Below are 115,343 nucleotides of genomic sequence, written 5' to 3' on the forward strand. Positions count from 1 at the left end.
AACTTGGCCTGGGACATTTCGAAGGCCGGAACTGGCGCGGGTTTCATCATCATGCAACTCTATCGATCGCTGCCTATAGCTTCCTGGTTCTGGAGCGGTGCCTTTTTCCCCCCTCAAGCAACTCGTGGCCAATCAAAGCAGCCCACATCCAGATTCACATACCCCGCGTGCGATCCGACTACACGCCCAGAGGCGCTGCCCGTCCGCACAGAACGGCATAATCCTCAATCCATTACCACCCTGCGCCGACAGATCGCAACCCACCTTGCACGCTCTCTGCCCAGATGTCCCTGTTGTCTGCATCTACGTTTATAACACAGTAGTACTAGAGAGCGTCCAATAAAATCCAAACTAAAACCCCAGCAAAAACTGGGTTTTGGTGTTTTTACGTCCAAAGAGATTTCGAGGAAGCCACTTATTGCGCGGGGGTACAGTAGGGGTACTTTAGTCAGAGCAGAAGGGGGTATTTTCTCCAGATTGGGAGAGCTCGAGGAAGATAGCGTAACGGACATTCAGGTAAAGAAAGCCAAGACCGAGGAAAAGCCGTATCGGCTCAGCGATGCGGCTGGCATTTCTCTTCTATGGTTAACACCCGCCGGCGGCAAACTTTGGTGCTCAAACGAGCGAAGACAAAGAACAATCCGTACAAGATCTGTAATGGCAGAAATCTGTTACCTATGGTCACGCCCCAAGGCGAAAAGCTATGGCGCTGGGCATTTTAGGTATGGGGAAAGCCCATCTCATGACATTCGGTAAGTATCCTAATGCTTAGCTGATCCGTACGCTGCAATAACGACGTTCCAGGCATCTGGAGCCATATGACTTTTCTGCTCGATACCGGTATCTACAGTGCGGCCCTCGCGTAAGTTAAAGCGGATGAGTCATCTCAAGTGGGCGTACCCAGGCATCAAACTGCTCTGCAGTGAGGAAGCCGAGCTTCAAAGCAGCCTCACGCAAGCTAAGGTCTTCGTGGTATGCCGTCAATGAGATCTTCGCCGCCTTCTCGTATCCAATGTGCGGGTTGAGCGCCGTCACCAACATCAGACAATTGTCGAGATGTTCTTTGATTCGTTTCTCATTTGGCTCGATTCCAATGGCGCAACGATCACAGAAAGAGCGCGAGGCGTCGGCGAGGAGTTCGATCGACATTAGAACGTTGTGCAGTATGACCGGCTTATATACATTCAGTTGGAAATTACCTTGCGAACCTGCAAACGCCACGGCGTGGTCGTTACCAAACACCTGGACTGCAACCATCGTGAGTGCCTCGCACTGAGTGGGATTGATCTTCCCCGGCATGATGGAGGAGCCAGGTTCGTTTTCAGGAAGTTTGAGTTCACCGATCCCGACGCGCGGACCACAAGCATACCAACGCACATCGTTGGCGATCTTCATCAGTGCCCCCGCAAGCGTGCGAAGCGCTCCGCTCACGCTGACCATGCCGTCGTGTGCTGAGAGTGCTGCAAATTTGTTGGGAGCTGAGACAAATGGCCGACCAGTCTCTTCAGCGATCCTCCGAGCAGATACTTCACCGAAGCGGGGATGAGCATTGAGGCCCGTGCCAACTGCCGTGCCCCCGATGGCCAGTTCGTAAACTCGCGGGAGAGATCGGCGAATGTCTTCGAGTGCCTGGTCGATCTGCGCTACCCAGCCGGAGATCAATTGGCCCAGAGTAAGCGGCGTAGCATCCTGCAGGTGGGTTCGCCCCACCATGACGAGACCGTTGTACTCTTGCGATTTCTGTTCGAATACATCGCGCAGCGCGTTGAGAGCAGGAAACAACCTATTCTCGATCGCTTCGACAGTGGCAATGTGCATCGCGGTGGGGAAGGTGTCATTCGAAGACTGACTATGATTCACATCGTCATTGGGATGAATTGGTTGTTTTGAGCCAACCACACCGCCCGCAAGCTGGATCGCACGATTGGCGATTACCTCGTTGGCGTTCATGTTGGTCTGCGTCCCAGAGCCGGTCTGAAACACGACCAACGGAAACTCATCATCCCATCTGCCGTCGATCACTTCTTGGGAGGCACGTACGATCAGATCGACTTTTTCCTTAGAAAGCTGACCCAATTCGCCGTTGGCCAGGGCAGCACATTTCTTTAAAATACCGAGTGCTCGAATGACCGGGCGACCCCAGCGAAAGCGTTCGACTCCAATCGGAAAATTGAGATGCGAGCGCTGCGTCTGCGCACCCCACAAGTGATCGGCTGGAACGTGGACGTCGCCGAGGGCGTCCTCCTCAACACGGTATGCATCAGGCATCATTTCTCTCACCGCCACATTTCAAGATTTCACCGCCGCGTCGCAACGGGCTTCAGGGCCATGTGTGAACATGCGCCTGAGCCTGTTGATTTAGATGCTAGTGAGCATCCTTTCGAAGTTGTGCCTCGTCGCCTTCCTGAAACTACTCGTTAGAGTCGTCAGCAGATGGCAGCTGCGCAACGCTGGGAATAACGAGTGGCTCCCGGTGTCGGCGCCAGACCGATCGAATCAGATCGCGGTTCATCTTCCCGATGAACTCCATGGGTATCCGCTTGGGACATACTGCTTCACATTCCCCATGATTTGTGCAGCTGCCAAACAGCTCGTTTCTCATCGCGACCACCATGCTGAGCGTCCTCTGGTCGCGCTGCGGTTGGCCCTGCGGGAGCGAGTTCAGGTGAGTTATTTTGGCGGAAGTGAAAAGCATGGCGGATGCATTCGGGCAGGCCGCGACGCAGGCTCCACAGCCAATGCACGCGGCCGCATCCATCGCAGTGTCTGAATCCTCTTTCCGAATCAAAATTGAATTGGCGTCAGGAGCGCTTCCGGTGGGTGCGCTGATGAAGCCTCCTGCCTGGATGATTCGGTCAAAGGCTGACCGATTCACGACCAGATCGCGAATCACCGGAAAGGCCCGGGCGCGCCACGGCTCGAGTGTCAGCGTGTCCCCATCTTTGAAGAAGCGCATTGCGAGTTGGCAAACGGTGGTGCCGCGCTGCCCGCCGTGGGCTACACCGTTGATCAGGAAACCGCATGAGCCGCAGATGCCCTCACGGCAATCGTGGTCGAAGGCGATGGGAGGCTCCTTTTGGCTGATCAGGTCCTCGTTGAGGGAATCGAGCATTTCGAGGAACGACATGTCGGGTGTCACGTCCTTCGCCTGATAGCTGACGAAGCTGCCCGCTGCGTCGGCGCTTTGCTGCCGCCAAACTTTGAGCGTGAGATTCATGGCTACTTGTAACTCCTTTGGGAGAGAGGAACGTATTCGAAGGCCAGCGGTTCTTTGTAAAGTGCCGGCGACTGGCCGGCACCCTTCCATTCCCAGGCGGCTGTATAAGCGAAATTGGCGTCGTCACGCTTGGCCTCACCCTCCGATGTCTGGCTTTCCACACGGAAATGGCCTCCGCACGACTCTGTTCGGTCTAATGCGTCGGTGCACATGAGTTCGGCGAGTTCGAGGAAGTCGGAGATTCGGTTCGCCTTCTCGAGACTCTGGTTCAGCTCCTCGCCCGTGCCGACGACACGAAGGTTTTGCCAGAACTCCTCACGTATTTCAGGAATTCGAGCGAGCGCATTGCGCAATCCTGCATCAGACCGGGCCATGCCACAGTCATCCCAAACAATCTTTCCAAGTTCTTTATGGAACGAATCGGGACTGCGTTTGCCGTTGATCGCAAGCAGCTTGTCGAGACGATCTTTCACCTCGGCCTTCGTCGCCTTGAACGCGCTATCCGAGGTGCTGACAGGATCCAATTTCGTGGAAGCAATGTAATCGGGCACAGTCGCCGGCAGGATGAAGTAGCCGTCAGCGAGACCCTGCATGAGCGCGCTGGCACCGAGCCGGTTTGCGCCGTGGTCGGAGAAGTTCGCTTCGCCACCAACAAACAGCCCGGAAATGGTTGACATCAGGTGATAATCAACCCAAAGTCCGCCCATGGTGTAGTGCGGAGCAGGATAGATGCGCATCGGCACCTTATACGCATCGTCTCCAGTAATTCTCTGATAGATTTCGAACAGGTTGCCGTACTTCTCGCGGATAGTGTGCAAACCGAGGCGGTGAATAGCATCGGCGAAATCTAGGAAGACACCCTGCCCGTTCGGCCCTACTCCGCGCCCCTCATCGCATACTTCCTTCGCGTTGCGCGACGCGACGTCGCGAGGAACAAGATTGCCAAAGCTTGGGTAACGGTTCTCGAGATAGTAGTCGCGCTCGCTTTCTGGAATATCATTTGGCGCGCGGGTGTCATGCTGTTTCTTGGTAACCCATATCCGTCCATCATTTCGCAGCGATTCGGACATCAGCGTCAGCTTGGACTGATAGTCATTGCTCGACGGGATGCACGTCGGATGAATCTGGGTGAAACAGGGATTGCCAAAGAGGGCGCCACGGCGGTGAGCTCGCCAGATGGCGGTGCAGTTAGATGCCTTGGCGTTCGTCGAGAGGTAGAAAACATTGGAATACCCTCCCGTTGCGAGCACAACCACGTCGGCAGCGTGGCAGTCTATCTGCCCGGTAACCAGTTCGCGCGTGACGACGCCGCGCGCTCTGCCATGGACGATAACCACGTCCATCAGTTCATGCCGGAAATGCATCGTGACTGTTCCGGCGGCTATCTGCTCTTCGAGGGCCTGGTAAGCACCGAGCAATAACTGCTGCCCGGTCTGGCCTCGCGCGTAGAACGTTCGTTCGACCTGCACGCCGCCAAAGGACCGATTGTCCAGGAGTCCGCCATACTCTCTTGCAAACGGCACGCCTTGAGCCACGCACTGGTCGATGATGTTACCGCTAACTTCCGCCAGTCGATAGACGTTGGCTTCACGGGCACGAAAATCGCCGCCTTTGACCGTGTCCTTGAACAGGCGCAAGATGCTGTCGCCGTCGTTGCGGTAATTCTTGGAGGCGTTAATGCCTCCCTGAGCTGCGATGGAGTGCGCTCGGCGTGGAGTGTCGTGATAGGAAAAGCAGTGGACGTGGTAGCCTTGGCGCCCGAGAGTAGCGGCCGCTGCCGCCCCCGCCAACCCTGAGCCCACCACGATGATCGAGTGCTTGCGGCGATTCGCGGGATTCACCAGCTTCATGTCGTAGCGGCACTTGCCCCACTTCTGCTCGATTGGACCTGAGGGTATCCTTGCTTCCAACATTTGTGTTCATCCTTTAATGAAGGTGATCGGCTAATGAAGGTGATCAGCGATTAGTGCAGCCAGTCTGCAAGTACCGATACCGGAACTGAGCTGAATCCGAGGAAAACCACGATCGCAATCGCTCGTGAAACGAACTTCAGCGTCCGTTCGTTTCGCGCGGTGTTCCAGCCAAGAGTTTGCAGCATGCTCCAGATTCCGTGATCCAGGTGCAGGCAAAGCGTGCCCATCGCTACAATGTAGAAGATCGCAACGGGCCAGACTGTGAAGGCTGCCATCACGTTCTGGTAAACCTCGAGATGTTTGAACTGTCCGGCATAGAACCCAACTGCACCTGCGGTCAGGTGAAAGAGATGAAAGATGATGAAGGCGACCAGGATGACCCCGCCCCAGCGCATTAAGCGTGCTGAGAAGGTCGTCTCAATGTTGCGTTTGACGCCATATCCAACTGGCCGCGCAGCCCAGCTCATCCTGCTGAGCTGGACTGCGGCGGTGATGTGAAGGGCCACACATAAGAGCAGGACGATTCGCACCACCCAGAGCAATTGTCCATAGGCAAGCTCAGGTGTACCTACTTCCCGCAGGAACCGTGAGTAGGCGTTGATCTCATCAGGACCTGAAAATATTTTGAGATTGCCTAACATGTGGGCGATCACGAAGCCCACAAGCACCACTCCGGTGACCGCCATTACTATCTTCTTGCCGATCATGGTGTGCCAGAAGGCCAGTGCACGATGGCTGGCGACAATGTTTTGCGTGGTCACATTGTCACCCGGGCGAACTACCGGATTCGAGCTTGCATTGGTTGACATTCGAACCTCACTTTCGTTGCCTGTTATTCCAATGGCGCGTAAGCAGGCGTCCACTGTGTTTTCAGCACGCGCCTACGCAGTTCGTCCTCACTGAGCGCGGGAGCGACGCCATCGTTTTGTGCCTCGACTCCAACTGCGAATGCGATTTCTGCAGCAACTCTCCTCAGGTCGGTTAACGACGGAAGTAATGATGCGGCGGGATCTTTGAGCGCCGGTGAATTTCCGCCGAGCACCCGTGCCGCTGCGAGCATCATCGGCTCGGTGACCCGCCGCGCGCCGGATGCAATGATCCCAAGTCCTATAGCGGGAAAGATATAAACGTTATTACACTGCGCGATGGGGATCCTGCGACCGCCATAATTGACGGGGGCAAAAGGAGAACCTGATGCGACTAGGGCACGTCCCTCGGTCCAGTGAATAAGATCGTCTGCCTTGGCCTCCGACTTTGAGGTCGGATTAGAGAGTGGGAAGATGATCGGCCGCTCCACCTTACGTGCCATTTCACGAACAATCGATTCCGAGAAGGCACCCCCAACGGTTGAGAGACCGATAAGAATCGTCGCATTGATCTTTCCGATCACGTCGGCAAGACTGATGTGTCCGTTGGAAGTATGAGGCCAGCCAGCCACCTCGCTCTCGGGTCTGGCATAAACGGTCTGCTCCGAAGTGAGATCTTTTCGACCTGAATGGAGCAGGCCATCTTTATCGATAACCCAGAAGCGGCTGCGCGCCTCATCTTCAGTTAGTCCCTCGCCTTTCATTGCCGCACGTAATCCATCAGCAACACCTATGCCAGCCGACCCGGCGCCGAGCATAACGATCTTTTGGTCCTTCAAACTCTTTCCAGTCACATTGACCGCGCCAAGAACTGCTCCCAATGCAACTGCTGCGGTGCTTTGGATGTCGTCGTTGAAAGTCAGCAGTTCATCACGGTAACGCTGGAGAATGGGCAGGGCGTGTGGAGTCGCGAAATCTTCCCATTGCAAGCATGTTCCGGGAAACTCCTGCTTTACCGCCTGGACAAACTGATCAACGAAGTCGAAATAAGCCTGCCCGGTAATCCGTTCATGACGCCATCCGAGGTACTCAGGATCGTTGAGTCGTTCCGTGTTGTTGGTTCCCACATCCAACACGATCGGCAACGTTCGTTCGGGACGAATACCTCCGATGAGTGTGTACAGCGAAAGCTTGCCGATGGGGATGCCGAGCCCACCTGCGCCCTGATCGCCGATGCCAAGAATGCGTTCGCCGTCGGTCACGACGATCACATCGACGTCCTTATTCGGACGACTCCGCAATAGCTCGGGAATTGAGTCTCGGAGAGGATATGAAATGAATAGTCCACGAGGTCGTCTGTAAATGTGGCTGAATTGTTCGCATGCCAGCGCGACCGTTGGTGTATAAACAAGCGGCGTCATTTCTTCGATGTGGTCGAGGAGAAGTTTGTAGAACAGGACTTCGTTTGTATCCTGCAGAGCGCGCAAATAGATATGCCGTTCCAGGTCGCTGTCTTTTTCCTGGAATGCCTCGTAAGCGCGGACCACCTGCTCGTCAAGGGTTTCCACGTGCGGCGGAAGCAGAGCGTGAAGGCCAAATTTTGTGCGCTCCTCCTCGGTAAAAGCTGTACCTTTGTTGAGGCCTTGCCGGTTAAGGAGATCCATACCGTAAGGTATCTCCGACGGACCGGAATGCGAGACCGATAGTGCTGTTGTCATTTGCGTGTTCCCTTCTCCTTGCAGTTGATCAAATTGGAAGCCCATCAGCGACTGAGATTGACTCGCGCCAAGTCAATGATTTCGCCACCGCCCGGTTGAATGCCCGCCCATCATGGTCGAGAGCCTGCCGAATCTGGATGCCACCTGGTCTGGATTTCTAGCTCTGAGCCGCTGAACTCCTGCTTCCAAGAACATCTGCAAGTCGGTCAGCTATTCTCCTTGCCATGTCCCTGCTTTCTCATCCTCAATAGAGTTCTGCAAATAGATCACCAAATCCACTGCTCGCCTAACCGCCTCATCTGCAGCATTCAAACGGCTTATTCGCTACCCGCAGCGGGCATCGTGGGGAAATCCTGACACCTGTTGAAGCCTTGACGCAAACTGACAGAATATTCGAAGGCAAGCCCACTGAACCAGGTGTGAGATGGCCGGTGGCTCGCCTTTCCGAATCTTGGATGTGGTCGTTGCCGAACCATGAAGTGAGATTCCTAAGTCATACGCACAAAAGGAGACCCGCGCCAAAACATTCAGCGCGGGCCTCAGTCAAAGTCGTGGAATCGTACTTCAATGCTATCCAGATCTCCTCATCGAGATGCCTTACGGGGATGACCTGTTTTGTTCTGACACAAACCTCTGCATAGGCGAGACAGTAGGTTGCAGTGGCCCGGAATCGCAAAAGACGATCCCGGGCCACAGGGAATTCCACTCAGAAGTCCAGCCGCAACGCCAGTTGCCCCGTCCGATTCCCCGCATTATCCGCGGTCTGCACCGCCGTGATCTGCCCGAACGAATCCAGAGCCGACACATTCACCGGCGGAGGCGCGAAGTTCGGATGGTTCGGAAGGTTCGTGAATGTGGCCTCGAACCGCATCTTCAGCGACTCATGCAGCTGGAAGGTCTTCGACAGTCCACCCGCAATCGCCGTCGTGCCCGGCCCGACAAGGCTGCCTACAGCGCAGTTGCCGATGCGCCCCGCTCCGGGAATAGGATTGAACGCGTTGATGTTGTAGTAGCTGTTCAGCGTGCGATGCGCCGGAACCGGGTTTCCGATGCAATCAGGTCGCAGAGCCGCGCCGCGGAAGACCAGGTTCAGGTTCGCTGTGTCGTTCCCCGGGCTCGTCGTCGGAGTAAGGTACGGACCCGTCTGTCACAGAGAAACCGTGCTGATCTCCCAGCCACCAAAGATCGCGTCCTCAAACCGGTTCATGTTGCTTAGATACTGACGATTGCTGCCGAACGGAAGCTGATAGATCGCCGACACCAGAAACCTCTGCCGCCGCGTACCCACCACGTTGCCGCGATTCGCCCTCAGGTTGAAGTGGTCCGCCACCGGAGTTCCATAGTTAACCTCCGGAGCAAACACCGAAGGAGCATCGCCCGCTGCATTGCTCAGGTTCTTCGCCCAGGTCTGATTCACCTGGAAGAGAAGCCCATGATGCGTCCTCTGGTTGAGCTCCGTCTGCAGCGCCTGGTAGTTCGCATTGCCCGCGTTCTCGCTCGACAGAATCCTTCCCCAGTTCGGATACGGCCTCTTGCTGTAGTCGTTCGGAGTCACACTCGCATGCTGCTGGTTCAGATCGACCGTCTGCCCCATGCGATACGAGTTCATCCCAACATAGCTGACGCGCAGGCTCAGATCATTCGTAACCTGCCGCTCCGCCGTAAGGTTCCACTGCGCCGCCTGCGGATCGCGGAAGTGCAGATTCACGTTCTGGTAGAAGTCCCCCGTCCCGGCCGACTCCTCCGACGTAAGCGGGGCTGCCACGTTCGGGAACTGAAACGCTGCCTTCCCGTCCGGAAGCAGGTTCGCCGTCGTCTGCACCACGCCCACATTGATGTTCGTCGTGTTGAACGAGAGTTGCCCCAGGCTCGTCATGGTGAAGACGCCGAAGCCCGCGCGCAAGACCGTCTTGTTGTCGCCGAACGGACGATACGCCACACCGAGCCGCGGCTGAAAGTTCTTCTTATAGAACTGGCGCAGCCCGTCGCCCACGCCCACCTTGCTGGCCTTCTCGATCGGCGCGCACGGCAGGTTCCCATTCACGCCAGGACACGCATTGATCGTGTTCAGCATCGCCTGTCGCGCGGTCCCGTTGTTCGTAAGTATGAACCCGCCGTTCGAAGGATCGAACGCGCCCAGGTTGTTGTTATCGCTGATAAATGGCGGCAGCGCCTGCCAGCGCAGACCAGCGCTAAGCGTGATGTACCGCGTCATGTGCCACTCATCCTGCCCATACAAGCCGGCCTGATAGGCATGCAGCTTCGTATCGGGCCCCGATTGCGCAACGTAGCTCTTCGATGGCAGGCCGAGCAAAAGGTCTGCAAACGCGTTTCCGCTGAACGTCGCTGCATTGAAGGTGAACGCACCAAAGTCGTTCGATCCGCCAAAGCTCTCCAGATCGGTATAGCGAACCCTGCGGAAGTCCACGCCAAACTTCACCGTATGGTTGCCCTTCACCCAAGAAAGATTGTCGGTGAACTGGAGCGTCTGCGACCGCGTCGTTCCCGTCTTGTCGCAGCCAATTGTATTAAAGTTCGTTCCGTCGCTGTAATCAAACGTCGGAAACGCATTCACGTTGGGAACATCGCTCAGGTTCAACCCTTGCAACCCAAGCTGCTGCACCGCGCTCGCGCCGCTGATGGGGAAGTCGACAACGGCGGTGTAGTAGGTGAGTCCAAACCGCGCCTCGTTCAACAGTGTCGGGCGAATTGTGTAGTTGTGCGACAGAATCAGGTTGCGGTTCGACTCTTTGTGCACCTCCGTCGGCAGCAGGTTGTTCGTAAACGTCGAGTCCACGTTCTTCCAGCTCCAGCGTCCATAGATCTGCTGTTTGTCGCTGATGGTGCGGTCGATACGAACGTCGTATCCGTTGATGTTCGCCGGCGTGGATGCCTGCACGCGGTAGTTGCCCGTCGTGTCGGTGCCATTGTCGAAGTTCGGAAGCGGCACATAGTTCTTGAACAGCGATTGTGAGACAGCGCTCAGCCTGTTGGACGGAATCTGATTGTTCGCGAACGGCTTTCCCGTGGCAGGGTCAACCACCGCCGGCCCCCGGAAGGTTCGTCAGGTCGCCCGAACGCATCGCTGCCGTCGGTACGCTGAGCACCAGCGGAGTCGTAAACCGCCGCCGATTCCCCTCATAGTCCGCAAAGAAGAAGGTCTTGTCCTCGCCAGCCTTTACGTGCGGCAGGCGCAGCGGCCCGCTGAAGCTTCCGCCGAAGGTGTTGTAAGCCTTGTGCGCCTTGTTGTCGAAACCCCAGGTCGTTGCGTCGAGGGCGCTGTTCTGCAGATACTCGAATGCGCTGCCGTGAAAGTCCTTCTTACCGCTCTTGGTGATGATGGTCACGTCGGCCATCTGCGAGAACTCGGCGTTGTTATTGAACTGCGTCACCTTCAACTCGCTGATCAACTCCGATGACGGATTCATATTGTTCAGCGCGCCGTTCTGCCGGATGTTCACCGTCGATGTGCCATCGACCGAGTACTGGATCTGCGCCGACGTACCTCCGCCGATCGAGGATTGCCGCTCGAGTCCTGCTGGACTCCGGGCACCGCAACCAGCGCCGCCAGCGGACTGTCGTTGCCTCCGCGATAGTTCATGGGAAGCTGCACTACCTGGTTGAACTTCTTCGTGTCTCCAATGGTTCCGTTTTCCGTGTTCACTTCAGCGGTCTCTGCTGCTTCAACGTCCACGGTCGTCACCGAACCCGCCAACTGTAGCTTTACATCGGCACGCAGTTGCTGTCTCGCGTCGAGTGTCACCTTCGACAGAGTCTTATCGACAAAATTGTCCGCTGAAGCGGTAATCGAGTACGTGCCTGGGTTGAGGTTCAACACCAGATACTCTCCCGCCTCATTGGTGCGGGTCTCTCTTGTCGTATTGTCATCCATGTTTTTGACGTGTATCACAGCGTCGGGCACCACCGCGCCGGATGGATCCTGCACGGTGCCGATGATGCTTCCGAACGTCGACTGCGCATGCACAGCTGTGGTTTGGCAGACGAAGGCGAGACATAGAGCAGCGAGCAGATATAGCCACTTCCACATACCTGCTTGTGCTGCTAAAACACTCCTGGAATCCCTCTCAGTGCTATGAAATCTTGCATCACCCTGCTCGCTGCAGGTCACTTCTTTCGTCATGACTGGCGAATCAGACTTGGAAAGCCTCCAAATGTAGGTCATTCGTATCACCTCGTAGGGCCGGACGTCGCCGGCCATCCTCAGTGAATCGCGAGATCCGTAAGAAGCGCATAAACGCTGTCCTTATGAGTTTTTTATGGGTTTAAAGCTAAACTTTGCGTTCACCGGGATCAAGCGAGAATGACCAAGAGATCAATTCGTGTGGTCGCTACCAGGATCGTCCTTGGAAGCACTGCGTCCCTGCTTTTTACCTGGGTGTGGCCTACCAATTTCATTTCAATCTCTCGTCGGCTACCTCGATTCATCTCTTTCTCGTGACGGCGATTGCATTGCGCTGGGGCTTTCTGGAAGCGAGCGCCATATCGCTGCTATCGGTGGTTTGTCTCGATTACTTTTTCACCCAGCCGCTGTTCCAGCTTTATATGACGGATACCCATGACTGGGTAGCCCTGGCCACTTTTGAAAGCGTTGCCCTGCTGGTGAGCCGTCTCTCCAATCAGGTTAGCCGTCATGCTCGCGAAGCCGAGATGCATCGATCGCAACTCCAGAAGCTGTATGAATTGAGTCAGAATGTTCTTCTGCTGGACCATCAGAAACCGGTCGATCAGCAGCTAACGAACCTGATTCAAGCCACACTCCACGTGAAGGGAGTTGCGCTATGGAACGCCTACGACCTGCATCTGTGCACAAGCGGCACCTGTGAGATCACAGACGATGAGGTTCGTTCCACCTACTTTGCAGAGTGCAACGAGGATAACTCCCTGACCGCCACGTCCCGACGCGTCCTTCGCTCAGGCACGCGAGCCATTGGGTCGCTGGTCATCTGCGGTCATTCGCTCGATGAGGCTTCGATCAATGCAACCGCTTCGTTAACGGCCGTTGTGATCGAGCGGGCGCGCTCGTTCTCTGCGGAGAGCACCGCCGAAGCAGCCCGGCAAAGTGAGCAACTTCGTTCCGCCGTGCTGGACGGTCTTGCGCATGCGTTCAAAACTCCGTTGACAACGATTCGAAGCTCCAGTTCCGGCTTGCTTGAAATGGGGACGTTGTCGGGTGCGGAGAAGAGGCTCGTGGCCCTGATCGATGAACATGCTGGTCATCTCAACGATCTGACGACGCGTCTTCTCCGCACCGCAAGGATCGATAGTGCCGACCTTAGATTGAAGCGGGAACAGATCGACCTCATTCAACTGATAGAGAATAGCGTTGAAGCGTCCCAGCAGGAGCTCGGCGCACGCCCAGTCCAGCTTCTGGCGAGAACGCGGAGCCTGGTATGGGCCGATAGGCAACTTCTGGAGATGGCGTTTTTTCAACTGCTGGATAATGCGGCTAAATACGGAAGCCCTGACTCTTCCATCACGATTGACGTTCAGGAAGAACCTGCGGAGACGCTTATCAGCGTAAGGAATGAAGGTTCTTTTATCCCTCCTCACGAGAGGGAGAGGATATTCCATCGTTTCTATCGCAGTCCCGGCTCGGATCGCAGGGCGTCCGGGACGGGTATTGGTTTATCCGTAGTGAAGCGGATAACGGAGGCACACCAGGGACGCGCCTGGGTGAACAGCGGCGAGCGCACGGGGACCACATTCTTTCTCACGTTGCCCCGAACAGCAAAGGAGATGGATACGTGGCACAGCGAATGAATGTGCTCATCGTAGAGGACGATGCAGGAATCCGGCAGAGCCTGTTTGAGACTCTGACTGCATTGGGATTCACGATCGGGGAGGCCAGCAATGGAGAGCAAGCCCTATTGCGCCTGCGAATGGTCGACTACGACGCAGTGTTGCTCGACATCAATATGCCTGGGATGGGAGGAATCGAAACATGTCGGAGAATTCACCGCAGCCACCCCCATGTTCCTATCATTATGCTCACGGTGCGAGAAGAAGAAGACGACAAGGTGGAGGCGCTCGATGCGGGCGCGGATGACTATGTGACCAAGCCCTTTCAGATTCGAGAACTGACCGCGAGATTGCGTTCGGCAATCCGTCGCTCGAAGGCGTCGGCAGTCCAGTCCGATTCCTCTGTCGTGATCGGTGGCTTACAGCTTGATCCTGATCGGCATCGAGTTGAAAAGATGGGACAGGAGGTTCGCCTCTCCGAAAGAGTTCGCGGTGTTGCGTTATTTGATGGAGCATGCCGGCCGGCCCATACCACACCAACGGCTACTGACTTCCATATGGGGTTCAGGGTATGGCAACGAACGTGAATATTTGCGTGTGATTATCAACCAGCTTCGAAAAAAAAATCGAAGACGACCCGGCGCGGCCCTCTTATATCTTGACGGAAAGCTACATCGGCTATCGCTTTCGAGAGGCGTAAGGCGACTTGCTTCTCGTCTCGAGGTAACAACTCAGTCTGACTTATAGATACCAAGGAATATTGAGCATGACGCGCTGATTGCCGCGTACCAGCAGCAACAGCTTTAGTAGCTGGGCTCGCTGGTTGTGGAGCGGAGTATGCCACCAGTGTTTTACGACGAGTTCGGAGACCACCACATGTGTCTACCTTGGATCTCACGCAGGCACACGTTGTATTTGTACTCATTAGCGAATTACTGTGTTAGTGCTTTTGATTTAGTAACTGATCAATGAAAATCATGAGATCGCAATTCGAGCACAGTGTTGCATAACTCCATGAGCCGAGTCGCTTTCACATGAACCACGTTGTCCTGATTCTGCAGCCTCCCCTCCACCAGGAGAAATTTACTGCGTGTGACTATCAGACGGTCCCGCTCATAAAGGTCGGGTGTAACGATGACATTGGCAATGCCGGTCTCATCTTCCATCGAAAGGAAGATAAATCCCTTAGCCGTGCCTGGCCGCTGGCGGGCGATTACGCATCCTGCTACTCGGACGAACTCGCCGTCTTTGCATTGCCGCAATTCCTCGGCTGACCGGACGCCCCGGCGGCGCAATTCTGAACGGCGATGATGCATCGGATGCCTCTCGGTCGTTAGTCCAGTACCCGCGTAGTCCGCGATCAAGCGTTCTTCAACGTTCATTTGCTGAAGAGGAAGTGCCTCTGAATCTTCCTGCAACCATTCGCTTCGTTGCCTGAGCAGAGGTCCTTCCATCTTGCCGGCGCGCTCCACCTGCCAGAGTGCGTTGCGCCGATGCGCGATTCCATCCACCTTGTTCAAAGCGCCGATACGGGCCAGCAGCGCGAGTTCCTTCCTGTCCAGCGACGCGACCCGTAATGCAAGATCTTCTGTCGAGCGGAACGGTCCATCCTGTACGCGGGACGCCACAAGCGCCTCAGCAGATTGTCTTCGCAGACGCTTGGCATAACCCAAACCCATGCGCAATGACAACGAACCATCAGGCTCATGCTCCACGGTGCAGGGCCACTCTGAGACCTGAACGTCGATAGGCTTCACGCGCAGCCCATGCCGTTGCGCATCCTTGACCAATACTGCGGGCGAATAGAAACCCATCGGTTGATTATTGAGGATCGCGCAAGTAAACGCAGCCAGATACTTGACCTTGAAATAAGCAGATGCATATGCGATCAGCGCGAACGATGCTGCATGAGACTCCGGAAAACCGTAGAGGGCGAAGGAACTAATGTTCTGCACGATGTTGTCCTGGGTAGTCGTGTCAATGCCATTGGCATTCATGCCAGCGCGAAGCTTGCCTTCCAGGTTCTTCATGCGCTCCCAGGAACGACGCATGCCAATGGCGCGGCGGAGTTCATCGGCCTCTGCGCCGGTGAAGTTGGCAACGGTCATGGCCATGCGCAGCAACTGCTCCTGGAAGAGCGGCACGCCCAGAGTGCGCTTCAATACAGGTTCAAGCGACGGATGTGGGTAGGTGACCTCTTCCCTCTTCTGCCGCCTCCTCATATATGGGTGCATCATCTGACCCACGATCGGGCCGGGCCTGATGATGGCGACCTGCACAACGAGGTCGTAGAATTTCTCAGGATTGTTCCGCGGCAGTGAGGCCATCTGCGCCCGGCTCTCCACCTGGAACATGCCGACTGTATCGGCTTTCTGCAGTGTCCGATAGACCTCTTCGTCCTCCGGCAGATGCGCCAGGTCGACCTGTTCGCCGTAGTGCACAGGAATGAGTTCCAGGCAGTCCTTGATCACTGCCATCATGCCGAGGCCCAGCAGATCCACCTTGATAATGCCGAGATCGGCGCATTCTTCCTTGTCCCACTGGACAACGGTCCGGCCCGGCATCGAAGCGCGTTCCAGAGGAACGACCTGGTTCAGTCGCCCCTTGCTGATCACCATGCCGCCGGAGTGTTGGCTGAGATTGCGCGGCAGGTCCTGAATCCTCATGGACAACTCAAGATACTTGGCGATGCGCGGGTTTCGAATGTCGAACCCGGCATGCAAAAAAGAGTGCGCCATCGTGTCGGTCTTTCCACGCCACTCCCACTGGCCGGCAAGGCTCGACAGTCGGCCCAGTGAGTCTTCATCGAAGCCCAACGCTTTGCCAACCTCCCGCGCAGCCGACTTCTGCCGGTACGTGGTGACGTTGGCGGTCATCGCAGCCCCAAGCTCGCCATATCGCTTGTAAACGTATTGAATGGCTTGCTCGCGCTTTTCTTCGGAGGGAAGATCGAGATCGATGTCCGGCCATTCGCCGCGGCTCTCGCTCAGGAAACGCTCGAAGAGCAACTTCATTCCGACCGGATCGATGGCCGTGATCTCGAGCGCATAGCAAACAGCGGAATTGGCGGCACTACCCCGGCCTTGGATCAAAATGTCATTGCGCTTGCAGTATTCGACGATGTCCCAGACGATCAGAAAGTATCCAGCGAAACCTAGCTTTGCGATAAGCGATAGCTCATGCTCCACCTGCTTCTTCGCGCGCTCCACCAGGTTCCGGTCGTTCTGGGGGCCATAGCGCCGTTGCACGCCCTCGGCTACGCGCTTCCGTAAAAAACTATCCATCGTCTCGTCATCCGGCACGGGATAGTGCGGGAACTCATAGCCAAGATCACTCAACTCGAACTTCAGCCGCGAAGACAAATCGATGGTGTTTTCGACCGCTCCTGGAATGTCACGGAAGAGCGCCGTCATCTCCCGAGCCGAACGCAGATGACGTTGGCAGTTCATCGCCAATAACCGGCCAGCCTGATCAAGCTGGACATGCTGGCGGATCGCAGTAAAAAGGTCCAGAATCTCGCGGTCGTATGCAGTCGCATAGCGCACTCCATTCGTAGCGACCACCGGCAGGCACAAAGATCGCGCGATGCGAATAGCTGCCTGATTGCGCCATTCCTCTTCGCGTTCCCGATGTCGTTGCAGCTCGACGTAGACATTCTCGCGGCCAAAGATGCGTATAAGCCGTTCGACAACTTCGCGGCCAGCTTCTTCTCCGCCACGCATGAGTGCGGCGGCCAGAGGTCCCTCATCCCCTCCAGTCAGGCAGACCAGGCCGGCAGCATATTGCTCCAGATCAGCGAAGTTTGCGGCGCCTTCGGCCTTCGTCGTCTCTCGCATCTTGAACTGCGTTATGAGTTGGCAGAGGTTTTGGTAACCTCTCCTCGATTCGCACAGCAGGGATAGGCGCGGCGGTTCGGTCTTGTGCTGGTACGGCAACCACGCAGGAGGTGCGAGACGAGAGCCGAAACTCGAGACGGCGACTTCCGCTCCAACATGTGCGCGAATCCCGTTTCTCTTTGCGCTGGTATGGAATCGTGCAGAGCCATAGACACCGTTGCGGTCGAGCAGTGCCATCGAAGGCATCTCCAATTCGACAGCACGTTCTATGAGCTGCTCCGGCAGGGATGCTCCCTCAAGAAAGCTGAACGCGCTCGCACCGTGCAACTCCACAAACCCGCTAGTCATAGAGCGCCGCCATCTGCCAGGAGTCCTCGATCCGTTCGCGTACCAGGCAGCAACACAGCAGAGCACTGTCGTGTGCTCGCGCCACAATATCCCATTGCTCAAACCCCCAAAGCGTGGGCTTCCACCAATCTCCGCTTGTCAGCCAGGGGCCATAGCTCTGCTCGATGACATAATGCTTTTCCCGAAAAATGAACGCCTTTGGCCGCTGGCCTTGCACCGTAACGGAGATGGCCTCTTCCGGACGAAGTCTTCGCATAGCGGATCGAGATTGGCTCGCAGGAATGACGGAAGAAGAGCCCACCGAAACAACGAATGGCTCCATCCTGAATTCGCCTGGTTGATGCGTATCTTGCAGCACCGCGCAGCCTGCATTTCCGTCGCCCACAATAGCGCGAATGCGTGCCAGTGTAACGTCGAGCCGCGCCGGTTCTGGCAGTTGCGGTGAGAACAGTCCCAATTGCACCTTGCTGGCGCTTCCCGGTTCGGCTGTCAACGACAGTGCGAGGATGGCTGCCTGCGGCGGATGGGCTTCGAGGTCAAGCTGAAGAAGCTTGAGCCAGATCTGCTTTTCGTTAGTCGGCTGCGCAGGCCGTACTGTGCTCGTGTGCTCTCTCTCATCTTCCAGCTTCAATACGATGCTGACGGAGGCCAACGCAAGCACACGAGCCTTGGCCCGAAGGATCAACTGTTCGAGCATGGCGTTTACTACAAAGAGCAGCGCATCAAGCAGTTCCACTGGCGAATCCAGTTCCATGCACTCTTCCAGCGTGAAGGCTGGCTCTACCGGTTGAAATAAGTGCGGCATCTCCCCTCGCGCCAACTGTAGAAGCTGCTTGCCGGATTGCCCGATTCTGGCAACCAGCTCCTTCTCGGGCAACGCCGCCAACATCCCCAGAGTGCGGATGCCCCAGGAAGCAAATATCTCAGCATGTTCTTCAGGAAGATCGAGGACCGCAAGAGGAAGCGAGGCGAGCGCTGTCATCTCCTCCCCCGGCAGGATGACCTTCACCGTCTTTCGCAGAGGCATTCCTTTGACCAGGGCGATTGCAGCATGAAAATTGTGGCTGACGGCAACGTAGCCTGTCACGCCGAGCGATTGCACGCGCGTGAGAAGATTCTTCGACAGGGCTTCCGGCTGGCCAAACAACCTCCCTGTTCCTGCTATGTCGATCACGCATAGAAATGCGCCGTCTTCGCTCCTGTCTTCGACGCGTGGTGAGAACCCGCCCGCGCATTCGAGGAGAACCGTCTTCGTTCCTGTCTCTTCTCGCTGGCAACGCGGAAGCACGGTGACCGATGGAAATGTCTCCACTTCTACCCGCTTCATGCTCCGTGACAGGCCGAGAAGGCGCGCCTTCCGCGTGAGCGAGCAGACCTGCTCGAACGGAGCTTCCCCCTCCATAACCACGCATGGCTTATCGAGAAGACCTGGCCTCAACCGCAACAATGCCTGCGCAGGAAACTCCTTTGCATAGAGGCATGCGAACAGTTCTGCTGGCTTCGTCATCGCGGGCCTGCCCAGGTGGTTCGGCTACGCCAGTTCGCAATGGTCGCTCGTTGCGGCGGCTTGCGCAGGGGAACGACATTCGTCGGAGCCTGTGTGAAACGACGCCGAGCAACCTCCAGATGGTGCTCCATTCCAGTAAAGACCGTGGCCTCATCGCGGCATGCGTTGCCTGGTTGAAGCCACAACAATAGCTCTGCACTGCTCTTTGCGCAGGGATGTTGCGTAAGAAGAACAACGCTGGCTTGCGTCCGTTCTGCGGCAGCACGATAGCGAAACCACGTTGCCAGCGGCACGCGCGAAGCAAACTCCGGCGCGATGCTGCCCATATCGAAAACGATCGCGCTGAATCCACCGCCTTGTAGAAGCAGGTCAGCTGCGCGGATCGCCTGTTCGATTCGTGACAACGGTTTATGGGACGGAACCAGCGTTCCGCGACGCTTTGTCTCTGTCTGTTGCAAAATCGGCTTGAACCCTTCCTTCTCTGGCCGTTCTTTGCACTGCATCTCCGCGCAACGTGGAGCAAATGCCTCCGCTCGCAGCAGGCCGCCGACTGCATCGGAAAGCCCTTTGACTTCGTCGCGCGGGTGCGGTCCGAAACCTCCGCCATGCAGCCCCTTCTTGATCGGCGGAGGAACAAGATAGTTCTCAGGTAGAGAGAATGTCCGTTGCGCTAAGGAGGACTTGCGTGATGTGACCTGCGCTCCGCAACGTACCCAGAGAAGCCTCGATAAATTCACCCCTGCTGCCGCTGCCGACTCTGGATCAAGCGCGTCCGATACATCGATCCAGGCACACACCCTCTCTGCTTGCGTCATCCGGGCGAGAAAGGACAGTGCAAGCGAAGTACGCCCGGAGCACTCAGGCCCAAGAAGCTCCGTGATTGCACCGAGAGGGAACCCACCGTCCAATAGCTCATCAACCGCTTGAACTCCTGAAGGCGCCACCGGTCGTATCGTTCGCGGTGCAGGTGTGAGCGCCGAAGGAATCCGGTTCGCAAGGGTCGATTCGATCTGACGGCGGAGTGTTGTGGCAGAAGGCATAGTCAGCTATCTTCGCCTTATATTCGCCACCGCAGACCCACGCTGTCAATCCGCTCCTGCCTCAACATCTGTGCAATCTGGTCTATTTTCATGAAATGACGGGGTTATTTTTTCAGAAACTCGGTGGCCTGTCGCAGGTCTTCAAGAAAGATTTTGATATCGCGCTCGCGGTCTTCGTCCGTACGGGCACGCAGGATCGCCGAAGGATGCAGAGTCGCGATGATGGGCGGAACCCCCTCCGCCCGCTGAACTTTCCCATGCGACTGCGTGATCTTGAATTTAGATCCCAGTAAGGATTGGGCTGCAACTGCCCCAAGGCAGACAATCAACTTCGGGCGAACGGTCTCCAACTCCGCATCCAGCCACGGCCTGCAAGCATGAATCTCCTTCATGCTGGGCTTCTTGTGAATGCGAAGTTTGCCACGTGGCTCCCATCGGAAGTGTTTCACCGTATTCGTCACATAGACTTTGCTGCGGTCGATATTTGCTTCCTGCAAACACCTGTCCAACAGTTTCCCGGCTGGCCCGACGAAGGGTCTCCCCTGCTTGTCTTCCTGGTCGCCAGGCTGTTCGCCAATCATCATGATTGCAACGCTCGGCTTCGTCGATTCTGCTCCTGTCTCCAATTCACCAAAGACAGCTTGCGTTGCGTTTCGATAAAGATCACAGCCTCGGCAATGCTGAACCGCATCCCGCAGCACAGGCAGGATTCGATCCTTAGGCACAAACGACGAAGCATCCTCTCTCATCAGATACGAAGGCCTCGTCTGATTTGATGCTTGGTGTCTTCTGGCGCGCTGCATTAAAGCACGTCATCGATGCTTCTTCCCGTCGATTCGTTCACAAATCTTTGGACGCGGAAGCAGCTCCATCCGATATCAATGGCCATCTCGAAAGCGACTGATTTCTGTTCTATGCCACTTGTTAATTTAATGAGATAGCACATTCCTGCCACTGCGGGAAATCCCGCAGGCGCTGCTAACCTCTATCTATGGCCAAGGGTCAAAGAGACATCTTTGCAGGACTGATCCGACTACACGTCTTGCATCATGCAAGCCGGGAACCGATTTACGGCCTGGAGATGCTCCACGAACTCTCTCGGCACGGCTACCGGCTGGGGCCGGGAACTCTTTATCCACTACTGCACGGAATGGAGGCGCAAGGGCTTCTGCGCTCGAAGACGATATGCGAATCTGGGAGAACTCGCCGTGTCTATAAAGCTACTGCGGCGGGCCGAAGAGCTCTCTCGGAAGGACACGAAAAAGTGCGAGAACTCCTTCGCGAAATGGATGAACATGAATAAACACTCCCGATTTAGAACGGGAAATCTGAATCGAAAAATTAACCTCAGCTTAAGTTTCATCTGACGCATCCGGCACACAGGCAATGAGAGATTGCTTTATTATCGAATTTCGATATAACGTCTTCTCTAAGAGCCAGACAGTATTTGAGAGAAGGACTTCAACCCCGATGATTTCGTTTCGTGTGCCACCCAAAATACCTCTGGGGATAATCTTTCTGGTTTTGGCGCCGCAGTCTCTGGCATATGCACAACTGGCAGAGAACGCTCTGACGTTGAGTTCGGTCGTCGAAGATGCTGGAAAGAACTATCCGGCGATACACATCTCGCAGGAGGAGTTGAAGGCATCAGCCGCACGTATCGAGTTAGCACGCACTGCCTATCTGCCTCGGATCGATGCCGTTGCGCAATTCAATCGAGGTACCCGGAATAACGTATTCGGAAGCCTGCTGCCACAAGCGATCATTCCACCGATGTCGGGTCCGGTCATCGGTACCAATAACGGCGGGTCAGTATGGGGTAGCGCAACCGGGGTGCTCATCAGCTGGCAGCCCTTTGACTTCGGTGTCCGTTCGGCTAACATTCGCGCAGCACAAGCGCAGAGAGATCAGGCATCCGCTGCAAACTTTCGGACACAACTTGAAGTTGAGACCGCCGCAGCGGATGCATACCTTTCCGTTCTCGCTTCAATGCAAGCCAGGAAAGCGGCTGAGACAGCTGTCGATAACTGGGAGATTTTAAAGCGGACCATTCACGCTCTTACCGCGGTGGAACTTCGTCCTGGCGCGGACGAGTCACGAGTCGACGCGGAAAAGGCTGCAGCATCGAACCAGGTTGCCCTCGCTCAGCAAGCGGTGGATAGCAGCCTCGCCACCCTCAAAAAGTTTCAAAGCGCAACAGTTGCTACTCTCAGTCCTCAGGAGAGATTACTGACAACGATTCCGGTTACGAGTGGAGATGTTCCGTTCAACCCAACAACAAACCCTGTGATGGCCGAGCGAGAGGCTGCGACCGCAGAAAATGAAGCGCAGCTTCGCTCCATTCGAAGAAGCTGGGCGCCACAATTCAATCTGGAAGGTGCCGCTTACGGCCGTGGCACGGGAGCCGAGATAGATGGAGGGCGTCTCCCAGGCGCAAATGGATTGGCACCAAACGTCGGTAACTATGTTGCCGGAATCAACATCACCTTTTCCATTATGGATTTCGCCAGCATCCATGACAAGGCTGCTACACAAAGCTCGATGCTCAAGGCTGTCAAGGCCAACGAGGATCTTACCGCCAGAAGCCTTCAGGAACAGTTCGAGCAGGCGCTTGCGGAGTTCCGCGCGACCACCACGATTGCGCAAAACACACCAATACAGGTCCAGGCCGCTCGAACAGCGTTAGATCAAGCAACGGCCCGGTATAAGGCCGGATTAGCGCCTGTCGATGACGTAGCCCAATCTGAGCGGTTGTTTGTTCAGGCTGATATCGACAATGCACTGGCGCGGCTCAACGTCTGGCGAGCTTTCCTGAAGCTGCAGTACATCCGCGGCGATCTGCAGCCCTTCTTGCAGGAAGTCAACCGTTAGAGGAATCGACTCTTATGCGCCTCGTTCTCGCTGCTCTCGGACGTCCACTCACTGTGATCGTTGCCCTTCTCGCGATCATCGCGGGCTTCATCATGGCATTGGAACGAATGAGGATGGACGTCTTTCCCCAGGTTGGCAATCCAGTCATCTATGTCGCCCAACCGTACGGAGGCATGAATCCCGCGCAGATGGAAGGTTATCTCACCTATTACTACGAGTATCACTTCCTCTACATCACCGGAATTCAATCCGTCGACAGCAAGAGCGTTCAGGGCGCCGCCTTGATGAAGCTGACCTTCCGTGAAGGCACGGACATGCAGCAGGCGATGGCGGAAACAGTTGGTTATGTCAATCGCGCGCGCGCTTTTATGCCGCCCGGCACGGTGCCTCCATTCATCACTCGCTTTGATCCTGGCAGTATAGCGGTTGGCCTGTTGTTGTTTTCAAGTAATGGTCACACCCAGGGCGAACTCCAGAACTTTGCTCTCAACCAGGTTCGGCCACTCTTTGCCACGCTCCCCGGAGTCTCTGCTCCGCCGCCCTTTGGCGGCAACCAGAGAACAATTGTAGTCGCGCTCGACCCTGACAAGCTGAAGCAGTATGGCGTTTCACCCGAACAGGCCATCGCAGCGGTGAGTAGCGGCACGATCGTCACGCCTTCCGGAAATCTCTACGATGGAACGCTGAACCGCATCGTTCGAACGAACTCCGCCTTGGGACCGGACCTATCCGAGCTGATGAACGCACCGATTCATCCGCGTTCCGGAGCAAATATCTATCTGCGGGATATTGGAACGATCGAGAACGGGACCGACATCGTCACCGCTTATGCGCATGTCGATGGCAAGCGAACAGTATATATACCCGTTACCAAGCGGTCCGATGCATCGACGCTTGCCGTCATCGAAGCCGTCAAGGCGGCCATCCCGGCTTTCAAGAGAGCCATACCCGACGATGTCGATGTACAACTCGCCTTCGATCAGTCGAATTATGTCTCGAATGCCATCAGCGGGCTTGTCAAAGAGGCACTGATCGGAGCGCTGCTGACCGGTGTCGTCGTGTTCCTCTTTCTACGCGACTGGCGCGGCGCCCTGATCGTCGTAGCGAATATCCCGTTCGCGCTATTCACCGCCGTCGTTGCGCTTTGGGCCGTCGGCCAGACAATCAACATCATGACCTTAGGCGGCCTCGCCCTTGCAGTAGGAGTGCTCGTCGACGAAGCAACCGTCGAGATCGAGAACATCCACACGCAGATGCTGCCAGGTGTCTCGCGGGCAAGGGCGGTTCTCGAGGCGTGTAAACGCACCATCATCGCGCGACTGCTCTCGATGCTTTGTGTGCTCGCAGTATTTGTCCCCGCCTTCTTCATGAAGGGAGTGGGTCGGCAGCTGTTTGCCCCGCTCTCACTCGCTGTCGGCTTTGCCATGATTGCGTCCTACCTGCTATCGAGCACGCTGGTTCCCGTGTTTGCCGTCTGGATCATGTCGAGGTCCCATCGCGGTGAAGAGAAAGAAGGACGCTTTGGAAAACTTAGAAAGTGGTATGAGGGATACCTGAGCCAGATTTTGAAGAGACGCCGTCCGGTCCTTCTTGGATACTTTGCCCTTTCCATCGTGCTCCTGCTCGTCCTGTCGCCGCTCCTTGGCACTGAGATATTCCCCGACGCCAACGGTCCCGTGTTGAGAATGCGCATCAAAGCTCCGGTTGGAACTCGCATTGAAGAGACCGAACCGCAGATACTGCAGGCGCTGGACCTCATTCGGAAGACTGCCGGAGAGAAGAACGTCGCAATCACCTCCGATTACATCGGCGTTCAGCCGTCGAGCTATCCGGTAAACCTGATTCATCTGTTCACGGCTGGCCCAGAAGAGGCGATCGTTCAAGTACAGCTCGCAAAGGATCATCCAGACAACGAACGGTTGCGCGAAGATCTACGGGCAGCGTTTCAAAAGCAGATGCCTAACCTAAAAGTCTCTTTTGAAGGTGGCGATATCGTATCGCAGGTAATGAGCTTCGGTTCTCCGACTCCCGTGCAAATCGACGTGCAGGGTGTCGACCTGGATCAGGACTACGCCTATCTTTCGAAGATCGAGACGGAGCTTAGAAAGCTTTCCTTCCTGCGTGATATATCCATTGCCCAAACACAGCAATATCCTACCGCGGAGATCAAGATCGATCGTAACTATGCCGGCCAGTTTGGACTGACCATGGCCGACATCACGAACTCTCTCGTACCTGCCACAGGTTCCTCGCGCTTCATCGCCCCCAACTACTGGCGCGATCCCAGGACCGGCAATGCTTTCCAGATTCAAGTGCAGCTTCCACCGAATCGCGTACAAGGCCTGGCCGCGCTATCGACGCTGCCTGTGATGCGCGACGGGAACGCACAACCCCAGCTCGATCAGGTTGCCACTCTGCAGTACGGGACCATGCCGGAGATGATCGAACGATTTAGCGGCCAGCGCATCGTAAGCGTCACGGCCAATCTTCATGGCATTGCCCTCGGGGATGCGCAGGGGAAGATCAACAGCGCTCTGAAAAACCTCGGCGCCCCACCCAGGGGTGTCGCGGTAGTGGTGCGCGGTCAAATTCCTGCGCTGCAAGACACCATCACAGGACTTCGCATCGGTCTGCTTCTCGCCATCGCCGCGATCTTCCTTCTCCTCATGGCAAACTTTCAATCGCTTCGTTTGCCGCTGGCGATTCTGTCGACCATGCCCGGTGTTCTTGTCGGCGTTGTAAGTATGCTTCTGTTGACCGGGACGACGCTCAACATTCAGTCATTCATGGGGGCCATTATGGCGGTCGGCATCTCTGTCGCAAATTCGATTCTTCTCGTCAGCTTTGCCGAGCAAGCTCGGCGTGAGAGAAAAGATAGCGAGACAGCAGCTTTCGAAGGTGCGACCAGCCGTCTCCGCGCAATCCTGATGACGGCCTCGGCGATGATCTGCGGCATGCTCCCTCTGGCAATGGGATTGGGCGAGGGCGGCGCGCAATCTGCACCTCTTGGCCGTGCCGTCGTCGGCGGTCTCTTGTTCTCGACCATCACAACACTCACGGTGCTTCCGGCCATCTATGCGGCCTTGCAAAGCAAAGCCTCCATGGAATCAAACTCACTCAATCCCGAGGACCCAACGAGCCGCTACTATGAACATTCATAAATTTGCTGGCGCACTCCTGCCCCTCCTTTCTCTGCACCCAGCCGTTGCGCAGGATACCGCGAAGATTGCGATGGCCAGGGTTGAGAGTCGAAGCATCTCTCGTACTGTTCCATTGACGGCAGAACTGATGCCTTTTCTTCAGACGGATATCGAAGCCCGAGTGCCCGGCTATGTAGAGAACGTCCTCGTCGATCGAGGAAGTCGCGTTCGCCGAGGTCAGCTTTTGATTGTTCTATCGGCACCGGAAATGAGCTCGCAGACCAGCGCTTCCGAAGCGGCTCTTCACCAGGCAGAGGCCGATGCGGCACAAGCAAAGGCGACCGATGCTGCAGCCGCCAGCACGTACGAACGTATGCTGGAGGCTTCGAAGACTCCAGGTGCGGTCGCCGGCAACGAGTTGATTCAGGCGCAGAAGCAGAAAGAAGCAGCGGACGCAGCAGCGACTAGTCGGGAGGCTGCGGTCAAGGCAGCCGCTAGCCAACTCAACTCTACAAAAGAAATGCAGGCCTACCTCCGCGTAGCCGCCCCTTTTGATGGCGTCATCACCGAACGACTTGTGCATCCCGGCATGATGGTGAGTTCTGGAAATCAGCAGCCACTCCTGCGGCTTCAACAGACATCGCACCTCCGTCTGGTCGTACCGGTGCCGGAGACCTATGCGGGAAATGTGCCGCGAGGTAAGAAGGTCTCCTTCCACGTGCCTGCAAGTCCTGGAAAAAACTACTCTGGAACGATTGCACGAAGCCCCAACTCTCTCGACCCTCAAAGCCGTTCGATGATGGTGGAGCTTGACGTCCAGAACTCTGACGGATCGCTGTCGCCGGGGATGTACCCCACCGTGGACTGGCCTGTCTCCTCTGGAGACAATCAGCTCTTCGTGCCTGCAACCAGCGTCGTCACGACGACGGAACGCACCTTCGTCATCACCTCCGTCAATGGGCGAGCGCATTGGGTTAACGTTCGCAAGGGCACGGCATCGGGCGAGCTTGTCGCCGTGCGCGGCGATTTGAAAGCAGACGATGCCGTCGTCAAGCAGGCGACGGATGAGATTCGAGAAGGTAGTTCATTGAGATAAGAAGCTGCACATCTCTTCCAACGTATCAGGGATCTCTCCTCATCACGACTCACGTTCAGACGCAGAGGATACTGATCTGCGGATCAAGAAGTAGCCCGCTGCAAGCGACAAGAGAAGCATCCCTGTTCCCATCAGAACGAGAGCAAGGGCGTTTGACCAACGCAACACTACCTGAAGTGACTGGTTAAAGAGTTGCCGTCGCAACTAGGGGTTTCCCTAGTTGTATCGAAGGTGATCGTCCCTCGACACTCCAGTCTGACGCATCAGGCTTCATCACAGGGTTATTGGTACGCGGCTGGGCAGACTTGTTCCCCGCGAATCGGATTCATTGCACTCACACCACTTCTTCTGTGCCTCTCGCTCACTGCCCAGGACACCTCTCCTGACCGCACGGTGCTGCCGATCCCCGAGCCCAACTATCCGCACATCACCGAGCTCGATGCCCGCAAGGTCAAAGCTCCGCCGCGTTTCGAGGTCAAGGCTCCAGCTGGCGCTCCAAACGTTTTGATCATCCTGATCGACGACATGGGATTCGGACAGTCCAGCGCATTCGGCGGACCCATTCACATGCCGACCGCCGAACGCCTCGCCGGCAATGGCCTGCGCTACAACAACTTTCACACCACCGCGCTCTGCTCTCCCACGCGTTCCGCGCTGCTCACCGGACGCAATCACCACACCAATAACTTCGGCTCCATCTCCGAAACCGCCACCGCCTTCCCCGGACAGACCGGCTCTCGCCCCAACAGCGTCGCACCCCTTGCCGAGATGCTGCGGCTGAACGGCTACAGCACCGCCGCCTTCGGCAAATACCACGAGGCCGCCGCCTGGGAGGTCAGCCCCTCAGGCCCAACCGATCGCTGGCCACGCGCTCCGGCTTCGACAAGTTCTACGGCTTCATCGGAGGCGAGACCAACCAGTGGGCGCCGCTTGTCTACGACGGCATGATCCAGGTCGAAGTGCCGCACGACCCCAAATACCACTTCACCACCGACATGACCAACCAGGCCATCAACTGGATGCGCTTTCAGAAAACCCTTACACCGAATAAGCCATTCTTCATCTACTTCGCTACTGGCGCCACCCACGCTCCGCACCAGGTACCAAAGGAGTGGATCGAGAAATACAAAGGCAAGTTCGGCGGATGGGACAAACTGCGCGAAGAGACCCTCGCCCGGCAAAAGGCCCTCGGCCTTGTCCCCGCTGACACACAGCTCGCGCCCAAGCCATCAGCCATCAAAGACTGGGTTAAGTTATCCCCGGACGAGCAGAAGCTCTTCGCCCACGAGATGGAAGTCTTTGCCGGCTTCGGCGAGCAGACCGACTACGAGATAGGCCGCTTGATCGATGCCATCGCCGAAACCGGTCAGCTCGACAACACCCTGATTTTCTACGAAATCGGCGACAACGGCGCCAGCGCCGAAGGCACCATGAACGGCCTTTTCAACGAGATGACCTACTTCAACGCCCCTCTCGAGACCGTACCCGAAATCATGAAGCACTACGACGATCTCGGCGGTCCATTCTCATACAATCGCTACGCGGCCGGATGGGCGGTTGCCGGCGATACTCCCTTCAAGTGGACCAAGCAGGTCGCCAGCAGCTACGGCGGCACACAAAACCCGCTCATCGTTCAATGGCCGAAGCACATCACCGACAAAGGCGGTGTACGTCCGCAATTCCACCATGTGATTGACATCGCACCCACAGTGCTCGAGGCCGCCAACCTGCCGGAGCCGAAGTCCGTCAACGGCACCCCTCAGACTCCCATCCAGGGTGTCAGCATGTGTTACACCTTCAACGACGCCAAGGCAAAGAGCACCCACACCACACAGTACTTCGAGATCTTCGGCAACCGCGGTATCTATCACGATGGCTGACCCGCCGGCACAGTACACAAAGCCCCATGGGAGGCGAAACCGCACGAACCACTTACAGCCGATGCGGGGGAGCTCTACGACACCACCAACGACTTCAGCCTGAGGAACAACCTCGCAACCAGCAATCCAGCCAAGCTCAAGGAGATGCAGGACCTCTTCACCAAGGAAGCGATCGCAAACAACGTGCTGCCAATCGACGATCGCAGCATCGAACGAGTCAATGCCAAACTTGCCGGACGTCCCGATCTAATGGCCGGCCGCACTTCACTGACCCTCTATGAAGGCATGAAAGGCATCTCGGAGAATGTCTTCCTCAACATCAAGAACTCTTCGCTGTCCATCACCGCCGATGTTGAGGTCCCCCAAACCCCAGCCCACGGAGTCATCATCGCCGAGGCCGGTCGCTTCGGCGGATGGAGCCTCTACCTCAAGGACGGCAAGCCAACCTACACCTACAACTACCTCGGCCTCCAGCGTTTCACGATCGCCTCACCGCAACCACTCCCCGCCGGTAAAGCGACCATCCGTTTTGATTTCGCCTACGACGGTGGCATGGGCAAAGGCGGCACAGGAACAATCTCCGTCAATGGTCAAAAGGTCGCCGAAGGACGAATCGAACATACCCAATGCTGTATCTTCTCCGCCGATGAAGGCGCTGACGTGGGCATAGACGACGGCACTCCCGTTACCGAAGACTACGAAGCAGGCGAGCCCAGCAAGTTCATCGGCAAGATCGACAAAGTAACGGTCGAACTCAAGCCAGGAAAGCCGCTCGACAAAAAACAGGCAGATGAGCTCGACGAAAGTCAGAAGTTAAAACAGCAGGCGGTGGAATAGCGAACAATCTTCTGCGAACTAGCCGCGCTTAACCGGAAGATTCAAATCCCGCTCCCGCACTCCGATCAGATACAGCAGACTGTCCAGCCCCAGAAACGAAACCGCATGCCCAGCCGTCTGCCGCACGATAGGCTTCGCCCGGAACGCGATGCCCATGCCCGCGATCCCAAGCATTGGCAGATCGTTCGCCCCATCGCCCACCGCAACCACCTGCTCCAGCGAGATGTTCTCCTTGCGCGCAATCTCCCGCAGCAGCGCAGCCTTTCGCGCGCCATCCACAATCTCTGTCCTGACCTCTCCGCTCACCACGCCGTCCACAACGTCTAGGTCGTTCGCAAAGACGTAATCAATCCCCAGACGCTCCTGCAGATGCCGCGCGAAGAACGTAAATCCCCCCGACAGGATCGCCGTCTTATAACCCAGCATCTTCAGCGTGCCAATCAGCTGTTCCGCTCCCTCCACTAGCGGAATCGTCCCCAGCAGCTCGCGCACCCTCTCCTCCCGAAGCCCGCGCAGCAGCCCCACGCGCCGCCGGAAGCTCTCCTGAAACTCGATCTCACCCCGCATCGCCGACTCCGTAATCGCAACCACCTTGTCGGCTACGCCCGCCATCTTCGCCAGCTCGTCGATCACCTCGCCCTGGATCAGCGTCGAGTCCATATCAAACGCAAACAGCCGGCGATTACGCCGAAAGATGCTCTCCCTCTGAAACGCAATGTCGATCCGCAGATCATGCGCCGTCGCAAGAAACGCCGCGCGCATCGAGGCCTCCGAAGTCGCCGTCCCACTCGCCCGCAGCTCCACGCACGCATTCGAGGTCGACGTATGCACCGCAAGCGACAGCCGCCCCGAGAGCCGCTCGATGCTGTCCACATCCAGTCCATGTTCCGCAATAATCGCGCTAACCCGCGCAAGGTGATGTGCCGAGATCGCCCGCCCCAGCACCGTAATGATGAACCGGTCCTTCCCCTGTGAACGAATCCAGTGCTCCAGCTCCGCCTTGCTGACCGGCGTGAAGCTGACCTGCAACCGCAGCTCGCCTGACTTCGCAGCCAGAGCATCCTGCAAACCAACCAGGTTGTCAGGCCGAACCTCGATCAGCAGCCCAAGCACAAGCGTCTCATGCACCACAGCCTGACCGATATCGAGCACGCACGCGGAGTACTCAGCCAATACCTCACTCAAAGCCGCAATAAGTCCCGGCTGGTTCCGGCCAGAGAAATGAATCAGCACTGTCTCGTTCATCGATAAGGACGCTTCCCCCATAGCCTATCAGGCAAGCTCCAGTGCCTCGCCCCGCAACCGCACATACACACTCAGCAGCTATCGCTTCGCCGACACCGCTGCTCCGCCTTTCGCTTTCCACCCCCTTTCGTGCACACTCAAAGCATGGTGCGTGTTGGTGTCGATGAAAACCTTGCCCCCGAGTTGCTCGTAGACTTCCCTCCTCAAGCCGAGATCGTCCGCATTCCCCGCAACAACAACTCCGGCCCGCTCGACGTCGACTTCTGGATCCTTCCCTTCCTGCGCCGCGACGCCGCCGAGCTCTTCGCCCGCCTCCGTGGCGTCAAGGTCGTCCAGTCCATGATGGCCGGCGTCGACTGGATCACCCCTTGGCTCCCTCCCGGCATCATCCTCTGCGATGGCCGCGGCCTCCACGACATCTCCGCCTCCGAGTGGACCCTCACCGCCATCCTCTCCGCCCTAAAGCGATTCCCCCTCTTCCGCGACCTCCAGAACCGTCGCGAGTGGGGTGGCCAGGCCGCCGCCCAAGACGACTTCCTCAGCGAGACCGGTGCCAATGTCGGCCAGTACCGCATCCTCGGCGATGACCTCGCCGATAAATCCGTCCTCATCATCGGCTACGGCTCCATCGGAGCCGCCATCGAAGCCCGCCTCGCCCCCTTCGGCGTCACCATCACCCGCGTCGCCCGCTCCCCGAAGCAGAACCCGCCCGTCTCTGCCGTCGAAGATCTGCCTCAGCTCCTCCCCTCCGCCGACATCATCGTCGCCATCGTCCCCCTCACCCCCGAGACCCGCGGACTCATCGGCGCCCCCGAGATCGCCCTCATGAAGCACGGTGCCCTCCTCGTCAACGCCGCTCGCGGCCCCGTCGTCGACACCGACGCCCTCGTCGAAGCTCTCAACGCCCACCGCATCCGCGCCGCCCTCGACGTCACCGACCCCGAGCCGCTCCCACCTGACCACCCACTCTGGTTCGCCCCCAACTGCCTCATCACACCCCACGTCGCCGGCTCCACCCCCGAGTTCATCCACCGCGCCTTCCGCTTCGGTGCCGCCCAGGTCCGCCGCTTTCTCGCCGGCAAACCCCTCGAAAACGTCGTCACCGACGCCGGCTACTGAACAGCAAAGCCGCGCCCGAAAAAATCAGGCGCGGCAGCCGTTTTCTTACGGAACGCGCGCGCAGCACGTCCGCTCTTGTCCTTGAACCAGCTGCCTGAAGGGATAGAACTCACTGACTTGAGGGGGCGCAACTTCAGTCGCGCCATAACTCCTCACTCGCGAGTTTTAGGCTCTGACGAAGCCCTACATCCTGCGAATGCGCGGCATCCGCGGCAGGTCATCGTCGTACTCCGTCTCATCGTCCTCGTCGTCCTTATCGTCGTCGTCGTAGTAGCCTTCGTCCTCGTCGTCTTCCTCGTCTTCGTCGTCCTCATCTTCCTCGTCGTCTAAATCATCCTCGTCTTCGCCGTACTCCTCGTCGTCTTCGTCTTCGTCGTCCTCATCGTCCTCGTCCTCATCTTCATCGTCGTCGAGATCATCTTCGTCGTCGTCAACGCTGGGCGGAGCGGCGAAGGCCTCTTCGCGGGGAAACGGATCAAATGCGGCAAGCGCGCTCAGATCAATTGCAACAATGGGGGCAAGTTTGATGACTTCCTGCGTGGTGGGCTCCATGGCCATGAACATATCTCCTGTTCGCATTGTATTGGGGTAGGATGCACCGCGTAGAAAAAGGTAATCATGAAAATCTATGAATCCTCCACATCCCCCACCCCGAAGAAGCTCCGAAGAATCCGCATCGCTCCCCTCCTCCATCCGCTAAATCCCTGTCCACCAAAGCCGTTCCGATTCCGTCCCTCAGGTGTCTCAAAACGATGCAAATGACTCGATCCGGGTCACCCTGACGAAAAAGTAAACGTGACCCCGCCGCCCGCCAGCGCCACCACCACCCCGTCCGCCCTCTCACGCTGCGGACGCCTCCTCGCCTCCCTGGCCCTCATCCTCTCCGCATTCGCCCCAGCCCAGGACACCGCATCCATTCCCCAACCTACACCCCAAACCATCGAGGACGCCCTGCATCAGATGTCCGACTCCGCCGGCGTCATCTTCGTCGGCGAGGTCATCGCCATCCGCAACCTCCCAGGTGAGAACGGCGCCTCCGGCGTCGTCGAAGTCGACTTCCGTGTCGATCAGGCCGTCCGCGGCCCCGCCGCTGGCGCCACCTACACCCTCCGCGAGTGGGCAGGCCTCTGGGCCGGCGGCGAGCCCCGCTACCGCACCGGCCAACGCCTCCTGATACTCCTCGACGCCCCCGGCCCCTCCGGCATCACCTCTCCCGTAGGAGGCATGGCCGGCGCCATCCCCATCCGCGCAACCACGCCCGCGGCCCAGGCAGCCTCCGCCTCCACCGCGACCTCCCCGCTCATCGCCGATCTCCGCTGGGTCGGAACCCGCCTGCAGCGTTCCACCCTGCCTGACCCCACGCCTCTCGCCGCCGCCGCCAGTTCATCCCCCACACAACCCTCAACCTCCGCAGCCGACGCCTCCGTCGCCGCCCAGCAGGCCCCCGTCTCCGTCGTCGTCGGAATGCTCAGCTCCTGGCAGCCGCCCCAGGCCACGCAGCCATGAGACTCCGTCCGGCTCATCTCCTCCTCGCTCTCGCCCTATCCATCGCAGCACACGCCAGCGGCCCCCGCTGGGTCACCGGCAAGCCCTTCTTCACCACCGAGGGCAACTCCGTCATCTGGTACACGTCAACCATGCCGCCGACGCCATCGTCGACGCCGCCGCCAACGTCTGGTCCGTCCCCACCGCGCGCATCACCCTCGTCCATGGCGGCACACTCGCCGAGCACGTCAGCTCGGCCAACACCTACCCCACCTCCACCGGCATCGTCTTCCCCTCCGACGTTCAGAGCACCAACTACCTCAACATCCAGATCGCCGTCATCTACGACTCCGACGGCTCCGTCACCGACCTCATGCTCGGATCCGGTGCCAGCCAGCCCTCCGGCTGCCGTCAGAACGCCGTTCCCGAGAGCCTCGACTCCTTCTCCCCCGCCGGCTACATCCTCCACGCCATCCTCGTCCTCAACGGCCGCTGCACCGGCCCCGCACCCGAGCAGCAGCTCCAGCTCCAGTTCAAGCTCATGCGAGCCTTCGGCCGCGTCATCGGCCTCGCCTGGTCCCAGACCAACGACAACGTCTTCACCGGAAACCCTCGCCCCACCTACCAGCAGGCCCTCTACTGGCCCATCATGCACCCCATCGACGTCATCTGCGGCCCCTACACCTACAGTGCATGCCCCAGCCCTTCACCCTGCGCGACGACGACATCTCAGGCCTCGGCATGCTCTACCAGGTTGGCTGGGGACAAGCCACTCCACCCGGCAAGATCGAGACCTTCTCCCGCTCCAGCGGAGTCTACGGAAACATCACCTTTCCCAGCGGACAGGGCATGCAGGGCGTCAATATCGTCGTCCATCGCCTCGAACCCTTCTGGCCCACCCCCGAGGCCTGGGAGTCCACCTCCGCCGTCTCCGGAGCCCGCTTCCGCCGCCAGAGCGCCAACCCCGTCATCGGCTCCCCACCACCCGCGCCGCCAGCATGGGCTCCACCGACACCTTCCTCGAGGGCCACTACGAAATCGTCCGCATCCCCCTCTACGACTGGGAGGTCTGGCAGAACCTGGTCGTCTCCACCCAGCCCATCAACCCCCTCTACGTCGGCGCCTACGCCGTCGGCCCCTACGACTCCAACTCCGTCGCCCCCTCAGGAGCCGTCGCCACCCAGACTTCCTGGTCAGTCAGAGCTACGGTCACGAAACCGTCAACTTCCCCCTCACTGACGCCGCCTCCGGATGCCAGACCACCCAGGACGGCACCGAATCCTCCCCCGCCCCCGTCGCCACCTCCGGCTGGTGGACTGGCAACATCTGCACCTACGGCCACGCCGCCTGGTCCACCCTCCCCGTCAAAGCCAACCGCTCCCTCGCCGTCGAGGTCACCGCGCTCGACACCCTCGCCAGCCAGCCCCTCGCACCTCCGCCAAGACCATGCCCGTCATCGGCATCTGGAACGCCGCCGACCCCACCGGAACCCTCCCCACCGTCGCCGCCACCGGAGCCTTCAACTCCGCCGCCACCGGCACCACAACCCTCTCCACCCAGACCGCCCATCCCCAGCAGCTCCGCATCGCCATCGCCGACCAGCGCGGCGACGGCCGCCCCGACTTCGCCTACCAGGCCCGCATCCTCTACGCCGACTCCATCTCTCCCTCCACCGTCCCCTCCCTCGGCGGACCCGTCACCGTCAACGGCCTCCCCGCCACCGTCACCGCCTGGACCTCCAACTCCATCACCCCCACCGTGCCCCCGCTCCGCGCCGCCACCGCCGTCGCCGCCGACGTCACCGTCCGCGACCTCACGACCGGCAGCACCACCACCATGACCTCCGCCCTCAACTACGCCGCCCCCCAACCCACCCTCATCCTCGTCCCCGCCCCCTCTGGCCAGATCTTCACCGGCTCCCCCGCAGCCACCACCTTCGCCGTCCGAGCCGTCCTCGACAGCGGCGTCACCCCCATCCCCAACACGACCGTCACTCTCTCCGTCACCACCGGCCAGACCCGCCTCGAAGCCTGCGCGGCCTGCACCACCTTCACCGCCACCGCCGTCGACCCTCCCAATGGCAGCTCGAAATCCTCAGCGGCGCCGGCCAGTCCGTCAACCCCACCGACCCCCTCGCCCCCGTCGTCCTGCGCGTCCTCGACTCCTCCGCGCACCCCATCGCCGCAGCCCCCGTCATCATCCACCAGACCCTAGAACCATGGACCCCGTGGACCCCCTGGACTACGCCCTGCCCCAATCAGGGCCGTTGCCCCATCGCCCCCACCTACAACTCCTCCACCACCACCCTCACCTCAGCCCTCGACGGCACCGTCACCATCACCCCCCTCGCCCTCCCCACCGACCCCGAGATCACCCACATCGCCGCCGCCACCGGAACCCAGGGCTTCCTCTCCCTAACCCTCCAAAAACACCCCTGCCCACCGCCAATCAAACGTCATCTCGAGTGCTGCAAGGCCGACTGGTCCAGCGGATATTGCCGTCGCAGTCACCCCAAAACCTTGTCAAGCCAAAAATCACATAAATCTCTGAAACAAATAGAGATATAAAGTGCCGCTTAATTCCCCTCCACCCACTGCAATAGAAATAGAAACAAAAAAAGACCCCGGACCTCTCCGGGGTCTTCCTTTTTGCTCTATCTTCCATCAACAACACGAAAGTACCAAGCTAAGTAACCTGAATCGAATACTTTGCACCACAAAGTACGGGGGGGGGACGTACTCCTTGTACGCTGGAGCGTAGTCCGAAGGACGAAGCGACTGATCGATCAGCGCCCTGCCTGAAGCTGCCATTTCGAACGAAACAACCCCACCCCTCCCGCATCAAATTAATAGCTAACCTTGAACCCAAACCCAAAGGAGTTTCAAGCATGGCAGCTTCAGCAGCAGCCCCCACCCCGGTCCGCAAGCGCGTCGTCATCATCGGCGGAGGCTTCGCCGGCATCAACGCCGCCATGGGGCTCGCCAAGCTACCCGTCGACATCACCCTCGTCGACCGCCGCAACCACCACACCTTCCAGCCCCTCCTCTACCAGGTCGCCCTCGCCGTGCTCTCCCCCGCCGACATCGCCCAGCCCATCCGCGGCATCCTCCGCGACCACTCCAACATCGAGGTCCTCATGGACGAGGTCGTCGGCTTCGACGTCCCCAACCAGCGCGTCAACCTCCAGACCGGAGCCCAGATCGAGTACGACTACCTCATCGTCGCCAGCGGCTCCACCCACTCCTACTTCGGCCGCGACGACTGGGCCCCCCTGGCCCCCGGCCTCAAGTTCATCGAAGACGCCACCGAGATCCGCCGCCGCGTCCTCCTCGTCTTCGAACTCGCCGAGCGCCAGATGCAGGAGGCCGGAGCCCACCCTCCCCTCAACTTCGTCATCATCGGCGGCGGCCCCACCGGCGTCGAGCTCGCCGGTGCCATCAGCGATATCGCCCGCCTCTACATGGCCCGCGACTTCCGACACATCGACCCCGCCTCCGCAAACGTCATGATCCTCGAGGGCTCTCCGTACATCCTCGGAGCCTACCCGGCCGACCTCCAGCGGAAAGCCATCGAGCAGCTCGCCAAACTCGGCGTCTCCGTCCGCACCAACTCCCGCGTCACCGACGTCCAGCCCGGCTACGTCATGATCGGCAACGAGCGCCTCGACTCCGCCGTCACCCTCTGGGCCGCCGGCGTCCAGGCCTCGCCCCTCGGCAAGCTCCTCGGCTTCCCCACCGACCACCGCGGCTGCGTCTTCGTCGACGAGTTCCTCAACCCGCCCCACCACCCCGAGATCTTCGTCTGCGGCGACCTCGCCCACGTCGAAGAGAACGGCCGCCAGATCCCCGGCGTCGCCCAGCCCGCCATGCAGATGGGGACCTACGCCGCCAAACGCATCTCCCGCCTCATCGCCCGCGACTTCCACAGCGACGGAACCGGCCTCAACGAGCCCTTCCACTACTTCGACAAGGGCGACATGGCCACCATCGGACGCAAAGCCGCAGTCGCCAACATCAAGTGGCCCTTCAAAGGAAGATGGAGCGGCTTCCCCGCCTGGGCCGTCTGGCTCCTCGTCCATATCTTCTTTCTCATCGGCTTCCGCAACCGCCTCGCCGTCTTCCGCCAGTGGGCCTGGACCTACCTCACCTTCCAAGACGGGGCCCGCCTCATCACCGGCTCCCAGGACCTCCCCGGCTGGAACACCAACTACGCCACCCAGCACGACCCAGCCGCCGCCGACCCCGTCGACATGGCCCTCCCCAGAGCCTGATAATGCCAGGAACCTGATGATGTACCCACCGCCCAGTCTCTCCCGATGCCGTTTATCCTTGCTCTATGGAAATTGCAGCAATCCTCCGCGAAATTGATGCTGAGATCGAGAGACTTCAATACATTCGTACGATCGTCGAGGGGCTTGCCTGGCCCGCTCCGCGAAAGCAGAAACAACCCCGGAAACAGAAAGAGCCCAGACAGCCAAAGCCCGTTCCGCAGGAGCCCATCATCGCTACTCCAACACTGACCTTCCTTCCGCCGAAGCAAAGAACGGAGTACCGCCGTAGAAAGAAACCAGCGCCAGAACAACCCCGAGCTCTGTCGTCCGCCGTCCCCGACAAGCCCGTCTTCGTACCCAGAGCTGCTGTATCTGCTCTCACCGAAATCGTCACCAAGCCAGTGGAGTTCACCCCCGAGGCACTGGAAGCCGCCCTTCGACAGAATTTCCTTGGAACACACGCGTAAATGGCTGAGCGCGGTGGATGCCGCTCCGCTGATGTGCGCCGGGGTGACGACGTTCAATTGTCTGCGCAATACAGGTGCGCGGCCGGGCGACCTGGTCGCGGTGCTTGGGCTGGGCGGGCTTGGACATCTGGGCAGGCAGTATGCGGCGAAGATGGGTTTCAGGACGGTGGCGACTGCGCGGCGCGGACAAAGCAGAGTTCGCGAAGAAGATGGGCGCGGCGGCGTATATCGACAGCCAGGCGCAGGACACCTCGGCCGAATTGCAGAAGCTGGGCGGCGCGAAGGTTGTGCTGGCCACGGTTACAAATGCGAATGCGATGGCGACGGTGATGGGCGGGCTGGGGGTGGGTGTGTTCATGATGTGGACGCGGTTCCGAAGTTGGAGGGGCCTTCGCTGCAAATCCTGTTGGCGTCTCAGGAGGTGCAGCGGTGGTACTCGGGGACGGCCGCTGATTCGGAGGATGGGTTGAACTTTAGCTTGCTGGAGGGCGTTCGTTCGATGAACGAGGTTTATAAGCTGACCAGTTCAAGGAAGAATACGAGCGGATGATGAGTGGGAAGACGCGCTTCCGGGTGGTTATGACGATGGAGTAAGTCCCTCCATAATCGACATCCTGCCGGGTGACCCATTATGCGGCTTCAATCCCATGAGTGGGACCATCGCGCAAAGTGCGATCCGTCTTTGCTTCTCTCTCAACTAAGCCGTAAAACTAGACCCACACCCACAGCTCTTCGTCGAGTTCGGATTAATAAAATTGAACCCCTGCCGCATCAGAGTCTCCTCAAAATCCAGCACCATCCCCGCCAGATAAATGAAGCTCTTCGGATCCACAAACACCCGCACCGGCTTCGCCCCCGTAGGATCCCCCGGAGTCTCCACACCCGCGCCAAACACGAACACGCGATCCCGCTCTCGCGGCTGCGAATCGAACCGGATCGAGTAGCTCAGCCCCGAGCATCCCCCACCCATCACGCCCAGCCGCAACCCACCCTGCTCCGGCGAAACACCCTCCTTCGCCAGCGCCACGCGAATCCGCTTCAGCGCATTCTTCGTAATCTCCACCGCCGCCTTCGCGCGAGGCTCATGCCCCTCCGCATGCAGCAGCGTCATCCCCGCAAACACGTCCTTCGGCTGCTCAGCAGTCGCTCCCGGCTTCGGGGCTCCGGTTCCGGGTTGTAGAAGCGTGGTTGCCATCAATTTCCTTTCAAGCGCGCTTGAGCGTTCTGGTAGCCAATTTCAAAGTCGGTTGGCTTCCGCGGCGGTTCTGTCCGCTGCGGCGGGCGGAGGCCGTCCACCCATGTCCAATTGCGCGCATGCACTCTAACCCGACGTAGTTTTCAATGAGTCCGCAAATGACGTTCAGCATGTTCGCTTGTCTCAGTGCACCAATTCAACAAAAGGTCGGCGAACGAGTCGCCGACCTCTGAAGCCTTGCCACGAATTACTGAGCCGCGACCGTAGCCGACTCGGTCTCAGCAACGTTGTTCTTCTTCTTCCAGTCGCCGATCGCCGCGCGAATCGCGTCCTCGGCCAGCACCGAGCAGTGAATCTTCACTGGCGGCAGTGACAGCTCCTTCACAATGTCCGTGTTCGAGATCGCCATAGCTTCGGCGACCGTCTTGCCCTTCACCCACTCTGTCGCCAGCGAGCTCGAAGCAATCGCCGATCCGCAACCGAATGTCTTGAACTTCGCGTCCTCAATCACCTGAGTCTCGGGGTTCACCTTGATCTGCAGGCGCATCACGTCGCCGCACTCCGGCGCGCCCACCAGACCCGTGCCAACCTCGGTCGCACTCTTGTCCAGCGTGCCGACGTTCCGGGGGTGATTGTAGTGGTCTACGACCTTGTCGCTATATGCCATGATGTGATCCTCGCATACTTAGATGATAACTCGGACTGTTCTGGTGCGCCATAGGGAACAGGAATTTCCTCCCCTGGTTGGAGAACAACGACGGTTAGCGCACAACCATAGCAGAATGAGCCTTTCGCCGCCGCCGTAATGCGAGGAGATTGCTGATCGAAACACCGACCACGGCGCTGCCTGCCGCCGCAAAGACGTTTTGCCACTCCAGTGACCTGTGGCGGGCGGCGACGACGAGAAGAAGCCGGCCGTGACGGGTTTCGCGGAATCGTCAGGCATGGGAGAAGGGTACGTCGGCCCTGCCGCCACCGGTCCGGCCAACGCCGTCTCCCCACCCATTACTCCGATGGAAGAGTGGGGAATGCTGAAAATTCACGACTTTTAGAGTGATTGCGAGGTGACGAACCCAAACGACAAGAGTTATCCGAAGGCCGCGGTAGGGGTGCCGACCGGCTGGATCGTCGGCGGGGCGGAGGCGGTCTCTTCGATGACTTCCTTCGGCTCATTCAAGGCCATCTACGGCACCTCCTCCACTACATCATCCCCGGACCACCTCACTCTCGCCGCCTAGGCCTTCTTCCTCAACGGCGGCCAGCGCCTTTACATCTCCCGCGTAACCCCATCCACCGGCAGCACGGCCCTCACCGCCGTCGACTACGCCCGCGCCCTCGCCCTCCTCGAACCCCTGGGCGACATCTCCACCGTAGCCGCCCCGGGAGCTTCCAGCCCCGCCATCCACGCCGCCCTCATCGCCCACGCCGCCCGCCCGCAGTCATCGCCTCGCCCTCCTCGACCCGCCGCCCGCCTCCTCCATTCCCGCCGTCCTGACCCTCCGCGCTCATCTCGATTCCTCCTCGGCCGCCCTCTACTACCTTGGCTCAACGTCGCCAATCCCGTCGCCCCGCCCACTCGAGCCGCCGCCATTAAATCCCCGCCCTCCGGCTTCCTCGCCGGAATCTTCACCCGCTCCGACGCCCAGCACGGCGTCGCCAAAGCCCCCGCCAACCTCCCCATCCTCGGCGCCGCATCCCTCGAAACAAACCTCACCGAAGCCGACGCCAGTGCCCTCAACAATGCCGGCATCTACACCCTCCGCATTTTCCCCGGCCGCAACATCCTCGTCTAGGGGAGCCCGCACCCTCTCCACTGACCCCGAGTGGAAGTATGTCAACGTCCGCCGGTACTTCAACTACCTCGAACACTCGATCGACGCAGGAACCCAGTGGCCGTCTTCGAGCTCAACGGCGAGCAGCTCTGGGCCAACGTTCGCAACACCGTCTCCAACTTCCTCTTTAACGAGTGGCAGAACGGCGCCCTCCTGGGCACCCTACCCGAGCAGGCCTTCTTCGTAATATGCGACCGCGCCACCATGACTCAGAACGACCTCGACAGCGGCCGCCTCATCTGCCTCATCGGCGTCGCCCCCATCTGCCCCGCCGAGTTCATCATCTTCCGCATCGGCCAGTGGACCGCAAGCAAGCCCACCCCTAGCCGGTACCTCGTCCGCCTCTTGTTAAAAGTCAGGGGACGTCTTCGAAATCCTCATCAATCTCGTTAAAAAGCGAAGGCCGGGCGACGCTGTTCCGTCTTCCCGGCCTCGATCTCTTACCTCTTAGCGACAACTTAGTGCGCCGCCCACTCAATCTTGCTCAGATCGATCCCTTCCTTGACCATCTCATAAAGCGGTGACAGCTCCCTGAGCTTCTTCACCACATCAATGATCTTGTCCGAGACGTAATCCACCTCGGCCTTCGTGTTGAACCGCCCCAGGCCAAACCGAATCGACGAGTGCGCCACGTCGTCGCCCAGGCCCAGAGCCTTCAGCACGTAGCTCGGCTCCAGCGTCGCAGACGTACAGGCCGAACCTGACGACACCGCAATGTCGTTGATCCCCATCAGCAAGCTCTCGCCCTCCACATACACAAAGCTCATGTTCAGATTGCCCGGCAGATGATGCTCCATATTGCCGTTCACATGCACATAATCGAGCGCCGTCTCCAGCTTGTTCTTCAGATAATCCCGAAGCTCCTGCTCGCGCTTGCCCTCGGCCTCCATCTCGTTCATCGCAATCTCGCACGCCGCGCCCAGGCCCACAATGCCCGGCACATTCAGCGTGCCCGAACGCATCCCGCGCTCATGCCCGCCGCCATTAATCTGCTCCGAGATCTGCACACGCGGATTGCGACGCCGCACATACAGCGCGCCCACACCCTTCGGCCCATAAATCTTATGACCCGAAAGCGACATCACGTCGATGTTGTCCTTCTGCACATCGACCGGAATCTTGCCCACCGCCTGCACGCCATCCGTGTGGAACAGAATCCCCTTCTCCTTGCAGATCGCACCGATCTCGCGCACCGGCTGCAGCACGCCAATCTCATTATTCGCAAACATAATCGACACAAGAATCGTCTTGTCATCGATCGCGCGTTTCAGGTCCTCAATATCGATCAACCCATCCGCACCCACCGGCAGATACGTCACCCGGTAGCCTTGCTTCTCAAGCTTCTTGCACGTGTCGAGCACGGCCTTGTGCTCCGTCACCTGCGTGATGATGTGGTTGCCGCGCTCGCGATACATCTCCGCGATACCCTTCAGCGCAAGATTGTTCGACTCCGTCGCTCCCGACGTGAAGATGATCTCCTTGGCCGACGCGCCAATCAGCTTCGCTACCTGCTCGCGAGCCTTCTCCACCGCCTTCTCCGCCTCCCAGCCGAAGCTGTGGTTGCGGCTCGCCGCATTACCGAAGGTCGAGGTGAAGTAAGGCATCATCGCCTCCAAAACCCGCGGGTCCAGCGGCGTCGTCGCGTGATTATCCATGTAGATCGGAAGCTTCACACCCTCCGGCAGCGGTGTTGCCGACTCTGCGACTACAACTCCAGTTCCATTCGCGCTCATAATAGTTCCCACTCCCCGTCTTTCTGTTCTCTCGAATCTCTCTTGAACTTCGTCTTCGCGCTCAGTTACAGCGCAATCGAAACCAGCCCACCGCCGACCGCGCTCGTCCCTGTATGCTCCCCATCCCCCGCCTCAGCCAGGTCGGAGATATGAATCCCGCTCAGCAACTCCTTGATGCTGTCGTTCACCTTGCGTAACGGTTCTTTGATGGTGCACGTGCTCGTCAGGTCGCACGCCCCGTGGATCGTTATGCAGCTCGTGATAAATAACGGCCCATCAATCGCCCGAATCACCTCGAATGCCGAGATCTCGCTCGCCGCCTTCGCCAGCGCATACCCACCATTCGTTCCCGCATGCGACACCAGCAGCCCCGCCTTCGCCAGCGTCTGCAGAATCTTAGCCAGCAGCTGCGGAGGAATGTGATACGCCTCGGCGATATCCTTCGCGCTATACGCACTCACTCCCGAGTTCTCCGCCCGAGCCGTCTGCTCAGCCAGATACTTCAGGGCCATCAGCCCGTAGTCCGCTTTTTTGGTCAGCCTAAGCATCGATCTCGTATCGCTTCCCCCGCCAGCCGTCGAGACTTCAGGGAAAGCCGACAATTCCAGTCCTAGATAGTGTACGTCCGCCGCCGCCCCACTCGCAAGACGATTCGATAGCGGTGCGGGGCAGCGGCCTGGAGCCCGGACGGAGAGCCTGAGGATGGGGGTTCGTCAGCTGGGGATAGCGATTCGTCAGCTTGCTGCGATGCGTTCGATCTGTTGGAGATGGTTGATGTCGTGGCCCGCCATGGTTTCGACGATGGTCCAGAGAATCATAGTTCCGCGTTCGGGGTGGGTGGTGGGGCGGTGGCGGTCGGGTTCGGTGACGGTGGTGAGGAGCTTGAGGTTCCAGTTGCGGGCGGCGGTGAAGAGGGCGAGACCGGAGAAGAGATCGTAGGGGGCGTAGCGCTGGCCCCAGATGCCCTGGTCGAAGGGCTGGATGATGGGGTGGTCTTCGGCGAGAGTCTGGCGGAGGCGGAAGCAGAATACGATCTCGCAGTCGGCGAGGTGGGCGACGATCTCGCGGATGCTCCATTTGCCTGGGGCGGGGGCGCGATCGACGTGAGCGGGAGCAAGCGGGTCGATGAGCACGTGAAGGCGTTCGGCGGTGGCGGTGATGACGGGGATGGGGTCCTGTCCGCCGAGGAATTTAGCGTAGGGATTCAGCTCCATGACCCGACGGTATCACGGATGGAGCCGCGGCTTTAGGCATGGGGGTTTAAGGCTTAAGTTATGAGTGCCAGGGTCGTAGGTTCCGATGTTCCAGAGGTGGCCTTCGGTAGGGCTGTCCGTTGCTTCCGTCGAAATGACACTTCAAAAGAGGGGAGTGTTCTGGTTTAGCTGCTGAGGCCGACGAACTGCTGGACGTGGCGCGGGGTGACGGCCTCCTGGAGCATGAAGGCGGCTACGTCGGCGCGGGTGATGGTCATGCCCGGGGCGAGGTGGCCGTCGAAGATGCGAAGCTTGCCCTTTGCGGGGCCGTCGAGGAGGCGTGGCGGACGGAGGATGGTCCAGGCGAGGTCGGGTTGGGCCATCTCGTTGTCGGCGTCGCGGTGGTCCTGCGTGACGTTGCGGAAGAGTGTGTTGGTCATGACGGCGTAGATGAGGCCGCCTTCGTTGAAGCAGAAGGCGCTGGAGACGTGGATAAAGCGGGCGACTCCGGTCTGGCGGAGGGCCTGGACGAGGTTGCGTCCGAAGTCGCGGCGGAGGTGGGTGCGGCGGAGGGTGGTGGGGCCGAAGGCGGAGAGGACGGCGTCGGAGCCGCGGATGGCGTCGGCTATCTGGCGGACGTTGTAGAGGTCGCCGCCTACGACGCGGAGGTCCTGATGGGAGTGCAGAACGCCTGCCCCGTTGCTGGTGACTTTTTCGGGGGCTCGGGCGAAGGCGGTGACCTGGTGGCCCTGATCGAGGGCCATGGGGATGAGGAGCCTGCCGATGCCGCCGGTGGCTCCGAGGACGGTGAGTCGCATGAATGCTTCTCCTTTCAGCTGGTTGTGAGAGCTACTGCTGTGGGGGGTGCGCGGGCGCGGGGGAAGGAGCGTTGGCGGGCGGTCCGCCGGGGATCTGAACGCCAATCTGCCGGAGGACTCCAACCTGATCCATCTGGAGCCAGGCTTCGGCGATCTTGTCGCCTTCGAAGCGGTAGAAGACGACGGCGCGGTTGGTGATGGGCCGGCCTGTGGGTGGGATACCGGCGATGGGGGCGGTGTTGAGGGCGGTCATGGTCCAGCGGGCGGCGGCCTTGTCGCCGTTAACGACGACGTCGTCGACGGTGAAGTGGTGGTTGGGAAACATGGCGTGGACGTTGTCGACGGTGCGGCGGACGGCCTCGATGCCGACGGCGTCGCCGGTACTGGAGTGGAAGGTGGCGTGGGGGGTGAAGAGATCGAGGAGGAGGTCGGAGCGGTGCTGGTTGATGCACTGCTCGTAGAAGCGGTGGATGACGGCGGCGTGGTCTGGGGTGGCGGAGGCGGCGGACATGGAGGCTCCTGTGGCTTGGGTTGGGGTTTGGGCTGGGGTTTGGGTGGGGATGAGGGCGAGGAGGAGGATCGGGAGGGTGGCTTGGAAGCGTCTCATGTAGGTCCTCATATTGAATATATGAACATTTATCGAATAGATGACTATACTTTCGAAAAGTGGCAACGAGATTGAAAAAAAAATCGGGGTCGGGGCAGCGAGCGAAGAGGGCGGCCGAGACGAGGGTGTATGAATCTCCGGCGCGGCAGCGGCAGGCGGACGAGACGCGGGCGCGGATTGCGGCGGCAGCTAGGAGGCTGCTGGAGGAGACGGGCTATGCGGGGATGACAATTCCCACGGTGGCGAAGGCGGCGGGGGTGGCGGTTCCGACGGTGTATGCGATATTCCGGTCGAAGAAGGGGATCGTGTCGGAGCTGCTGGATGCGGCTCGGTTCGGAGAGGCGTACCAGGCGCTGCTGGCGGAGGCGCGCGCGGTGAAGGACCCGATGGTGCTGCTGGAGTTTCCTCCGCGGTTTTCCAGGCGAATCTACGAGGCGGAGATTCCGGTGGAGAATCTGCTGCGGGGCGCGGGGATGGTGGCTCCGGAGCTGGCGGCGGTGGAGGATGAGAGGAACTGCCAGCGGTATGACTCGCAGGTGATGGTGATCGACGCGCTGGAAAGAGGCGGGCTGCTGCGCGTAGGACTGAGTCGGGACGCGGCGAGGGCGATTCTTTGGGCGCTGACGAGCAGGGAGATGTTTCGGATGCTGGTGCGGGAGCGGGGGTGGACGGGGGATGAGTATGAGGCGTGGTTGCGGAGGGCGATCCGGTGGGAATTGGTGGGTTGAGAGTTAGTCGAGGTTGATGTGGTTGCTCCAGGGGCGGGTGGCGCCGTGTAGGCGGTTGGGGTGAGGGAAGGCGCGGAAGTCGTTGGCGAAGTGGGCCTGGTCGTAGTAGCCGCAGGAGAGGGCTCGTTCGGACCAGGGGATGTCTGCACCGCGGTTTGTAAGAGAATAGGAGATGGGACAAAAGAGGATTAGAAGAATGGCTGAAGAGCGCGTGGTTGGGATTGATCTGGGGACGACGAACTCCCTGGTGGCGTATATGCAGGGGGAGACGCCTGCGGTAATTCCGGGTGAGGACGGCGACCGGCTGGTGCCTTCGGTGGTGGCGATTGAAGGCGATGGCGTTGTGGTGGGGAATGCGGCGCGCGGGACTCTGCTGAAGGATGCGGGGAGCGTGGTGTACTCGGCCAAGCGGCTGATGGGGCGCGGCGTCGAGGATATTCAGGAGGAGCTACGGCTGTTTCCATTTCGTCTGGCGGAGGGACTGGAGCCGGGCGAGGTGCTGAAGCTGAGGGTGGGGGAGAGGACGCTGACTCCGCCGGAGATCTCGGCGTATGTGCTGGGGCAATTGAAGAGGAATGCGGAGCGGTTCTTTCAGGCTTCGGTGACGAAGGCCGTGATTACGGTTCCGGCGTACTTCAACGATGCGCAAAGGCAGGCGACGAAGGATGCGGGGAGGATTGCGGGGCTCGATGTTTTGCGGCTGGTGAACGAGCCTACGGCCGCGGCTCTGGCGTATGGGCTGGAGAAGAACAAGGACGGTCTGATCGCCGTGTATGACTTTGGCGGCGGGACGTTTGATATCTCGATCCTGAAGCTGCATGAGGGAATCTTTGAGGTGATTGCGACGGGTGGGGATACGCACCTGGGTGGCGATGACATCGACAACCTGCTGATTGCGATTGCGCTGGACGATATCGCCGGGGATTTGGGTGAGGATGTTCGAGGTGACGGCGAGGCGGTGCAGGCGATTCGCAAGGCGGTGATCGAGGCGAAGATCCGGCTGTCGGAGGAGGAGACGGCGCGGTTGGATGCGAGGCTTCCCAGCGGGACGCGTTATACGCGAGAGATCACGAGGGAGCAGTTTGAGGGATTGATTGCGGGGGTGATTGCGCGGACGGCGGGGCCTTGCCGGCAGGCGCTGAAGGATGCGGGGATCGGGCCGGAGGCGATCGACGAGGTGGTGCTGGTCGGTGGATCGACGCGGATTCCGGCGGTGCGGAGGCTGGTGGATGAGGTCTTCGGGCTGAGTGCAAGAGGCAAGAAGCCACACACGGAGCTGAATCCGGATGAGGTGGTGGCGCTGGGAGCGGCGGTGCAGGCGGATATTTTGTCTGGAGGGTCGAAGGCTACGGAGGATCTGCTGCTGCTCGATGTGACTCCGCTGTCGCTGGGGATTGAGGCGCTGGGGGGTGTAGTGGCGAAGATCATTCAGCGCAACTCGACGATACCGGCGAGCGCGACGGAGCACTTTACGACGGGCGTGGATGGACAGACGAATGTGGCGATCCATGTGCTGCAGGGAGAGCGTGAGCTTGCGAAGGATTGCAGGTCGCTGGCGCGGTTTGATCTGAAGGGGATTCCTCCAATGACGGCGGGGTTGCCGCGGATCGAGGTGAAGTTCCTGATTGACGCGAACGGGATTCTGCATGTGAGCGCGAGGGAGCAGAGGAGCGGGAAAGAGGCCGAGATCGAGGTGAAGCCGACGTACGGGCTGACGGATGAGCAGGTAGAGGAGATGATTCTCGCTTCGTTCGACCATGCGGAGGAGGATATTCGCGAGCGCCAGGTGATCGAGGCGAAGAACGAGGCGGAGACGATTCTGGATGCTGTCGAGAAGGGGCGGAAGCACGAGGCGTGGCAGCAGCTGAGCGCGGATGAGATTGAGACGATCAAGCAGCGTGAGGACGAGCTGAAAGCCTCGGTGACGGGCGGGGATTACAAGGTGATTCGCGCGGCGATCGAGCGGCTGGACCAGGCGACGCGGCGGTTTGCGGAGCTGATGATGGATTCGGCGGTGACGGGAGCTCTGGGCGGCAAGACGATGGAGGCCGCAGGTGAGAGCATAGGAGAGGGACCGACGGCTCCGCATCCGTTTGCGAAGGCGCAGGTGCTGGAGGCGGACAAGGAGGCCGAGGCGATTGAGAACTCGGTGAAGGAAGAGGCTACGGCCGGAGAGTCAACGGAAGATTGAGGATATGAACGAGATCAATAAGGACCAGGTTGTGGATACGTCGAAGCCCGCGGGTGAGGGAATGGTGCGGGTGACGTTTTTGCCGGAGGGAAGGACGGTGGAGTTTCCGTTCGATACGCTGCCGTATGAGGGACACGGTGAGCCGATGTCGTTTCTGGATGTGGCGGAGAACTTTGACATCTTTCTGGACCATGCGTGCGGCGGAGTTTGCGCGTGCACGACCTGTCACCTTTGGGTGAAGGAAGGCGATAAGGGAATCAGCGAGCCGGAAGACAAGGAGCTGGATCGCATGGAGACTGCGGCGGACGTGCAGTTGAATTCGCGGCTGGGGTGCCAGGCGGTGATCGAGAAGCCGGGGACGTACGTGGTGGAGATTCCCGCGTGGAACCGGAACTATGTGCAGGAGGGTAAGCCTGCCGCGGTGGTGAAGAAGGATTAACGCGTTCTGATCTGCTTTATAACGCAGATCCTTCGACTTCGCCCGGCAAAGTCGCCGAGCTTCGCTCAGGATGACACCTTAATTATTAGGAAATGCGAAATGGGAGAAACGAGAATGCCGCGTGAGATCAACTGGACGGACGCTGAGGAGATTGGAATTCAGCTGCAGGAGAAGTATCCGGAGATCGATCCGTACACAGTTCGATTTACGGACCTGCATCGGTATGTGATCGAGCTGCCGGGGTTCGTGGGCGATCCGGCGAAGTCGAACGAGGGGATTCTGGAGGCCATCCAGACGGCGTGGCATGAGGAGTACGAGGACGCGAAGTAGTCAGTGGCTTTGAAAACTCCTGCGCGGTGACTCTTATAAGAGCTTACGGTGCGGATGACCATTATCTGGCACACAACATAAGTCATAAGTCCCGAGAAATGTGATGATCATGGATAGTCACAAGTTCACGGAGATGGTTCATCTCAGCGTATGGAACTAAGGGGAGGCGGGATGAGAAGTAGATGCAGGATCCTCTGTCGAAGAAGATTCACAGCCCTGCGGATGATTCCGGTACTTCATCCGTCATGAAATCGTCCGGCGAAGCAGCACGCCGCAATGGCCGTTCGATCCCGAGCTTTTTCATTCGGTAGATCAGCGTTGTTCGGTTCAGACCCAGATGTACGGCTGCCCCCTGCGGTCCTCCGATTCTCCAACCGGTTGATTCCAGAGTCTGGAGTATGAGTGCGCGTTCGGAGTCCCGGAGCGTAATCGGCTCAGCTGGTCTCGGGTCTCCAGGCACCGTCTTAATTGAAGGCAATGGCGCGATGGGAGCCGCAGACGTCGGCAGTGGGTTTGGAAGCACGCCGTCTTGTGCCAAAATTACCGCTCGCTCCACGAGGTTTTGTAGTTCCCGTACGTTGCCAGGCCATGAGTACGACGAGAAGGCCTCCATGGTTTCCGGCGGAATATGGTGGATGGGCCTTCTCATGCGCCGGCTGAATATCTCGACGAAGTGCTCCACGAGAGTCGGAATATCGTCCCGGCGTTCGCGGAGTGGTGGCAACTGAATGGGAAAGACGTTGAGCCGGTAATACAAGTCGCTGCGGAATTCGTTCCGCGCTACCATTCCTTCGATATCACGGTTTGTGGCAGCGATGAGACGAACGTCTATCTGATGACTCTGGCCGCTCCCCAGACGTTCGAATTGCTGTTCTTGCAAGATGCGCAGCAATTTGGGTTGCAGCGCAAGCGGGATGTCACCCACTTCGTCAAGGAACAACGTCCCTTTATGGGCCAATTCGAAGCGTCCGATCTTCTGCGCAATAGCGCCGGTGAAGGCGCCTTTCTCGTGGCCGAACAGTTCGCTTTCCAAGAGGTCGGTCGGGATTGCAGCACAATTCAGCTTTACGAAGGGGCGTTCGTAGCGCGAGCTCACATTGTGAATCGCCTGAGCAATCAGTTCTTTGCCAACGCCTGTTTCCCCCAGGACCAACACCGTGGAGTCAGTAGGCGCAACCAGTTGAACTAACTCCAGCACGGATTCAAGTGCCGGGCTATTACCGACGATCCGTGCAAATTCACGATTGCGGTCATCCTGGGCAGCACATTCAACTCTGTCCAAGGCTCCCAACGTGCTCCTCCCGCGGACGTCTAACAAAGGGCCGCTGCGGCTAAACCTGCAAAGCCGCTTCTACACTTGCGATCAGTATGTCGCCATCAACAGGCTTGGCCAGGAATTTGACTGCTCCGGCTCTCATTGCCTGCATACGCAAGTTCTCGTCTCCGTGTGCGGTAATCAAAATCGTCGGAACAGGACAGCGTCTGGAGTTTAGCTCAGCCAACAGATCCAGACCGGACATGCCGGGCATTCGAATGTCTGCAATAAGGCAACCCGTAGCGTCCAATTGATCAGATTGCAGCAAGTCCTCTGCCGAGGCGAATGCCCGAACGCTCAAACCGGCAGCCCTCAACAAACGAGAAACCGCACTACGTACGGACTCTTCGTCGTCAACAACAACCACCAATCTCTGTTGCTCTACGGTTTCCATTCCTACAAGTGTGAGGCCTGAACCAGCCGGGCGCTATTATGCTGCGGGATAGGGCAGATCATCCCTCCGGACAGGGAGGGATAAACAATATAGACCGAAGTGCATTACCAACTGCGTGCTCAAGGAACGCTACTTTTTGTCCGGAACCTTGAGCTTCTCGGCCATCCTGCCCAATTCGACAAGTGAGTCAGCTTGCATTTTGTGCATCATCTGGCTGCGATGGACCTTTGCCGTGACTTCGCTTGTTCCGAGCAGGGAGGCGACCTCCTTGGTTGACATGCCTGAAGCAACCAACCTCATGACCTGACGCTCGCGCGGTGTCAGGTGCTCGTAACGGCGCTGCAATTCTGCCATCTCACTCTGCTCTTGTCGGGCTCTACGATCGCGCTCAAGTGCCTGCTGTATCGCATCGAGCAGATCCTGATCGCGGAACGGCTTCGTCAGAAATTCTACGGCACCCGATTTCATAGCCTTTACACTCATTGGAACATCGGCATGACCGGTAACGAAAATGATTGGAATGTGAATGCCAGCTTCGATCAATTTGCGTTGAACTTCCAGGCCGCTGATCTCGGGAAGCCGTACGTCCAGAATGAGGCAACTTGAAACATCGGGGCGCTTGTGCCGCAGGAATTCTTGCGGTGCGGCGAATGCTTCAGCGTTCAGACCTACACTTCTCAACAGACGCTGCATTGCCGTGCGGACACCGGCGTCATCATCGATGATAAAGACCAAGCTGGGTGTGGATGTCATGCGGAAGCCATTATCTCGTTCGGCAGCGTAAAGTAGAAGGTTGTTCCAAGTCCAGCATTGGCCTTCGCCCAAAGGCGACCTCCATGTGACTCAATGATGGAGCGACTGATTGCGAGGCCCATGCCGGTGCCTTGGGACTTTGTCGTAAAGAATGCGTCAAATATCTTGTCGGCGCTTTCAGCAGGGATTCCTGTACCAGTATCGCTCACAGCGATCAGTGCTCGACCATATTCATCCTGCTGCGACGTGATCGTGAGTTCGCCTGTGGAGTGCTTCATCGCCTCGATGCCATTCAGCATGAGGTTCATCAGAACCTGTTGCAACTGAACACGATCGGCTAAGACTTTGGGCAGATCCTCAGAGAGTTCCGTGTGCAAGGAAATGGAGTACGGCTCTGCTTCCTGGCGAACCAGGGAAACTACCTCAAGGATGACTTCGTTGACGTCCAAGGCTTCGCGTTTCGTAACTTCCTTATTGAACAAGGAGCGGACCCGCGTCATAATATCCGCTGCACGCCTACCTTCTTTGACGATTTCTGTGACAGCTTCCCGCACCTCCACCATATCGGGCTGATCGCGAGCAAGCCAACGCAAGCAGGCTTCAGCGTTGCTGATAGCCGCAGTGATCGGCTGCTTGAGTTCGTGAGCCATCGATACCGTCAATTCGCCCATCATGCTGGTGCGGTTGATGTGCGCGAGGTCTGCCTCTAACTGGCGCAGCCTCTCTCGCTCCTCCTCGGCGCGCTTCCGTTCCGTCACGTCGACGTGGGTCCCCACCATTTCGATCAGATCTCCGCTCGCACTGAAAACGGGATGCGCTAACACCTGGATGTGCCGGACCGTTCCGTCTGGTGGCACGATTCTGAATTCGAGGGTGTAGTCTCTTCTCTCGTGCATAGCCTTCAGGGCATCTTCGACCACGGTGTCGCGATCCTCTGGATGAATGCGTTGCAACACCATCTCGCGAGTCGGTGAGCCCTGTTGCGGATCGAATCCCCAAATTCGGAAACTTTGCTCTGACCAGTAGAGATCTCCACCTCTTTTGGCGGCCCAACTGCCCGTGTGAGTCAGCCTCTGCGCCTCCGCCAGATAAGCTTCACTCCGGTGCAGCGATTCCTCGGCGCGTTTTCGGTCCTCGATGTCGGTACGCGTACCGTACCACCGCAGGACGTATCCCTGCTCATCTAGCAGCGGATTGTCTCGGATCAGAAACCAACGATACTGTCCGTCCTTTCCCCGTATTCGTACCTCTATCTCAATAGGGGCACCATCGGAACTCGCCCGCTCACGGGCCACCTTTAACTTCTTCAGATCCTCCGGATGAAAGACTCTGGCAACTGCGTCTTTTGACTGAATCTCTTGGGAAGTAAGGCCGGTGTATTCCAATTCTCGTCGGTTGGCAAAAAGAGGACTCCAGTCCGCGCCGAAAACAATGACTTGCTGCGGAATCACATCTATCAGTTGTCGAAGCTCTCTCTCGCTCTGTCGAATCTTTTCTTCCACCCGCTTGTGCTCCGTGATATCGCGAATGGCGCTGGAAACCAGAATACCCTCCTCGGTCTCCAGCGGGCTAAGGCTGATCTCCACCGGAAACTCATGCCCATCCTTGTGCAGCGCGTACAGTTCCAGCCCCGACCCCACTGGTCGCGCGCGAGGGTCGGCCATAAAAACCGCGCGGTGTTCCGGATGTTTCTCCCGGAACCTGTCCGGCACCAACATCTCGATCCTCTTCCCCACTACGTCCCTTCGTTGATAGCCAAACAGCTTCTCCAGTTGCGCATTGACCAAAACAATTTCACCCTCACGATTCACAACCGCGACCGCATCTGGCGCCGATTCCAGCAGTCCTCGGAATTTCTGTTCGGCACGTTTGCGTTCCGTTACATCGACGTGCGTTCCCACCATTTCAATCAGTTCTCCACTCCTGTTGAACACCGGATGGCCCACCGCATGGATGTATCTCACGGTTCCGTCGGGGAGCACGATTCTGAACTCGTGGGAGTAATCCGTTCCGAGTCGTATCGCATTCTGGGCATACTCGATCGCCTGGTCGGCGTCGTCAGGATGCATCCGCGACCGAACTCTTTCGATGTGGGGAGCGCCTTGCTGCCGATTGAATCCCCAGATTTGAAAATTTTCCTCAGACCAGTAGAGAGGACCTCCTCCAGATCCATAGGCCCAACTGCCTGTGTGAGTCAGCCTTTGCGCTTCCGCGAGATAAGCTTCACTACGCTGTAGTTGGTCGTATGTCAGCTTGCGTTCAATGGCAACACCCGCCAAGTGAGTGATCTGTTCGATAATTTCCTGGTCGCGCTCACTCGGCCGTTGTGGCTCACGATAGTACACTGCGAACGTCGCAATCACTTTGCCTTGCGAAGAGAAGATGGGCGTGGACCAACAGGCATGCAGGTGATTGGGCAAAGCCGCATCGCGGTAGTTGGCCCATAACGGATTCGTAGCAATATCCTCGACAATGACCTGCTGGCCGTAGTACGCGGCTGTGCCACACGAGCCCGCACATGGGCCAATCAAAACCCCGTCGATTGCCTCCGTGTAGGCCTTTGGCAGGCTGGGCGCGCTGCCATGAATTAGCCGATCTCCTTCTACCAATAAAATGGACGTAAGAGCGCCGCTAGCTTGCTCCTCGACCAATCGGCAGAGGCTATCAAGTATTTCAGGAAGAGCTTCACCTTTCGCGACGAGCTCAAGGATCCGCTTTTCGCCTGCGATCAGGGTTTCTGCCCGCTTGCGATCTTCTATATCCGTCAAGACTCCATACCATTTTAGGATCTTTCCGGTTTCATCGCGCAGCGGTACGGCGCGTACCAGGAACCAGCCGAATTCTCTATCCGCCGCGCGAAGGACTCGCACTTCACCTTCGAACGGTTCGCCCCTAGCCAGGGACGACCGCAACTTATCCACATGCCTTTGGATATCTTCCGGATGGACTACAGACCGCCAGCCTAAGCCGGCGGTGTCCTCCGCGGATAATCCCGTATGTTCTCGCCAACGCCGGTTCGCAAAGGCGTTAGAACCATCAGGAAACGCGGTGAACGCGATCGCCGGTATCGTTTCAATTACGTCGCGAAGCTCCCTTTCACTTCTGCGGGCAGCCTCTTCGGCGCGCTTCTGCTCCGTAATGTCCTCGCATACCACCAGCAGCACCGGCCGCTTCTTCAGCGAAACCGCCTTGGCGGTCTCCCTGACCCAAAGCATTGTGCCATCCTTACGGATCTTTCTTGCCTCCCACCTCATCATTCGGCCCGGCTGCTTGAAACAGGAATTGGCATAACTCTGGACGGCCTCCCGATCAGGCTTATAGAACACATCCAACACAGGTCGCCCAATCAGTTCGTCCACTTGGTAGCCCAGTTGCTCCGCGCCGAAGCTGTTTAGTGAAACGATTGCTCCTGCGGCATCCACGATGAAATACATCGTCGGATTGCTCTCAAACGCCGCTTTCCATTGCTCCTCAAATTCTTCCCAAGCTAGCTCAGCCCGCTTCGGCTCGGTGATGTCGTTGTTGGTTTCGAGGATAGCAATGGGAGCGCCCTTGTGGTCGCGCTGCAATGACCACCGGCTTGCCACTGCTACCGACGTTCCATCTCTTTTCGTATGCACGAGTTCGCCTTCCCAGCGGCCAGCATTCATCAACTGCTCGTCGATCTGGTGCAAGGGGACCGGGAACACTGTCTGAAGAAACTCGTGTGCGCTCTTACCGACCGCTTGCTCCGCTGACCATCCATACAACTCCTCGGAAGCACGATTCCAGTATGTGATGGTCTCATTCATGTCGCGCACGAAGATGGCGTCATGCGTAAGGTCGAGAAGATCTGCTTGCTCCTGCAGAGCCTCCTCATTCCGCTTGCGATTCGTCACGTCAACCATGACGCCGCGGAGCCGGGTCGCTCGCCCATTCTCGATCACTACCGTGACCAGGTTACGGATCCACACCACCCGTCCATCAACAGCAGTCATGCGGTACTCACAGTCGTAGCTGTGCTTTCCGGTCATTGTCTCTGTGCAGAATCGCAGCGCCCAATCGCGATCTTCGGGATGAAGGTGGTTCTTCCAGAAAGTCGGCTCGCGCAACCATCGTTCTGCCGGGTAACCGAGTATTTTTTCTGCTCGTTCACTCACGAAGGAAAACGCAAACGTCTCGGCGTCGGCCTCCCACACAATGCCCTCGACTGAGTTGACCAGGTCCGCGAAACGCTGTTGTGTGGCGACAGCTTCGGCACGGCGCTGGTTGGCGTTCACTGCCTCTTTGCGCGCCCGCCCTGAAAGATAGCTGGCACAGGTCGCGGTGAACAGGAATGCGATAAGAGCAAAGAGGTCACGCGAATCGCCGAATTGGAAATGGCCGATCGGAGCGACAACCCAGTTAAGTCCCAGAGCAGCAAGAAATGAGACAAGAATTGCATAGCGAAGGCCCCAGACGGCCGAGACGATTAAAACAAGAAGGAGAAAAAGCAGACCCGCGATAAACGGAGGATCGCGAAAAGGCATGACATCGAGAACGACCGTGACTGCAAATACCGACACGGCACACACAAGAGTCCGGAATATCGCCTTCGCGATGACGTGCCCCTGCATCGGATCCTCTAGCCGGTGGCTTACCGTCTCATAGAGCCCAATGTAGCCGCTTCACATGATAGCGCATTATCCGACCGCTTCTGCATATGACCCGTTCCTCGCTCATGGCGCAATGGAAACACTGTTTCGATCAAGATCGACGGTGGATTCACGTCCATGCAGATTCGGCCGCGAGTCAATGCGGGAGAGGTGATGCAAGAATTACTTCGCCGCTGCTTGAATTTCCAGTGTTCCGATATTGTCGATTGAGATGATGATATGATCACCCGCAGTGAGCGTGAACTCGTCATGCGGGACCTGCTTTGATCTTATTGCCTCAGTTACATGGCTGCCTGTTTCGATCACACCGGGCACGAATGGGACTAGGTTGACATAGCTACGCCCATTGAGTGGCAGCTCTCGCGCCTGTTCTCCGCTAATAACACCGCCGATCTCCGCTGACGCCTTGGAGAGATCGGAATCAGACGTCACCTGGATATCGGTTGTGACGCTAGCCATGGTCAGCGTCGTGTTTAGAGTTCGCGTAGTCCCGCATCCAGGGTAACGTTCTCGATCTTGATTGGCGCAAAGCCCGCCGAACGAATGGTGATCGCATAGGTGTCGGTTTGCAGGGAGCTAACGGTGAACACACCAGCGCTGTTGGTGGTACGGCGGGTCAGGACACCAGTGGAGTTGGATTTGGTGATGATCTCCGCGTGGGAAACCCTAGCGCCATGGAGTCGGTGATGGTGCCGGTGATCGTGCCGCGGTCCATCTGAGAAATGTCCGGAACTGTCAGCAAAAGTGGCAAAGCTAATGAAATTGTCTGTACTGCTTAGCGCTGATAAAGCGCATCTTCGGGCCGATACCTTACGCAATCGTGACCAAGGTGGCAATGGGCTTGGGCTCGCGATCGCAAAGCGAATCGCTGAAGCACACTGCGCGAGCATATGCGTGTCATCAGACCCAAATGTTGGCAGCCGATTTTCGGTACGCTTTCCCTCTTGCGATCTCCGGCAAGCTTGATCGTCCCGAAACAGGAAAGCGGTTCTTCATTTTTCCTGAACTCGAGTGCTAGAGAGAGAGAAATGTACAGCTGAGCTAGGCAAAAGCCTTCTTAGGAGATTCTCCGATCAGAGAGAACCTCGTGCTTTTGCGGGTAATCTGGCAGGATTTATCTACATAAGATGTTATCTTGAACAGCTTGTATCACACTTGAGATCTCCGCTCCGGTAGCGACGAAGTCGCTGATGTGGATTGAGTCAAGGGTACCTGGCCCCTTGCCGAAGCCACAGCGGTCGCGATCTCCTCGAATGATTGCGATGCCCCTACGTTCCGCATGACGATGTTAGACGGAGACGCTTGGAGCGCGCCCTCATCGACGGTATGAACGCAACGCCCCGGATTGACGTGGCTCATGCCCCATGCTGCCCTCGAAGACGCAATTGGAAACGGCAAATGTCGCGAAAATCTTATACCTCTGCTTTGCAGCGCCCTCTAAATACTCTGTGAACAACGGCAAGTAAGGCCCGCATTGGTCCTTGAAGTATTTCCTCTGCCTCTGCGGCTTGTCTGCTGCGCTGAGCAAACCGACGACGCCATGCGACTTCATCAGGGTGCCGATCCGCGCAATATTGTTATAGATAGTGCGATCCCCCAGACCTCTTTCCTGGAGAAAGAGAATGTGGTCGAGCAGATCCTTCCGCGTGATGTCCTTGATGACCTTCCCGGGGAACTTCGACCCGAAGAGGTTCAGCATGTGCTCGCACGCCGCGATGGTCTTGCGAGACCGAAATCGTTGGATCTCTTCCAAATAAGACCTGATAGCGGCCTCAGGGAAACTGCCGGAGAGATCGATGCCTGTTGCTCTCTTGTCGACCCCGGCGGGGTCGGGCAAGCCCACATTTGGGTCAACTATCGGCGTGGGAACTGAACGTCCCAAGGCAGTTGCCTGAAGGTCATGTTCCGTATTGCGCAGGGCTGTGATCGCTACGTCTGCATCTTGGCTAATTCGTTGCCAGACACGCTTGCCATCCCGAAGAAAACGGAGGGTAGTAAGAACCTTCGGGGTGGCGTTCCGCTTGCCCCTCAACCAGGGCGTAGCAGGCCCGAAGCGTGCGGTTCCTGTTCCAGACGGGGTCAACGAACGCGTCACGTCCATCGGAAAGACGGACTCGGATGTAAAGACGAACCTGTGCGTTCTCACTTCTAAGCTCCTCTCTAGGTGTAATACCCAGATAGAGCGAGCGACATCGCTTATTATTTTTTGCCCTGAGAAAAGTGTCACACCAAGTGTCACAGCTTAATCTCGGTGATGATCCCAAAGTGCTTAGCGTTATCTGGCGGAGAGTGGGGGATTCGAAAACCTGCTCCATTGTTAGAAGATTAAGTCTTTTGTTATCAACAATTATATCAATGCTTCCCGTCCATTGCTAGAATTTTGCTAGAATAAATTGAGGTTACAGGCAAATGGCGAACAGGAAGGTCACGTTGTACTGGTTTTGCAAGACCCCGCAGGGATGGCGGCGAAAAGCCATTGTTCTCGGCTCGAACAACCGGATTCGCCACACCCACGTCATCGAGAACGGTGTTGAGGTTTCCTACCCAACCGGACGTTATGAGCTGTGCCGCTACGAAGGCACCAAGCCTGTCTACATCGACGCTGGAACCCATCCAAGTGAAGCCTTGGCGCTGTGGCGCAAGGAAAGCAGCCTGTCGGTGGCCAAGAACGAGGCGGTTCGTGCTGGTGCCAAGGTCGTCACCGACGAGAAGCGAGTTGAGATTCGACGTGCCGCAAATCTGTACATACAGGACTGCGAATATCGCAGGGCGCTCGAAGCGATGGGACAGGCCAAGCTCGTCACTGAAGAGTTCATGCTGGTCTGCCGGAAGACCTACATCGATGAGATTGTGAAGGAGGACATCTACCGCTTTCACCGGGCACTTCGGGATCGAGGATGCGGCGACAGGACAGTGGCCAACAAGCATCTACGGCTGAAGTCGTTTCTGCACTCTGCCGGATTTGATACCAAGTCAGCGGCGCTGTGGCCACCAGCACCGAAGTATTCGAAGACTCTGCCGGAAGTTTATTCGCCGGAACAGGTGACGGCTATCCTTGCGGCGGCTGATCCGTACATGCGGTTGGTCATCGAATTGGGCCTGAAGCTTGGTCTGCGGGATCAGGAGATGGCGCACGCCGAATGGCAAGATATCGACTGGACTCACTCGGTCTATCGAGTTCGCAATAAGCCGCAGATGGCGTTTATGGTCAAGGACTGTGAGGAACGCGACATCCCTATATCGAGCGACCTGCTTAGTAGTCTCAGACAAGCCAGAGTTCGGCATCCTGAGACCAAGCTGATCGTCGGCACGAAGAAGGACACACCGAACCGGAAGTTGCTGCGAACCCTGAAGCGATTGGCGAAGGCTGCTGGCCTGAACTGCACACAGTGTGATGGCTGTAAGGGAAATCTAGGAGAGTGCGAACAGTGGTATCTTCACAAGCTCCGCGCCACCTACGCCACGACGCTGCTGCGCAACGGCGTCGATCTGCGAACCGTGCAAGCCTACATGGGACACGCTGACATCGCGACCACGGCGACCTATCTGCGTCCAGCGTCGACCAAAGAGGCACTGAGCAAGGTGGACGCGATTGATTGGTGTGGTGGCCTGTCTAAACTGGAGACGGAGCCAGCGACAGTGACCGTGAACTAAGACGCCCAAAGATATCCCCTCTGCGCATTCCACGCGCACACTGGGCAACGTGGCGCGATTGTGGGGCGGTCTACGCGGCAACTCAATGTCCAAAATCTTTCACCGGTGAAAGATTTGATCTCTGCCGATGTGAGAAAGTGGAGTCGCGTGACACGACTCCACCACAACAGCCAGCCGGTCGAGTAGCCTTGAGAAATGTTCCTTCATCATCACGACCTGAGGGTTCCGTTTGAGGATCGTTGGCTGGTCGATGCTGGAGCGGAAAGCTTCGTTCCTTCGTCGACGGCGTACATAGTCGACGCGACTCCCGGTTCTAGCCTCATCAGCATTGACGACATCGAGCCACTTCGCCGTGTGCCGATTTTCAACAAGAGCGACGAAGAAAAGTTGACGGCTGACGAACGCGTGCTTCGAATCTTGCGTGGCTTTGTTGGCGGAGTTGCGCTGCCTCCAGTAAAGGTCGTGCGCAGCTCCTCATTCGAAGGTCCGCCTTTCGAATTGTTTGATGGTGCACATCGCCTTTATCTGTCTCTGGCGGTCAGATACACGCACGTTCCTGCCATCGAGCTTCCAGCTGAACTTAAGAAAGCGCTGGACGCGGCGAGATCGTCTCAGGAGTAAAGGGATTCCAGGCAGGGCGTCGAACCGCGATGCCGAACGCAAGGCCGCAGAGGTGCGCATCCGCGCCGAACGAAAGACCGGCGAACTGGTGAAGGAAGCGCAACGAAGCGGCAAGATGTTGACGGCGGGCGATAACGGCGGCGCGCATAGAGGAAAGCAAAAAAGCCCCTCGAACAACACGAGTACCTTACGCGACCTTGGAATTAGTTACGACCAGTCCTCGAAGTGGCAGCGGCTCGCAGAGATACCGGAAGAGAAGTTCAACGAAGCGCTAGCCAATCCTCACGTTATCCCGAGCACCGATGGTGTGCCGGAAATTATATCCGCTGCTATGATTCCGCAATGCCTGCCGTTCGACCGCCGCTAGACCTAACAGGATTCCACGCCAAGCTATACAGAGCTGAAGAACATCTCCAGGTTCTCGACACTGAAATCTCGAAATGGTTGAACAGTGGCCGTTATGAGACCTTTGTGGAACGTGGCAAGGACAGTGCACGAATAGGGGTTTATGCTCTTCGCGTCGGCCCTCCTCCTGATCTCACTAGATGGGCTGTTATCTTCGGCGAGGGCGTCAATTGCTTGCGTTCGGCCCTCGACCACTTGATAAATGCTTTTGCCGTGTATCAAGCGGCCGGTGACCCCCTTCCGCCGAATATAAGTAACCTCTCCTTTGTGATCGTTGACGATCCCAAGGTGTTCGACGATATTAGGAATTCTAAACGGGGAAAGTTGAGGGTCTTCACCCCCTCGTTCATTGATCTGATCGAGAGCTTCCAGCCCTACAAGAGAACTCATCCGGTTCTCCCAGCATTGCTCAGTCTGATTCGAGACCTGTCCAATGCCGACAAGCATAGGCTGCTTCAAGTAGCAGGAGCGGGAGTAGTAAATCTTCGAGGCACCTTCGTTGCTGACATCGACAAGGGAACGAAGATTGGTTTCATCAACCCCGAACCAATCGAGCACAATGACGTAGTTTGCGTCATAGAGTCCACTGAGCCTGACCCAAATCTCGCACTTCACTCTATTTCTGTAGAAATCCAGATAGCCGTTTGGCATTGCCTGCGAAATGGATCTACTAATCCCTTGGGGGGGAGGTCTGAATGTCGCACGTTGCTGAAGATGCTCATCGAAGAGACGCGATACGTAATCGACACTTTCAAGAGAGCTATGTAATAGACCTTTTTCGCACGCCGCCTGATATAAAGCGGCTCGCCCGCGCTCGCCCGGCGTGAAATCTTTGCGGTTCTCGTTCTCCTCAAGTTCAATCAGTTCATTACAATTCGGACTGTGAGCAAGCGTAGCTTTTGGTGGGTGATCGGAATCCAATTTGTCGCGGGGCTGTTTGCCGGGTATGGTCTTTCGTCTATCCCAGAACTTCGCACGTACAAGCTGCTCAACCTCGCCGGAATCCTTTATGCCTTCTCGGGTGTGTTGGTTCTGTCCGAGATGCTTGCAACCGACGGATGGAAAGACTTCTGCGTCAGAAAGCTTGCTCCGTCAATTGTGTGGGGTCACACCGCTATTCCAGTCGGGGCGATCTTAGGGGGTGTGATCGCCGCGATAATGCACAAGCCTTCGAGTCTCGCCGTAGGCCTCTTTTCTTTTGCATTCTGGGGATATTCCCTACTCGCACTACTGCCTTTCGAAAAGATCGTGGCATTCCCGCAGTTTGTGAAAAGAGACGTTGAGACTCGATGGCGCTGGCTCGGGTTCTTCCTCGTGCTCGGCGGAGTGGGAGCGCAACTGGTGGCAGCGGTTATGGACCTAAGACAGTGAGGGCCAGACTCCGCTGATCTTCTGGTGCACGCCAGCAGAGGTCATTGAGCAGCGAGGGACGCAGCTTGCTCGACAAGCTTTTTTAGCTCCACCATCAAGAACCCTTTGCCTTCGTCGCCTTCATCGCTCTCGAGGAGTGCGGGGTCATCGGGCAGATTGGAATCGTCCTCATCGTCAAGACCGTCGAGCATCGCCTTCAAGTGCTCGCGAATGCCCTGCTCGTGGCGACCAATCGCTTTCCGGTGGTCGTTGATGGCCTTCAGGTGCTTCGCCCGGTCGGCATCTGTGATGCTCTTCACGCCGGTGACCACCGCCGATTCGTTCATCGGGAAAGTGACACAGGATATCTCCCACAGCTTGAGTTCAGTCAGGTGGCGCACGTCGCCGTCGTAGGTCGCCTGAATGCAGTCGTACCCGATGCTGAGACCACGGATAATCCCACTCTTCATGAAGGTGAACGCTTTTCGCGCCGTCGGATCAGACAGCTCCAAGGTGCCGTTGACCTGAAGGCCCTCGCGAGTGTCGGTGATTTGGCAAAAGCCGATTGGCTCGTCGGTCTTATGTTGCCAGAGCACCGGGAATTTCTTTCCGGCTGCGAGCGTTCGACTGAATGCTCCCGGCTCGATCAGGTCGCCGCCCAGATCGACGTTGTTGTATACGGCACCCATGCCGACGAAGGTGCCAGCGTCATCGATGCTTTTGATCTTGAGATTGAAATCTCTATGCTCCACGCTTGTTCCCTCCGCTTGCTTACGAACGTGCGCGGAACCCGTATGAATACAGGCTCCGCCCTGTTCTGTCGACTTAGCTTGCAGGTGAAGTGGTGAACGTTCCGCTGACGTAACTCGCGGGGCGCTTGGTGATCAGCACCAAGCGTTTTTCCGCGCGTACCGCAACCAAATTTTTCACAAAGTAGTCCTGATGTTCGGTAGATACTTCCACCTGCATTTCCATCCTGTCCCTGATCTGCGAGGCGATGGGGCTGCCGCTGCCGATCAAGAAAGTACCGCTGGCGATGCTGGTGGTGTAAACCACATCGAGGCCGAACAGCGATGGCCGCACGTTGGTCTGCGGATCGCCGAGGATGTAGCGCCCAAAACTGTCCTTGAGCAGCCTCATGCCAAACCAGTCATTGGGATGCAGGATTACGAAGGTTGGATCGAGTTCTTTGGCCGCCGTGATCTGTTGAATGGCGCGGCCAACGATATCGATCTTGTTCCACCCGGCGACAGGCACAAGCAGGGCGGTGTTGAATGCGGTCGCCTGCGGGATGAGTCCATGCAAGTTTTCCCCCGTTCCGTCACCCGAGAGAAGCTGAATTTCTTCCGCAAGATTGACGTAGTAAGGCAGCGTGGAACTGATGAAACTGTTCAGTTCCACGAAGTCGTCGAGGATTTGCTTGGTGGCAGGAATCCAAGTCGCGATAGTCCGCACCTTCTCGCTGATCGACGTAAAGGTGACGGTGTTCTCGGGCTTCGTCGACGCTTCGACCACAGGGCTTGCAATCGCCATCGGCGTCGAAACCCGCACGAAATCGACAACCTGCATCGAGGTCGGCTGGGCATCGAGCAGGTCGCGCACCTTCAAGACCTGCCTCGCTTCCGCCGTGATGCCGGGAATGCGGTCTATCTGGAGGACCCCGGTGGTCATTTGCCCAACCGCCGCAGACGTGATGGTGGTCTTGCGTTCGAAGTCCGCCAAATCTTTGCCCGAAATGTTAAGCCTTGCCGTGCCTTTCCTGTCGCGGATCAAGCGGGCGAAGTCTTCGTTCGACTGGAGCTTCTCGGAAAACGACGGCCCGATCACATCCGCCGAGTGCTTGTTGGCCAACTTGATGTCGATGGCATCGACCTGTTGCTGTAGTTGCTGGAGCTTGGCTGCGGGCGCAGCGGCGGCAATGCCTTCGCGGAGGGCATCGAGGGCGCTTTTGAGTTCGGGATCTACAACTCCCTTGTTGGGCATGGGCATAGACACTCCTGTGGTTACTCGATTGGGATGTTTGATTTGTTTGTCCCCGAGTGCCAAGGAGCGGCTCGGACCGGCGATGCTGCGACGAATCTCACAGACGCGAGTGCCAAGAATGAGCGGGTCGCGGGATATTCGGAACGCCTGAAACTCATTATGCACCTACTTCGCGAGCGGCGCGAAGAATCTCTTCGCGCTGCACGTTGTCGTCGTCCGGTGGTGACTCCCGTTGTGCGGCGGCGTCGATCCGGATGAGGGTTTGCACATCAACCCCCAACGAGACGGCGCGTCGCTTCAAGCGATTCCATCGCAAAATGCGGGTCTTCATTGCACGATGCCCCCCGGCTTGGACAGGATTTCGATAGCGTGTTGGTGGCTGTCGACGAGCTTCGTCAACGTGGCGACTTGATCTGTCAGCGCGCCGATCATCGCCTTCATCTCTGCGTTTTCCCGCTGGGCTAGAACCTGCCCGGTGAGTAGGCGTTCGATGATGGCTGCGCCGCTCGGTGCCTTCTCGAGTTCCTTTGCCATCGCCGCTACTGTTTTTGAAATGTCCTCTTCGGTTTTTTTCATGTGGTCTCCGTCTCCCTGAAAATTGAATGCTTGTGGAAAATCTGCAAAACTCGCGAAAGTTTACGGACTTGTTCCCCGTGGTACGGAGGTCGCTTGCTCAGGTATCCGACGTACCCCTCCCCCCCTACGATGCCCATTCCTCGCGCAGAAACGGCCCGTCCTGCTATCGCTGCGCTTCGGCTCATATGTCGTCACCCTCGGCCAAGTCTTCGTCGAACACGCGCTGTTGTTCTGTTAGCAACAGAGCTTTGAGTTCACGATCCAAGCGATACGACGCGAACAGTTGCTCCAGTTCGTCGCTGGTGTGTTGCGTCTTGTGATAATCCCATGAGCGCAACAGGTCGGCGGCTTCCTCTGGCCTCAGCTTTGCTGCGAGCCGTGCGATTCGTACGTCAATTGGAATATGGGTCGTCATGATTGCACTTATTCCTTTCCATGCAACTGCAACTCGTCAATCAATCTCTGGACACGCCGCTCTGTGTTCGTCATGACCTGCCTTCCTTTGCTGCGCGCATCTGCTCGATGGTGTCTGCCAGTTCGACCAACAGCAGTGAGCGTTGCTCACTTGTTCTGCTAAATAATTCGCGGTGAAGCGCTCGCAGAATGGGTTGGATGGACTTCTTAACATCGAAATTGCGTGCTAGTTTCTTTGGTGGTGACGTCTTACCGACCTGCTTAGCTGCGTCAAGCAGTTTTACTGTTCCCTTCGCTACCTGTTTCAGCAGCGCCGGGTCGGCCTTCTGCACGTTGAGCGCTTGCTGTACCTTGCGCTCTGAGATGTTGAGCTGAGTCGCAATCTGGGTGCGAACCTGTGGTGCGCGTTTAGCCTCTTGAATAGGTTGAGATCGTTCGGTCTCAACCTGTTTTGTCTTGGGCCTGCTACGACCTGCTGACCGTCCACCTTCGATCTGCTTCTGCTTCGCGGCCTCGCGCTCTTCCCATGCCTGAATCTCAACCTGAATGGCAAGCCATTGCTCGGTGGTAAGGTGTCGGCGCGTCCCGTTGATCGACCATATCCAGCGAGCGAGCGTCTGTGGTCCGTGGTATATCGCGCGCCATTCAACACAGTGCGGCTTTACCTTGGCCTGCTGACATGCAAGGATGCGATTCCGTCCGTCAACGAGCTGTCCTTCGTGAACGACGATGGGATGGAGCAGACCGTTGTCTTCAATGTCATCGCGCAGATTCTCAACTTCGTCCCCATCCATCAGCGGGAACATATCGCAGACGGGATGAACGGGCATCCCATACTCATAGTGAATGGCGGTCGTCATGGTTGCGCCTCCTGTGTCGTTGCTTTCCGATGTGCGTCGAGCAGCTTGTTTGCGTATGCAAAAGCCTCCGCCCTGTAAAGCGACCAGTGGAGAATGCCGACGCTGTTCAACACTTTCTCTATCTCGAACGGCTCGCCGCGATCTATCGCGGTCCGTATGGCGCGCTCTACCAGGTCATGCCAGAGTTTTCGGCTGCCGGGTTTGGTGTCGTCTTCATCGAATGTAATCACGCTGCACCTCCGGCATTGCGTTTCATTCTTTGGTCGCTACTTTGGTTGTTGGTGAGTTAGAAGAATGGATACTTGTCGAGGTAGGTGCAAACGAATTGCCCGTTGGGCCAGTTGTCATCGCTAATGAGCCATTCGAAAGTTAGCCGATTTCGTTTGCATAACTCCGACGCCGCCACCTTGCCGACTGCTTCCATGAATCCCTGAGTCGTCATGCCGCCGCCGATGCGTGCTTGTAACTTTGCAACGCGCCGATCCGTCATCCCATGCGCCCGCTTGAATCGCGGGGAAGCCGCATTCCAGAACTCCAGATAGGCGGCAAGCTCCCAGTGGTTGGCATCTTCGAAGCTGTGGCGCATCGGCCTTATAGCTTCACGAAAAGACAGTGAGTCGTCGGCGCTAGCCGACTGAGCCGTAGGCGATAAGTTTTTAAGTACTATCGCCTCCGGCTCACTCGCCGCAAGCGGCGAGGACACCCTGTCTTTTTTTGGTGGTTCTATTGGTGGTTCTATTGGTGGTTCCTGATGGTTAAAAACAATATTGTTAAGCTGTTCAAAATGTCTGATCGAGATGTCGTCAATGTCTGATCGAGATGTCGTCAATGTCTGATCGAGAGGCGTAAATGTCTGATCGAGGTCGGCGTCTCGATAAGACATTGTGTCTGGTGAAGGTTCACGTCGATCAGACATTTTGTCTCCACTTCGATCAGACATTTTGTCTGGTGTGGCGTTTCCACCCAGATTCAGTTTCGCGAGGTTGAGTTTGTAAGTGTGACAGCCATGCTGGCCAGTTCGCGGGAGGATTTCAATCCATCCAGCGCTCTTCAAAGAATCGAGCGCACGCGACACTGTGCGAGTCGTCATACAGGCCTTCGCCGCGAGCGTTGTAGCCGAGGGCCAAGCGACACCCTTGTCATCCGCGTGGTCAGCGATAGCTAAAAGGAGGAGCCGCTCAGATCGCAGCGTGGGACCATGTCGCCATACACGTGACATGATGGCGATGCTCATAACTGACCCACGAGAAGCGAGTGGCGCTGGCGACGTTGTGCTATCTTTACGGCATCCATGATGACGAAAACTCCTTAGGCCTTGCCGGCTTGGTCTCCGGTAAGGCCCTTTATTTTGCGCGCTTATAGGGGGTTCGTTGTGTTGGCCTTTAGCCAGGCGTGGAGCGCAGATCGAGGAATTCTGACCATTCCGGCGTACATGAAAGCCGGGATAACGCCGGTTCTCGCGAGCCGGTAGACCGATGTCGCAGAGCAGTGCATAGTCTTCGCAGCTTGTCCTACCTTCAGGTACTCCTCGACTTCCGGCAGCGGTTCGGGTTCCGTTGGTTGAATTTTTTTCGTCGACATTTCGATCCCTCTCTCTGCGCACATGCTCCACATCCACGCTTTGATAAGCATGACCGCATGAATGTAGAAATCAAAAGGAAGAGTCGAGGAAGAATCGAGGAAGAATAGCGGGTCAAATCAACTAGCTAAGGAGGAGTTCCTCCGCTGTCGTGCCCATCGCTTTTGCGATTTGAACCCATGTAGCTCGCCGCGCCTTCTGGTTGCGCAAGATGGTGCGAAGCGTCCGGCTGCTGATCCCAGCCGCCTCTGCGAACGCTTCCTGATTGAGGGCGTGACGGTGCATATGAGCCACCACGCGAGCTACCGCTGGACCGCTCTTTATGCTTCGGCCTGCCTGATCCGGTGCAACGTTGTGTTTGTAGGGGTCGGAAGAAAGCTTCTGGAGGTTCCAAAGTTGTTGACGGACGAACTCAACTTTATCAACTTCATCGGGCGATCCGCTCCCGCGTTTCCGCATTCACAACCCTCTCGACGATCTCTATTGAAGAGACAGCCAACATATCACGTAGAGGGAGTGATTTAGCCGTTGCTAGAAGATTTCGCCGTTGCTAGAAAAATCCCGAGAAAATAGCCTAAACATGCCAAAATCGAGCAACATGGCAAGCATTAGAAACCGGCCTATGTAGTCATTCTAGTAGTTTTAGCTTTGTTTTCAGTGATTTATGCAGGTTTCTGGCGGAGAGTGGGGGATTCGAACCCCCGATAGAGCTTTTGACCCTATAACGGTTTAGCAAACCGCCGCCTTCAGCCACTCGGCCAACTCTCCGGACACCCTTCGATTTTCCGGGCTTGTGGTCATTATACCGTGCCGGGGGGAAATCCCGTAGCGGAATCAGGGAGGTGGTCGGGTAGATTGATCTCATGGGAGGGATCCGGGTGGGCCTTGCGGTGGCGAGCGGAGCGGGCAGGGCGCGGAAGATGCGGCTGCTGCCGCTGGTCGCGGCGACTTATTTCATGGTGTCGGGGGGGCCGTATGGGTTGGAGGACATCATTGGGATGGCGGGGTATGGGGGCGCTCTGCTGCTGCTGCTTATCGTGCCGCTGTTCTGGAGCCTTCCGACGGCGCTGATGGTGGGGGAGCTGGCCTCGGCGATGCCGCAGGAGGGTGGGTTCTATCAGTGGGTGAAGCGGGCGATGGGGCCGTTCTGGGGGTTCCAGGAGGCGTGGCTGTCGCTGGCGGCGAGCGTCTTCGACATGGCGATCTATCCGACGACGTTCGTGCTGTATCTGTCGCATGTGGCTCCTTCGCTGACGGTGGGGCATAGAGGGTTGCTGTTGAAGCTGGGGATCGTTGCGGTTTCGGCGGTGTGGAACCTTAGGGGTGCCGTATCGGTGGGGGTGGGCTCGGAGAGGATGATGGCGGTGTCGCTGGCTCCGTTCGTGGTGCTCATCGGGGTGGCGGTGTGGGGTGCGGCGCGGCATGGTGTGGCGTTCGGGCCGGGCGGGCCGCCTCCGGAGCGTGATATTGCGGGGGCGCTGCTGGTGACGTTGTGGAATTACATGGGCTGGGACAACGCCTCGACGATTGCGCAGGAGGTGGAGGATCCGCAGAGGAACTATCCGCGCGCGATGTTTACTTCGGCGCTGGCGGTGATGTGTGTTTATACGCTGCCGCTGGCGGCGGTTTGGATGGCTGGGATTCCGGCGGCGCGATTTTCGACGGGGGCGTGGGTGGATGCGGCGATGATGCTGGGTGGTTCGGGGCTGGCGGTGGCGGTGGTGCTTGCGGGGTCGCTCGATGGGCTGGGGACCTTTAATGCTCTGACTCTTTCGCTGACTCGGCTGCCGTATGCGATGGCGGAGGATGGGCTGCTTCCGAAGGTTTTGGCGAAGCGTTGGTCGAACGGGGTGCCTTGGGTGAGTGTGCTGGCTTGCAGCGTGGGGTGGGCGCTGGCGCTGAGCTTTACGTTCGAGCGGCTGATCTCGATCGACCTGGTTCTGTATGGCGGGGCGCTGGTGCTGGAGTTCGTTGCGCTGGTGGTGCTGCGGGTTCGGGAGCCGGGGCTGGTGAGACCGTTCCGGGTTCCGGGTGGGTTGCTTGCGGCCTCCGTGATAGGGTTGGGGCCGGCGGCGCTGATCGGGTTTGCGCTTTGGGCGGCTCGCGGGGAGCGAGTGGCCGGGCTTCCGGCGCTGGGGTTCGCGGCGCTGGTGGCGGCGGCGGGGCCGGTGGTGTATCTGGCGGTGCGGAGGGGTACCCCCTCCCCCCGTACTTAATTGCGCAAAGTATTCAAAAAATTTAAGTTAGCCTAGTACTTCGGTTTGCAATCGGAATCAGAAAGGCCCCGGACTGATCCGGGGCCTTTTGTCCACTCTATTAATTGTAGCGGGTGGAGGGTAATTAATCGGCACTTTATATCTTGTTTGGTTTGATGGAGTTAGGTGGTTTTTGGCCTTGACATCGATTTTGGGGCTTTGCTCGGCATTCGAGTCGCTTCGCTCTGCGGGCTGGCGCCTTCGGCGCGGCGTTGAGATTCGAGGCTCGCGAGCAAAAAGCGGTACCTCAGCGGCTAAAGCCGCATTGAAAAAAAGACACTTGCGGCACGGCTGAAGCCGTGCCCTTAAGCAAGGCGGACTTTTCAGCAGCCTGTGAAGCTGCGCCCTAAGCAAGCCATCTGAGCCTGGGCCTACCTCGGGCACGACAGGCTATATCACGAGGGTGACAAGACCCGTTGCCATGAGTGCCCCTGCCCAGACCAAATCGAAGTTCAACCACGCCTTTCGGAGAAGCGCCAGGCCCAGCTTTCGATAGACTACCCAGGCGAGCAGCCCAGTGACCGCAAGATAGGCAACCGTATGGACACCGACGGCGAGCATTCCCGCTAAGGGACCGGCGATCGGAGATATGGAATGGTGGCCCGCCATTCGCCCCTGTGCTTCAACAGCGTTGTCGCCCAGCAGCACCGGCACCACCATTAATCCGGCGCCGTGCGCAGAGGCCATTAGAAACGACCAGAGGATCAGGTCTCGGAAGCCTACCCGCATGCGGACCCAACGCGGGTGCTGATGCCGCACCAGGCAATAGATTCCAAGACCGACCAGGATTGCGGCGACGAAGTAGCGGATGATGACGAGCGGCAGGACCATGCCGAGAAATGCGGCAGTCAGCACCACGCTGCCGATGGCCACTGCATGGCCGAGCGCAATGGGAACGAGCGACCTGGCTACTGCGCTTCCCTTTTTCTCCTGAATCCCCAACGCTACCGCGAAGAGCCACCCCATCCCAGGATTGATTCCGTGGTAGGCGCCGAGGAGCAGCATCAGCCACAGCACCGTTGGAGTCAGCCCTGCGTGGGTCATGGCGCGTCCGAGTAGCAGTAGGAGTCCGACGAAGCGTCGCCCCCTTCCAGCCGCACCTGGTGTGCGCGTAACCCGTCAAACTCGACAAAGAATTTTTCATCGAGCTTGATTCCGCCCTCTGGGTTTGCATCGACCTTCACCATCCAACTCCGTATACCGTCGGGATAGATCTGCTCGTCCCACGGGGAGTAGAGCGAGTTCGTGAAATAGACGCGCTTGCCGTCGCGGCTGATTTCGACCATCTGTGGACCGCCGTTGAGAGCTTCCGTGGGCTTCTTCGGGTGAGGCGCCCGGCGCACGATGCCACCGAGGTGGATCGAGCCGGCCTTCTTTGGGTTGGCGGGATCGGAGACGTCATACTGGATGAACTCACCTGTCCCCCAGCACGAAACATAGAGGAAGCGGTCGTCGAGGGAGAGGTTGATGTCAGTTACAAATGGCGGCACTGCCTTGAAGCCCTTGAGCAGGGGTGGCAGTTTTTCGGGATCGGCTGGCTCGGCGGGAATTTCGATCACCTTGCGCACTGCCCACTTGCCGTTCTTGCCGCCATTCTCGCGGTACCACATCCAGATAGAGGCGGAAAGATCTTTGAGGGAGACGACGACACCTGCGAATCCGAAGGTCTTGTTGGGATCGTGGGCTGGCCGAAGCTCCAGGACCATCTGTTGCTCCGCTCCCAGGTCGAGTTCCTGGAGGTGGATACGCTTATCCAGGTCCCAGATGTGCAGTTTGTGTCCGTACTTTCCCGCAAGCAGCAACTCCGGGTTGATGCCGTCCTTCACCATATTCGGAGTTCCCCATTCGGAGGTGATCATGGTGTCGTGTCCGAGGTGCCACCAGAAGTCGTAAGCCAGAATCTGAGGGCCCCGATCTTTCTCCCACGCGCCCTTCAGCTCAAACGTATTCGCATCCATGAGGAAGATGCCGCCCGGACCGTCGCCACTGGCAGAACCGAGCGCGCTGCCATAAATGCCGTCGGGGCCACAATGAATGGTGTGTGGCGATGTGTAGCCGGTGTTCTTAATGAACTCTTCCGGTTCGATCACTTTCACGATCTCGAGACGGTTACGACCTGCCTTGGTATCCAGGATGTAAATCCGGGACGATCCGATGCCAGGAACGATCAGGTAACGACGCTCCATATGCGGGTGCGGGTTCTGCGGGCAGAGGCACGCGCTGCACGCGTTCCAGCCGAAGTGATGCAACTCGTTATCGTTACGTTGAAAATCCACCTGATCGACGAGCTGACCATACGTGGTCGAATGCGGATCGACATCGATAACGCCCATGGCGTCGTGTTTTCCATTCTTAACGGCGTTGAGCATAGCGACGTAAGCGATACGTTCCGGCGCGGCCTTCATGGCCATGCCTGGCGAGGGATAAAAGGTTGGATCCGGTGTCAAGGACATATCCATATCCTCCTTTTCCAGAATTTACTGCGAAGATTTGCCCGGCTCAGACAGCGTGACGCAGTTACCAGACCGACAACAACGGGCACGGCAGGAGTCCGGAGAGAACTGTGAGAAGGCCGGGATGACAACGTCTGCCTAGACCCGCGATCCTGTCAGCAGCCGCGGTCCACGTGCGGCTCTTCAGGGCGCTGCAAGCATAACTCGTTTGAGCATCGCGGGGCTACTGGTAGAAGTGATCCAGTGACCGTAGCGCTAAGGTGCTTAGAGGAATCGAGACCCGTGCCTGAACTGTCTCAGAACGGGTAACGCCTCCTTCGAGCGAAGAGTGGGCTTCGTTCGAAGGAGGCGTTTTGTTCGTCTTGAGTACGAAGACGAGGGTTATTTGGAGGCGGTGACGAGCTTCTTTTCGGTTGCGGCCTTGTTGTCGATGAAGCGCTGCTGGGCTTCGAGGACCTTGTTGCGGGCGAAGGAGGCGTCGCGCCAGCCTTTGACTTCGACGCGCTTGCCTTCGAGGTCCTTGTAGATGGAGAAGAAGTGGGTGATCTCCTTGAGCATGTGGGGGTAGATCTCGGAGAAGTTCCAGACGTCCTTGTAGCGGGGGTTTCCCTTGCCGACGGCGAGGACCTTTTCGTCGCCGAGTCCCTGGTCGAGCATCTCGAGCATGCCGATGGGGCGGACCTCCATGACGCAGCCGGGGAAGCTGGGGGCGTCGACGAGGACGAGGACGTCGAGGGGGTCGCCGTCGTCGCCGAGGGTGGAGGGGATGAATCCGTAGTCGCCGGGGTAGTGGACGGGCGAGTAGAGGTTGCGGTCGAGACGGAAGACGTGGAGTTCCTTGTCGTACTCGTACTTGTTGATTCCTTCGTTGGGAATCTCGATGACAGCGTTGATCACCTCGGGCGACTGGGGGCCCACGGGGAGCTCAAGATAGTTCGGCATAGCGTTGGAGTCTCTTCTCGTTGTTGTTGCGAAATGTGTCGCGTCAGCTGGGCCTGGATGGCCGACGTGCGATTTGAGGCGCCGGCCTCTGCATCCGGCTTCGATGCCGACGACCGCACCATGACTATAATCAAACAAGATGAAGGCTCATGTCTATGTCACATTGAAACGGACCGTTCTGGATGCCCAGGGGCAGACGGTGGCGGATGCGCTGCGCAGGATGCAGTATCGCGGAGTGGCCGATGTCCGGCAGGGGAAGTACTTTGTGCTGACGCTGGATGATGGCCTGGAGCGCGCGGAGGCGGAGGCGGAGGTTGCGCGGATCGCACGGGAGGTACTGACGAACCCGGTGATCGAGGAGTGCAGCTTCCGGCTAGAGGACTGAAGACAAGGGCTTTATGTCGTTGAGAGCGCGGGGCGGCTGCGCTTTCCGGCAGGATTGAAGCAAACGAGCCACAGCTTATTGCATCCAAAGGACTACCCGTCACGCAGGCGTTCATGCGGCGCGTGAAGGGTTTTGTTTTGCTGAAGATACTTGCTGGTGCTGATGTTCTGAACGTGCCTTGGGGAGAGCGGTAAGGCGGACAGAGCGGAGGGCAACGGATGCGGACACGGTGGTTGAGGCTGCGGCCATTTCTCCTGATTCTGGTTGCACTTGTGGTGTCGCTGGGTGGGGGCGGGACTGCGAGTGTGAACGCACAGGCGGTTCCGACTGCCGCAAGGAAGGCGGAGCTTTCGACCTTCATGACGTATACGCGCCTTACTCCGGACTACGGCCCGCAGCAGAACAATGGCGTGATGATTGGGGTGGACTGTGCGCTCTTCACGCGCTACCTGCGGTATGTGACGCCGGCGGTGGAGTTTCGCATGAAGTTTGCGAACGGGGACACGGTGGATCAAAAGACATATGGCGGGGGGATCCGGGTGGAGAAGGAGTTTCGCGGCCGCTTTCATCCGTATGCCAATTTTCTGGTCAGCGCGGGGTACATCAACTACAACTTCAAGCCACCGAATATTCTGCCGAATGGGAAGCCGTACACGTCGGATACGTCGGTGGTGTACTCGTACGGCGGGGGACTGGATTTGGATATGACGCCAAACTTCTCGGCGAGGGGGGAGTTTCTGGCAGAAAACTGGAGTCTTGGAGGATATACGCCGACTACGCTGACGCCGACGATGTGGAGTGTGGGCCTGAAGTACCGGATTCCGTTTGGAGTCCGTTCGAGGCGATAGAAGCTGGGCAGGGCGCAGTAGAAGCGGCTGCGCTGTGGTGCTAGGCTCGATGGGGGAGTCCCTGTTGAGCGATCTTGTTTCGGAACGAGCGTTGAATGGTCCGGCGTCGCCGGGCGCGGCGGTGAGCCGCTTTGTGAGGGCGTGTCTGCGGCAGTCCGTGGACCGGACGCCGGTGTGGCTGCTGCGCCAGGCAGGACGCTATATGCCGGAGTATATGGCGGTGCGAAAGCACCACTCGTTGCTGGAGATATGCAGGACTCCGGAGATTGCGGCGGAGGTGACGATCACGGCGGCGGAGCGGCTGGGCGTGGATGCAGCGATCATCTTTGCGGATCTTTTGCTGCCGTTTACGCCGATGGGCGTGGAGTTTGAGTTTCTGGCGGGCGAAGGGCCGGTGGTTCATGCGCCGGTGCGGACGGTGGAGCAGGTTCGCGCGCTGCGGACGGATCGCGTGGAGGAGTTGAGCTACGTGGCCCAGGCGATCGAGCGAGTGGCGAAGCACTTCTCTGCCCCGCGCGCGGACGGGGATCAGCTGGGGATCATCGGGTTCTGCGGAGCTCCGTTTACGCTGGCGAGCTACATGATCGAGGGCGGGTCGTCGCGCAACTACGTTGAGACGAAGCGCATGATGTACGGCGACCGCGAGGCGTGGCCGTTGCTGATGGCGAAGCTTGTCGAGGTGCTGGTTACGTATGCCGCGCAGCAGGTGGAGGCGGGGGCGGACGTGATCCAGATCTTCGACAGCTGGGCAGGCGCGCTGAGCGTGACGGACTATCGCGAGTACTGCCTGGCGCCAACGACGGAGCTGGTGCGGAGGGTGCAGGCTCTGGGTGTTCCGGTGATCTACTTTGGCGTGGACACCGCTTCCCTGCTGCCGGCGATGAGGGAGACGGGAGCGGATGTGATCGGGCTGGACTGGAGGGTCCCGCTGGACGAGGGATGGAAGGCGCTGGGGTATCGTTGCGCGGTGCAGGGGAATCTCGATCCGATTGCGCTGTTTGCTCCGGAGGAGGTGCTGCGGGCGCGGGTTCGCGAGGTGATGGATTCGGCGGCGAAAAGGTTGGGGCACATCTTCAACCTGGGGCATGGGATTGTGCCGGGGACTCCGGTGGAGAGCGTGATTAAAACGGTCGAGTGGGTGAAGGAGTTTGGAGCGCGATGACGACAAGCGCGGTGCTTCTGCTGGCGCATGGGACGCCGAATGTTCTCGGCGAGATGGCGGAGTATCTGAGCAAGGTGACAGGCGGGCGGGCTCTTCCGGATGAGGTGGTTGAGGAGCTGAAGCATCGCTATGCGCAGATCGGGCTGGGCGAGACGCCGGGGGCTGAGGCCCCGCCGCTGACGAGGTGGACGATGGAGCAGGGGCGGCTGCTGGAAGATGCTTTGGGCGGAACGCGCGTGTATGTCGCGATGCGCAACTGGCATCCTTATATTGCTGACGTGGTGGAGCAGATGCGGGCCGATGGCGTGACAGAGGTGAAGGCGATCTGCCTGGCTCCGCAGAACTCGCGGACAAGCGTAGGGCTGTATCGCAGGGCACTGATGTCGGCGGCTACCGGGATGGATGTAGAGTTTGTTGCGGGGTGGGCGGAGCATCCGCTGCTGGCCCAGGCGTTCGCGGAGAAGCTATGGCCGGTGTGGGCCGAGGCTTGCGCGCAGAGCGGGAGGCGCGTGCCGGTGCTGTTTACGGCGCACAGCGTTCCTTGTAGGACGATTATGACGGGCGAGGCTTCGATTGCTGGAGCGCGGCCGGGGACTCCGATGCAGGACACGCCTGATCCTTATCCGGTGGAGGCGAAGCGTACGGCGGCGATGGTCGCGGAGCGCCTGGCGGTGGTGGGGCTAAAAGAGAGCGACTGGTACTTTGCATTTCAGAGCCAGGGTGTGAGCGGCGGACCGTGGATTGGACCGACTGTGGAGGAGACGCTGAAGGGTTTGAAGGCCGAAGGGCATGTGGGCGTGGTGATGCAGCCGATCGGGTTTCTGTGCGATCACGTCGAGATTTTGTACGACATCGATGTCGCGTTCAAGGAGATGGCCCAGGAGATGGGGCTGAGGCTGTGGAGGGCCGAGAGCCTGAACGATTCGCCTGTGTTGACGCGGGCGCTGGCCGATATTGTGCGGAGCGAGGGCGCGACGAAGATCGATCAGCCTGTGACTGCGAGGGCGATGTGAGGCTCGAGCGACTGGAGCTGCGGTGAAACGCGTTGCGATTGTCGGGGGCGGTGTGGCCGGTCTGGCGGCGGCGTACGAGATGGCGCGTGTGGCGGACGGCGGCGGGGAGCGCATGCGGGTCGTGCTGTATGAGGCATCGTCGAGGCTGGGCGGCATTGTGGAGACGGTGCGCGAGGGTGGATTTGTCATCGAGGGCGGACCGGATGGGTGGATGACGGAGAAGCCGTGGGCGCGTGAGCTTGCGGTGCAGCTGGGGCTCGGTGAGGAGCTGATCTACTCGAACGACGAGGGGCGCAGGACGTATGTGCTGCTCGACGGACGGCTGGAGGCGATTCCTGACGGCATGCGGATGATGGTTCCGGCAGATCTTGCGACACTGGACCAGTCGGCGCTGTTCAGCGCGGAGGCGAAGGATGCATTTCGCAATGAGGTGACGCGCGCCGAGGAGCTGCGGGCAGCTGCACCTGCACAGGATGAGAGCGTGGCGGAGTTTGTAGAGAGGCACTTTGGGGATGAGGTGCTTGAGAAGATCGGCGCCCCGCTGCTGAGCGGCGTGTTTGGTGGCGATGTGAGGAAGCTGAGCGTTCGCGCGGTGATGGCGCCGTTTGTGGCGATGGAGCGCGAGCATGGGAGTTTGATCGCAGGCTTGCAGGCGCGGGCGGGTGTGAAGAAGGCTCCGATCTTTACTACGCTCAGGAGCGGGCTGGGGACGCTGATCGACCGCATGGTTGCGGCGATTCCGCAGGCGTGGATTCACCTGGGGGTCGAGGTTGTTTCGATTCGGCGCGATGGCGGCGAGTGGGTGGTGGGGACGAACGTTGGCGAGGAGCGGTTCGATGTAGTGATGATGGCTGCTCCAGTGCATGTTGCGCGCGCGTTGATGGAGCCGTTGGATGCTCGCGCGGCGGAGCTGATGGAGATGGAGGCGAGCTCGGCGGTGGTGGTGGGCTTCGCCTACGACGACGCCGCGCGAGTGCCTGTGCCTGCGGGGTTCGGCTTTCTGGTTCCTGCGGGATCGAACAATCTGCTTCTGGCGTGCACGTTCATGGATCAGAAGTTTGGCGACCGCATTCCGGCAGGTGGGCGGCTGCTGCGCGCCTTCTTCGGCGGAGAGGCTGCGAAGCGGGTGATGCGATGCGGCAACGACGAGACAGCTGCAGTGGCGCGGATGGAGCTGGCACGCATCCTTGGGCCGCTGCCTGAACCGCGCGTGACCGTGGTGCGGCGCTGGCCGCTGTCGCTGCCCCAATATGGCGTGGGACATCTGGAGCGCATGGCGGAGCTGGAGGAGCGCGTGCGAAGGATGGATGGCCTGTGGCTGCTGGGCAATGGCTATCGCGGAGTCGGGCTGCCGGACCTGATTCGCGACGCACGCGAGGCCGTGCGGACGCTAGCGGCGCATACGGTGAGCTCCTTACACTAACCTGCGGCGAGCAGGGCGTCGATCTCGGCGCGGCGGGGCATGGAGGCAGCGGTTCCGGGCCGTGTGACGGAGATGGCGGCGACGGCGCAGGCGAATCGCATGGCCTCGACCGGTTCCCTGCCCTCGGCGAGCGCTACGGCAAGGCCGCCGTTGAAGGCGTCGCCCGCGCCGGTGGTTTCGATCACGGCACCTGCGTCGACCGCGGGGACGTGCGTGGCGAAGTGCCTGTTTTTGATCAGCACGCCCTGAGCGCCAAGCGTGATGGCGACGTTGCGCACGCCTCGCGCGAGGAAGGCGTCGGCAGCGCGGCCCGCGGATGCGAGATTGTTTACCGCGATGCCGGTAAGGGTGGAGGCTTCGGCTTCGTTTGGCGTGAGGTAGTCGCAAAGGGCGAAGAGGGATTCGGGCAGCGGCATGGCGGGAGCGGGATTGAGGACGGTGGTGACGCCGCGTGCGTGCGCGAGGCTGAGGCCGTGCTCAACGACGGAGATGGGGAGCTCAAGCTGGGCGACGAAGACACTGGAGCCGGCGATGCAGTCTGCGGCGCGGTCTACCTCGTCGATGGTGATCTCGAAGCAGGCGCCGGGGACGACGATGATGGCGTTTTCTCCGCGGGCTGCGTCAAGGATGATGGCCGCGGCTCCGGTTGCGTGGGTCGTGCCGGCGATGTGGCGGGCGTCGATGCCTTCGTCGCGGTAGAGGCTGCGGGCCATTTCGCCGAAGGGGTCCTGGCCGAGCTTGGTGATGAAGCTGACGCGGCCACCTGCTCGCGCGGCGGCGACGGCCTGATTGGAGCCTTTGCCGCCGGGACCCATGGCGAAGGAGGCTCCCATGCGGGTCTCACCCCAGGCGGGAAGGGAGTCGACGCGAAATGCGAGGTCAGCGACGTAACTTCCCAGCACGGTGATGCGGCGGTCTGCCACGAACAGTCTCCCACCTGCCAGCATAGCCGACGGCGGGGGGATGAAGCTGCTATCCGCCGAAGTGATAGGTGACGCCGGTGACGATACGGAAGTTGTTCTGGCTGTTGTTGGTTGAGTTGGGGATGCGGGTGTGGACGTAGTCGAACTCGAATGCGTTGATTCCCCACTTGCTGTTGAGACGTGTGCTGACGCCGCCGCCTCCGAGGAAGCCGAGCGACTGGCGATTGATGTCGAAGCGGAAGTTGACGTCTTCCTTGGCGCCTCCGATGAGGGCTTCGCCGAAGGGCGTCCAGCGGGTGTGGTTGCGGTGGGTGTATCGGCCGCCGAAGAAGTAATTGATGATCATGATCTCCTGGGCGGTGCCGTTGACCTGGCTGGCGTGGGCGACGGCGAAGTCGGCAACACCGCTCCATTGACGCGTTATGTTGACGAGGAAGGTGGCGGAGCCGCCGTTCAAGGAGAAGCAGCCGCACTGTCCGGGGGGCGCGTTGGCGTGGACGAAGTTGTAGTTGGCACCGACCTCGAGGCGGGAGATGTTGCCGCCTTCGCCGTGCATGGGCACTGCCTGCCCGTGAAGGGCCCACGGACAGGCAAGCAGCAGAGTAAGTAGAACAGCCTTTTGAAGTTGCATCGCGTTTCTCCTACTGCACAACCAGGGTTGCAGTGGCTGAGTGTTGGATCGTGCCTTCGGTGCCGGTGACGGTCACCGTGTAGGTGGTGGGCTTGAGGGTGAAGTAGCCTCCCGCGCAACCACTGAGCGCGGCGACCGGCAGCAGAGATCCTGCCAGCAGCAGCAGCGTGAGCAGCATGCGCGGCATTCTGCGGCGATAGCGGCGCGCCGTGCCCAGACCAAGCAGGCCGAGCATGCCGAGCGCGATGGTGCCGGTTCCGTGGGAGCCGGAGCTGCGCGGATCGGAGTTGAGCGCCTGCAGCTTGTCGCTGGTCTTAAGGTCGAGGGTAACGGCTGTGCTGCTAGCACCGGAGCCGACCGTTGCGGGCGAGAAGGTGTAGGTCGTCCCCTCAGGCAGGCCAGTAACGGTTAGGTTGACATCGCTGATAAACGTTGTGGTTCCGGTGGGGGCCAGGGTGAACTTGAATGTGGTCCCTTCGCCGGGGAAGACATCCTGCTTCGCCGCGCCGGTGTTGGTGTTGGTGAAGTCGTGGACGACGTTGTTGATGGGGGCCGAGGTGCTGGGGAGGAAGCTGTTATCGCCGGAGTAGACGGCGGTGATGGTGTGTGAGCCGCCGGAGAGCGTGCTGATGGTGAGCGAGGCATTTCCGCCATTGGTGCTGAGCGCGGCGGTGCCGAGCACGGTGGTTCCGTCAAGGAAGGTGACCGTGCCGGTGGGATTCGGCAAGGTGGAGGAGACAGTCGCGATGAAGGTGACGGAACCGTTCACCATCTGCGAGCCTGCGCTCTGAGAGAGGACTGTGGTGGTGGGCAGCTTGCCGATAACCTGAGAGAGCGGTCCGGAGGATGCGGTGGAGTAGGCGGTGTCGCCTCCGTAGGTCGCGGTGATGGTGTGGGTTCCGACGGTGAGGGTTGAGGTGGTGAAGACGGCCACACCGCCGTTGACGGCGCCTGTGCCGAGGACCGACGAGCCGTCATGGAAGGTGACGGTTCCCGTCGCGGCAGTGGCGCTGAGCGTGGCCGTGAAGGTGACGGCCTGGCTGAGCGGAGCCGGGTTGAGCGACGAGGCGATCGTAACCGTCGGGGCGCTCGTCGCGACCGTTACGGTAGTCGCCGGTGAGGTGGCGGCGTTGCTTGATGAGGTCTCAGGGACGGAGGCGGTGATGGGGTTGGAGCCGATGGGGAGGCTCGGGACCGTGATGGTCGCGGTGCCGCCGACGATGGGTGCGGTGCCGATGGGGGTGCCACCGTTCTCGAAGGTGACGGAGCCGGTGGTTCCGGGCGGCACAGACTCGGTGATCGTCACCGGCGTGTTGGGCGTGGGGTTGGGGTTGGAGACCGACGGCGGCGGAAGCACCGGAGTGGTCTTGGTAACGGTCTGGGTGAGCGGCGCGGAGGCTTCCTGGTTGTTGTTGGAGTCGCCGCCATAGGTCGCCACGATGGTGTGGGTTCCGACGGTGAGCGTGCTGGCGGTGACAGCGGCATGGCCGTTGGTCACAGGCGAGGTGCCGAGGACGGTGGCGCCGTCGGTGAAGGTGACGGTTCCGGTTACGCCGGAGGACAAGGTTGCGGTGAAGGTGACGGACTGTCCGTAGGTGGACGGGTTGATGGAAGAGACCAGCGTGACGGTCAGAGTGGATTTCGTGACGGTGACCGTGGTCGCGGGCGAGGTCGCGGGGTTGTTGTTTGCGTCGCCGGGCGTGCTGGCGGTGATGGGGTTGCTGCCGACTGGCAGGTTGGGGACGGTGATGGTGGCTACTCCTCCGATGATGGGAGCAGTTCCGATTGGGGTGCCGCCGTTCTCGAAGGTGATGGAGCCAGTGACTCCGGGAGGCACGGTCTCGGTGATGGTCTCAGGTGTGCCGGAGGGGATGTTGGGGTTGGAGACGACGGGCGGCGGCAGAATGGGCGTCGCCTTGTTGACGATCTGGGTGAGCGGCGCCGAGGTGGCTGCGCCCCAGGTGGCGTCGCCGCTGTAGGCAGCGGTGATGGGGTGGGTTCCGGCGTTGAGCGCGGAGGTGGAGATGGCCGCGGATCCGCCGGAGATGGCGGCGATGCCAAGAACAGTGCCGCCGTCAGAGAAGGTGATGGTTCCGGTTGCCGTGGAGGAGCTGAAGGTCGCGGTGAAGGTGACGGACTGTCCGTAGGTGGACGGGTTGAGTGAGGACGCCACGCTTATGGCAGGAGCAACCTTGGAGACCGTCTGAGTAGTGCTTCCCGTCGCGGGATTGTTATTGCTGTCGCCGCCGTAGCTCGCGGTGATCGGGTTGGTGCCGACAGGAAGAGTCGAGGTGGTAACGGTGACGGTTCCCGCGGCGGAGACGTTTCCGGTGCCGATGGTGGTGCCGCCGGTGGTGATGGTGACGGTGCCGGTGACTCCGGGAGGCAGCGTAGCGGTGATGGTTACGGGGTCACCGTAGTTGCTGGGCCCTGAAGTGGTGACGATGACGGTCGGGGTCGCCTTCGAGACGACCTGGTTGGTCGTTCCAGTAGCGGGGTTGTTGTTGGAGTCGCCGCTGTAGCTGGCGAGGATGGGGTCGGTGCCGACGGGCAGCGTGGAGGTGGTCACGGTAACGATGCCTGCGGCGGAGACGGATCCGCTGCCGATGGGATTACCGTTGCTGGTGATGGTGATGGTGCCGGTGGCTCCCGCGGGAACTGAGGCAGTGATAGTGACGGTCTGGCCCCAGGTGCTGGGCCCGGAGGTGGTGACGGTGATGGTGGGCGTGGCCTTGTTGACGACCTGGGTGAGCGTTGCGGTAGCGGTGTTGTTGTTCGTATCGCCGCTGTACTGCGCCGAGATGTTATTGCTGCCGAGCGGCAACGACGAGGTGGAGACCGTCGCGACGCCGTTGGCGATGGTCGCCGTTCCCAGCGTCGTAGCACCGTTGGTGAACGATACGGTGCCGGTGACGGTGTTGGGGAGCGTGGCCGTCAGGGTTACTGACTGGTTGACCAGCGATGGGTTGGCCGAGGAGGTCAGTGCCATCGACGGCGTTGATTTGTTGACCGCCTGGACGAGCGAGGCGACCGAAGTGTTGTTATTGCCGTCACCGTTGTAGGTGGCGGTGATGGTGGTGTTGCCGACGGCAAGCGAGGAGGTGCTGATGGTGGCTACGCCGTTGGCGATGTTCGAGGTGCCGATTATAGTGGAGCCGCCGGCGGTGAAGGTGACAGTGCCGGTGACACTGGTGGGGAGCGTGTCGGTGAAGGTGACGGAGGCTCCGAAGGCGGAGGGATTGGCCGATGAGGTCAGGGTGGACGACGGGCTCGCCTTGGTGACGGAACGCGTGGTCGAAGCGGATGCTGGGTTGTAGTTGGAGTCACCACCGTAGCTGGCAAGGATCGGGTTGGCGTTTCCGACCGGGAGAGCCGTGGTAGTAATTGACGCCGAGCCGCCGCTGACGGTGGCCGTGCCGAGCGTGATCGCACCGGAGGTGAAGGTTACGGTCCCAGTAGTGCCGGAGGGCAGGGTCGCGGTGATGGTCACCGGGGAGAGATAGGTGCTCTGACCCGCGGTGGAGACCGACATGATCGGGGTGATCTTGTTGACGACCTGCGTGACGGTGGGAGATGTTGCGGTGCTGTGGCTTCCGTCGCCGCCGTAGACGGCTGTGAGCGAGTGCGAGCCTGCGGTGAGGGTTGACGTTGATAGGGACGCGGTCGCGCCAGAGATGGGCGCGGTTCCTAGGGTCGTGCTGCCGTCCTTGAAGGTGACGCTGCCGGTCGCTCCCGAGGGAACGGTTGCCGTGAGGGTGACGGACTGGAGGTAGTCGGAGGGATTGGGACTGCTCGTCAGCAGAACGTTGGAGACGGTGACGCTGATGACGCTGGAGGTGCTGCTGCTGTAGTTCTCATCACCGGGATAGACGGCCTTGAGAGCATTGCTGCCGGCGGGGAGCGCGGTCGTGTTGAGAGTGGCGACGCCGTTGTTGAGGGTGCCGGTTCCGATCTGCGTGGCGCCGCTATAGAACTTTACTGCCTGGCCATCGGTCGTTGTGCTGGGTGGGCCGCTCACGTTGAAGGGGCTGAGCGTCGCGGTGAGGGTGACGGCCTGGCCGGAGAGTGTACCCGAGGCAGGCGAGACATTCAGTGCAAGCGTGGTGGGAACGGGAGCGGCGCGCAAGGCGACCGTGGAGGAGATGCTGGGGAGGAAGACGGCATCGCCGCCGTAGCTTGCGTCCACATCGTGGATGCCGCTGCCGAGTGGGAAGACGGCTACACCGGTGAGTGCGGCGGCATCGGCCGTCTGCTGCACTTCGCTGAGGGCCACGGCGGCTCGCGGGTCGTTCGCGTCGGTGCCGATAAGGTCGGCGTTGCCATCATTGTTGTAATCGCCGGCGTTGACCGCGTAGGTGAGGGAGAAGGCGGTCGAGGCGCTGGTGCCGCCTATAAACGGCTCACTGTAGGGCTGGAACGTGCCGTCGCCGTTGCCGTGATAGACGAGCGCGCCGAAGCTGCCGCCGGCGATGATGTCGGCCTTGCCGTCGCCGTTGACGTCGGTGAGGTGGGGATCGGACGGGATATCGGAGATGTAGGTCGCGGTGGGCTGGAAGGTTCCGTCGCCCTTGCCGATCAGCACGAACATGCTGTTGGTGATGTGCGGGGTGGGCTTGGGACCGCTCAGTGTGACGGTGGAGGAGACGAGGTCGACGATGTTGTCGCCGTTAGTGTCGCCGCTGGTAAGGAATTCGCCGATCTCCGACGCCTTAAGCTGAGTTGTTGGGAAGGTTCCAGTACCGTTGCCGAGCGCGATGTAGAGATCGGAGAGGGTGCTGCCGGATGCCGCGGTCGCGACAGCGTAGCCAAGATCGTCATTGCCATCGCCATTGAAGTCGGCGACGACGATGTCGTTGGCCGCGCTGGGCGTATTGATCGCAGTTACTGGCGCGTGGAAGGTGCCGTCACCATTCCCGAGCAGAACTTTCACATTCTGCTGCAGCTTGTCGGTCACGACCAGATCAAGGATTCCGTCGCCGTTGAAGTCGCCCTTGGCGAGGCCGGCGAGGTCGCCGGTGGCGTAGTAGACCGGGGCACGGAAGGACCCGTTGCCGTTGCCGGTGAGGATGGCGATGCCGCCGTTGTTGCCGTTGGAGCAGCCCAGGGCGACGTCGGTGATGCCGTCGCGGTTGAAGTCAGCTAACTGTATCTTGAGCGTCTTGCCGGTCTGGCAGCCGGCATAGTTCACCTTCGATTGAAAGGTGCCGTCGCCGTCTCCGAGCAGGACAGTGATCACCTGGTCGGCGTCGCCGGTGATGACGTCGAGATTGTTGTCGCCGTCGAGGTACGCAGAGGCGATGGCGACGGTGCGGACGGAGGTGAGACCGTCACCGATGTCGAAGGGCGAGTTAGGGGCCTGGCTGAATGCGTTGCTGAGCACGGGCGCTCCCAGGGCCTGCGTTCCGAGAACATTGTTTCCGGCACTGGTGTCGAGGAAGGAAACGGTGCCGCTAGGGCCTACCTGGACGGAGCCGATTCCGGTGATGGTGGCCGCTAGCGTGTAGCTGCCGACCGAGCCCGAAGAGGCCAGTGCCGCCTTGGAGGCGTAGGTTCCCTGCACGGTATAGCTGACCGTGTTCGAGGTACTGGAGGAGTAGGTATTGTTGGCACGATAGACGGCCTTGTAACTGTGGACACCCTGCGGTCCGCTTCCGATCTTCACCACGGCGGTCGCGCTCGAGGCCGTGAGCTGCACCATACCGAGCAGCGAGGAGTTGTTTTCGCAGAAGGGCGCAGTGGCGTCGCAGAAGAGCACGAGGCCCGAGGTTACGGGCGAGCCACCGGCAGTGACGGTGGCGGTCAGCGTAATCGGGGTCTTGTAGGGAACACTTGTGGACGAGATGCTAAGCGTCGTGGTGGTTGCCGTCGTGGCGAATGCACCAGGAGCGGCAAGCATCGCGGCAAAGAGCAGAAGAAGTTGGAAGGCAGGCTTTCCAATCAATGAAGCATGGGAGGTCTTTGCGGAACGTGGCGACTTTGGGGAGGTCATTCGGGTTCCTTTAAGGCACGGCCGATCTATTTGGTGACGCGTGCTTAAGCTACCCGCCCCTTCTTCGGCACAGGTATTACCCGAAAGTTGCACCATTCGCTTCGCGAAGTGCGGACACTTTGGCAAGGCAAAACGCTGAATTGAGGCGGTGATTCTTGCCGGATGACTGGATTTGTTCCTCTGTCAGGAACAAATTGGATGATTTTTGGCGCCAAAAGTGCTTAGAGGAGAGGAGTGCGCGGCCCGCTCGCCCTGGTCAGGGCAAGCTTGCGGACGCTTCGGTTCAGATCGCTGTCGTGGCGAGGCGACCAGGTGACGACGAAGTCCACGAAGGCGTTCTTCGACGTGAGCGGGCAGAAGGCGAGGTCGCGCGTGCGTAGCTGCTGTTCGTTGAGCGGGAGCAGCGACACGCCCTCGCCGGCCTGCACCATGAGAGCGACGCTCGACCAAACGGTCGAGATACTGGCGATCCGGGGGGAGAAGCCCGCCTCCGAGCAAAGCTCGATGACCTTGTCGAAGACGGCAGGAGAGGTCTCGCGTGAGGACAGGACGAAGGGTTCGCCCGCGAGGTCTCGAAGATCGATGGGCCCGGGAACGGCGGGATGGTTCTTCGGCAGCATCGCGAAGATCGGGTCATGGCGGATCAGTTCCGAGACCAGATCGGTGCGAAACTCCGGCTCGATCCTGCGGGTAAAGCCGACGTCGATGTCGCCCTTGACGAGCGCCTGCCACTGCCGCGTCGAGGTCATCTCGACGAGGGAAAGTTGCACGCCGGGATGCTGCTTCCGGAAGGAGCGGATGAGCCGCGGGAAGTTGACGCCGACGCTGCCGGCAAAGAAACCGATGCGCAGCGAGCCGATCTCTCCGCGGTTCGCCCGTCTGGCGACTTCGATGGCCCGCTCCGCGCCTGCGAGGACGCGCCGCGCTTCCTCAACGAAGTGCTCGCCGGCTGGCGTGAGGCTGGTCTTTCTGGACGATCGCGTGAACAGAGGAACGCCAATTTCATACTCCAGATCCGACAGTTGCTCGCTGATGGCCGACTGGGCGACGTGCAGACGCCGCGCGGCAGCGCTGAAACTGCCATGCTCTGCCACGGCGATGAGATAGCGAAGATGACGCAGTTCCATGAGGCTAGGATATCGGTTTTTCCGATGGAAGCCGCCGGAAAGAACTGCGCGACAATTGACGCCAAAGTGGATCAATACAAGTGCGGGATAGTTCTGCCGCTACCTGCGGAAACGAGGCATTTAAGAGGCATGTGGATCGTAAAAGTTGCTCTGAATCGGCCATATACCTTTATTGTCCTTGCGCTGCTGATTCTTATTGCGGCGCCTGTGGTGATTCTACGCACACCGACCGACATCTTTCCTGACATCAACATCCCGGTCGTCTCGATCGGATGGACGTACACGGGACTCAATCCGGAAGAACTGGAAGGTCGGCTGACGACGCCGTATGAGAAGGCGCTTACGACGCTGGTCGACAACATCCAGCACATAGAATCAACGACGTACAACGGCACTGTCGTCGTGAAGGTTTTCTTGCAGCCTGGCGCTTCGCTCGACACGGCGAACGCGCAGGTGACGGCGGCATCGCAGTATTTGCTGCGCCAGTTGCCTCCCGGCGTTCTGCCTCCGCAGATCATCAACTTCTCCGCATCGAGTGTGCCGATTCTGCAACTGGGCATCTCCGGCCAAGGACTTTCGGAGTCGCAGCTGAACGATTACGCCACCAACTTCGTACGTACTCAGCTGATTACGGTGCCGGGCGCGGTCGTTCCCTCGCCTTACGGCGGCAAGCAGCGCCAGATCACCATCAACATGGATCAGGCGGCGATGCAGTCCAAGGGCGTCGCTCCGGGCGACCTGCTGAATGCCATCGCGCAGCAGAACGTGGTGATGCCGTCGGGCACGATCAAGATTGGGCAGTCTGAGTACGACGTGCGCACCAATGGGACGCCGCGCACTGTCGAAGAGCTTGCCAATATTCCACTCAAGCAGGTCAACGGCACAACGATCTATCTGCGAGACGTTGCGAGCGTCAGCGATGGATTTCAGGTACAGACGAACGTTGTGCGCCAAGACGGGCGACGTGGCGTGCTGATCTCGATCCTGAAGAACGGCAACTCCTCCACCCTGGACGTGGTGAAGGGCATTCGCTCGATTCTTCCCCGTGTGGCGACGACGGTGCCTCCGGAGCTGAAGATGACTCCGCTGTCGGACCAGAGCGTCTTCGTTCGCGGCGCGGTCGAAGGTGTAATTCGAGAGGCGATCATTGCGGCGGCGCTCACCGCCATCATGATCCTGGTGTTCCTGGGGAGCTGGCGCTCCACCCTGATTATCGCGGTTTCGATTCCACTCTCGATTCTCACGTCGGTGATCGTGCTGAGCCTGATGGGCGAGACGATCAACACGATGACGCTTGGCGGACTGGCGCTCGCTGTGGGAATCCTCGTCGACGACGCGACCGTGACTATCGAGAACATCGAACGCTTTCTTGAGGAGGGCTACCCGCTGCGCGAGGCGATTCTCGAGGGCGCAGCGCAGATCTCGGTTCCGGCTCTCGTCTCCACACTTTGCATCTGCATTGTCTTTCTGCCTATGTTCTTTCTCTCCGGCGTCCCGCGGTATCTGTTTGTGCCGCTGGCCGAAGCAGTCGTGTTCGCCATGCTCGCGAGCTACATCCTCAGCCGTACGCTTGTGCCTACGCTGGCGATGTATCTGCTGCGCGAGCATGGTCACGGCGCGCCGGGCAAGGGATTCTTTGCCGGCTTCCAGCGCGGGTTTGAGCGGACCTTTGAACGCGTTCGTGGAGGCTACCACGGCCTGCTGCAGGGGCTGGTCGCCCGGCGCCGCATCTTTGTTCCCACGTTTGTCCTCGTGTGCTTGAGCGCTTTCATACTGCTTCCGTTCCTGGGCGAGAACTTCTTTCCGGACACCGACAGCGGTCAGTTCATTCTGCACGTTCGTGGCGACTCGGGCCTTCGCATTGAAGAGACCGCGCGACTGTTTGACCTTGTGGAAGATCAGATCCGGAGGGAGATCCCGGGTGCGGAGATCGACAACATCCTGGACAACATCGGCCTGCCCTACAGCGCGATGAACACGCAGCACATGACGAATGGCACGCTGGGCGCGAACGACGGCGACATCCTGGTTTCACTCAAGGAGCACCATCACCCTACGGCGAACTATGTCCGCGATCTGCGACGCGAGCTGCCACGCAAGTTCCCGAACGCCACGTTTTACACGCTGCCGGCCGACATCACCACGCAGATCCTGAACTTCGGCATGCCGGCGCCGATCGACATCCAGCTGGAAGGCAACGACGTCGAAGCGAGCAAGGGCGTAGCAGACAAGATCCTTGCACAACTTCGCACGGTTCCCGGCCTTACCGACCTCCGCATCCAGCAGCCGTTCGACTATCCGACGCTGCAGGTTGCGGTCGACCGCACTAAGGCCGCTCAGGGCGGTTACAGCGAACGCGACGTCGCCGCCAGCGTGCTGAACACGCTGAGCGGAAGCTTCCAGTTAACCCCGATGTTCTTCCTCAACTGGAATAACCATGTGAACTATAACCTGATGGCGCAGACGCCGCAGTACAAGATGTCGTCGATACAGGACCTCAATAACATTCCGATCAATCGCACGACTTCGAGCAGCACTACGAAGACGCCGGCGACGGCGGAGATTCTCGGCGACCTGGCGACTGTTCAGCGGGGACACGAGATGGCAGTGGTCAGCCAGTACAACATTCGCCGTGTGGTGGATATCTACGGCAACGTGCAGGATAGGGATCTGGGTGCGGTAAGCCGCGACATCCAGAAGATCCTCAACAGCAATCGGAAGACGCTTCCCCGCGGAACCTTTGTGACGCTGAAGGGGCAGGTGGATACGATGCGTTCCGCGTATATCGGCCTGTGCGGCGGCCTGATCTTTGCGATCGTGCTGGTGTACCTGCTGATCGTGGTCAACTTCCAGAGCTGGGTGGATCCCTTCATCATCATCACGGCTCTGCCTGCAGCTCTTGGCGGCATCGTACTCTTTCTGTTCCTCACCCACACGACACTGTGCGTGCCGGCGCTGATGGGAGCGATTATGTGCATGGGAGTCGCGACGGCCAACAGCATTCTAGTGGTTTCGTTCGCGAAGATACGGCTCGAAGAGCACGGCAACGCCATCAAGGCTGCGATCGAGGCCGGTACGACGCGCTTCCGTCCGGTCATCATGACGGCGCTCGCGATGATCATCGGCATGGTACCGATGGCGTTGGGGATGGGCGATGGAGGCGAACAGAATGCTCCGCTTGGCCGCGCTGTCATCGGCGGCCTGATGTGCGCGACGATTGCGACGCTTGTCTTCGTCCCCAGCGTCTTTGCTTTGATACACGGCAGTGAGCGCAGCACCCGTAACCGTGAGCGCAAACAGCTTGTGGAGACACACGCATGATTACCGCACCGGAGAACGAAATGCAGCCCCAGGACAAAGCGTCAACCATGCAGACTGACGTAGTTCCCGCACATCATGAGACGGTTCAGGCGAATACGCCGGGCAGCCCGGGCGGCGGGCGCACCATTGGAGTTCTCGCTGCCCTTGTTCTCCTGGTCGCGATCGGGTATGGGCTGCACATTCGCTCGGCCCACGAGAAGCAACTGGTGCATGCGACGGACGAGGCAGCGATCCAGACGGTCCACGTCGTGCGTCCATCGTCCCGCTCTTCGGCCGAGGATCTTACACTTCCCGGCAATGTGCAGGCGTTTACGGAGACGCCGATCTACTCACGTACGAATGGCTATCTGCGCAAGTGGTACTTCGACATCGGTGCGCATGTCCGGAAGGGACAGCTGCTGGCGGAGATCGAGACGCCCGAGGTCGATCAGCAGCTTCAGCAGTCGCGCGCCGAACTCGAGCGAATGCAGGCCAACATGGAGCTGGCCGGAGTGACGAGCAAGCGGTGGGAGAATCTGCTGGCCAAGCACGCCGTCTCCCAGCAGGAGACGGATCAGGCGCGCAGCAACTACATTGCGGCACAGGCTGCGGTTGACGCGAGCAGGGCGAATGTCCGGCGCCTGGAGCAGCTGCAGAGCTACGAGCGCATCATCGCTCCCTTCGACGGCGTGATCACGGCGCGCAACACCGATATCGGCGATCTTATCGATGCGGGGTCAGGATCGGCGAATCCTCGCGAGCTGTTTCATTTGGCTACGACGGGCAAGCTGCGCGTCTACGTGTCCGTACCTGAGGTGTACGCCGACTCGATCCACGACGGCGACATCGCAATGCTCACGCAGGACGCGAATCCGGGCGTGAAGATTCCAGGGAAGATCGTGCGCAATGCCAATGCGATCGACCACATGACGCGAACGCTGAACGTGGAGGTCGACGCCGACAATCGCGACAACGAGCTGCTTCCCGGCGCGTATGTCTTCGTTCACTTCCACGTGCCTGCGGCGGCCCATACTGTGACGATTCCGTCGAACACGCTTCTGTTCCGATCAGAGGGCATGCAAGTCGGCGTGGTTCGCAACGATCACGTTCAGCTGGTGCAGGTGACCATCGGGCAGGATTATGGCAGCAGCGTGGAAGTGACCTCGGGATTGGCCCCGAATGACGAGATCATTCTCGATCCATCGGACTCCCTCGCCAGCGGTATGCAGGTACAGGCGCAGCTCGACACGACGAAGGAGCGGCCATGACGCTCTCTGTACGTTCGGCTGGCCTCGCGCTGGCCGCCTCCCTGACTGCAGTCCTTACAGGCTGCCGCGTGGGTCCGCAATATGCGCGGCCTGCGGCGCCACTTGCGCCGGAGTTCAAGGAGGCGCTGCCCAGCAACTTCAAGGCCACGGATGGATGGAAGGTCGCTCAGCCGAGCGATGCTCAACTGAAGGGCGACTGGTGGACGCTGTTTCACGATCCCGAACTCGATGCACTCGAGGCGCAGATCGACCCGGCGAACCAGACACTGAAGGAGGCGGAGGCGAACTTCCGCGCGTCGCGTGCGGCCATTCGCTTCTATCGAGCAGATAAGGCTCCCACCGTGGGAACTTCGCCCAGCATCGGTGCGGTGCGCAACTCCGCGAACCAGCCTTACTTCAACAGTGCCCTGGCCAATAACGGCGAGGGGGCCTTCACGCTGCCGTTCGACCTGAACTACGAGGTCGATCTGTGGGGCCGCATCCGCCGCACGATCACGCAGGCAAAGGAGCAGGCACAGGCCTCGGCAGCGGACCTCGAGACGACGCGCCTCTCGCTGCATGCAGAGCTGGCGATCGATTACTTCAACCTTCGTTCGGCCGACGCCCAGCGTAAGCTGCTCGATGAGACGGTCACTGCGTTCCAGAGCGCGCTGCAACTCACCGAAGACCGCTACAACGGCGGCGCCGCGCCGCTCTCCGATGTTACCCAGGCGCGGACCCTGCTGCAGACGGCACAGGTGCAGGCCACCGACGTCGACATTTTTCGCGCCGACTACGAACATGCCATCGCTATCCTGATCGGCAAACCGCCGGCACAGCTGACGCTGCCGCGCAACCCCGTAACTGTGGCTGGCCCCGTCATACCCACGATTCCAGGTGTGCTGCCGTCGCAGCTGCTTGAGCGCCGCCCGGACATCGCCGCTGATGAACGTCGCATGGCCGCAGCCAACGAGCAGATCGGCATTGCGGAGGCGGCATTTTACCCCACTCTTTCGCTCTCCGCCGTGGCGGGCTTTACCGGAACCTCGGCGATGAACTGGTTCACCTGGCCGAGCCGCTTCTTCGCTGTAGGACCTACGCTGTCGCAGACTCTCTACGATCACGGACGCAGGCGCGCCACCTCGGACATAGCGCTCGCTAACTATGACTCAACAGTCGCTGTTTACCGGCAGACGACGTTGACCGCTTTCCAGCAGGTGGAGGATAACCTGAACGCGCTGCATGGTCTGGAGGTAGAGGCGACGCAGCAGCAGGCCGCAACAACTTCGGCGCGGCAGTCGCTGGACCTGTTCAACACAAGATACGAAGGCGGCGTGGATACGTACCTGCAAGTCATCACCTGGCAGACGGCGCTTCTCCAGAACGAACGCAACGACATCGACATTACACGCCGACGCCTGGAGGCGAGCGTGCTTCTGGTGAAAGCGCTGGGTGGAGGCTGGGATACGTCGCAATTGCCGCAGCACCCCTGACCGTAGAGCGAATACAAACTTGACGGAGTTGCCAAGTACTTCATGCGGCGAATGCAGCGCCAGGGTTGATCGCGGGAAAGAAGACTTGCCCTCAGGCTCTCCCGGCGATGTACGTGCCGAAGCTGCCGAAGGCCGATCAGGCCGTGGAATGCAACCAGCGTGAGCGGGAGACTCTTCTTTTGATATATTGTTCCTCCTGCGAAGGGGTTTAACGTGGATCCCGAACGGAGTCGTACGCCCGTATTGTGCGGAATGCTATCCGCTCGTTGCCGGTACTGTCTGGTTCTGCTTTGATTTGGAGCTTTTTCAATTCACTACCGACACGTCGGTTCGAGGGTCTTTTCTTCGAGGCACAAAATCATCATGACACCGCAGCTGAAACTTACACGGCGGGCATTTCTGAGCGATGCCGCATTGGTGACTGTTGTTGCAGCGACCAATACGCTTCCGGGCTCCCAGGCTCCGGACATGCTCGTTCAGACGGTTCTTGGCCCAATTCCAGCCTCCAAACTAGGAGTCACCCTCGTTCATGAGCACGTGATGTGTGATTTCATTGGCGCTGAGCAGACCGACCGGCATCGCTGGGAGGTGGAGGCCGTGGTGAAACGGATGCTGCCCTTGCTCAAGCAGTTGAAGGAACGCGGGGTGACGGGATTCATCGACTGCACACCGGCCTACATCGGGCGCGATCCGCGAGTGTTGAAGCAGTTGGCCCAGGAAACCGGACTACATATTGTCACGAACACCGGCTATTACGGTGGCGCGGACGACAAATTTGTGCCGAAGCATGCTTACGGCGCAACGCCAGATCAACTCGCTGACCTCTGGGTAGCGGAGTTCGTACACGGCATTGAAGACACCGGGGTGAAGCCTGGCTTCATAAAGATCGGTATCGATGAAATCAAAGGTAGCTCGGATCGGCTTTCGCCCATCGATGAAAAGCTTGTGCGGGCTTCTGCGCGTGCGTCGCGACGGACCAATTTATCTGTGACCTGTCACACCGGAGGTGGACCGGCGGGTTTAACAGCGACGAAGATCTTCGTGGAAGAAAGAGCCGACCCAGACCGCTTTATCGTTGCTCATTCGGACGGCCATGGGCTGCCAATCAACCGAGAGGTGGCGGCACTTGGCGCGTGGGTCTCCTTCGACGGGATCGGCAGACGGCCACTCGAATCGCACCTCAAGCTGGTCCATGACATGACGGAGAAGAATGCCAGCCGCCTGCTGCTTTCGCAGGACAGTGGTTGGTATTGGGTCGGCCAGCAGAACGGAGGAGAGGTTCGCAACTTCAATTATTTGAGTGATGTGTTTCTGCCCGCTTTACATAACTCTGGGATCAGCGAAGCAACCATTCGAAAACTTACGGTAGAAAACCCGGCCAACGCATTTGCGATTCGTGGTCAGCGATACCGCACCATGTAAAATCCGGCGAGCCCATGCCTTATGAAAGACACGCAAGCCTGGTTCCGTCCCGGACTTCGCGGAAAAGCCATTCCTGGCGATGAAAGCTCCGTCACTGATGCGCTGCCCACAGTAGTGGGGTGAAGCCCAGGAACGTGAAGGTCTCAGGTTTTCCCTCGCCTCGTTGTTGCCGGTCGCGAGCGGCGAACCGCCCGAACTCGATCAGGCGTGATATATCCGGATGTATTCCAAGCGGAACTTCGCCTGTCGTTCCCGGAACTTCGCGCCGAAGGGGCCTTTCTCCCTCCGCGGCTGGAGTCAGACGGTCATGACTTCCTTTTCCTTGGCCTTGAACAGCTCCTCGATGCGCTTGATCTCGGCGTCGGTGAGCTGTTGAACCTCCTCATTGGCGCGCTTCTCGTCGTCGGCGGAGATGAGCTTGTCCTTGGCAGCCTTCTTGATCTGGTCGTTGCCGTCGCGGCGGATGTTGCGAATCGCCGTCTTGTGGTCCTCGAGCGTCTTGTTCAGGTGCTTGACCACTTCCTTGCGCCGTTCCTCGGTCATCGCCGGGACAGGCACGCGCACGACGGTTCCATCGGACATCGGGTTCAGGCCCGTGCCGGAGGTCCGGATCGCCTTCTCGATCGCCGAGACCATCGCCTTGTCGTAGGGCTGCACGAGGATCAGCGTCGGCTCGGGCGCGCTGACCTGGCCAAGCTGCGCGACGGGCGTGTCCGTGCCGTAGTAGTCCACCTTCACCTGATCGAGCATATGCACGTTCGCGCGGCCGGTGCGCGTTGCAGCAAGGTGCGCCCGGAAGTCTTCCACCGACTTCTCCATCCGCGTCTTCAACTCCTGGTGGGTTCCCTTCAACGCTTCAATGCCTGCCATCGCTGATGCCATAGTGCTTCCGTCCTCATGCGCGGTTGCGCCAACGAAAATTCTATCGGAAAAGTGACCGGTCTGAGGATCGAGCGTTAGCGGTGCGGTTGCCATGCCACCTGTGACAGTTCTAGGCTAGCCCTGACCTATGACCATCGAGCAGGAAATCCGCCAACTCCTCATGCACCTCAACGTACCCGCCCACGCCTTCTCCCGCGGACCACTCGCGGTGACTTCTCCGATCACCGGCGAAGTCATCGCCAACGTTGCCGTCTCCGCTGCGCCAGATCGTGCTATCGCCGCGGCCCACAACGCCTTTCTTGCGTGGCGAGATGTACCCGCGCCGCGTCGGGGCGAACTCGTCCGTCTGCTCGGCGAGGAGCTGCGCGCCGAACGCGAGACGCTGGGTCGGCTGGTGACTCTGGAGGCAGGAAAGATCCTCTCCGAAGGGCTCGGTGAGGTGCAGGAGATGATCGACATCTGCACCTTCGCCGCCGGCCTCTCACGTCAACTCGCCGGAATGACGCTGCCTTCCGAGCGGCCACATCACCGCATGATGGAGACATGGCATCCGCTCGGCGTCGTCGGGGTCATCTCGGCCTTCAACTTTCCCGTCGCCGTCTGGAGCTGGAACGCCGCGCTGGCACTTGTCTGCGGCAGCTCCGTGGTGTGGAAGCCGTCGGAGAAGACGCCGCTGACGGCGCTCGCGACGCAGGCGGTCTTCGAGCGTGCGGCGCAAAGGTTCGGCAACGTGCCGCACGGCCTCTCGACGCTGCTGATCGGTGATGCCTCCGTGGGACAAGCGATGGTTGACTCGCCGCTGGTCCCGCTGGTCTCGGCGACAGGCTCGACCGCAATGGGACGCGCCGTCGGCCCGCGACTGGCGCAGCGCTTCGCTCGTGGGATTCTCGAGCTCGGTGGTAACAACGCGGCCATCGTCGCGCCCTCCGCCGATCTCGACCTCACGCTGCGTGGAGTCGCCTTCGCTGCCATGGGAACGGCCGGCCAGCGCTGCACGACGCTGCGCCGCCTCATCGTCCACGATTCGGTCTATAACGATCTGCTGCCGAAGCTGCGCAGGGTCTACGGCTCCGTCACCGTTGGCGACCCGCGCCAGCCTGACACGCTCGTCGGTCCGCTGATTGATGGCCGCGCGTTCGAAGACATGCAGCAGGCGCTCGATGCGGCGCGAAGCTCCGGCGCAACTGTTCTGGGCGGCGAGCGCGTCGAGATACCCGATGCAGGAGACGCCTTCTACGTCCGCCCGGCGCTGGTCGAGATCGCCGGGCAGAGCGATGTCGTGCGCCGCGAGACCTTCGCCCCGATCCTCTACGTGCTGCGCTACCGCGAGCTCGAGGAAGCCATCGCTCTGCACAACGCCGTTCCCCAGGGGCTCTCGTCATCGATCTTCACCACGAACATGCGCGAGGCCGAGCGCTTTCTCTCTGCCTCCGGCTCCGACTGCGGCATTGCCAATGTCAACATCGGCACATCCGGGGCCGAGATCGGCGGAGCCTTCGGCGGCGAGAAGGAGACGGGAGGTGGACGCGAGTCAGGCTCCGATGCGTGGAAAGCCTATATGCGCCGCGCGACCAACACCATCAACTACGGAACCGACCTTCCGTTGGCTCAGGGTGTCAGCTTCGACATCGACTGACGCTTGCTTCTTCGCCTCGGCCGCAGGCTGCGGAGGAGTCCCGCCAGCCGCAGATTTACCGCCTTCTGCAGCAGGTCGAACATTGAGTTTTCCTGCACATGAAAAAGCGGCTGCCCATAAGGACAGCCGCCGGGGGCGTGCGTGAGTCAGCTACTCGCGAAAGCTGCCCTTGCGGCCCGCGAGCCTTCCATCCATGTCCGCGAGCACGTAGGCCACGACCGAGAGCATCGCAGTGTTCTTCTTGAATGAGTCCTCGTCTACCTTGTCCAGCGTGTCCGCCTCGGTGTGGTGCCAGTCGAAGTAGTGCTCGCCGACTGTGTGGGGGCTCAGGCTGGGAACGCCGTCCGCAACGATGGGGCTAATGTCGGAGCCTCCGCCGCCGGGCGAGACTGTGTCGGTGCCGATCGAGCCCAGCAGTGAGACGATGTCGCGTAGACAGGCAAAGGACTGCTTCTCCTCGGCCGACAGCGCGTTCTCATCAAAGCCCGGACGAGCGGGCGCTGCGGCGGCCGCTCCCGGCGCAGGCGGTTGAGGACGACGTCCGCCGCCGAATCCGCCGTAGCCGATGCCGAGCGGCTTCTCCGCGCCACCGTCCATCTCGATGGCAGCGACCTGATCGCCGATCTTGTCGCCGATCCACTGCCGGTACGCACGACCGCCCGCGCCGCCGTTCTCTTCATTCACCCAGAAGACGACACGGATGGTGCGCTTCGGCTTGAGGCCCAGCTTGTGGATCAGCGAGACAGCCTCAAACGTCGCCATGATGCCCGAGCCGTCGTCCTGCGCACCCTGGCCCACATCCCAGGAATCGATGTGGCCGCCGAGCACCACGACCTGCTCCGGATGCTCCGAGCCGACGATCTCACCGATCACATTGCCGGCCTTCACGTCAGGCTCCATGTGCGCGTCCATCTCGAGGTGCACGGTGACCGGTCCTTCCTTGGCGAGACGCTCGATCAGCAGGGCATCTTCGACGCTGATGGCCGCAGCCGGAACCTTGGGCTGCTTCTCGTCATAGCGGAGCGTTCCGGTGTGCGGAATCTGCAGCGCGAGGCCGGTCGCCGAACGAACCAGTACCGCGGCCGCTCCCTTCGCCGCAGCACGCGACGGCCCGCCGGTGCGGTACATCGAACCCACGCCGTAGCCGTGCCAGCCGGGATTGAAGACGACGATCTTGCCCTTAACGTCGGCGTCCGGGAGCTTATCCAACTCCGCGAAGTCGTGCACGAAGACCGCCGGCGCTGTGATGCCGCCCTTCGGCGTGCAGACGCTCATGCCGAGGCCGAGCATGTGCAGCGGCTTCACGATCGTTCCCGCCTCGCCCTTGTAGGTGATCGTCGCTGACTCGTTGCCTCGGCCCCAGTGAGGCACCATGACCGGCTGAATCTGCACGTTCTGGAGGCCGGCCTTCTTCATCAGTTCCGCTCCCCACTCGACGGCCGTGTTGAGCTGCGGCGTTCCGCTTAGCCGCTTGCCGATGTGGTCGGTGAGGTAGGTCAATGCTGTGTAGCCGTCGTTGTCGGCCATCGCTGTGGCGATGATCCGGTCGGCGTCGGCCTTGTACTTCGCGGCCAGCAGTCCAGGCTGCGCGGACATCGCCGGAGTCCGCTCGCCCGGCGCTCCCATCTGAGCAATTCCCATCTGCGCGGTCATCAGCGCAGCTCCCGTTACAAACGAAACAAAACGCTTCATTCCAGACTCTCCTCTTTCCTTGACTTGATTCGAAGATGATTGTCGCAAAGAACAGGCCGAGAACGGTTCGCGCTCTCAGCCTGCCCCGGAGTAGTTATCGTTTGGAGATCATCGCCGTTAGAAGATGATCTTGCCGGCAAACTGCACGTTGAACGGCTCGCCGGGCCCGATGCCAGGAGCGCCGCCGTTGTTGCGGGTCGTCGCAACCTGTCCGAAGGACGACGACGAAAGCGAGGTCGTTGGATTGGCCAGGTTTGTGCGATTGAAGATATTGAACATCTCCGCGCGCAGCTGCAGTGACACTCCCTCATGGATCTGCGTGTTCTTGACCAGCGATGCGTCCACTGTCGCGAATCCAGGTCCTCGGAAGGCGTTACGCCGCGTCGTGCCGAAGTTGCCCGCCGCCGGTGCGGTGAACGATGCGACGTTGAACCACTGAACAATCGGCGCGCTGCCAGCCTTCAGCGTCTGGAACGACCGGTTGCTCGAAGCATACGTCCCGGACTGGTTCACGCGATCCTGGTTTTCACCCGTGCCGCTCACGTCCGATCCCGTCTTCAGCGAGAACGGCGTTCCCGTAAAGACGGTCATGAACGTATTCCCCTGCCAGCCCTTCGTCAGCAAAGGCCAGCGGTGGCCGATCTGCGGAGCCTCGTACACGACGTAGCCGTTGAAGGTGTGGCGAACGTCGAAGTCCGCGCTGCCGTATTCGCCAGCCAGATTCGCCGAGTCCTGCGGAGCCAGGCCGCGCGTGCTCGAGATGACGTCCAGCGCATGGCCGTAGGTGTACGAACCCTGCGCCGTCAAGCCGTGGAACGCACTCGTGCGGATGCTGGCCTGAAGCGAGTTATAGTTCGAGGAACCCTCGCTCTGAATCTCGTTCACGGCTCCGATGGTGGCATAGTTCGCCACCGCCTTGCTGGTGTAGATCGGTCGCCGCGTGACCTCGGAGGCCGCAGAGTTGCTGGCGCCCGGCCGGGCCTCATTGATGTCGCTCAGGTTGAACAGGCGCCGACCCACCGCGCCAACGTATGAGACCGTAGCGATGGTGTTATGGCTCACCTGGTACTCCAGGTTCGCGTTGTAGTTCTGGGTATACGCCGTACGGAAGTTCGGGCTGATCGTCGCCAGACCGAAGATTGTGGTGGGGCTGGGGGTCACGTTGAAGACAGGCACGTTCGTCTGCCACTGGTAGAACGTCGGGCCTACGTTGCGCACAGGACTCGAACCGAAGTTGTTGCCCTGAAGACCCACAGCGCCGTTGTTGCCCGGACGGTTGTCGAAGAAGCCGTTGAAGTTGGGCGCGTCATAGTACAGTCCATATGCTGCGCGAACCACCAGCTTCTCAGTCGGTGTGTAAGAGAAGCCGAAGCGAGGCGAGAAGTTCGTGTGTTGTCCGGGATACGGGCTCTCGGCAGCAGACGATCCCACCGCGACCAGACCGTAGCCATCTGCACCCGCAGCGCCCGGACGATAGACCGAGAGCGTTCCGTCCGACGAGAACGGCGCGTTGTACTCGTAGCGCAGGCCGTAGTTCAGCGTCAGGTTCGGCAGCACCTGATACTGGTCCTGCACGAACAAGGCAAACGTGTTCTGGTAGATGTTGCGGCGAAGATAGCCCTGCGTAAAGCTCGATGACGCCACGTAGCCGGCAAGATAGTCGGCCATGGACCGGATATCGGCCGTTACTGTGGTGTCCGTGTTGTAGGCGGTTGCACCTTTCGGCAGCAGCGCCTGAATTGCCGCGTTGCCCGTCGCCGTACCGTTGAAGGTGAAGGCGCCGCGGACGTTGCGCTGGTACTGCAGGTCCATGTAGTTCCGGCGGAACTCTCCGCCGAAGCGGTACTGGTGCTTGCCGCTCACCCACGTAGCAACATCGGTGATGTGGCCGGTGTAGTCTTTGCGTCCCAGCGGCTGCGTTTGACCGACGGTATCAAGACCGCTGATGCTGATCGTCGGCGCGCCGAAGAGCGAAGGATTCGTTACGCCCGTGTTCAGTCCCAGTGCAGGAATGTTCTGGCTGTGGTTCACGTCGTTGAATGTCTGGTTGAAGACGCCCACCGCAGCGATCACCTGGTTGGAAATGTGGTCCGTCATCGCCCAGTTGTGCGTCAGCGAGAAGTTCTGCGTGATGTCCGGAGCCACCTGGTAGTAGTCGTAGATGTTTGTGCCTATTGCCGCAAACTGACGGCCGGTTCCAACAAACGCCTGCAGGCGCAACGACTGGCGCGAGGTCAGGTTGTAGGTGATGTTGCCGATCGCGTTGTCGCTGTAGCCAGTCTGCGGACGGCCGTCGTTGTAGTTGTTCGGAGCTGCCGGACCCGAAGGCTTGTTGCCCTGCGGCCAGAGCGAAAGTACGCTCAGCGACAACGGATTGACGGAGATGCCGTGCTTTGCCAGCAATGCGGTACCTGCCTGCACATAGGCCTGCGTCGGCTCGGTCGCCGCTGCCGAGTTCTGGATGAGGTACTTCTGCCGCTCGTAGTTGACGAAGAAGAACAGCTTGTCCTTGATGATGGGACCGCCTACGCTTCCGCCGAACTGCTGGTTGCGCAGCTTCGGCTTGCGCTGCGAGGCGATCAGGAAGGGCGAGCGCGCCGCGAAGAACTCGTTGCGGTTGAAGTAGTATGCCGAGCCGTGCAATTTGTTCGTGCCTGTCTTGATGGCGAGCGAGATCAGGCCGCCTGCGTTGCGTCCCGCCTCGGCGTTGCCCTGCGACTGGACGGTGAACTGGTCGATGGCGTCGATCGGGATGGTTACGCCGGCGATCGATCCTACGCCGCCCTGATTGGCCGCTGTGTTGTTCTGCCAGATGTCGTTGTTGTCCGCGCCGTCGATCTGCCAGTTGTTCTGGTTGGTGCGCGTTCCGTTGAGCGATCCTGCTCCGTTATAGCCGGGAACGATCTTGACCAGTTGGGTAAAGTCGCGGCCGTTCAGAGGGATGTTCGCAACGGCCTTGTCGTTGACGACGGAGTTGGTCGTCGACGAGACCGTGTCCAGCGCCACGGCGTCTGCGCTCACCTGCACTGTCTCTACACTCGAGGCCACGCCGAGCTTCACGTCCAGCGCATACACCTGACCTGGACGCACTGCAATATGCTCCACCTTGCTTGTCGAAAAACCGGGTGCGGTCACTTCGACCGTATAGTTGCCCAGCGGAAGATCCTGAAAGCTGTAATCACCGGAGTTGGTTGAGACCATCTCGCGCTTGAAGCCGGTATCGGTTCCGGTCAACACAATATGAGCGCCGGCGACTGCTGCTCCGCTGGAATCCTGCACAGAGCCTGCAATTCCACCGCGATAGGTCTGGGCGGCAAGGTGCAGTGTCAATGCAGACATCAGCACCAGGAGATAGAGATAGGTATGCCTCGAAAAGCGCTTCATAGATAGAGCTCTCCTTACACGTTTAACTGGGAAAACGAGGGTATGCGACTGCGCGATGAGTCGTGGCTATAGACGCGTGTCCGCTAGGCTTGAGGGACTACTTCCGACATCGTCGTGGATGTACTGGCATTTCGCGTCGTTTGTTCGTTCGGATGTTTATTAACCTACCTGTAAAAATCAGCGGTGACAAGGTCGGTTCATGCTGTTCGCTACAGAAAACCGGCGGATGATCCAGATAAGAAACTAAATTCGTCCCTGTTCTTTTTCCGGTGCAGACAAGGATCGCTCGGCCAGGCGCTCGGGTGAACTGGTCCTTTGCGGCTAGATCTGTCGTGGAAGGCGCTCCTTTGCTGGTTCGCGGAAGGATTGTTCAGGTGGTTCCTTGCGGCGGTCGCTCGGGTTAGGATCGGAAGGAGACGTTCGCTCCTTATGTCGATCTTGTTCCGGCGGTTTTTCCGGCTTCGCAGTACGATTTCCTTGCTTGTTCTGCTCTGCGCATCTGGCGCGCAGGCGCAGACGCTGGCTCGTCCGGGCTGGGTTGGCTCGGGGATGAGCGCGACCTCTTGGTGGAAGCATGGTGTGGTCTATCAGGCCGATCCGCGCGGGTTCGGCGGGCTGCATGGGCTGGCAGAGCACCTGGACTACATTCATTCGCTGGGCGTTGATGCTTTATTGCTGAGCTCGCTGGGCGGCGATGCGCAGAACGCGATCGATCCCGAGTTGGGGACGATGGACGATCTGGATGAGATCGTGCGGCGCGCGAGCCAGAACAACATCCGCGTGCTGGTGGAACTGAACGCTCATGCGAACGACTTGCAGGATCGGGCTCGGCTGTGGCTTGCGCATGGCGTTGCTGGCTTTCGCGTTGCGGGCGCGACGACGGCGCAGATCGCAGAGCTGAGGAAGAGCGAGAGCAGCTTTGCCGGCCAGCGCGTGGTGATTGGCGATGTGGATGCTGTTGGCTCGGCGCAGATGATTGCCGATCCGCGAGCGGGAACGCAGGAGAAGCTTGCGGCTTCGTCGATTCGTCCTGCGCTTGAGGCGGCGCAGCAGATTGCAGATGAAGGTCGCAGCGTTCCGCTGCTGCTCTCGGATGGTGCGGGCATGACGCGGAGCATGACGCGTTACGCGGATGGTGCGCACGACGCGGATGTTGCGAAGATGGTCGCGGCGATGCTGATGACGACGCGTGCGGCTTCGCTGATTTACTTCGGCCAGGAGCTTGGGCTGACTGACGGGACAAACATTGTCTCGTTCGAGCAGCCGGCGAAGAAGGGCGAGCAGCCTGCGGCGATGAGCGTTGCAGCGGGCGATGCGAGTCCGGCTTCGCTGCTTAATTGGTATCGGCAGCTGAGTGCGATGACGCACAGCAATCGCACGATGAGCTCAGGCGCGATCATGGTGCTGAACCACGATGACCAGAATGTTCTGGCGTGGGTTCGGCGCCCGCAGAGCGTTTCGCTGAGTTCGCCGGCGATCGTGGTGATCGAGAATCTTTCGGCGCAGCCAGTTACGATCTTGCTGAAGGCGGACATGCAGCGGCTTCGGCTGAAGGGCAGCTTTTTGCGGACACTGGCGCGCTCGGACAGCGGGATGGGCGCGATGCATCTGGATGGGATGACGCTGGCGCCCTACTCCGTATTTATCGGGGAGCTACGCTACTGACCCCCACCCCCTCCCCACACTGTTTTGCAAACTACCTGTTTTGTGTAAGTTGTGCGATTTCAGCAGGGCAAGATATTGATTCCATGCGGCTTATGGGTCAAAATCTTGATTCGAAAAGAGATAGGGCCGGGATAACATCCCGGCCATTTTTTGATCTTTAGTTCTATTTTAGCGAGTCGAGGGTAATTAATCGGCGCTTTTTCGTGGTTTATTTTCGGGTTCTAAATATCCCCGATTGTTCGGTTTACATTGTTTTAGCCGAGCGGCAGGGGCTTGACATCTCCATTCACGCATCGTCGGAGGGCGAGCCTCAGGCGGGGTGGTGCGAGAGAAATTTGGCGTATTGCGACTGAAGGGATTCGAGCAGTGATTGCATGTAGAAGAGTTGCCCGGCAAGGGTCTCGAGCCTGTGGCGAATCTCGTCCGCTTCCCCGGCGGCGGGGTCGGGATCACTTTTCTTGCTGCCGATAAATGGCCCAACACTTACGGAGGCGTCGCGGACGGCCTGGAGCTCGGCAGCGGTGAACTTGTCCTGAGAGGAGTAGATATCCGCGTACTCCTGCACGGTGGCGTAGGACATGTAGGAGACCGCACTTGTTGCCTGGGCTGTCTCCCATGCGACGTCATCGAGCCCGTGGACACGGAAGGTGATCTCCATCGCGGCATCGGCGGGGGCCTTGTGATTCGCAGCGATGTAGCGGAGGACCTCGACGTCGTGCCTGATAGTCTCCTGCTGCTTTTGCACCTCGGCGAGGGCCGAAGAGATGGCTTTGGAGTTGTCCTCGATCTCGGTGTGGAGGCTGATTTCGGCCTCGTGGACGAGGTGGCGGTGATGGGCACGTTCGACGCAACCTTCGAGGCCGAGTGCGATGAGGAGGCCGACGGTGATGGTGAGGAGGTGAATGAGGAAGTCGCGGATGCCATGGATCGCGGAGTGAGGGGGATGGACGTCGATCACCGTGGGACCTCGTGGGTGGGATTCGGAGATAAGCGTAGCAGAGGGAGGCATCCAAGTTACCGTCTACGAGTATCTAGGTAAAGGTGCGGATTAGAGATGTTGAGGCGAGCAAGGAGGCGTTATGTGGAAGACGATCGCCCGAGTACTTGCGGTATGTTCTTTGTTACTGCCGGCTGTGGCGCATGCCGATCCGATCGTGTGGGACTTCACGGTGACGCACCTGCTGTATGACAATCTGAACGATCCCACGACCTTTACGTACCAGAGCGGGACGTTTTCGCTGGTACAGGGGCGGTCTCCGGACTCTGTGTGGATCGACGGCACTCCGCAGTTCCTGATGTTCGAAGACATGATGTATCAGAACGTCCCGTACACGATGACCTCGACGAAGAACGGCGTTGTGCTCTCGCAGTCGGCGGGGGTGGGGACGGTAACGTTCTGGTGGGACGGCATCTCGCTGCCTAATGGGTTTCATGTGTACGACGCTGATCTGTCCTTTGACTGGCATCAGCTTTCGCCGCCGGAGTTTGAGCCGGGCCACTATAGGAGCGCCGACAGCTTTGCGTGGTACGACGTGGTGGGCGAGACGCCGGAGCCTTCGACGCTTGCGATGCTGGCGACGGGATTAGTGGGCACGGCTGGCATGCTGCGACGGCGGTGGCGTTCTTAGTGACACTGTATGAATAGTTAGCCTCTCTGGCGTGAGCGCTGGCCTGGTATGGATGATTTGGTTTTCCACCGTATCCACAGGAGCTTTGTATTTCCACAGGCATAAAACTCTTGCGCCGCGCGCATTCGGGAGTAGTATTCCTTTCACCGGAGGAGCGATCCTCCAGAAGGAGAGAGCGAACAAGGCGCTATCGACGAGGACTCGGAAGGGGAATCAAAACTAACCGCAAGGAAGGTTTGAGGAGCCGGAAGAGGATTCAACCAGGTGGACGGCCAGCCGGACACAGGTGATAGAGCCGAGAGAGCTTTCGCAGCGAGTGTTGTAACGGAATGGTTCGGGAGACGCGGAACTTCGGTTCGCAGATACCGGTCAATCCGAGATGACGACGCTACGATCCGGTTCCGAGCCGGATCTTCGAAGAATCGGAAAAGTGAGGGCGGTTTCTCGCAAGAGAGATCGCCCTTCGCTTTTTTATGTGGCGTTGGGTGGGTGCGGTCTGTGCGCAGGAAGATGATTCGTACAATCAAGAAACAATGTTCGATTGGCTTAGAACGGAAAAGAGACCGGTGTCTGCTGCTGAAATAAGCGCAACGCAACGGCAATTGCTCGATGAATTGCTATCTTCTTGTCCTCGATGCCACGGTGCGCTGATTGGTCATGAATACGCCGAACTAGCGGTCGCGTCCGGGCTGGAAGACAAGGAGAGCTTGCTTAGAGCAGCGGACGTTGACGTGGGTCTCATTCATTAACTCTCGAAGAGCTGGGAATCAAGCTTGCTGAGCATCTTGCGCAGCTTGGCAATGGTTGCATTGGTTGCCGCTTCCCCAATAAGTGCCATTTCATCAGCCCGAGTAAATTCCGATATATCAAAGGACGTCACGTCGGGCGCGACCACAAAATCTGCGGGCTGCACCCCAACAGAGTTCATGTTGAAGCCTTGAATCATGTTCTGTCGCATAATCACTTGAATTGTCGAGAAGAAACGGTTGCTGCGCGAATCCCTGCGGAAGCGCATTCCTAGAAAGTCTCTCTCTAGCTTTGCCGTCACGCTCGATGCGATAACAAAGTTGCATCCCTTGGCTACCAGCACGTCGGCAGGAATATTGTTGAGCAACCCGCCGTCCACCAGCGCTCGGTCTGATTGAAAGATAGGAAGCGAAAGGGGAGGGAGATTGATGCTTTCCAGGATACTCATCGTCGCGTCGCCAACCTCGCGCACCACTGGTTCTCCTTCGAAGAGGTCGACGGCAACCGTAAACATCGGAAGATTCAATTGCTCCATCCTGGCTCGCCCTATGTATCTCCGCAGCATGGACTCGAACTGATTTCGTCTGTACTTGAAGAGCAAATACCAGTAGCCGCCGCCGGGCAGCTGTCGAAACAACCACGAAGGCATCAAATCGGTCTTGAAGACCTGAGTAGCATACTCGGGATCTAAGCCAGCCGCGTAGATGGTGCCGGTCATCGCCCCAGCACTCGTACCCGCCAGCATGTCGACATAGATGCCATGCTGCTCAAGCGCTTTGAGCACTCCAAGATGAGCCATACCGCGAGCTGCGCCGCCTCCCAGTGCTAAACCGATCTGGACGCCTCGCAAATGATGAACGATGCGCTCGAATCCGTGCTGCAGCAAACTGCCTTGATTTGCTCCAGGAGCGTCGAATGAAAGCTTGAAGTCTCGTTCGGCGAGTTCATACAACTCCGGTACATAGGGAGCCATTGAGGTGTTGCTGTCGAGAAGCCACACAACCCGGAGCTTCTCTCGCCATCTGGGTACGCTCTTCACCAGCTCTTGGAGCAGATGTGTCGCTGCACGCGCATCCTGCGGCCGAACACACCAGAGCACGACGTCGACGTAACTCATAAACCGCTTCATTACCTCTTCTGAATGATCCGCACGAATATCAAACAGAAGTCGCCTATGCGAGGCCCATTCCTTGATAAGGTCTTGTCGCTCCTCGACATCTCCAACAAGCCCCTTAAAGGGGATGTCTTCGTCGGGCTTCCATTGCTCGTCGTCGCCGAGAATACATGGAGACTCGCCCAGGTCTCGAAGGCGACGTGCCAATCGACCAACGAGCGGACGGCTCGCCTCCGTGTGATGCACAACACCGACGACGGCTGGCTTCGGAAGCGAACGTTCTACCATCACGAATCGTTTGAATACGCTGGCTGCCAATCGAAACATAGCGAGTTGAAAGTCTGCATGCTTGGCTGTCAACTGAAGCAGGTTCGATAGTGTCAGTCGTATCGCTGTCGAAGGTTCAGTAGCCTGGACTTGCAAGTGAGAGCGATCCGATAAACCGAGGGAAAATAAGCCGATGACAGCCCCTCGAGCAAAAGTATCCTGCTGCATCTCTTTGCCCAGAAAATCGTAGAGCGTTGCCTGCATCCGGCCCGTGATGAGGAAGTACACGTGAGTAATCTCTGATTCGGCCTCAATGACCACCTCTCCGGCGTGAAACGCGATCCAATCAGCGGCATTCGTGATCGCCGTCAGCGTGTCCTCGTTGAGTTCCTTTGCCCATTCGAGCCGACGAAGCTCTATCTGAAGTCGCTCAGCTGTTGGAGAAACTGGTTTTTCGCCCCTGTTATCCATCTCGTTCTCCTTGAATGAGGTAGCCAAAGCTCGGCGAAATGCTTGTCGGAATGTGAGTCGAGGGCGTGTATCCAACTTCCACGCTTATTCGGTAATTCCCTCCCAGTCACTCACGGTCAACCATTATCATCCGAATTTCCAGGCGGTACATCAGGCCCCAGCTCACAGGCGGGCTTCGGTTCGCAAGTACCGGGTTAGTCCGAGATGACAAGGCGCTTGGATTCGGTGCCGAACCGGATCTTCGAAAAATCGGAAGACGAGGGCGGTGACCTGAAAGGGTTGCCGCCCTTCGCTTTTGTGGGTGTGGTTTTGGATTCTGCGGCGCTTCGAGCAGAATGCAGGTCCTTCGACTTCGCTGCGCTTCGCTCAGGATGACAGATTGTGCATAGGGTTGGGGAAGGCGGTTCGCGCTCCCGCGCATGCCGCGATGAGGCAGCGTCATGTATGGGGCACCCGGCCTACTTCCCTTTGCTGAGTGAGAACGCGGGAGATTTTTCTGCGGTCTTGAGTGTGATCAGAACGCAACCGGAGGCAAGCCGGCGTCGCTCTCCCTCGACGACTCTCGGTGTGGTGTCGTCAGGGGTGGTTCCCCTTTTGCCGTGACCCTCTGCATGCTTTTCTGATGGATCCTGGGCGAAGAAGATCCTCAGAGGAGCGATCGAACGCTGACGCTCAACATCCGGTGGCGGCTTCATAGGAGGAGAAGAGCAGCCGTTGAGGGGATTCGCCATAGCATCTATGGGGCATGTGGGAGGATTTGTTGGGGAGTGGCCTGTGCGGGCGGGCATTTTGGCTAGGCGGATTGGGGTGGGTGATCGGTTCGCTGCAGATCATAATGGGGTGACAGGAGCATCCATCGTGATAAGTGGCAATGATGAAAACTTCGGAAGCGTTCACAGCGATGACGAAGAGATGCTTGCAGCCATCAACACGGCTCGCGGTTCTCTAAGACAATTCCTGGATGCCTTTTTTGCTCCCAAGGAGAATCAGCGGAGTTTTCTTTTGAAGGTGGCTTTTGAGAAAGGAGAGCAGAGAGAGCATATCTGGTTGGCTGATTTGGATTTAGTCTCGACACCTCCTACAGGCGTCGTGGCAAATGAGCCAAGGATCTCTTCGCTCGAATACATGCAAAGAGTTCCGTTCGATCCTGCCATGGTGAGCGATTGGATGTACTACGAAGATGGCTGTCTCGTGGGAGGGTTCACCACCAGGGTATTACGCGCTTCTTCTCGCTCAAACTAAAGAGCCGGACCTTAGATCAAGACTTGTCAGATGCTTGCGCGAGAACTTCGGCGAGGTGTTTGGGGCGGGCCTTGGTGTTCTGGGTGATCTGTTCGCAGCAGCTGAAGCCGTCGGAGACGATGATGGCTTGGGGGTTGTTGCGTACGGCGGGGAGGAGGCGGCGCTCGCCGATCTTTTGGGAGACGTCATATTTGTCTTTTTCGAAGCCGAAGGGGCCAGCCATGCCGCAGCAGCCGGAGTCGAGGACCTGAACGTCGGCTCCGGTGGCGCGGAGGAGGCGGATCTCATCGGTCATGCCGTGCTCGCCGATGCCGGTCATGGCCTTGTGGTGGCAGTGGCCGTGGACGACGATCTTCTGGTCGATGCGCGGGGGCTGGTAGTCGGGGGCGAACTTTACGAGGAACTCGCTGAGGAGGTAGACCTGGGTGCGGAGTTTTTGCGCGCGGGGGTCGTTGGGGATGAGGTTGGTGAGCTCGTCGCGGAAGACGGAGGCGCAGCTGGGCTCGAGGACGACGATGGGGGTTCCGTCGTTGATCTGCTCGGTGAGGGCGTCGAGGATTTTTTCGAGGTACTGCTTTGCGGTGTCCAACATGCCGAAGTCGTAGAGGGGGCGGCCGCAGCAGAGGTGGCGGTTGGGGACGGTGATGCGGAAGCCGCCGTCAGTGAGGACCTTGTAGGCGGCGCGCATGGTGGCGGGGTGGAAGTAGTTGTTGAAGGTGTCGGACCAGAGAAAGACCTTTTGCGCCTCGGCGGGCGGTGTGGTGCGGCGGTCTCCGCGGAGGCGCTGCGCGTCGCGGGCGAGGCGGCGGTCGGGGGTGAAGGGGCGGGCGAAGCGCGGGAACTTGCGGTTTGGGTGGATGTGGAGGAGCGACTTGATGAGGTGCGAGATTCCGGGGGTGGCGTTGATGGCGTTGACGATGGCCGGCGCGATGGAGGCGAGGCGGGCCCAGCGGTCGATGTGACCGAAGGCGTAGTGGGAGAGCGGGCGCGAGTGGTGCTCGTAGTGGTGGGCGAGGAACTCGGCCTTGTAGGTGGCCATGTCGACGCTCACCGGGCACTCGGAGCGGCAGGCCTTGCAGGAGAGGCAGAGGTCGAGGGACTCGCGGACCTGCTGGTTGGCCCAGTCGTTGGGGAGGACCTCGCGCTGCATGAGCTCCCAGAGCATGTGGGCGCGGCCGCGGGTGGAGTGCTGCTCTTCGCCGGTGGCCATGTAGCTTGGGCACATGGTTCCGGCGTCGGCCTTGCGGCAGGCTCCGACGCCGACGCAGCGGAGGGTGGCGCGGGCGAGGGAGCCCGAGTCGTCCTTGAAGGCGAAGTGGGTGTGGGGCTCCCAGGGGGCGTAGTCGGCTCCGAGGCGGAGGTCCTCGTGGATCTCGTGGCCGTCGAGCATCTTGTTGGGATTGAGCTTGTTGGCGGGGTCGAAGAGACGCTTGAACTGGCGGAAGGCGTCCATCAGCTCGGGGCCGAACATCTTGGGGAGGAGCGCGCCGCGGGCCTGGCCGTCGCCGTGCTCGCCGGAGAGGGAGCCGCCGTGGGCGAGGGCGATGTCAGCGGCCTCGTCCATGAAACGGCGGAAGTCGAGGATGCCCTTTTCGGTCTCGAGGTCGAATGAGAGGCGCATGTGGACGCAGCCCTGGCCGAAGTGGCCGTACATGGGGCTCCAGTAGCCGTACTGGTCCATGAGGGTGTAGATGGAGCGAAGGTAGGAGCCGAGCTGCTCGGGGGAGACGGCGGCGTCCTCCCAGCCTTCCCAGCCGGTGCGCTTGCCGGGGACGAAGGCGGTAGCACCGAGGCCGGACTCGCGGATGGCCCAGACGCGGTGGGCTTCGGAGTCGTTGTAGACGCGGGCCTCGGCGATTCCCTTGAGCGCGGTGACGAGGGAGTGGGCGCGATCGTCCGCCTCGGCCTGGGTGTTGCCGCCGAACTCGGCTAGGAGGAAGCCGCGGCCTGGGGGGACGAGCTGCATGTCGTCGAGGGCCTTCTGCTTGGCGCGGAGCGAGTCGAGGAGGAGGCCGTCTACGCCTTCGAGGCCGATGGGCTTGTGCGTGAGGAGGAGGGGCACGTGGTCGGCGGCGACGAAGATGTCTTTGAAGCCGATGCCGACGAGGGTGCGGTACTGCGGGGATTCGACGAGGTTGAGGGTGGCTCCGAGGATGATCGCGCAGGTGCCTTCGGAGCCGACGAGGGCGCGGGCTACGTTGAAGCGGTTTTCGGGGAGGAGCTCGTCGAGGTTGTAGCCGGAGACTCGGCGGGGGATGTTGGGGAACTTTTCGCGGACGAGCGAGGAGTATCGATCGCGGATTTGTTTGAGGCCGGCGTAGATCTCGGCTTCGCGGCCTCCGGCGGCGATCTTGGCAGCAAGCTCTTCGTCGGTGGTGGGGCCGACGGTGAGGCGGGTGCCGTCGTAGAGGAGGATGTCGAGGGAGTGGATGTTGTCGACGGTTTTGCCGCCCATAAGCGCGTGGATGCCGCAGGAGTTGTTGCCGATCATGCCGCCGATGGTGCAGCGGGAGTGAGTGGCGGGGTCGGGAGCGTAGGTGAGGGCGTGCTTTTCTGCGGCCTCGCGGACGCGGTCGAGCACGATGCCGGGCTGGACTTTGACGGTGCGGGTGACGGGATCGACCGGGCCCATGTTGCGCATGTACTTGGAGAAGTCGAGGATGACGGCGAAGTTGCAGCACTGGCCGGCGAGCGAGGTTCCTCCTCCGCGGGAGAGGATGGGGGCGTTGAACTGGCGGCAGACGGCTACGGCGGCGATGACGTCGTCCTCGTCGCGGGGGATGACGAGGCCGATGGGGATGTGGCGGTAGTTGGAGGCGTCGGTGGCGTAGAGAGCGCGCGAGCCTTCATCGAAGCGGACCTCGCCGCGGATGCGCTGGCGGAGGGCCGGCTCGAGCTCGGCGGCCTGGGGGAAGGTGTCGTGGGCGCGGGCGTGCGAGCTGGGGAGGATGGTGAAGGGCGTGGCGGTGGGGGTCGTGGTGGTGGACATTTTGTTTGCGAGCTATTTTAGTGCTTTTGTGAAGACCTGACGCACTGAGCACAACACGAGTGCGCCACTGCGAGCAAACCGCAGATCCTTCGACTGCGCCTCTCGCGATGAAGCTGCGAGAGGCTTCGCTCAGGATGACACTTGTCTAACTTCCGCTCCGATGCATGGTTCTCTCCCCTCTCGCTGCAGCGAAGGATGGGGCACCGGGCTTTTGTGGCACTGCACGCAAAGTGCGGGGGTTCCTCCCCTTCGACTCGCTCTGCTCGCTCAGGGTCGGAACGACGTCTCTGGAGGGCGCGCGGCGTCGCTACTTGGCGTTGGCGGTCATTTTGAAGATGGCCTGGGCGTTGGAGCTGTCGAAGCTCAGGTCGAGGGGGCGCTTGCCGTCTTTTTCGGGCATGTGGAGGCGGGTGATGAACTCGTAGAAGGAGCCGGGGACCTCTCTTTCGGTGAGGCTGCCGTCGCTGGAGCGGAACGTGCGCTTGACGCGGGCGGCGGTGAAGGCGGTCTGACGGACGCGGCCGGACTGCGATTTTTCGACGACGTCTTTGATGGGCTGGTTGAGGGCCTTGAGCTCGACGGTGAGCTGGTCGACGTCGGGGACGCGGTCGGTGGCGTGGTTGAAGACATTGCCCTCGGTGGAGATCCAGGCCATCTCGGGGGATTCGGCGAGGAGGATCTCGTAGTCGGCAAGGGTGGGCTCGGGGTGCTGGCGATCGAAGACGCTGACGAGGACGGGGAGGAGCTTGGCGGCGTCTTCGAGGGAGAGCGATCCTTCGGCCTCGAGCTTTTTGAGCAGGGCGGCGGCCTCGGGGGTGACGGGGTCCTTGGATTGAGCGGTGACGCGGGCGACGGCGGCCTGGAACTCGGGGGAGAAGCGCTCGGGGTGCAGCTCGGAGATGAAGAACTGGGCGATGTCCTCGGGGTAGTCGGCCTGGGCGTGGGAGCGACCGGTCATGCGGAGGCGCTCGAGCGGATAGACGCCGTTGAGAGCGTAGCCGAGCGGGCGCAGGACGCGCGTGATGGCTTCCTGGCCTGCGGGGAGCGCGCCCATGCCGGAGAGCGCGACGGTGCGGACGGCGCCGTGGTCGTGCATGACCGTGCGGCCCTGCTGGAGGCTGCGCTGGACGTAGAGCTCGGCGGAGGGGACGCGCTTCAACAGGTCCTCAAAGAGGAGCATGTTGAGGGCCTGGGCGAGGACGGCGCGGGAGACGCGGGGGCCGGGGTCGGAGGCGAGGTCGGGGTGGATGACGAGGACCTGAAAGAGGCGGTCGGTGCGCTGGGGGCCGACGATCGTTTCGAGAAGTTGATGAAGAGTGCTGTTTTGCGTGCTCATTTTTGATTCCCTCTGCGCCGCATCGTGGGGGCGCGGATATCCATGATCGTCAAAAGGGGGTGCAGATGTAAATGGGTATCGCTGGACGTAAAACAAGCCGCAGATCCTTCGACTCCGCTGCGCTTCGCTCAGGATGACACTTTTTCTTGTGCGGGGTTGGCTGACTTCAGCGTTGAGGTGTCGATGCGGGTGACCTGGCGGAGGCCGCGCACGGAGTTGCCGACGTAGATGGCCTCGGCGCGGGCGAGGTCGGCGAGGGTGAGGGTGTGCTCTTGGGCGGTGGGGTCGGTGGCGAGGATGTGGGCGCGGAGGATGCCGGGGAGAGCTCCGGCGGCGAGCGGCGGGGTAAGGAGTTTTTCGTTGAGGCGGACGAAGAGGGTGCTGATGGCGCCTTCGGTGAGCTCGCCGTGTTCGTTCAGGAAGAGCACCTCGCCGAAGCCCTCGGCGCGGGCGCGGGCTAGCTCGGTGTTGTAGAGGTCGCGCCGCGTGGTCTTGTGGCGGAGAAAGAGATCGGTCGAGCTGGTGCGGTGGGGGGAGATGCGGACGGAGAGGGTGGGAGGGTCTTCGGAGAGTGGAGCGCGGGTAAGGGTGATGTCGCCGGTGGAGTCGAGGAGGAGGCGAATGCTGTGGCGCGTGGACGGGAGCGTGGCGGTGAGGGTATGGATGCGCGAGGCGATGGTGGCGCGGTCGCAAGGGTAGTCGAAGTATTGTGCGGAGGCGGCTAGGCGATCGAGATGCAGGGGGAGGTACGGCATGGCGGCGCCGTCGAAGAGCATGGTCTCGATGAGCTGGAAGTCTGTGTGGGGGCGGGTGAGGAAGGCGGCCTTGAGCTGGCACTCGCGATACTCGGAGGCGGAGTGGGAGTCGGCGACGATGCCTCCGCCTACGCCCATGTGCGCGGTGTGGTTGCGGAGGACGAGGGTGCGGATGGCTACGTTGAAGGTTGCGTCTCCGGAGGGAGCGATGTGGCCGATGGCTCCGGTGTAGACGCCGCGGGGTGCGCGCTCGAGCTCGCGGATGATCTGCATGGTGCGGAGCTTGGGGGCTCCGGTAATGGAGCCGGAGGGGAAGAGGGCGCGGAAGATCTCGTAGAAGGAGAGGTTGGGAAGGAGGTCTCCACTGATCGTGGAGGTCATCTGGAGGAGGGTGCGGTAGCGCTCGACGGAGAAGAGGTCTTCGACGTGGATAGAGCCCGCGCGGCAGATGCGGCCGAGGTCGTTGCGGAGAAGATCGACGATCATGACGTGCTCGCTGCGATTTTTTTCGTCGGCCTGGAGGCGCGCTGCCTGCGCGTCGTCGGCGGCGAGATCGAGGCCGCGGGGCATGGTGCCCTTCATGGGGCGGGTGGTGATGCGGTTGCCTTCAGCGGACTTTTGGATGCGGAAGAAGAGTTCGGGCGAGAGGGAGAGGATGTGTTGATCGCCGATGTGGAGGAGCGCGCTGTAGGCGACGGGCTGGGAGGAAGAGAGTGCGGCGAACGATGCGGCTGCGGAGTGTGGTGCGGCGACGGTGACGAAG

Annotated in this window: 99 protein-coding genes, 1 tRNA gene and 2 pseudogenes (1 of these 102 running past the window's edge); 44 read left to right on the top strand and 58 right to left on the bottom strand. The window is 59.5% G+C overall.

What is annotated here, in order from left to right; translation table 11 throughout:
• Positions 1-221 (top strand): annotated as a pseudogene (locus Q363_RS43685) (IS701 family transposase); the annotation flags it as partial.
• A gap of 646 nt (positions 222-867) precedes the next feature.
• Here the strand turns inward: Q363_RS43685 and fumC are convergent.
• The 8 genes and pseudogenes from fumC to Q363_RS35660 all read right to left on the bottom strand — a co-directional run bounded on the left by fumC (position 868) and on the right by Q363_RS35660 (position 11,702).
• Complete coding sequence (gene fumC, locus Q363_RS03965) at positions 868-2,271, bottom strand: class II fumarate hydratase (RefSeq protein WP_157466515.1); 1,404 nt, start codon at positions 2,269-2,271, stop codon at positions 868-870.
• A gap of 139 nt (positions 2,272-2,410) precedes the next feature.
• Positions 2,411-3,217 (bottom strand): succinate dehydrogenase/fumarate reductase iron-sulfur subunit, encoded by an 807-nt coding sequence (locus Q363_RS03970; RefSeq protein WP_051978339.1) that lies wholly within the window; start codon positions 3,215-3,217, stop codon positions 2,411-2,413.
• A 2-nt stretch (positions 3,218-3,219) separates the two neighbouring features.
• Entirely contained in the window at positions 3,220-5,130 is a 1,911-nt protein-coding gene (locus Q363_RS03975) for a fumarate reductase/succinate dehydrogenase flavoprotein subunit (RefSeq protein ID WP_035348047.1), read from the bottom strand.
• Between the two features lie 50 nt (positions 5,131-5,180).
• Complete coding sequence (locus Q363_RS03980) at positions 5,181-5,939, bottom strand: succinate dehydrogenase cytochrome b subunit (protein ID WP_051978340.1); 759 nt, start codon at positions 5,937-5,939, stop codon at positions 5,181-5,183.
• Positions 5,940-5,962: 23 nt separating this feature from the next.
• Positions 5,963-7,654 carry an NAD-dependent malic enzyme gene (locus Q363_RS03985; protein ID WP_245632021.1) on the bottom strand — a complete coding sequence of 564 codons (1,692 nt, stop codon included), beginning with the start codon at positions 7,652-7,654 and terminating at the stop codon, positions 5,963-5,965.
• A 706-nt stretch (positions 7,655-8,360) separates the two neighbouring features.
• Positions 8,361-10,697, bottom strand: a pseudogene (locus tag Q363_RS35650) (outer membrane beta-barrel protein).
• Positions 10,690-11,115 carry an outer membrane beta-barrel protein gene (locus tag Q363_RS35655; protein ID WP_051978342.1) on the bottom strand — a complete coding sequence of 142 codons (426 nt, stop codon included), beginning with the start codon at positions 11,113-11,115 and terminating at the stop codon, positions 10,690-10,692. The pseudogene Q363_RS35650 and the gene Q363_RS35655 overlap by 8 nt, the downstream one beginning before the upstream one ends.
• Positions 11,112-11,702, bottom strand: coding sequence for a carboxypeptidase-like regulatory domain-containing protein (locus tag Q363_RS35660; protein ID WP_051978343.1), 591 nt, complete (start codon positions 11,700-11,702; stop codon positions 11,112-11,114). The genes Q363_RS35655 and Q363_RS35660 overlap by 4 nt, the downstream gene beginning before the upstream one ends.
• 248 nt (positions 11,703-11,950) lie before the next feature.
• Here Q363_RS35660 and Q363_RS03995 point away from each other — a divergent pair, with 248 nt between their 5' ends.
• From Q363_RS03995 to Q363_RS43690, 3 genes are read left to right on the top strand one after another with little or no spacing between them, the layout of a single operon-like run.
• On the top strand, positions 11,951-13,435 hold the full coding sequence (locus tag Q363_RS03995) for an ATP-binding protein (RefSeq protein WP_084079967.1): 1,485 nt from the start codon (positions 11,951-11,953) through the stop codon (positions 13,433-13,435).
• On the top strand, positions 13,432-14,001 hold the full coding sequence (locus Q363_RS04000) for a response regulator transcription factor (RefSeq protein WP_051978344.1): 570 nt from the start codon (positions 13,432-13,434) through the stop codon (positions 13,999-14,001). Before Q363_RS03995 ends, Q363_RS04000 begins: the two co-directional genes overlap by 4 nt.
• Positions 13,922-14,161: a winged helix-turn-helix domain-containing protein gene (locus Q363_RS43690; RefSeq protein WP_245632042.1), complete on the top strand. Its 240-nt coding sequence runs from the start codon at positions 13,922-13,924 to the stop codon at positions 14,159-14,161. The genes Q363_RS04000 and Q363_RS43690 overlap by 80 nt, the downstream gene beginning before the upstream one ends.
• Positions 14,162-14,379: 218 nt before the next feature.
• Here Q363_RS43690 and Q363_RS04005 read toward each other — a convergent pair whose 3' ends face one another.
• The 4 genes from Q363_RS04005 to Q363_RS04020 all read right to left on the bottom strand — a co-directional run bounded on the left by Q363_RS04005 (position 14,380) and on the right by Q363_RS04020 (position 20,948).
• Positions 14,380-17,598, bottom strand: a complete 3,219-nt coding sequence (locus Q363_RS04005; protein WP_035348050.1) for a DNA polymerase III subunit alpha — start codon at positions 17,596-17,598, stop codon at positions 14,380-14,382.
• Entirely contained in the window at positions 17,591-19,105 is a 1,515-nt protein-coding gene (locus tag Q363_RS04010; protein ID WP_035348051.1) for a DNA polymerase Y family protein, read from the bottom strand. The genes Q363_RS04005 and Q363_RS04010 overlap by 8 nt, the downstream gene beginning before the upstream one ends.
• Entirely contained in the window at positions 19,102-20,145 is a 1,044-nt protein-coding gene (locus Q363_RS04015; RefSeq protein WP_035348052.1) for a P-loop NTPase family protein, read from the bottom strand. The genes Q363_RS04010 and Q363_RS04015 overlap by 4 nt, the downstream gene beginning before the upstream one ends.
• Before the next feature lie 104 nt (positions 20,146-20,249).
• The gene (locus tag Q363_RS04020; protein ID WP_084079969.1) at positions 20,250-20,948 is read right to left on the bottom strand and encodes a UdgX family uracil-DNA binding protein; all 699 of its coding nucleotides are present in this window, start codon (positions 20,946-20,948) and stop codon (positions 20,250-20,252) included.
• A 188-nt stretch (positions 20,949-21,136) separates the two neighbouring features.
• On the opposite strand from Q363_RS04020, the gene Q363_RS37795 reads away from it, so the two are divergent.
• The 7 genes from Q363_RS37795 (at position 21,137) to Q363_RS42635 (ending at position 29,969) form a co-directional block, all read left to right on the top strand.
• Positions 21,137-21,448: a PadR family transcriptional regulator gene (locus tag Q363_RS37795; protein WP_084079971.1), complete on the top strand. Its 312-nt coding sequence runs from the start codon at positions 21,137-21,139 to the stop codon at positions 21,446-21,448.
• A 167-nt stretch (positions 21,449-21,615) separates the two neighbouring features.
• Positions 21,616-23,016, top strand: coding sequence for a TolC family protein (locus Q363_RS04025; RefSeq protein ID WP_051978345.1), 1,401 nt, complete (start codon positions 21,616-21,618; stop codon positions 23,014-23,016).
• A 14-nt stretch (positions 23,017-23,030) separates the two neighbouring features.
• Entirely contained in the window at positions 23,031-26,177 is a 3,147-nt protein-coding gene (locus Q363_RS04030) for an efflux RND transporter permease subunit (RefSeq protein ID WP_035348053.1), read from the top strand.
• Between the two features lie 70 nt (positions 26,178-26,247).
• A complete protein-coding gene (locus Q363_RS04035; RefSeq protein WP_281175967.1) occupies positions 26,248-27,252 on the top strand; it encodes an efflux RND transporter periplasmic adaptor subunit in 1,005 nt (334 codons plus the stop codon).
• Between the two features lie 231 nt (positions 27,253-27,483).
• Positions 27,484-28,200 (top strand): sulfatase-like hydrolase/transferase, encoded by a 717-nt coding sequence (locus Q363_RS45320; protein WP_211256113.1) that lies wholly within the window; start codon positions 27,484-27,486, stop codon positions 28,198-28,200.
• Positions 28,152-29,132 (top strand): sulfatase-like hydrolase/transferase, encoded by a 981-nt coding sequence (locus tag Q363_RS42630; protein ID WP_281175968.1) that lies wholly within the window; start codon positions 28,152-28,154, stop codon positions 29,130-29,132. The genes Q363_RS45320 and Q363_RS42630 overlap by 49 nt, the downstream gene beginning before the upstream one ends.
• A gap of 144 nt (positions 29,133-29,276) precedes the next feature.
• Positions 29,277-29,969 carry a hypothetical protein gene (locus tag Q363_RS42635; protein WP_211256115.1) on the top strand — a complete coding sequence of 231 codons (693 nt, stop codon included), beginning with the start codon at positions 29,277-29,279 and terminating at the stop codon, positions 29,967-29,969.
• Between the two features lie 18 nt (positions 29,970-29,987).
• Here the strand turns inward: Q363_RS42635 and serB are convergent, their stop codons facing one another.
• Positions 29,988-31,214, bottom strand: coding sequence for a phosphoserine phosphatase SerB (serB, locus tag Q363_RS04045; protein WP_035348279.1), 1,227 nt, complete (start codon positions 31,212-31,214; stop codon positions 29,988-29,990).
• Between the two features lie 144 nt (positions 31,215-31,358).
• Between serB and Q363_RS04050 the strand changes: the two genes are divergently transcribed.
• Complete coding sequence (locus tag Q363_RS04050) at positions 31,359-32,333, top strand: 2-hydroxyacid dehydrogenase (RefSeq protein WP_051978347.1); 975 nt, start codon at positions 31,359-31,361, stop codon at positions 32,331-32,333.
• Here the strand turns inward: Q363_RS04050 and Q363_RS40100 are convergent.
• On the bottom strand, positions 32,327-32,479 hold the full coding sequence (locus Q363_RS40100) for a hypothetical protein (RefSeq protein WP_157466517.1): 153 nt from the start codon (positions 32,477-32,479) through the stop codon (positions 32,327-32,329). The two genes, Q363_RS04050 and Q363_RS40100, sit on opposite strands and share 7 nt — an antisense overlap.
• A gap of 37 nt (positions 32,480-32,516) precedes the next feature.
• A complete protein-coding gene (locus Q363_RS40105) occupies positions 32,517-32,891 on the bottom strand; it encodes a hypothetical protein (protein WP_157466518.1) in 375 nt (124 codons plus the stop codon).
• Between the two features lie 237 nt (positions 32,892-33,128).
• Between Q363_RS40105 and Q363_RS04060 the strand changes: the two genes are divergently transcribed.
• Entirely contained in the window at positions 33,129-33,839 is a 711-nt protein-coding gene (locus Q363_RS04060; protein ID WP_157466519.1) for a hypothetical protein, read from the top strand.
• Positions 33,840-33,852: 13 nt separating this feature from the next.
• On the opposite strand, the gene Q363_RS04065 is transcribed toward Q363_RS04060, so the two are convergent.
• Positions 33,853-34,473 (bottom strand): hypothetical protein, encoded by a 621-nt coding sequence (locus Q363_RS04065; protein ID WP_035348056.1) that lies wholly within the window; start codon positions 34,471-34,473, stop codon positions 33,853-33,855.
• Between the two features lie 38 nt (positions 34,474-34,511).
• Here Q363_RS04065 and Q363_RS45325 point away from each other — a divergent pair, with 38 nt between their 5' ends.
• Both Q363_RS45325 and Q363_RS45330 read left to right on the top strand, forming a co-directional pair.
• Positions 34,512-35,057, top strand: coding sequence for a hypothetical protein (locus Q363_RS45325; protein ID WP_157466520.1), 546 nt, complete (start codon positions 34,512-34,514; stop codon positions 35,055-35,057).
• A 207-nt stretch (positions 35,058-35,264) separates the two neighbouring features.
• A complete protein-coding gene (locus Q363_RS45330) occupies positions 35,265-36,032 on the top strand; it encodes a hypothetical protein (protein WP_035348057.1) in 768 nt (255 codons plus the stop codon).
• A 70-nt stretch (positions 36,033-36,102) separates the two neighbouring features.
• Here Q363_RS45330 and Q363_RS40115 read toward each other — a convergent pair whose 3' ends face one another.
• A complete protein-coding gene (locus Q363_RS40115; protein ID WP_157466521.1) occupies positions 36,103-36,270 on the bottom strand; it encodes a hypothetical protein in 168 nt (55 codons plus the stop codon).
• Between the two features lie 435 nt (positions 36,271-36,705).
• Here Q363_RS40115 and Q363_RS04075 point away from each other — a divergent pair, with 435 nt between their 5' ends.
• The 3 genes from Q363_RS04075 to Q363_RS04085 all read left to right on the top strand — a co-directional run bounded on the left by Q363_RS04075 (position 36,706) and on the right by Q363_RS04085 (position 39,105).
• Positions 36,706-38,088 carry an NAD(P)/FAD-dependent oxidoreductase gene (locus Q363_RS04075; RefSeq protein WP_035348058.1) on the top strand — a complete coding sequence of 461 codons (1,383 nt, stop codon included), beginning with the start codon at positions 36,706-36,708 and terminating at the stop codon, positions 38,086-38,088.
• 65 nt (positions 38,089-38,153) lie between these two features.
• On the top strand, positions 38,154-38,555 hold the full coding sequence (locus Q363_RS04080) for a hypothetical protein (RefSeq protein WP_035348060.1): 402 nt from the start codon (positions 38,154-38,156) through the stop codon (positions 38,553-38,555).
• Positions 38,539-39,105, top strand: coding sequence for an MDR/zinc-dependent alcohol dehydrogenase-like family protein (locus tag Q363_RS04085; protein WP_051978348.1), 567 nt, complete (start codon positions 38,539-38,541; stop codon positions 39,103-39,105). Before Q363_RS04080 ends, Q363_RS04085 begins: the two co-directional genes overlap by 17 nt.
• Before the next feature lie 147 nt (positions 39,106-39,252).
• Here the strand turns inward: Q363_RS04085 and Q363_RS04090 are convergent, their stop codons facing one another.
• Positions 39,253-39,750, bottom strand: a complete 498-nt coding sequence (locus Q363_RS04090) for a HesB/IscA family protein (RefSeq protein ID WP_035348061.1) — start codon at positions 39,748-39,750, stop codon at positions 39,253-39,255.
• Between the two features lie 247 nt (positions 39,751-39,997).
• Positions 39,998-40,417: a Fe-S cluster assembly scaffold IscU gene (iscU, locus tag Q363_RS04095; RefSeq protein ID WP_035348062.1), complete on the bottom strand. Its 420-nt coding sequence runs from the start codon at positions 40,415-40,417 to the stop codon at positions 39,998-40,000.
• Between the two features lie 250 nt (positions 40,418-40,667).
• Between iscU and Q363_RS45335 the strand changes: the two genes are divergently transcribed.
• From Q363_RS45335 to Q363_RS35675, 4 genes are all read left to right on the top strand, one after another.
• Entirely contained in the window at positions 40,668-40,802 is a 135-nt protein-coding gene (locus Q363_RS45335) for a hypothetical protein (protein WP_281175966.1), read from the top strand.
• A 12-nt stretch (positions 40,803-40,814) separates the two neighbouring features.
• On the top strand, positions 40,815-40,988 hold the full coding sequence (locus tag Q363_RS40120) for a hypothetical protein (protein WP_157466522.1): 174 nt from the start codon (positions 40,815-40,817) through the stop codon (positions 40,986-40,988).
• Between the two features lie 384 nt (positions 40,989-41,372).
• Entirely contained in the window at positions 41,373-41,543 is a 171-nt protein-coding gene (locus tag Q363_RS46075; RefSeq protein WP_425387622.1) for a hypothetical protein, read from the top strand.
• 96 nt (positions 41,544-41,639) lie between these two features.
• Positions 41,640-41,975, top strand: coding sequence for a phage tail sheath C-terminal domain-containing protein (locus tag Q363_RS35675; RefSeq protein ID WP_051978351.1), 336 nt, complete (start codon positions 41,640-41,642; stop codon positions 41,973-41,975).
• 65 nt (positions 41,976-42,040) lie between these two features.
• Here the strand turns inward: Q363_RS35675 and Q363_RS04105 are convergent, their stop codons facing one another.
• The 5 genes from Q363_RS04105 to Q363_RS35680 all read right to left on the bottom strand — a co-directional run bounded on the left by Q363_RS04105 (position 42,041) and on the right by Q363_RS35680 (position 45,933).
• A complete protein-coding gene (locus Q363_RS04105; RefSeq protein WP_035348063.1) occupies positions 42,041-43,315 on the bottom strand; it encodes an IscS subfamily cysteine desulfurase in 1,275 nt (424 codons plus the stop codon).
• 65 nt (positions 43,316-43,380) lie between these two features.
• A complete protein-coding gene (locus Q363_RS04110) occupies positions 43,381-43,863 on the bottom strand; it encodes an RrF2 family transcriptional regulator (RefSeq protein ID WP_035348064.1) in 483 nt (160 codons plus the stop codon).
• A 186-nt stretch (positions 43,864-44,049) separates the two neighbouring features.
• Complete coding sequence (locus tag Q363_RS04115; RefSeq protein ID WP_035348065.1) at positions 44,050-44,529, bottom strand: DinB family protein; 480 nt, start codon at positions 44,527-44,529, stop codon at positions 44,050-44,052.
• Between the two features lie 164 nt (positions 44,530-44,693).
• A complete protein-coding gene (locus Q363_RS04120; protein WP_035348066.1) occupies positions 44,694-45,326 on the bottom strand; it encodes an NAD(P)-dependent oxidoreductase in 633 nt (210 codons plus the stop codon).
• 31 nt (positions 45,327-45,357) lie between these two features.
• A complete protein-coding gene (locus Q363_RS35680) occupies positions 45,358-45,933 on the bottom strand; it encodes an ester cyclase (RefSeq protein ID WP_169746922.1) in 576 nt (191 codons plus the stop codon).
• A 71-nt stretch (positions 45,934-46,004) separates the two neighbouring features.
• On the opposite strand from Q363_RS35680, the gene Q363_RS04130 reads away from it, so the two are divergent.
• The 4 genes from Q363_RS04130 (at position 46,005) to iscX (ending at position 49,621) form a co-directional block, all read left to right on the top strand.
• A complete protein-coding gene (locus tag Q363_RS04130; RefSeq protein WP_051978353.1) occupies positions 46,005-46,661 on the top strand; it encodes a TetR/AcrR family transcriptional regulator in 657 nt (218 codons plus the stop codon).
• A gap of 196 nt (positions 46,662-46,857) precedes the next feature.
• Positions 46,858-48,852 carry a Fe-S protein assembly chaperone HscA gene (hscA, locus tag Q363_RS04135; RefSeq protein ID WP_035348067.1) on the top strand — a complete coding sequence of 665 codons (1,995 nt, stop codon included), beginning with the start codon at positions 46,858-46,860 and terminating at the stop codon, positions 48,850-48,852.
• A gap of 4 nt (positions 48,853-48,856) precedes the next feature.
• Entirely contained in the window at positions 48,857-49,291 is a 435-nt protein-coding gene (locus tag Q363_RS04140) for a 2Fe-2S iron-sulfur cluster-binding protein (protein WP_035348068.1), read from the top strand.
• 114 nt (positions 49,292-49,405) lie between these two features.
• Positions 49,406-49,621, top strand: coding sequence for a Fe-S cluster assembly protein IscX (gene iscX, locus Q363_RS04145; protein ID WP_035348287.1), 216 nt, complete (start codon positions 49,406-49,408; stop codon positions 49,619-49,621).
• A 208-nt stretch (positions 49,622-49,829) separates the two neighbouring features.
• Here iscX and Q363_RS04150 read toward each other — a convergent pair whose 3' ends face one another.
• The 6 genes from Q363_RS04150 to Q363_RS46080 all read right to left on the bottom strand — a co-directional run bounded on the left by Q363_RS04150 (position 49,830) and on the right by Q363_RS46080 (position 57,553).
• A complete protein-coding gene (locus tag Q363_RS04150; protein ID WP_245632025.1) occupies positions 49,830-50,903 on the bottom strand; it encodes a sigma-54 interaction domain-containing protein in 1,074 nt (357 codons plus the stop codon).
• Positions 50,904-50,952: 49 nt separating this feature from the next.
• Positions 50,953-51,330, bottom strand: a complete 378-nt coding sequence (locus Q363_RS04155; RefSeq protein WP_035348069.1) for a response regulator transcription factor — start codon at positions 51,328-51,330, stop codon at positions 50,953-50,955.
• A 129-nt stretch (positions 51,331-51,459) separates the two neighbouring features.
• Positions 51,460-52,083 carry a response regulator transcription factor gene (locus Q363_RS04160; protein ID WP_035348070.1) on the bottom strand — a complete coding sequence of 208 codons (624 nt, stop codon included), beginning with the start codon at positions 52,081-52,083 and terminating at the stop codon, positions 51,460-51,462.
• Complete coding sequence (locus tag Q363_RS04165; RefSeq protein ID WP_035348071.1) at positions 52,080-56,678, bottom strand: PAS domain S-box protein; 4,599 nt, start codon at positions 56,676-56,678, stop codon at positions 52,080-52,082. Before Q363_RS04165 ends, Q363_RS04160 begins: the two co-directional genes overlap by 4 nt.
• Positions 56,679-56,879: 201 nt before the next feature.
• Positions 56,880-57,176, bottom strand: a complete 297-nt coding sequence (locus Q363_RS04170) for a hypothetical protein (RefSeq protein ID WP_035348072.1) — start codon at positions 57,174-57,176, stop codon at positions 56,880-56,882.
• 14 nt (positions 57,177-57,190) lie between these two features.
• Positions 57,191-57,553: a carboxypeptidase-like regulatory domain-containing protein gene (locus Q363_RS46080; RefSeq protein WP_425387621.1), complete on the bottom strand. Its 363-nt coding sequence runs from the start codon at positions 57,551-57,553 to the stop codon at positions 57,191-57,193.
• On the opposite strand from Q363_RS46080, the gene Q363_RS37810 reads away from it, so the two are divergent.
• Complete coding sequence (locus Q363_RS37810) at positions 57,474-57,683, top strand: ATP-binding protein (RefSeq protein ID WP_084079983.1); 210 nt, start codon at positions 57,474-57,476, stop codon at positions 57,681-57,683. The genes Q363_RS46080 and Q363_RS37810 overlap by 80 nt on opposite strands.
• Positions 57,684-58,032: 349 nt before the next feature.
• Here the strand turns inward: Q363_RS37810 and Q363_RS04175 are convergent, their stop codons facing one another.
• Positions 58,033-58,863, bottom strand: coding sequence for a hypothetical protein (locus Q363_RS04175; RefSeq protein WP_157466524.1), 831 nt, complete (start codon positions 58,861-58,863; stop codon positions 58,033-58,035).
• A gap of 263 nt (positions 58,864-59,126) precedes the next feature.
• Here Q363_RS04175 and Q363_RS04180 point away from each other — a divergent pair, with 263 nt between their 5' ends.
• Both Q363_RS04180 and Q363_RS40130 read left to right on the top strand, forming a co-directional pair.
• Positions 59,127-60,371, top strand: coding sequence for a tyrosine-type recombinase/integrase (locus tag Q363_RS04180; protein WP_035348074.1), 1,245 nt, complete (start codon positions 59,127-59,129; stop codon positions 60,369-60,371).
• 502 nt (positions 60,372-60,873) lie between these two features.
• Positions 60,874-61,359: a hypothetical protein gene (locus Q363_RS40130; RefSeq protein ID WP_157466525.1), complete on the top strand. Its 486-nt coding sequence runs from the start codon at positions 60,874-60,876 to the stop codon at positions 61,357-61,359.
• Positions 61,360-61,382: 23 nt separating this feature from the next.
• Here Q363_RS40130 and Q363_RS04195 read toward each other — a convergent pair whose 3' ends face one another.
• On the bottom strand, positions 61,383-62,318 hold the full coding sequence (locus Q363_RS04195) for a hypothetical protein (RefSeq protein ID WP_169746924.1): 936 nt from the start codon (positions 62,316-62,318) through the stop codon (positions 61,383-61,385).
• A 120-nt stretch (positions 62,319-62,438) separates the two neighbouring features.
• Here Q363_RS04195 and Q363_RS04200 point away from each other — a divergent pair, with 120 nt between their 5' ends.
• A complete protein-coding gene (locus Q363_RS04200; protein WP_169746925.1) occupies positions 62,439-62,768 on the top strand; it encodes a hypothetical protein in 330 nt (109 codons plus the stop codon).
• A 41-nt stretch (positions 62,769-62,809) separates the two neighbouring features.
• Here Q363_RS04200 and Q363_RS35685 read toward each other — a convergent pair whose 3' ends face one another.
• The 11 genes from Q363_RS35685 to Q363_RS04250 form a co-directional block, all read right to left on the bottom strand.
• Complete coding sequence (locus tag Q363_RS35685) at positions 62,810-63,499, bottom strand: HK97 family phage prohead protease (RefSeq protein ID WP_051978355.1); 690 nt, start codon at positions 63,497-63,499, stop codon at positions 62,810-62,812.
• A gap of 73 nt (positions 63,500-63,572) precedes the next feature.
• Positions 63,573-64,736: a phage major capsid protein gene (locus Q363_RS04210; protein ID WP_342667382.1), complete on the bottom strand. Its 1,164-nt coding sequence runs from the start codon at positions 64,734-64,736 to the stop codon at positions 63,573-63,575.
• A 151-nt stretch (positions 64,737-64,887) separates the two neighbouring features.
• On the bottom strand, positions 64,888-65,061 hold the full coding sequence (locus Q363_RS40135; RefSeq protein ID WP_157466527.1) for a hypothetical protein: 174 nt from the start codon (positions 65,059-65,061) through the stop codon (positions 64,888-64,890).
• Positions 65,058-65,306, bottom strand: coding sequence for a hypothetical protein (locus tag Q363_RS04215; protein ID WP_035348082.1), 249 nt, complete (start codon positions 65,304-65,306; stop codon positions 65,058-65,060). Before Q363_RS04215 ends, Q363_RS40135 begins: the two co-directional genes overlap by 4 nt.
• A gap of 181 nt (positions 65,307-65,487) precedes the next feature.
• A complete protein-coding gene (locus tag Q363_RS04220) occupies positions 65,488-65,721 on the bottom strand; it encodes a hypothetical protein (RefSeq protein WP_035348083.1) in 234 nt (77 codons plus the stop codon).
• Positions 65,722-65,791: 70 nt separating this feature from the next.
• Entirely contained in the window at positions 65,792-66,580 is a 789-nt protein-coding gene (locus Q363_RS04225; RefSeq protein WP_035348085.1) for a ParB N-terminal domain-containing protein, read from the bottom strand.
• Positions 66,577-66,810 (bottom strand): hypothetical protein, encoded by a 234-nt coding sequence (locus tag Q363_RS42640; RefSeq protein WP_035348086.1) that lies wholly within the window; start codon positions 66,808-66,810, stop codon positions 66,577-66,579. Before Q363_RS42640 ends, Q363_RS04225 begins: the two co-directional genes overlap by 4 nt.
• Positions 66,811-66,866: 56 nt before the next feature.
• Positions 66,867-67,814 carry a helix-turn-helix domain-containing protein gene (locus Q363_RS37815; protein ID WP_084079985.1) on the bottom strand — a complete coding sequence of 316 codons (948 nt, stop codon included), beginning with the start codon at positions 67,812-67,814 and terminating at the stop codon, positions 66,867-66,869.
• Positions 67,815-67,936: 122 nt separating this feature from the next.
• The gene (locus Q363_RS46085; protein WP_035348089.1) at positions 67,937-68,212 is read right to left on the bottom strand and encodes a helix-turn-helix domain-containing protein; all 276 of its coding nucleotides are present in this window, start codon (positions 68,210-68,212) and stop codon (positions 67,937-67,939) included.
• Positions 68,213-68,282: 70 nt separating this feature from the next.
• Complete coding sequence (locus Q363_RS04245) at positions 68,283-68,618, bottom strand: helix-turn-helix domain-containing protein (RefSeq protein ID WP_035348090.1); 336 nt, start codon at positions 68,616-68,618, stop codon at positions 68,283-68,285.
• 216 nt (positions 68,619-68,834) lie between these two features.
• Positions 68,835-68,927, bottom strand: a tRNA-Ser gene (locus Q363_RS04250).
• 95 nt (positions 68,928-69,022) lie between these two features.
• Between Q363_RS04250 and Q363_RS04255 the strand changes: the two genes are divergently transcribed.
• Positions 69,023-70,375, top strand: coding sequence for an APC family permease (locus tag Q363_RS04255; protein WP_245632027.1), 1,353 nt, complete (start codon positions 69,023-69,025; stop codon positions 70,373-70,375).
• Between the two features lie 429 nt (positions 70,376-70,804).
• Here the strand turns inward: Q363_RS04255 and Q363_RS04260 are convergent, their stop codons facing one another.
• The 3 genes from Q363_RS04260 to Q363_RS04270 all read right to left on the bottom strand — a co-directional run bounded on the left by Q363_RS04260 (position 70,805) and on the right by Q363_RS04270 (position 73,809).
• Positions 70,805-71,458: a hypothetical protein gene (locus tag Q363_RS04260; protein ID WP_035348092.1), complete on the bottom strand. Its 654-nt coding sequence runs from the start codon at positions 71,456-71,458 to the stop codon at positions 70,805-70,807.
• Positions 71,455-72,867 carry a selenium-binding protein SBP56-related protein gene (locus Q363_RS04265; RefSeq protein WP_035348093.1) on the bottom strand — a complete coding sequence of 471 codons (1,413 nt, stop codon included), beginning with the start codon at positions 72,865-72,867 and terminating at the stop codon, positions 71,455-71,457. Before Q363_RS04265 ends, Q363_RS04260 begins: the two co-directional genes overlap by 4 nt.
• Before the next feature lie 381 nt (positions 72,868-73,248).
• Positions 73,249-73,809, bottom strand: a complete 561-nt coding sequence (locus Q363_RS04270; RefSeq protein WP_035348094.1) for an inorganic diphosphatase — start codon at positions 73,807-73,809, stop codon at positions 73,249-73,251.
• Positions 73,810-73,948: 139 nt separating this feature from the next.
• Here Q363_RS04270 and purS point away from each other — a divergent pair, with 139 nt between their 5' ends.
• The 5 genes from purS (at position 73,949) to hemG (ending at position 78,640) form a co-directional block, all read left to right on the top strand.
• Positions 73,949-74,194: a phosphoribosylformylglycinamidine synthase subunit PurS gene (gene purS / locus Q363_RS04275; RefSeq protein ID WP_035348096.1), complete on the top strand. Its 246-nt coding sequence runs from the start codon at positions 73,949-73,951 to the stop codon at positions 74,192-74,194.
• A gap of 218 nt (positions 74,195-74,412) precedes the next feature.
• Positions 74,413-75,042 (top strand): outer membrane protein, encoded by a 630-nt coding sequence (locus Q363_RS04280; protein ID WP_035348097.1) that lies wholly within the window; start codon positions 74,413-74,415, stop codon positions 75,040-75,042.
• Positions 75,043-75,106: 64 nt separating this feature from the next.
• Positions 75,107-76,204, top strand: coding sequence for a uroporphyrinogen decarboxylase (hemE, locus tag Q363_RS04285; RefSeq protein WP_245632028.1), 1,098 nt, complete (start codon positions 75,107-75,109; stop codon positions 76,202-76,204).
• Positions 76,201-77,217 carry a ferrochelatase gene (locus tag Q363_RS04290; RefSeq protein ID WP_035348100.1) on the top strand — a complete coding sequence of 339 codons (1,017 nt, stop codon included), beginning with the start codon at positions 76,201-76,203 and terminating at the stop codon, positions 77,215-77,217. The genes hemE and Q363_RS04290 overlap by 4 nt, the downstream gene beginning before the upstream one ends.
• 22 nt (positions 77,218-77,239) lie before the next feature.
• A complete protein-coding gene (gene hemG, locus Q363_RS04295) occupies positions 77,240-78,640 on the top strand; it encodes a protoporphyrinogen oxidase (RefSeq protein ID WP_035348102.1) in 1,401 nt (466 codons plus the stop codon).
• On the opposite strand, the gene rbsK is transcribed toward hemG, so the two are convergent.
• The 4 genes from rbsK to Q363_RS04315 form a co-directional block, all read right to left on the bottom strand.
• On the bottom strand, positions 78,637-79,563 hold the full coding sequence (gene rbsK / locus Q363_RS04300; RefSeq protein WP_035348297.1) for a ribokinase: 927 nt from the start codon (positions 79,561-79,563) through the stop codon (positions 78,637-78,639). The two genes, hemG and rbsK, sit on opposite strands and share 4 nt — an antisense overlap.
• A gap of 49 nt (positions 79,564-79,612) precedes the next feature.
• Positions 79,613-80,194, bottom strand: a complete 582-nt coding sequence (locus tag Q363_RS04305; RefSeq protein ID WP_035348104.1) for an outer membrane beta-barrel protein — start codon at positions 80,192-80,194, stop codon at positions 79,613-79,615.
• A gap of 10 nt (positions 80,195-80,204) precedes the next feature.
• A complete protein-coding gene (locus Q363_RS04310) occupies positions 80,205-86,183 on the bottom strand; it encodes an Ig-like domain repeat protein (protein ID WP_035348106.1) in 5,979 nt (1,992 codons plus the stop codon).
• 221 nt (positions 86,184-86,404) lie between these two features.
• Positions 86,405-87,310: a LysR family transcriptional regulator gene (locus Q363_RS04315; protein WP_035348108.1), complete on the bottom strand. Its 906-nt coding sequence runs from the start codon at positions 87,308-87,310 to the stop codon at positions 86,405-86,407.
• Positions 87,311-87,439: 129 nt separating this feature from the next.
• On the opposite strand from Q363_RS04315, the gene Q363_RS04320 reads away from it, so the two are divergent.
• The 4 genes from Q363_RS04320 to Q363_RS04335 all read left to right on the top strand — a co-directional run bounded on the left by Q363_RS04320 (position 87,440) and on the right by Q363_RS04335 (position 94,772).
• Positions 87,440-90,631, top strand: a complete 3,192-nt coding sequence (locus Q363_RS04320) for an efflux RND transporter permease subunit (RefSeq protein WP_035348109.1) — start codon at positions 87,440-87,442, stop codon at positions 90,629-90,631.
• Entirely contained in the window at positions 90,628-91,878 is a 1,251-nt protein-coding gene (locus Q363_RS04325; protein WP_245632029.1) for an efflux RND transporter periplasmic adaptor subunit, read from the top strand. Before Q363_RS04320 ends, Q363_RS04325 begins: the two co-directional genes overlap by 4 nt.
• A complete protein-coding gene (locus Q363_RS04330; RefSeq protein WP_035348111.1) occupies positions 91,875-93,350 on the top strand; it encodes an efflux transporter outer membrane subunit in 1,476 nt (491 codons plus the stop codon). The genes Q363_RS04325 and Q363_RS04330 overlap by 4 nt, the downstream gene beginning before the upstream one ends.
• A gap of 468 nt (positions 93,351-93,818) precedes the next feature.
• The gene (locus Q363_RS04335) at positions 93,819-94,772 is read left to right on the top strand and encodes a phosphotriesterase family protein (RefSeq protein WP_281175970.1); all 954 of its coding nucleotides are present in this window, start codon (positions 93,819-93,821) and stop codon (positions 94,770-94,772) included.
• 297 nt (positions 94,773-95,069) lie between these two features.
• On the opposite strand, the gene frr is transcribed toward Q363_RS04335, so the two are convergent.
• Entirely contained in the window at positions 95,070-95,654 is a 585-nt protein-coding gene (gene frr, locus Q363_RS04340) for a ribosome recycling factor (RefSeq protein ID WP_035348301.1), read from the bottom strand.
• A gap of 127 nt (positions 95,655-95,781) precedes the next feature.
• Between frr and amaB the strand changes: the two genes are divergently transcribed.
• Entirely contained in the window at positions 95,782-97,290 is a 1,509-nt protein-coding gene (gene amaB, locus Q363_RS04345; protein WP_035348114.1) for an L-piperidine-6-carboxylate dehydrogenase, read from the top strand.
• 150 nt (positions 97,291-97,440) lie between these two features.
• On the opposite strand, the gene Q363_RS04350 is transcribed toward amaB, so the two are convergent.
• Both Q363_RS04350 and Q363_RS04355 read right to left on the bottom strand, forming a co-directional pair.
• Complete coding sequence (locus Q363_RS04350) at positions 97,441-98,982, bottom strand: M20/M25/M40 family metallo-hydrolase (protein ID WP_035348115.1); 1,542 nt, start codon at positions 98,980-98,982, stop codon at positions 97,441-97,443.
• 117 nt (positions 98,983-99,099) lie between these two features.
• On the bottom strand, positions 99,100-102,366 hold the full coding sequence (locus Q363_RS04355; protein WP_035348117.1) for a TonB-dependent receptor: 3,267 nt from the start codon (positions 102,364-102,366) through the stop codon (positions 99,100-99,102).
• 429 nt (positions 102,367-102,795) lie between these two features.
• Here Q363_RS04355 and Q363_RS04360 point away from each other — a divergent pair, with 429 nt between their 5' ends.
• Entirely contained in the window at positions 102,796-104,031 is a 1,236-nt protein-coding gene (locus tag Q363_RS04360) for an alpha-amylase family glycosyl hydrolase (RefSeq protein ID WP_035348119.1), read from the top strand.
• 310 nt (positions 104,032-104,341) lie between these two features.
• Here Q363_RS04360 and Q363_RS04365 read toward each other — a convergent pair whose 3' ends face one another.
• Positions 104,342-104,989, bottom strand: a complete 648-nt coding sequence (locus tag Q363_RS04365) for a hypothetical protein (RefSeq protein WP_035348121.1) — start codon at positions 104,987-104,989, stop codon at positions 104,342-104,344.
• Between the two features lie 121 nt (positions 104,990-105,110).
• Between Q363_RS04365 and Q363_RS04370 the strand changes: the two genes are divergently transcribed.
• The gene (locus Q363_RS04370) at positions 105,111-105,659 is read left to right on the top strand and encodes a PEP-CTERM sorting domain-containing protein (protein ID WP_035348122.1); all 549 of its coding nucleotides are present in this window, start codon (positions 105,111-105,113) and stop codon (positions 105,657-105,659) included.
• 745 nt (positions 105,660-106,404) lie between these two features.
• Here the strand turns inward: Q363_RS04370 and Q363_RS04380 are convergent.
• Positions 106,405-108,258 carry a patatin-like phospholipase family protein gene (locus Q363_RS04380; RefSeq protein ID WP_035348125.1) on the bottom strand — a complete coding sequence of 618 codons (1,854 nt, stop codon included), beginning with the start codon at positions 108,256-108,258 and terminating at the stop codon, positions 106,405-106,407.
• Between the two features lie 807 nt (positions 108,259-109,065).
• Here Q363_RS04380 and Q363_RS35690 point away from each other — a divergent pair.
• Entirely contained in the window at positions 109,066-109,500 is a 435-nt protein-coding gene (locus Q363_RS35690) for a DUF2314 domain-containing protein (RefSeq protein WP_169746927.1), read from the top strand.
• A 16-nt stretch (positions 109,501-109,516) separates the two neighbouring features.
• Here the strand turns inward: Q363_RS35690 and Q363_RS04395 are convergent, their stop codons facing one another.
• From Q363_RS04395 to pabB, 3 genes are all read right to left on the bottom strand, one after another.
• Complete coding sequence (locus tag Q363_RS04395) at positions 109,517-112,489, bottom strand: FAD-binding and (Fe-S)-binding domain-containing protein (protein ID WP_035348129.1); 2,973 nt, start codon at positions 112,487-112,489, stop codon at positions 109,517-109,519.
• A 307-nt stretch (positions 112,490-112,796) separates the two neighbouring features.
• Positions 112,797-113,825, bottom strand: coding sequence for a DUF1338 domain-containing protein (locus tag Q363_RS04400; RefSeq protein ID WP_084079989.1), 1,029 nt, complete (start codon positions 113,823-113,825; stop codon positions 112,797-112,799).
• 128 nt (positions 113,826-113,953) lie between these two features.
• Positions 113,954-115,343: the 3' portion of an aminodeoxychorismate synthase component I gene (gene pabB, locus Q363_RS04405; protein ID WP_051978358.1), read on the bottom strand. 518 nt of this gene lie beyond the right edge of the window; 1,390 of the gene's 1,908 nt are visible here — the last part of the coding sequence; the start codon falls outside the window, past its right edge; the stop codon is at positions 113,954-113,956.

Origin of the sequence: Edaphobacter aggregans DSM 19364 (assembly GCF_000745965.1) — a bacterium.
Taxonomy (GTDB): domain Bacteria; phylum Acidobacteriota; class Terriglobia; order Terriglobales; family Acidobacteriaceae; genus Edaphobacter; species Edaphobacter aggregans.

Excerpts from the sequence above, each read along its gene's own strand:
- Q363_RS04325 (WP_245632029.1), top strand. The coding sequence starts at position 90,628 with ATGATTACCGCACCGGAGAACGAAATGCAGCCCCAGGACAAAGCGTCA.
- Q363_RS04255 (WP_245632027.1), top strand. The coding sequence starts at position 69,023 with ATGGGAGGGATCCGGGTGGGCCTTGCGGTGGCGAGCGGAGCGGGCAGG.
- Q363_RS04035 (WP_281175967.1), top strand. The coding sequence starts at position 26,248 with ATGGCCAGGGTTGAGAGTCGAAGCATCTCTCGTACTGTTCCATTGACG.
- Q363_RS04080 (WP_035348060.1), top strand. The coding sequence starts at position 38,154 with ATGGAAATTGCAGCAATCCTCCGCGAAATTGATGCTGAGATCGAGAGA.
- Q363_RS46085 (WP_035348089.1), bottom strand. The coding sequence starts at position 68,212 with ATGCTTATCAAAGCGTGGATGTGGAGCATGTGCGCAGAGAGAGGGATC.
- Q363_RS04155 (WP_035348069.1), bottom strand. The coding sequence starts at position 51,330 with ATGGAAACCGTAGAGCAACAGAGATTGGTGGTTGTTGTTGACGACGAA.
- Q363_RS04025 (WP_051978345.1), top strand. The coding sequence starts at position 21,616 with ATGATTTCGTTTCGTGTGCCACCCAAAATACCTCTGGGGATAATCTTT.
- Q363_RS03975 (WP_035348047.1), bottom strand. The coding sequence starts at position 5,130 with ATGTTGGAAGCAAGGATACCCTCAGGTCCAATCGAGCAGAAGTGGGGC.
- Q363_RS04305 (WP_035348104.1), bottom strand. The coding sequence starts at position 80,194 with ATGCAACTTCAAAAGGCTGTTCTACTTACTCTGCTGCTTGCCTGTCCG.
- Q363_RS37815 (WP_084079985.1), bottom strand. The coding sequence starts at position 67,814 with ATGAGCATCGCCATCATGTCACGTGTATGGCGACATGGTCCCACGCTG.
- Q363_RS04010 (WP_035348051.1), bottom strand. The coding sequence starts at position 19,105 with ATGACGAAGCCAGCAGAACTGTTCGCATGCCTCTATGCAAAGGAGTTT.
- Q363_RS04140 (WP_035348068.1), top strand. The coding sequence starts at position 48,857 with ATGAACGAGATCAATAAGGACCAGGTTGTGGATACGTCGAAGCCCGCG.
- iscU (WP_035348062.1), bottom strand. The coding sequence starts at position 40,417 with ATGGCATATAGCGACAAGGTCGTAGACCACTACAATCACCCCCGGAAC.
- Q363_RS04165 (WP_035348071.1), bottom strand. The coding sequence starts at position 56,678 with ATGCAGGGGCACGTCATCGCGAAGGCGATATTCCGGACTCTTGTGTGT.
- Q363_RS04200 (WP_169746925.1), top strand. The coding sequence starts at position 62,439 with ATGCTTGCAACCGACGGATGGAAAGACTTCTGCGTCAGAAAGCTTGCT.
- Q363_RS04115 (WP_035348065.1), bottom strand. The coding sequence starts at position 44,529 with ATGGAGCTGAATCCCTACGCTAAATTCCTCGGCGGACAGGACCCCATC.
- purS (WP_035348096.1), top strand. The coding sequence starts at position 73,949 with ATGAAGGCTCATGTCTATGTCACATTGAAACGGACCGTTCTGGATGCC.
- Q363_RS35660 (WP_051978343.1), bottom strand. The coding sequence starts at position 11,702 with ATGTGGAAGTGGCTATATCTGCTCGCTGCTCTATGTCTCGCCTTCGTC.
- Q363_RS04225 (WP_035348085.1), bottom strand. The coding sequence starts at position 66,580 with ATGACGACCGCCATTCACTATGAGTATGGGATGCCCGTTCATCCCGTC.
- Q363_RS04015 (WP_035348052.1), bottom strand. The coding sequence starts at position 20,145 with ATGCCTTCTGCCACAACACTCCGCCGTCAGATCGAATCGACCCTTGCG.
- serB (WP_035348279.1), bottom strand. The coding sequence starts at position 31,214 with ATGAACGAGACAGTGCTGATTCATTTCTCTGGCCGGAACCAGCCGGGA.
- Q363_RS04335 (WP_281175970.1), top strand. The coding sequence starts at position 93,819 with ATGCTCGTTCAGACGGTTCTTGGCCCAATTCCAGCCTCCAAACTAGGA.
- Q363_RS43690 (WP_245632042.1), top strand. The coding sequence starts at position 13,922 with ATGGAGCATGCCGGCCGGCCCATACCACACCAACGGCTACTGACTTCC.
- Q363_RS04050 (WP_051978347.1), top strand. The coding sequence starts at position 31,359 with ATGGTGCGTGTTGGTGTCGATGAAAACCTTGCCCCCGAGTTGCTCGTA.
- Q363_RS40135 (WP_157466527.1), bottom strand. The coding sequence starts at position 65,061 with ATGAAGACCCGCATTTTGCGATGGAATCGCTTGAAGCGACGCGCCGTC.
- Q363_RS04245 (WP_035348090.1), bottom strand. The coding sequence starts at position 68,618 with ATGCGGAAACGCGGGAGCGGATCGCCCGATGAAGTTGATAAAGTTGAG.
- Q363_RS04260 (WP_035348092.1), bottom strand. The coding sequence starts at position 71,458 with ATGACCCACGCAGGGCTGACTCCAACGGTGCTGTGGCTGATGCTGCTC.
- Q363_RS04120 (WP_035348066.1), bottom strand. The coding sequence starts at position 45,326 with ATGCGACTCACCGTCCTCGGAGCCACCGGCGGCATCGGCAGGCTCCTC.
- Q363_RS03985 (WP_245632021.1), bottom strand. The coding sequence starts at position 7,654 with ATGACAACAGCACTATCGGTCTCGCATTCCGGTCCGTCGGAGATACCT.
- Q363_RS04290 (WP_035348100.1), top strand. The coding sequence starts at position 76,201 with ATGACGACAAGCGCGGTGCTTCTGCTGGCGCATGGGACGCCGAATGTT.
- frr (WP_035348301.1), bottom strand. The coding sequence starts at position 95,654 with ATGGCATCAGCGATGGCAGGCATTGAAGCGTTGAAGGGAACCCACCAG.
- Q363_RS03980 (WP_051978340.1), bottom strand. The coding sequence starts at position 5,939 with ATGTCAACCAATGCAAGCTCGAATCCGGTAGTTCGCCCGGGTGACAAT.
- iscX (WP_035348287.1), top strand. The coding sequence starts at position 49,406 with ATGCCGCGTGAGATCAACTGGACGGACGCTGAGGAGATTGGAATTCAG.
- Q363_RS45330 (WP_035348057.1), top strand. The coding sequence starts at position 35,265 with ATGCCCGTCATCGGCATCTGGAACGCCGCCGACCCCACCGGAACCCTC.
- Q363_RS04315 (WP_035348108.1), bottom strand. The coding sequence starts at position 87,310 with ATGGAACTGCGTCATCTTCGCTATCTCATCGCCGTGGCAGAGCATGGC.
- Q363_RS04090 (WP_035348061.1), bottom strand. The coding sequence starts at position 39,750 with ATGGCAACCACGCTTCTACAACCCGGAACCGGAGCCCCGAAGCCGGGA.
- Q363_RS04005 (WP_035348050.1), bottom strand. The coding sequence starts at position 17,598 with ATGACTAGCGGGTTTGTGGAGTTGCACGGTGCGAGCGCGTTCAGCTTT.
- Q363_RS04355 (WP_035348117.1), bottom strand. The coding sequence starts at position 102,366 with ATGAAGCGCTTTTCGAGGCATACCTATCTCTATCTCCTGGTGCTGATG.
- Q363_RS04180 (WP_035348074.1), top strand. The coding sequence starts at position 59,127 with ATGGCGAACAGGAAGGTCACGTTGTACTGGTTTTGCAAGACCCCGCAG.
- Q363_RS04105 (WP_035348063.1), bottom strand. The coding sequence starts at position 43,315 with ATGAGCGCGAATGGAACTGGAGTTGTAGTCGCAGAGTCGGCAACACCG.
- Q363_RS37795 (WP_084079971.1), top strand. The coding sequence starts at position 21,137 with ATGGCCAAGGGTCAAAGAGACATCTTTGCAGGACTGATCCGACTACAC.
- Q363_RS04160 (WP_035348070.1), bottom strand. The coding sequence starts at position 52,083 with ATGACATCCACACCCAGCTTGGTCTTTATCATCGATGATGACGCCGGT.
- Q363_RS04215 (WP_035348082.1), bottom strand. The coding sequence starts at position 65,306 with ATGAAAAAAACCGAAGAGGACATTTCAAAAACAGTAGCGGCGATGGCA.
- hscA (WP_035348067.1), top strand. The coding sequence starts at position 46,858 with ATGGCTGAAGAGCGCGTGGTTGGGATTGATCTGGGGACGACGAACTCC.
- Q363_RS04370 (WP_035348122.1), top strand. The coding sequence starts at position 105,111 with ATGTGGAAGACGATCGCCCGAGTACTTGCGGTATGTTCTTTGTTACTG.
- Q363_RS04075 (WP_035348058.1), top strand. The coding sequence starts at position 36,706 with ATGGCAGCTTCAGCAGCAGCCCCCACCCCGGTCCGCAAGCGCGTCGTC.
- Q363_RS40105 (WP_157466518.1), bottom strand. The coding sequence starts at position 32,891 with ATGGCCATGGAGCCCACCACGCAGGAAGTCATCAAACTTGCCCCCATT.
- Q363_RS04280 (WP_035348097.1), top strand. The coding sequence starts at position 74,413 with ATGCGGACACGGTGGTTGAGGCTGCGGCCATTTCTCCTGATTCTGGTT.
- Q363_RS04395 (WP_035348129.1), bottom strand. The coding sequence starts at position 112,489 with ATGTCCACCACCACGACCCCCACCGCCACGCCCTTCACCATCCTCCCC.
- Q363_RS37810 (WP_084079983.1), top strand. The coding sequence starts at position 57,474 with ATGAAATTGTCTGTACTGCTTAGCGCTGATAAAGCGCATCTTCGGGCC.
- Q363_RS04310 (WP_035348106.1), bottom strand. The coding sequence starts at position 86,183 with ATGACCTCCCCAAAGTCGCCACGTTCCGCAAAGACCTCCCATGCTTCA.
- Q363_RS04270 (WP_035348094.1), bottom strand. The coding sequence starts at position 73,809 with ATGCCGAACTATCTTGAGCTCCCCGTGGGCCCCCAGTCGCCCGAGGTG.
- Q363_RS04320 (WP_035348109.1), top strand. The coding sequence starts at position 87,440 with ATGTGGATCGTAAAAGTTGCTCTGAATCGGCCATATACCTTTATTGTC.
- Q363_RS04380 (WP_035348125.1), bottom strand. The coding sequence starts at position 108,258 with ATGGATAACAGGGGCGAAAAACCAGTTTCTCCAACAGCTGAGCGACTT.
- Q363_RS04400 (WP_084079989.1), bottom strand. The coding sequence starts at position 113,825 with ATGAGCACGCAAAACAGCACTCTTCATCAACTTCTCGAAACGATCGTC.
- amaB (WP_035348114.1), top strand. The coding sequence starts at position 95,782 with ATGACCATCGAGCAGGAAATCCGCCAACTCCTCATGCACCTCAACGTA.
- Q363_RS40100 (WP_157466517.1), bottom strand. The coding sequence starts at position 32,479 with ATGGCGCGACTGAAGTTGCGCCCCCTCAAGTCAGTGAGTTCTATCCCT.
- Q363_RS04020 (WP_084079969.1), bottom strand. The coding sequence starts at position 20,948 with ATGCAGCGCGCCAGAAGACACCAAGCATCAAATCAGACGAGGCCTTCG.
- Q363_RS04360 (WP_035348119.1), top strand. The coding sequence starts at position 102,796 with ATGTCGATCTTGTTCCGGCGGTTTTTCCGGCTTCGCAGTACGATTTCC.
- Q363_RS04000 (WP_051978344.1), top strand. The coding sequence starts at position 13,432 with ATGAATGTGCTCATCGTAGAGGACGATGCAGGAATCCGGCAGAGCCTG.
- Q363_RS42635 (WP_211256115.1), top strand. The coding sequence starts at position 29,277 with ATGCAGGACCTCTTCACCAAGGAAGCGATCGCAAACAACGTGCTGCCA.
- Q363_RS04330 (WP_035348111.1), top strand. The coding sequence starts at position 91,875 with ATGACGCTCTCTGTACGTTCGGCTGGCCTCGCGCTGGCCGCCTCCCTG.
- Q363_RS35680 (WP_169746922.1), bottom strand. The coding sequence starts at position 45,933 with ATGAGACGCTTCCAAGCCACCCTCCCGATCCTCCTCCTCGCCCTCATC.
- fumC (WP_157466515.1), bottom strand. The coding sequence starts at position 2,271 with ATGATGCCTGATGCATACCGTGTTGAGGAGGACGCCCTCGGCGACGTC.
- Q363_RS04030 (WP_035348053.1), top strand. The coding sequence starts at position 23,031 with ATGCGCCTCGTTCTCGCTGCTCTCGGACGTCCACTCACTGTGATCGTT.
- Q363_RS04265 (WP_035348093.1), bottom strand. The coding sequence starts at position 72,867 with ATGTCCTTGACACCGGATCCAACCTTTTATCCCTCGCCAGGCATGGCC.
- Q363_RS04350 (WP_035348115.1), bottom strand. The coding sequence starts at position 98,982 with ATGAAGCGTTTTGTTTCGTTTGTAACGGGAGCTGCGCTGATGACCGCG.
- Q363_RS04110 (WP_035348064.1), bottom strand. The coding sequence starts at position 43,863 with ATGCTTAGGCTGACCAAAAAAGCGGACTACGGGCTGATGGCCCTGAAG.
- Q363_RS04220 (WP_035348083.1), bottom strand. The coding sequence starts at position 65,721 with ATGACGACCCATATTCCAATTGACGTACGAATCGCACGGCTCGCAGCA.
- Q363_RS45325 (WP_157466520.1), top strand. The coding sequence starts at position 34,512 with ATGCCCCAGCCCTTCACCCTGCGCGACGACGACATCTCAGGCCTCGGC.
- Q363_RS04210 (WP_342667382.1), bottom strand. The coding sequence starts at position 64,736 with ATGCCCATGCCCAACAAGGGAGTTGTAGATCCCGAACTCAAAAGCGCC.
- Q363_RS03970 (WP_051978339.1), bottom strand. The coding sequence starts at position 3,217 with ATGAATCTCACGCTCAAAGTTTGGCGGCAGCAAAGCGCCGACGCAGCG.
- Q363_RS04170 (WP_035348072.1), bottom strand. The coding sequence starts at position 57,176 with ATGGCTAGCGTCACAACCGATATCCAGGTGACGTCTGATTCCGATCTC.